At 63.2% G+C, this 115343-nt stretch carries 104 protein-coding genes, 1 tRNA gene and 1 pseudogene (2 of these 106 only partly in view); 40 read left to right on the top strand and 66 right to left on the bottom strand.

The genetic code is table 11. From position 1 onward, the window contains the following. The 18 genes from LPA37_RS02935 to LPA37_RS02850 all read right to left on the bottom strand — a co-directional run. Positions 1-727: the 5' portion of an enoyl-CoA hydratase gene (locus tag LPA37_RS02935; protein WP_229011358.1), read on the bottom strand. Its footprint begins 44 nt before the window's first position; only the first 727 of its 771 coding nucleotides appear in the window; its start codon is at positions 725-727; the stop codon falls past the left edge of the window. Between the two features lie 99 nt (positions 728-826). After that, positions 827-2026 (bottom strand): acetyl-CoA C-acyltransferase, encoded by a 1200-nt coding sequence (locus LPA37_RS02930; protein WP_228978905.1) that lies wholly within the window; start codon positions 2024-2026, stop codon positions 827-829. A 131-nt stretch (positions 2027-2157) separates the two neighbouring features. Continuing rightward, positions 2158-4593 carry a 3-hydroxyacyl-CoA dehydrogenase/enoyl-CoA hydratase family protein gene (locus tag LPA37_RS02925; RefSeq protein ID WP_229011356.1) on the bottom strand — a complete coding sequence of 812 codons (2436 nt, stop codon included), beginning with the start codon at positions 4591-4593 and terminating at the stop codon, positions 2158-2160. Between the two features lie 110 nt (positions 4594-4703). Beyond that, entirely contained in the window at positions 4704-6491 is a 1788-nt protein-coding gene (locus LPA37_RS02920; RefSeq protein WP_229011354.1) for an acyl-CoA dehydrogenase C-terminal domain-containing protein, read from the bottom strand. 104 nt (positions 6492-6595) lie between these two features. Continuing rightward, on the bottom strand, positions 6596-7195 hold the full coding sequence (locus LPA37_RS02915) for a TetR/AcrR family transcriptional regulator (RefSeq protein WP_228978911.1): 600 nt from the start codon (positions 7193-7195) through the stop codon (positions 6596-6598). A gap of 297 nt (positions 7196-7492) precedes the next feature. Next, positions 7493-8752, bottom strand: a complete 1260-nt coding sequence (locus tag LPA37_RS02910; protein ID WP_229011353.1) for a phospholipase D-like domain-containing protein — start codon at positions 8750-8752, stop codon at positions 7493-7495. Then, positions 8749-9225 carry a dihydroneopterin triphosphate diphosphatase gene (gene nudB / locus LPA37_RS02905; protein ID WP_228978914.1) on the bottom strand — a complete coding sequence of 159 codons (477 nt, stop codon included), beginning with the start codon at positions 9223-9225 and terminating at the stop codon, positions 8749-8751. Before nudB ends, LPA37_RS02910 begins: the two co-directional genes overlap by 4 nt. Positions 9226-9390: 165 nt before the next feature. After that, entirely contained in the window at positions 9391-11193 is a 1803-nt protein-coding gene (gene aspS / locus LPA37_RS02900; RefSeq protein ID WP_228978916.1) for an aspartate--tRNA ligase, read from the bottom strand. 63 nt (positions 11194-11256) lie between these two features. Continuing rightward, complete coding sequence (locus LPA37_RS02895) at positions 11257-11919, bottom strand: DUF502 domain-containing protein (RefSeq protein ID WP_228978917.1); 663 nt, start codon at positions 11917-11919, stop codon at positions 11257-11259. 72 nt (positions 11920-11991) lie between these two features. Next, positions 11992-12360 (bottom strand): FmdB family zinc ribbon protein, encoded by a 369-nt coding sequence (locus LPA37_RS02890; RefSeq protein ID WP_228978919.1) that lies wholly within the window; start codon positions 12358-12360, stop codon positions 11992-11994. A gap of 140 nt (positions 12361-12500) precedes the next feature. Beyond that, on the bottom strand, positions 12501-13160 hold the full coding sequence (locus LPA37_RS02885; RefSeq protein WP_229011351.1) for a TPMT family class I SAM-dependent methyltransferase: 660 nt from the start codon (positions 13158-13160) through the stop codon (positions 12501-12503). A 35-nt stretch (positions 13161-13195) separates the two neighbouring features. Continuing rightward, positions 13196-14776 (bottom strand): ubiquinone biosynthesis regulatory protein kinase UbiB, encoded by a 1581-nt coding sequence (gene ubiB / locus LPA37_RS02880; protein WP_228978922.1) that lies wholly within the window; start codon positions 14774-14776, stop codon positions 13196-13198. Between the two features lie 15 nt (positions 14777-14791). Continuing rightward, entirely contained in the window at positions 14792-15436 is a 645-nt protein-coding gene (locus LPA37_RS02875; RefSeq protein WP_228978923.1) for a ubiquinone biosynthesis accessory factor UbiJ, read from the bottom strand. A gap of 154 nt (positions 15437-15590) precedes the next feature. Beyond that, positions 15591-16601 (bottom strand): Tim44 domain-containing protein, encoded by a 1011-nt coding sequence (locus tag LPA37_RS02870; protein ID WP_228978926.1) that lies wholly within the window; start codon positions 16599-16601, stop codon positions 15591-15593. Between the two features lie 35 nt (positions 16602-16636). Further along, the gene (gene ubiE, locus LPA37_RS02865; protein ID WP_228978927.1) at positions 16637-17368 is read right to left on the bottom strand and encodes a bifunctional demethylmenaquinone methyltransferase/2-methoxy-6-polyprenyl-1,4-benzoquinol methylase UbiE; all 732 of its coding nucleotides are present in this window, start codon (positions 17366-17368) and stop codon (positions 16637-16639) included. Positions 17369-17450: 82 nt separating this feature from the next. Next, positions 17451-17876 carry a gamma-butyrobetaine hydroxylase-like domain-containing protein gene (locus LPA37_RS02860; protein ID WP_228978929.1) on the bottom strand — a complete coding sequence of 142 codons (426 nt, stop codon included), beginning with the start codon at positions 17874-17876 and terminating at the stop codon, positions 17451-17453. 7 nt (positions 17877-17883) lie between these two features. Then, entirely contained in the window at positions 17884-18312 is a 429-nt protein-coding gene (locus tag LPA37_RS02855; protein ID WP_229011420.1) for an HIT family protein, read from the bottom strand. 33 nt (positions 18313-18345) lie between these two features. Continuing rightward, the gene (locus LPA37_RS02850) at positions 18346-22431 is read right to left on the bottom strand and encodes a DUF3683 domain-containing protein (RefSeq protein WP_229011349.1); all 4086 of its coding nucleotides are present in this window, start codon (positions 22429-22431) and stop codon (positions 18346-18348) included. Between the two features lie 466 nt (positions 22432-22897). Here LPA37_RS02850 and ilvA point away from each other — a divergent pair, with 466 nt between their 5' ends. From ilvA to queF, 3 genes are read left to right on the top strand one after another with little or no spacing between them, the layout of a single operon-like run. Further along, entirely contained in the window at positions 22898-24421 is a 1524-nt protein-coding gene (ilvA, locus tag LPA37_RS02845; protein WP_229011348.1) for a threonine ammonia-lyase, biosynthetic, read from the top strand. A gap of 21 nt (positions 24422-24442) precedes the next feature. Next, the gene (locus LPA37_RS02840) at positions 24443-25360 is read left to right on the top strand and encodes a 5'-nucleotidase (protein ID WP_228978933.1); all 918 of its coding nucleotides are present in this window, start codon (positions 24443-24445) and stop codon (positions 25358-25360) included. Continuing rightward, positions 25357-26181 (top strand): NADPH-dependent 7-cyano-7-deazaguanine reductase QueF, encoded by an 825-nt coding sequence (gene queF, locus LPA37_RS02835; RefSeq protein ID WP_229011345.1) that lies wholly within the window; start codon positions 25357-25359, stop codon positions 26179-26181. Before LPA37_RS02840 ends, queF begins: the two co-directional genes overlap by 4 nt. A gap of 376 nt (positions 26182-26557) precedes the next feature. On the opposite strand, the gene LPA37_RS02830 is transcribed toward queF, so the two are convergent. The 3 genes from LPA37_RS02830 to LPA37_RS02820 form a co-directional block, all read right to left on the bottom strand. After that, complete coding sequence (locus LPA37_RS02830; protein ID WP_090527857.1) at positions 26558-26944, bottom strand: RidA family protein; 387 nt, start codon at positions 26942-26944, stop codon at positions 26558-26560. Positions 26945-27027: 83 nt separating this feature from the next. After that, a complete protein-coding gene (locus LPA37_RS02825) occupies positions 27028-28509 on the bottom strand; it encodes an N-acyl-D-amino-acid deacylase family protein (RefSeq protein WP_228978937.1) in 1482 nt (493 codons plus the stop codon). Positions 28510-28512: 3 nt separating this feature from the next. Continuing rightward, on the bottom strand, positions 28513-29403 hold the full coding sequence (locus LPA37_RS02820; RefSeq protein ID WP_228978939.1) for a MurR/RpiR family transcriptional regulator: 891 nt from the start codon (positions 29401-29403) through the stop codon (positions 28513-28515). A gap of 172 nt (positions 29404-29575) precedes the next feature. Here LPA37_RS02820 and LPA37_RS02815 point away from each other — a divergent pair, with 172 nt between their 5' ends. After that, positions 29576-30853, top strand: a complete 1278-nt coding sequence (locus LPA37_RS02815; RefSeq protein ID WP_228978942.1) for an amino acid deaminase — start codon at positions 29576-29578, stop codon at positions 30851-30853. A gap of 90 nt (positions 30854-30943) precedes the next feature. Here LPA37_RS02815 and LPA37_RS02810 read toward each other — a convergent pair whose 3' ends face one another. After that, positions 30944-31396, bottom strand: a complete 453-nt coding sequence (locus LPA37_RS02810; protein ID WP_228978944.1) for a MarR family winged helix-turn-helix transcriptional regulator — start codon at positions 31394-31396, stop codon at positions 30944-30946. A gap of 29 nt (positions 31397-31425) precedes the next feature. After that, positions 31426-33021 (bottom strand): MDR family MFS transporter, encoded by a 1596-nt coding sequence (locus LPA37_RS02805; RefSeq protein ID WP_229011343.1) that lies wholly within the window; start codon positions 33019-33021, stop codon positions 31426-31428. A 139-nt stretch (positions 33022-33160) separates the two neighbouring features. Between LPA37_RS02805 and LPA37_RS02800 the strand changes: the two genes are divergently transcribed. Continuing rightward, complete coding sequence (locus LPA37_RS02800) at positions 33161-34003, top strand: EcsC family protein (RefSeq protein WP_229011341.1); 843 nt, start codon at positions 33161-33163, stop codon at positions 34001-34003. Here LPA37_RS02800 and LPA37_RS02795 read toward each other — a convergent pair. The 3 genes from LPA37_RS02795 to LPA37_RS02785 all read right to left on the bottom strand — a co-directional run bounded on the left by LPA37_RS02795 (position 33973) and on the right by LPA37_RS02785 (position 36806). Next, positions 33973-34938 carry an alpha/beta hydrolase gene (locus tag LPA37_RS02795; protein ID WP_229011339.1) on the bottom strand — a complete coding sequence of 322 codons (966 nt, stop codon included), beginning with the start codon at positions 34936-34938 and terminating at the stop codon, positions 33973-33975. The two genes, LPA37_RS02800 and LPA37_RS02795, sit on opposite strands and share 31 nt — an antisense overlap. A gap of 125 nt (positions 34939-35063) precedes the next feature. After that, positions 35064-35498: a CHRD domain-containing protein gene (locus tag LPA37_RS02790; protein ID WP_229011337.1), complete on the bottom strand. Its 435-nt coding sequence runs from the start codon at positions 35496-35498 to the stop codon at positions 35064-35066. 180 nt (positions 35499-35678) lie between these two features. Next, positions 35679-36806: a porin gene (locus tag LPA37_RS02785; RefSeq protein ID WP_229011335.1), complete on the bottom strand. Its 1128-nt coding sequence runs from the start codon at positions 36804-36806 to the stop codon at positions 35679-35681. Positions 36807-37235: 429 nt separating this feature from the next. Between LPA37_RS02785 and LPA37_RS02780 the strand changes: the two genes are divergently transcribed. Continuing rightward, complete coding sequence (locus LPA37_RS02780; protein ID WP_228978958.1) at positions 37236-38171, top strand: LysR family transcriptional regulator; 936 nt, start codon at positions 37236-37238, stop codon at positions 38169-38171. Between the two features lie 178 nt (positions 38172-38349). Here the strand turns inward: LPA37_RS02780 and LPA37_RS02775 are convergent, their stop codons facing one another. The 6 genes from LPA37_RS02775 to LPA37_RS02750 form a co-directional block, all read right to left on the bottom strand. Beyond that, a complete protein-coding gene (locus LPA37_RS02775; protein ID WP_229011333.1) occupies positions 38350-42120 on the bottom strand; it encodes an ATP-binding protein in 3771 nt (1256 codons plus the stop codon). A 28-nt stretch (positions 42121-42148) separates the two neighbouring features. After that, positions 42149-42892: an aquaporin gene (locus LPA37_RS02770; RefSeq protein ID WP_229011331.1), complete on the bottom strand. Its 744-nt coding sequence runs from the start codon at positions 42890-42892 to the stop codon at positions 42149-42151. Between the two features lie 188 nt (positions 42893-43080). Continuing rightward, positions 43081-43725: a response regulator transcription factor gene (locus tag LPA37_RS02765; RefSeq protein ID WP_229011330.1), complete on the bottom strand. Its 645-nt coding sequence runs from the start codon at positions 43723-43725 to the stop codon at positions 43081-43083. Then, complete coding sequence (locus tag LPA37_RS02760) at positions 43722-44438, bottom strand: response regulator transcription factor (RefSeq protein ID WP_228978965.1); 717 nt, start codon at positions 44436-44438, stop codon at positions 43722-43724. The genes LPA37_RS02765 and LPA37_RS02760 overlap by 4 nt, the downstream gene beginning before the upstream one ends. Positions 44439-44604: 166 nt before the next feature. Then, a complete protein-coding gene (locus LPA37_RS02755; RefSeq protein WP_228978967.1) occupies positions 44605-45255 on the bottom strand; it encodes a response regulator transcription factor in 651 nt (216 codons plus the stop codon). Positions 45256-45432: 177 nt separating this feature from the next. After that, positions 45433-46719: an MFS transporter gene (locus LPA37_RS02750; RefSeq protein ID WP_229011328.1), complete on the bottom strand. Its 1287-nt coding sequence runs from the start codon at positions 46717-46719 to the stop codon at positions 45433-45435. Between the two features lie 95 nt (positions 46720-46814). Between LPA37_RS02750 and LPA37_RS02745 the strand changes: the two genes are divergently transcribed. Further along, entirely contained in the window at positions 46815-47702 is an 888-nt protein-coding gene (locus tag LPA37_RS02745) for a LysR family transcriptional regulator (RefSeq protein WP_228978970.1), read from the top strand. 84 nt (positions 47703-47786) lie between these two features. Here LPA37_RS02745 and LPA37_RS02740 read toward each other — a convergent pair whose 3' ends face one another. Then, on the bottom strand, positions 47787-49415 hold the full coding sequence (locus LPA37_RS02740) for a methyl-accepting chemotaxis protein (RefSeq protein WP_228978972.1): 1629 nt from the start codon (positions 49413-49415) through the stop codon (positions 47787-47789). Positions 49416-49666: 251 nt separating this feature from the next. Next, complete coding sequence (locus tag LPA37_RS02735) at positions 49667-50335, bottom strand: VC0807 family protein (RefSeq protein WP_229011326.1); 669 nt, start codon at positions 50333-50335, stop codon at positions 49667-49669. Positions 50336-50525: 190 nt separating this feature from the next. Here LPA37_RS02735 and LPA37_RS02730 point away from each other — a divergent pair, with 190 nt between their 5' ends. Continuing rightward, positions 50526-51320 carry a bestrophin-like domain gene (locus LPA37_RS02730; protein WP_228978976.1) on the top strand — a complete coding sequence of 265 codons (795 nt, stop codon included), beginning with the start codon at positions 50526-50528 and terminating at the stop codon, positions 51318-51320. A gap of 586 nt (positions 51321-51906) precedes the next feature. Then, the gene (locus tag LPA37_RS02725) at positions 51907-52146 is read left to right on the top strand and encodes a hypothetical protein (RefSeq protein ID WP_228979004.1); all 240 of its coding nucleotides are present in this window, start codon (positions 51907-51909) and stop codon (positions 52144-52146) included. On the opposite strand, the gene LPA37_RS02720 is transcribed toward LPA37_RS02725, so the two are convergent. From LPA37_RS02720 to uvrA, 3 genes are all read right to left on the bottom strand, one after another. Continuing rightward, positions 52139-52654, bottom strand: a complete 516-nt coding sequence (locus LPA37_RS02720; RefSeq protein ID WP_228978978.1) for a DinB family protein — start codon at positions 52652-52654, stop codon at positions 52139-52141. The genes LPA37_RS02725 and LPA37_RS02720 overlap by 8 nt on opposite strands. A gap of 66 nt (positions 52655-52720) precedes the next feature. Further along, positions 52721-53806 carry an AI-2E family transporter gene (locus LPA37_RS02715; protein WP_228978980.1) on the bottom strand — a complete coding sequence of 362 codons (1086 nt, stop codon included), beginning with the start codon at positions 53804-53806 and terminating at the stop codon, positions 52721-52723. Positions 53807-53838: 32 nt separating this feature from the next. Next, positions 53839-56715: an excinuclease ABC subunit UvrA gene (uvrA, locus tag LPA37_RS02710; protein ID WP_229011324.1), complete on the bottom strand. Its 2877-nt coding sequence runs from the start codon at positions 56713-56715 to the stop codon at positions 53839-53841. Positions 56716-57033: 318 nt separating this feature from the next. Between uvrA and LPA37_RS02705 the strand changes: the two genes are divergently transcribed. Next, complete coding sequence (locus tag LPA37_RS02705) at positions 57034-58221, top strand: MFS transporter (protein WP_229011322.1); 1188 nt, start codon at positions 57034-57036, stop codon at positions 58219-58221. A gap of 111 nt (positions 58222-58332) precedes the next feature. Beyond that, entirely contained in the window at positions 58333-58869 is a 537-nt protein-coding gene (locus LPA37_RS02700) for a single-stranded DNA-binding protein (RefSeq protein WP_228978985.1), read from the top strand. A gap of 125 nt (positions 58870-58994) precedes the next feature. Here LPA37_RS02700 and purU read toward each other — a convergent pair whose 3' ends face one another. From purU to LPA37_RS02675, 5 genes are all read right to left on the bottom strand, one after another. After that, positions 58995-59864: a formyltetrahydrofolate deformylase gene (gene purU / locus LPA37_RS02695; RefSeq protein ID WP_228977475.1), complete on the bottom strand. Its 870-nt coding sequence runs from the start codon at positions 59862-59864 to the stop codon at positions 58995-58997. 66 nt (positions 59865-59930) lie between these two features. Continuing rightward, a complete protein-coding gene (locus tag LPA37_RS02690) occupies positions 59931-60776 on the bottom strand; it encodes an NUDIX hydrolase (protein WP_229011320.1) in 846 nt (281 codons plus the stop codon). Positions 60777-60794: 18 nt separating this feature from the next. Beyond that, the gene (locus LPA37_RS02685) at positions 60795-61409 is read right to left on the bottom strand and encodes a LysE family translocator (RefSeq protein WP_228977471.1); all 615 of its coding nucleotides are present in this window, start codon (positions 61407-61409) and stop codon (positions 60795-60797) included. 41 nt (positions 61410-61450) lie between these two features. Next, on the bottom strand, positions 61451-62029 hold the full coding sequence (locus LPA37_RS02680) for an adenine phosphoribosyltransferase (protein ID WP_228977469.1): 579 nt from the start codon (positions 62027-62029) through the stop codon (positions 61451-61453). 129 nt (positions 62030-62158) lie between these two features. Beyond that, complete coding sequence (locus LPA37_RS02675) at positions 62159-64162, bottom strand: monovalent cation:proton antiporter family protein (RefSeq protein WP_228977467.1); 2004 nt, start codon at positions 64160-64162, stop codon at positions 62159-62161. 148 nt (positions 64163-64310) lie between these two features. Here LPA37_RS02675 and kdsD point away from each other — a divergent pair, with 148 nt between their 5' ends. The 11 genes from kdsD (at position 64311) to LPA37_RS02620 (ending at position 73760) form a co-directional block, all read left to right on the top strand. Continuing rightward, entirely contained in the window at positions 64311-65294 is a 984-nt protein-coding gene (kdsD, locus tag LPA37_RS02670) for an arabinose 5-phosphate isomerase KdsD (RefSeq protein ID WP_228977466.1), read from the top strand. After that, positions 65294-65857, top strand: coding sequence for a KdsC family phosphatase (locus LPA37_RS02665; protein ID WP_228977465.1), 564 nt, complete (start codon positions 65294-65296; stop codon positions 65855-65857). Before kdsD ends, LPA37_RS02665 begins: the two co-directional genes overlap by 1 nt. Then, positions 65854-66459 (top strand): LPS export ABC transporter periplasmic protein LptC, encoded by a 606-nt coding sequence (lptC, locus tag LPA37_RS02660; RefSeq protein ID WP_228977462.1) that lies wholly within the window; start codon positions 65854-65856, stop codon positions 66457-66459. Before LPA37_RS02665 ends, lptC begins: the two co-directional genes overlap by 4 nt. A gap of 21 nt (positions 66460-66480) precedes the next feature. Next, positions 66481-67176 carry a lipopolysaccharide transport periplasmic protein LptA gene (lptA, locus tag LPA37_RS02655; RefSeq protein WP_228977460.1) on the top strand — a complete coding sequence of 232 codons (696 nt, stop codon included), beginning with the start codon at positions 66481-66483 and terminating at the stop codon, positions 67174-67176. Further along, positions 67173-67955 carry an LPS export ABC transporter ATP-binding protein gene (gene lptB, locus LPA37_RS02650; RefSeq protein WP_228977458.1) on the top strand — a complete coding sequence of 261 codons (783 nt, stop codon included), beginning with the start codon at positions 67173-67175 and terminating at the stop codon, positions 67953-67955. The genes lptA and lptB overlap by 4 nt, the downstream gene beginning before the upstream one ends. Before the next feature lie 198 nt (positions 67956-68153). Further along, a complete protein-coding gene (locus LPA37_RS02645) occupies positions 68154-69668 on the top strand; it encodes an RNA polymerase factor sigma-54 (protein ID WP_228977456.1) in 1515 nt (504 codons plus the stop codon). A 172-nt stretch (positions 69669-69840) separates the two neighbouring features. After that, positions 69841-70200, top strand: a complete 360-nt coding sequence (hpf, locus tag LPA37_RS02640; protein WP_228977455.1) for a ribosome hibernation-promoting factor, HPF/YfiA family — start codon at positions 69841-69843, stop codon at positions 70198-70200. A 267-nt stretch (positions 70201-70467) separates the two neighbouring features. Then, positions 70468-70983 carry a PTS sugar transporter subunit IIA gene (locus LPA37_RS02635; protein ID WP_228977536.1) on the top strand — a complete coding sequence of 172 codons (516 nt, stop codon included), beginning with the start codon at positions 70468-70470 and terminating at the stop codon, positions 70981-70983. Between the two features lie 149 nt (positions 70984-71132). Next, complete coding sequence (gene hprK, locus LPA37_RS02630) at positions 71133-72101, top strand: HPr(Ser) kinase/phosphatase (RefSeq protein ID WP_090527733.1); 969 nt, start codon at positions 71133-71135, stop codon at positions 72099-72101. 89 nt (positions 72102-72190) lie between these two features. Further along, positions 72191-73084 (top strand): RNase adapter RapZ, encoded by an 894-nt coding sequence (gene rapZ, locus LPA37_RS02625; RefSeq protein ID WP_228977452.1) that lies wholly within the window; start codon positions 72191-72193, stop codon positions 73082-73084. A gap of 40 nt (positions 73085-73124) precedes the next feature. Continuing rightward, positions 73125-73760, top strand: a complete 636-nt coding sequence (locus LPA37_RS02620; protein ID WP_228977450.1) for an LON peptidase substrate-binding domain-containing protein — start codon at positions 73125-73127, stop codon at positions 73758-73760. A 10-nt stretch (positions 73761-73770) separates the two neighbouring features. Here the strand turns inward: LPA37_RS02620 and mutY are convergent, their stop codons facing one another. Together mutY and mutM are read right to left on the bottom strand one after the other, a co-directional pair. Continuing rightward, on the bottom strand, positions 73771-74865 hold the full coding sequence (mutY, locus tag LPA37_RS02615) for an A/G-specific adenine glycosylase (protein ID WP_228977448.1): 1095 nt from the start codon (positions 74863-74865) through the stop codon (positions 73771-73773). After that, entirely contained in the window at positions 74865-75695 is an 831-nt protein-coding gene (gene mutM / locus LPA37_RS02610) for a bifunctional DNA-formamidopyrimidine glycosylase/DNA-(apurinic or apyrimidinic site) lyase (protein ID WP_228977446.1), read from the bottom strand. Before mutM ends, mutY begins: the two co-directional genes overlap by 1 nt. A gap of 87 nt (positions 75696-75782) precedes the next feature. Between mutM and LPA37_RS02605 the strand changes: the two genes are divergently transcribed. The 8 genes from LPA37_RS02605 (at position 75783) to hisC (ending at position 82957) form a co-directional block, all read left to right on the top strand. Next, entirely contained in the window at positions 75783-77624 is a 1842-nt protein-coding gene (locus LPA37_RS02605; protein ID WP_228977444.1) for a tetratricopeptide repeat protein, read from the top strand. Then, a complete protein-coding gene (gene lolB / locus LPA37_RS02600) occupies positions 77624-78256 on the top strand; it encodes a lipoprotein insertase outer membrane protein LolB (protein WP_228977442.1) in 633 nt (210 codons plus the stop codon). The genes LPA37_RS02605 and lolB overlap by 1 nt, the downstream gene beginning before the upstream one ends. A 21-nt stretch (positions 78257-78277) precedes the next feature. Continuing rightward, positions 78278-79159, top strand: coding sequence for a 4-(cytidine 5'-diphospho)-2-C-methyl-D-erythritol kinase (ispE, locus tag LPA37_RS02595; protein ID WP_228977440.1), 882 nt, complete (start codon positions 78278-78280; stop codon positions 79157-79159). A 53-nt stretch (positions 79160-79212) separates the two neighbouring features. After that, positions 79213-79289, top strand: a tRNA-Gln gene (locus LPA37_RS02590). A gap of 46 nt (positions 79290-79335) precedes the next feature. Further along, positions 79336-80292 carry a ribose-phosphate pyrophosphokinase gene (locus LPA37_RS02585; RefSeq protein WP_228977438.1) on the top strand — a complete coding sequence of 319 codons (957 nt, stop codon included), beginning with the start codon at positions 79336-79338 and terminating at the stop codon, positions 80290-80292. 149 nt (positions 80293-80441) lie between these two features. Further along, a complete protein-coding gene (locus LPA37_RS02580) occupies positions 80442-81071 on the top strand; it encodes a 50S ribosomal protein L25/general stress protein Ctc (RefSeq protein ID WP_228977436.1) in 630 nt (209 codons plus the stop codon). A 144-nt stretch (positions 81072-81215) separates the two neighbouring features. Beyond that, complete coding sequence (pth, locus tag LPA37_RS02575; protein ID WP_229011318.1) at positions 81216-81824, top strand: aminoacyl-tRNA hydrolase; 609 nt, start codon at positions 81216-81218, stop codon at positions 81822-81824. Between the two features lie 53 nt (positions 81825-81877). Continuing rightward, the gene (gene hisC / locus LPA37_RS02570; protein ID WP_228977432.1) at positions 81878-82957 is read left to right on the top strand and encodes a histidinol-phosphate transaminase; all 1080 of its coding nucleotides are present in this window, start codon (positions 81878-81880) and stop codon (positions 82955-82957) included. An 80-nt stretch (positions 82958-83037) separates the two neighbouring features. Here the strand turns inward: hisC and LPA37_RS02565 are convergent, their stop codons facing one another. From LPA37_RS02565 to rsmD, 3 genes are all read right to left on the bottom strand, one after another. Further along, on the bottom strand, positions 83038-83295 hold the full coding sequence (locus tag LPA37_RS02565) for a YfhL family 4Fe-4S dicluster ferredoxin (protein ID WP_228977431.1): 258 nt from the start codon (positions 83293-83295) through the stop codon (positions 83038-83040). Between the two features lie 65 nt (positions 83296-83360). After that, positions 83361-83873, bottom strand: coding sequence for a pantetheine-phosphate adenylyltransferase (gene coaD / locus LPA37_RS02560; RefSeq protein WP_228977429.1), 513 nt, complete (start codon positions 83871-83873; stop codon positions 83361-83363). A gap of 108 nt (positions 83874-83981) precedes the next feature. Continuing rightward, positions 83982-84599 carry a 16S rRNA (guanine(966)-N(2))-methyltransferase RsmD gene (rsmD, locus tag LPA37_RS02555; protein ID WP_228977427.1) on the bottom strand — a complete coding sequence of 206 codons (618 nt, stop codon included), beginning with the start codon at positions 84597-84599 and terminating at the stop codon, positions 83982-83984. A gap of 272 nt (positions 84600-84871) precedes the next feature. Between rsmD and ftsY the strand changes: the two genes are divergently transcribed. Beyond that, entirely contained in the window at positions 84872-86323 is a 1452-nt protein-coding gene (gene ftsY / locus LPA37_RS02550) for a signal recognition particle-docking protein FtsY (RefSeq protein ID WP_228977425.1), read from the top strand. A gap of 132 nt (positions 86324-86455) precedes the next feature. Here ftsY and maiA read toward each other — a convergent pair whose 3' ends face one another. Both maiA and LPA37_RS02540 read right to left on the bottom strand, forming a co-directional pair. After that, positions 86456-87100 (bottom strand): maleylacetoacetate isomerase, encoded by a 645-nt coding sequence (maiA, locus tag LPA37_RS02545; protein ID WP_228977423.1) that lies wholly within the window; start codon positions 87098-87100, stop codon positions 86456-86458. A 30-nt stretch (positions 87101-87130) separates the two neighbouring features. After that, complete coding sequence (locus LPA37_RS02540) at positions 87131-87829, bottom strand: fumarylacetoacetate hydrolase family protein (protein ID WP_228977421.1); 699 nt, start codon at positions 87827-87829, stop codon at positions 87131-87133. Between the two features lie 209 nt (positions 87830-88038). Between LPA37_RS02540 and ybiB the strand changes: the two genes are divergently transcribed. Together ybiB and leuA are read left to right on the top strand one after the other, a co-directional pair. Continuing rightward, positions 88039-89013, top strand: coding sequence for a DNA-binding protein YbiB (ybiB, locus tag LPA37_RS02535; protein ID WP_229011315.1), 975 nt, complete (start codon positions 88039-88041; stop codon positions 89011-89013). 512 nt (positions 89014-89525) lie between these two features. Then, a complete protein-coding gene (gene leuA, locus LPA37_RS02530) occupies positions 89526-91187 on the top strand; it encodes a 2-isopropylmalate synthase (RefSeq protein ID WP_229011313.1) in 1662 nt (553 codons plus the stop codon). 157 nt (positions 91188-91344) lie between these two features. Here the strand turns inward: leuA and LPA37_RS02525 are convergent, their stop codons facing one another. Continuing rightward, positions 91345-91728: a nuclear transport factor 2 family protein gene (locus LPA37_RS02525; RefSeq protein ID WP_228977416.1), complete on the bottom strand. Its 384-nt coding sequence runs from the start codon at positions 91726-91728 to the stop codon at positions 91345-91347. A gap of 49 nt (positions 91729-91777) precedes the next feature. Next, positions 91778-92341 (bottom strand): acyloxyacyl hydrolase, encoded by a 564-nt coding sequence (locus LPA37_RS02520; RefSeq protein WP_407672474.1) that lies wholly within the window; start codon positions 92339-92341, stop codon positions 91778-91780. A gap of 352 nt (positions 92342-92693) precedes the next feature. Between LPA37_RS02520 and rpoH the strand changes: the two genes are divergently transcribed. The 4 genes from rpoH to cydB all read left to right on the top strand — a co-directional run bounded on the left by rpoH (position 92694) and on the right by cydB (position 96938). Further along, positions 92694-93629, top strand: coding sequence for an RNA polymerase sigma factor RpoH (gene rpoH, locus LPA37_RS02515; RefSeq protein ID WP_228977412.1), 936 nt, complete (start codon positions 92694-92696; stop codon positions 93627-93629). Between the two features lie 301 nt (positions 93630-93930). Further along, on the top strand, positions 93931-94188 hold the full coding sequence (cydP, locus tag LPA37_RS02510) for a cytochrome oxidase putative small subunit CydP (protein WP_228977409.1): 258 nt from the start codon (positions 93931-93933) through the stop codon (positions 94186-94188). Next, entirely contained in the window at positions 94178-95770 is a 1593-nt protein-coding gene (locus tag LPA37_RS02505) for a cytochrome ubiquinol oxidase subunit I (RefSeq protein ID WP_229011312.1), read from the top strand. Before cydP ends, LPA37_RS02505 begins: the two co-directional genes overlap by 11 nt. A gap of 31 nt (positions 95771-95801) precedes the next feature. Further along, positions 95802-96938: a cytochrome d ubiquinol oxidase subunit II gene (gene cydB / locus LPA37_RS02500; protein WP_228977406.1), complete on the top strand. Its 1137-nt coding sequence runs from the start codon at positions 95802-95804 to the stop codon at positions 96936-96938. A 171-nt stretch (positions 96939-97109) separates the two neighbouring features. On the opposite strand, the gene nagE is transcribed toward cydB, so the two are convergent. From nagE to LPA37_RS02475, 5 genes are all read right to left on the bottom strand, one after another. Beyond that, positions 97110-98885, bottom strand: coding sequence for an N-acetylglucosamine-specific PTS transporter subunit IIBC (gene nagE, locus LPA37_RS02495; protein ID WP_229011309.1), 1776 nt, complete (start codon positions 98883-98885; stop codon positions 97110-97112). A 139-nt stretch (positions 98886-99024) separates the two neighbouring features. Beyond that, positions 99025-101574, bottom strand: coding sequence for a phosphoenolpyruvate--protein phosphotransferase (gene ptsP, locus LPA37_RS02490; RefSeq protein ID WP_228977401.1), 2550 nt, complete (start codon positions 101572-101574; stop codon positions 99025-99027). 39 nt (positions 101575-101613) lie between these two features. Then, complete coding sequence (locus LPA37_RS02485) at positions 101614-102630, bottom strand: SIS domain-containing protein (RefSeq protein ID WP_228977399.1); 1017 nt, start codon at positions 102628-102630, stop codon at positions 101614-101616. Beyond that, on the bottom strand, positions 102614-103717 hold the full coding sequence (nagA, locus tag LPA37_RS02480; protein WP_229011307.1) for an N-acetylglucosamine-6-phosphate deacetylase: 1104 nt from the start codon (positions 103715-103717) through the stop codon (positions 102614-102616). The genes LPA37_RS02485 and nagA overlap by 17 nt, the downstream gene beginning before the upstream one ends. Before the next feature lie 61 nt (positions 103718-103778). Next, positions 103779-104513: a GntR family transcriptional regulator gene (locus LPA37_RS02475; protein ID WP_228977396.1), complete on the bottom strand. Its 735-nt coding sequence runs from the start codon at positions 104511-104513 to the stop codon at positions 103779-103781. A 382-nt stretch (positions 104514-104895) separates the two neighbouring features. Here LPA37_RS02475 and LPA37_RS02470 point away from each other — a divergent pair. Continuing rightward, a pseudogene (locus tag LPA37_RS02470) lies at positions 104896-105342 on the top strand (MarR family winged helix-turn-helix transcriptional regulator); the annotation flags it as partial. Between the two features lie 150 nt (positions 105343-105492). Here LPA37_RS02470 and LPA37_RS02465 read toward each other — a convergent pair. Further along, positions 105493-106305, bottom strand: coding sequence for a MetQ/NlpA family ABC transporter substrate-binding protein (locus LPA37_RS02465; RefSeq protein ID WP_228977394.1), 813 nt, complete (start codon positions 106303-106305; stop codon positions 105493-105495). 246 nt (positions 106306-106551) lie between these two features. Next, positions 106552-108369 (bottom strand): methyl-accepting chemotaxis protein, encoded by a 1818-nt coding sequence (locus tag LPA37_RS02460; RefSeq protein WP_229011305.1) that lies wholly within the window; start codon positions 108367-108369, stop codon positions 106552-106554. 229 nt (positions 108370-108598) lie between these two features. Here LPA37_RS02460 and LPA37_RS02455 point away from each other — a divergent pair, with 229 nt between their 5' ends. Beyond that, positions 108599-108889 carry a YciI family protein gene (locus tag LPA37_RS02455; RefSeq protein WP_228977389.1) on the top strand — a complete coding sequence of 97 codons (291 nt, stop codon included), beginning with the start codon at positions 108599-108601 and terminating at the stop codon, positions 108887-108889. A 123-nt stretch (positions 108890-109012) separates the two neighbouring features. Here LPA37_RS02455 and LPA37_RS02450 read toward each other — a convergent pair whose 3' ends face one another. From LPA37_RS02450 to LPA37_RS02430, 5 genes are read right to left on the bottom strand one after another with little or no spacing between them, the layout of a single operon-like run. Then, entirely contained in the window at positions 109013-109627 is a 615-nt protein-coding gene (locus LPA37_RS02450; protein ID WP_229011303.1) for an SCO family protein, read from the bottom strand. Between the two features lie 4 nt (positions 109628-109631). Then, positions 109632-110537 (bottom strand): heme o synthase, encoded by a 906-nt coding sequence (cyoE, locus tag LPA37_RS02445; protein ID WP_228977385.1) that lies wholly within the window; start codon positions 110535-110537, stop codon positions 109632-109634. A gap of 6 nt (positions 110538-110543) precedes the next feature. Next, the gene (locus LPA37_RS02440; RefSeq protein ID WP_228977383.1) at positions 110544-111653 is read right to left on the bottom strand and encodes a COX15/CtaA family protein; all 1110 of its coding nucleotides are present in this window, start codon (positions 111651-111653) and stop codon (positions 110544-110546) included. Positions 111654-111710: 57 nt separating this feature from the next. Continuing rightward, positions 111711-112412, bottom strand: a complete 702-nt coding sequence (locus tag LPA37_RS02435) for an SCO family protein (RefSeq protein WP_407672473.1) — start codon at positions 112410-112412, stop codon at positions 111711-111713. A 48-nt stretch (positions 112413-112460) separates the two neighbouring features. Further along, positions 112461-113177: an SURF1 family protein gene (locus LPA37_RS02430; RefSeq protein WP_228977381.1), complete on the bottom strand. Its 717-nt coding sequence runs from the start codon at positions 113175-113177 to the stop codon at positions 112461-112463. Positions 113178-113264: 87 nt separating this feature from the next. Here LPA37_RS02430 and LPA37_RS02425 point away from each other — a divergent pair, with 87 nt between their 5' ends. Beyond that, on the top strand, positions 113265-113474 hold the full coding sequence (locus LPA37_RS02425) for a twin transmembrane helix small protein (protein ID WP_228977379.1): 210 nt from the start codon (positions 113265-113267) through the stop codon (positions 113472-113474). A gap of 262 nt (positions 113475-113736) precedes the next feature. Here LPA37_RS02425 and LPA37_RS02420 read toward each other — a convergent pair whose 3' ends face one another. The 3 genes from LPA37_RS02420 to LPA37_RS02410 form a co-directional block, all read right to left on the bottom strand. Then, on the bottom strand, positions 113737-114594 hold the full coding sequence (locus tag LPA37_RS02420) for a cytochrome c oxidase subunit 3 (RefSeq protein WP_228977377.1): 858 nt from the start codon (positions 114592-114594) through the stop codon (positions 113737-113739). Positions 114595-114738: 144 nt separating this feature from the next. After that, on the bottom strand, positions 114739-114942 hold the full coding sequence (locus LPA37_RS02415) for a DUF2970 domain-containing protein (protein ID WP_228977374.1): 204 nt from the start codon (positions 114940-114942) through the stop codon (positions 114739-114741). 34 nt (positions 114943-114976) lie between these two features. Then, positions 114977-115343: the 3' portion of a cytochrome c oxidase assembly protein gene (locus LPA37_RS02410; RefSeq protein WP_229011301.1), read on the bottom strand. 248 nt of this gene lie beyond the right edge of the window; only the last 367 of its 615 coding nucleotides appear in the window; the start codon falls outside the window, past its right edge — the gene reads right to left on this strand; it ends in the stop codon at positions 114977-114979.

Raw genomic sequence — 115343 nt, 5'->3', positions numbered from 1 at the left:
CCTTGAACGCCTCGCGTGCTTCCGGCGCGAGCAGCATCTTGCCGAAGTGCACGGCTTCCTCGGCGATCTGCGTCTGGATCTCGTGCTGCGCGGCGCGCTTCATCAGCGCCTTCGTCACCCGCAGCGACGAAGCGGGCAGCGCCGCCAGCTTGAGCGCCTGCGCCTTCGCGAACGCGTCCACTTCGGCGACGGGCAGCAGACGGTTCACGAAGCCCATGCGCTGCGCTTCCTTCGCATCGAACGCTTCGCCGAGCAGCAGCTTTTCCGCCGCGCCCTGATAGCCGGCCACGCGCTGCAACAGCAACGACGAAGCCGCTTCCGGACACAGACCCAACTGCGTGAACGGCAGCGAGAACGTCGCCGATTCCGCTGCGTAGACCAGATCGCAATGCAGCAGCAGCGTCGTGCCGATGCCAACCGCCGGACCCGCCACCGAAGCGACCACCGGCTTTTCCGCCGAACTGATGCCGCGCAGGAACTGGAACACCGGCGAATTCTCACCGCCCGCCGGCGACTTCATGAAGTCTTCCAGATCGTTGCCGGCGCTGAAAATGCCGACGCTGCCGCGAATCAGGATCGCGCGCACCGAAGCGTCGTTGTGCGCTTCGACGAGCGCGTCCGCCATCGCCTGGTACATCGCGGCCGTGATCGCGTTTTTCCTGTCCGGCCGGTTAAAGGCAATCGTCAGCACGCCGTCTGCGCGTTCGACCAGAATATCCATCGCCATCTCCTCGTTATTCCTTCGATTTCCTGAATGGAAAAAACGGTTCGCAAGCCGTATGACCTGCGAACCGTTCGTCTTGCCTGTACGTTGTGCCGTCCGCGCTTACAGGCGTTCGATGATGCCCGCTGCGCCCATTCCGGTACCGACGCACATCGTCACCATGCCGTATCTGAAATTGCGGCGACGCAGCCCGTGCACAACCGTCGACGCGCGGATCGCGCCCGTCGCGCCGAGCGGGTGACCGAGCGCGATCGCGCCGCCAAGCGGGTTGATCTTCGACGGATCGAGCCCCAGGTCCTGGATCACCGCGAGCGATTGCGCAGCGAACGCTTCGTTCAGCTCGATCCAGTCCATGTCGTCGATCTTCAGGCCCGCGGCCTTCAGCGCGGCCGGAATCGCTTCCTTCGGACCGATGCCCATGATTTCCGGCGGCACGCCGCGCACGGCGAAGCTGACGAAACGGGCGAGCGGCGTCAGGTTGAATTCCTTCAGCATCTTTTCCGACACGACGATCAACGCGCCCGCGCCGTCCGACGTCTGCGAGCTGTTGCCGGCCGTGACCGAACCCTTGTTCGCGAACACCGTGCGCAGCTTCGCGAGACCTTCCATCGACGTATCGGCGCGCGGACCTTCGTCCAGCGCGACTTCACGCGTCTTCACCTTCACTTCGCCCGTGGCGAGATCGGGGAAGCGCTCACTGATCGTGTACGCGGCGATTTCGTCGTTGAATTCACCGGCCTGCTGCGCGGCGATCGCGCGGCGGTGCGATTCGACCGAAAACTGGTCCTGCGCTTCGCGGCTGATCTTCCAGCGCCCGGCGACCTTTTCCGCGGTCAGGCCCATGCCGTAGGCGATGCCGAAGTCCTCGCCGCGATCGAAGATGTGCGGCGACATCGACGGCTTGTTGCCCATCATCGGCACCATGCTCATCGATTCGCAGCCGCCCGCGATCATCGCGTCCGATTCGCCGACGCGAATACGGTCCGCCGCCATCGCCAGCGCCGTCAGGCCCGAGGCGCAAAAGCGGTTCACCGTCACGCCGCCCACCGTGTTCGGCAGGCCGGCCAGCAGCGCGCCCATCCGCGCGACGTTCAGGCCCTGCTCCGCTTCCGGAATCGCACAGCCGATGATCGCGTCTTCGATCACCTTCGTATCGAGGCCGGGCACCTGGGCCACGGCCGAACGGATCGCGTGCACCAGCAGTTCGTCGGGGCGCGTGTTCCTGAACATCCCGCGCGGCGCCTTGCCGATCGGCGTGCGGCTCGCGGCGACGATGTATGCGTCCTGCAATTGCTTTGCCATTTGAAAACTCCTTTGTCGATCAGAGTTAGCGCTTTAGCTGTCGACCGGAGTTCGCGCTTTAGCGCGTTACTCCGGTCCTATGCAAAGCACTTACTCTGATCCCATGCAGTCTTATCGCGGTCGACCGCGCGTTAGTTACGCACCGGCTTGCCGGTCTGCAACATGCCCATGATCCGTTCCTGCGTCTTCTGCGTACCGAGCAGATCGACGAACGCACGGCGCTCGAGTTGCAACAACCATTCTTCGTCGACGAGGCTGCCCGCTTCGACGTCGCCACCACACACGGCTTCAGCGATGCGGCCCGCGATCAGGTAGTCGTGCTCGCTGATGAAGCGGCCGTCGCGCATGTTGACGAGCGATGCCTTGATCGTCGCAATCGCCGAGCGCCCCGCGACCGGCACCTGTGTCACGCGCAGCGGCGCGCGGTAACCGGATGCCGACAGCGCGCGCACTTCCTTCTTCGCGGTGTCGAGCAGTTCGAACACGTTGAAGACGATCGTGTCGGACGGTTTCAGATAGCCCATCGCGCGCGCGTCGAGCGCCGAGGCCGAGACTTTCGCCATCGCGGCGTTTTCGAACGACTTCTGCACGAACTTCAGCAGGTCGTTCGTCGCGCCCACCTGCGTCGCGGCTTCGGCGGCACGCAGCGCGGCTTCCTTCAGACCGCCGCCCGCAGGCACGAGACCGACGCCGACTTCGACGAGACCCATGTAGCTTTCGATATGCGCGACGCGCTTCGCGCTATGCAGCGCCAGCTCGCAGCCACCGCCGAGCGCAATGCCCGACACGGCCGAAATCACCGGCACGCTCGCGTACTTCACGCGCAACATGCCTTGCTGGAACTTCTTCACGAACGGCTCGATACCCTTCGCGCCGCCCATCATGAACGCGGGCATCGCTTCTTCGAGATTCGCGCCGGCGGAGAACGGGCCGCCCGGCGTGCCAAGCTTCAGCGATGTGGGCTGCCACACCACCAGACCCTTGTAGTCCTTCTCGGCGAGTTCGATCGCCTGCACGAGGCCGTCGATCACCGATGGTCCGATCGTGTTCATCTTGCTCTTGAACGACACGATGAGCACATCGTTTTCACCTGTGCGGTCGTCGACCCATGCGCGCACGGCATCGGTTTCGAACAGGGTCTTGCCGTATGTTTTCGGGTCAGCAGCGGTCTCGCCGGCGAGCGGCGCACGGAACACCTGCCGGTCGTACACGCCGAGCGACGAACGCGGCACAAACGACTTCGAAGCCGGTGACCACGAGCCTTCGTTCGTATGCACGCCGCCCTTGTCCGCGACCGGACCTTCCAGCACCCACGCCGGCAGCGGTGCGCCCGACAGCGCCTTGCCAGCCGCGATGTCTTCCTGCACCCATTCGGCGACCTGTTTCCAGCCAGCCGTCTGCCAGCCTTCGAACGGGCCTTCGTTCCAGCCGAAGCCCCAGCGGATCGCGAGGTCGACGTCGCGCGCGTTGTCCGCGATCGATTCGAGATGCACGCCGATGTAGTGGAACACGTCGCGGAAAATCGCCCAGAGGAACCGGGCCTGCGGATGATCCGATTCACGCAGCAGCTTCAGACGCTCCGCCGGCGGACGCTTCAGGATACGGCCGACCATTTCATCGGCCTTCGCGCCGCCGTCGACGTATCCACCCGTCTTCGGGTCGAGCACCTTGATCGCCTTGCCTTCTTTCCTGTAGAAGCCGGCGCCGGTCTTCTGGCCGAGCGCGCCCTGCTTCACGAGTCCGGCGAGTACGGCTGGCGTTTCATAAACCGCGAAAAACGGGTCGCCCGCGAGCGTGTCCTGCATCGTCTTGATGACGTGCGCCATCGTGTCGAGACCGACCACGTCGGCGGTGCGGAACGTCGCGGACTTCGCTCGGCCGAGGCGGCTGCCCGTCAGATCGTCGACTTCGTCGAAACGCAGGCCGAACTTTTGCGCTTCGGCAATCACCGCGAGGATCGAGAAAATGCCGACGCGGTTGGCGATGAAGTTCGGCGTATCTTTCGCCCGCACGACGCCCTTGCCGACCACGCTGGTCAGGAACGATTCGAGCTGGTCGAGGATTTCCGGACGCGTGGTGGCAGTCGGAATCAGTTCGACGAGGTGCATGTAGCGCGGCGGATTGAAGAAGTGCACGCCGCAAAAGCGTGACTTCAACTCGTCCGAAAAGCCCTTCGACAGTTCGGTGATCGACAGACCCGAGGTGTTTGTCGCAAAGATCGCATCCGGTCCGATATGCGGCGACACTTTTTTGTACAGGTCATGCTTCCAGTCCATGCGTTCGGCGATCGCTTCGATCACGAGATCGCACTCTTCGAGCTTTGCGATATCGTCGTCGTAGTTCGCGGGCTGGATGTACTGCGCGTCGTCCTTGACGCCGAACGGTGCCGGCGACAGCTTCTTCAGGTTCTCGATCGCCTTCAGCGCGATCGCGTTCTTCGGGCCTTCCTTTGCAGGAAGGTCGAACAGCAGCACCGGCACCCTGGCGTTGATCAGGTGCGCAGCGATCTGCGCGCCCATCACGCCGGCACCGAGCACCGCTACCTTGCGAATGATCAGATTGCTCACGTTGTTCCTCCGGGGGAGTTATGCGGTATCGCCAGTCGCGCAAATGCGCGACAGGGCTAGCGCGCCGTGCGTTCAGCGTGATGCTGCGCGCGGCGCGTGCCGAAACGGGCTTAGAACAGCGACTCTTCGACTTCCATCAGCGACTTCGAACCGGCGCGCGCCTGACGGATCGTCATGGAGGTTTCCGGCAGCAGTTTCGCGAAGTAGAAGCGCGCGGTGGCGAGTTTCGCCTTGTAGAACGGATCGCCCGACGCTTCGTTATCCAGCGCGATGCGTGCCATACGCGCCCAGAAATACGAAAACACCAGATGACCGACCGTACGCAGATACGGCACGGCGGCAGCGCCCACTTCATCGGGGTTCTGCATCGCCTTCATGCCGATTTCCATCGTGAGCTTTTGCACCTTTTCCCCGATGTCGGCGAGCGGGTTGATGAACTCCGACATCTCGGCCTTCACGCCTTCGGCCTCGACGAATCCGGCGACCAGGTTGCCGAACTTCTTCATCTTCGCGCCCATGTCGCCGAGCACCTTGCGGCCCAGTAGATCGAGCGACTGAACTGCATTCGTGCCTTCGTAAATCATGTTGATACGCGCGTCGCGCACGTACTGCTCCATGCCCCATTCAGCAATGAAGCCATGGCCGCCGTAGATCTGCATCGCGTGGTTCGTGCCTTCGAACGCGTTGTCCGACAGAAACGCCTTCAGGATCGGCGTGAGCAGCGCGACGAGATCGGCGGCTTCCTTGCGAACGGCTTCGTCCGCGTGCGACAGTTCCTTGTCGATCTGCAGCGCCGACCAGTACGTGAACGCGCGTGCGCCTTCCGCATAAGCCTTCTGCGTGAGCAGCATGCGGCGCACGTCCGGATGCACGATGATCGGATCAGCCGCCTTTTCGGGCGCTTTCGGGCCTGTCAGCGAGCGCATCTGCAAGCGTTCCTTCGCGTACGTGAGCGAGTTCTGGTACGCGACTTCGGTAAGCCCGAGACTCTGCATGCCGACGCCAAGACGCGCGGCGTTCATCATCACGAACATCGCATTCAGGCCCTTGTTCGGCTCACCGACGAGCCAGCCTTTCGCATTGTCGAGATTGATCACGCACGTTGCGTTGCCGTGAATGCCCATCTTGTGTTCGATGGAGCCGCACTTCACGCCGTTGCGTTCGCCCGGCTCACCCGCTTCATCCGGCACGAACTTCGGCACGATGAAGAGCGAAATGCCTTTGGTGCCCTTCGGGGCGTCCGGCAGACGTGCGAGCACGAGGTGGACGATATTTTCGGCCATGTCGTGTTCGCCGCTCGAGATGAAAATTTTCGTGCCGCTGATCGCGTAAGAACCGTCGCTGTCCGGCTCGGCCTTCGTGCGCAGGATGCCGAGGTCGGTGCCGCAATGCGGCTCGGTCAGGCACATCGTGCCAGTCCACACGCCGGTGACGAGCTTCGGCAGATAACGCTGCTGCAATTCCGGCGTGCCGTGTGCGTGCAGGCATTCGTACGCGCCGTGCGAGAGGCCCGGATACATCGTCCAGGCCTGGTTCGCCGAATTGAGCATTTCGTAGAGCGCGTTGTTCACGAATGCCGGCAGACCCTGGCCGCCGTATTCGGGATCGCAGCCGAGCGACGGCCAGCCCGCTTCGACGTACTGCCGATAGGCTTCCCTGAAGCCCTTCGGCGTGGTCACCACGCCGTCGCCGACGTACGTGCAGCCTTCCTGGTCGCCGCTCTGGTTGAGCGGGAAAAGCACTTCGGAGCAGAACTTGCCGGCTTCCTCGAGCACCTGGTTGATCGTGTCGGAGTCGAGATCCGCGTGCTTCGGCATCTGCCTGATCTCGGCTTCGACGTTAAGCAGCTCGTGCAACACGAATTGCATGTCGCGCAGCGGCGCGGCGTACTGTCCCATGACTCTTCTCCACTCCAAAGGTGTTGGCTTAAAGCATCGCCACCAGCCAGCGCCCACAACACGGACCTGTTGCGCCGACGAACCCGATGGATCCGGAGACGCTGCTAGCGGCTGCTGCTTTGATACGAAACGATCAATTTATCCAGCGAGGCCCGCGTCAGGCGCACGGCATCCGGCAGGTGCAGGAAGCGTGCATCGTGATGCAGACCCAGCGTGAAGCTGTACATTTCGAAGAGCATCAGTTGCGGATCGGCGTCCGCCCTCAGGTGCCCTTCTTCCATCGCCTGCGAAATGGCTCGCGTGAGCGCGGCGCGCCAGGTGCTCACGCTCGCCACCAGTTGCTCGCGCACCGGGTTGTCCGCGCGGTCGTCGTACTCGACGGCGCCGCTGATATAGATGCATCCAGTGGTGACTTCCTGGATGCGCTTCTCTATCCAGCCCGAGATCATTGCCTGCAGACGCGGCAACCCGCGCGGTTCACGCAGACTCGGAAAGAACACCTCCTCCTCAAAACGGCGGTGATATTCCTTGACCACTTCCACCTGCAGATCCTCGCGCGACCCAAAATGCGCGAACACGCCGCTTTTACTCATCTGCATGCGCTCGGCCAGCAGGCCGATCGTCAGACCCTCGAGTCCGTCGCGGCTGGCCAGGTCGAGTGCTGCGTCGAGAATTGCCGCGCGCGTCTGTTCGCCTTTTCGCATAGCTTTGTACCGTTCTGATTTGACCGAAAGAAAATCGAACGGCCGTACTATTGTTGAGTACGACCGTCCGCGAAACAAGGACTTTATTAGAAACCAGTTTCTAACTGGCCTCCAATTTTGCGGCATCCGTCAATCGGACGAGGCGTAATTTTCGGGATTGTTCGCTCATGCCGCTTAATGACAGTTTTACCGGCTCGACGCGCCGGTGTATCCAGGTGAATTACCCGGATTGCGCCGGCCTGCCGGAAAGGCTCGGCGATGACTTTCGCAGGCTGACGACCCGGCAGAGCCCGGGCGTCAGTCGTAGCCGCCCACCGTCAGCACCTTCATGACCGCCCGGTACGTGTTGTAGGCCAGCCAGTTGAGGATGCGCTCGCCGCGCGGACGCGCTTCGTAGCGTGCGAGGTCGATGCGGCGCGACTCGTCGAACGCCGTCAGGATCGCGGCGCGCAGATCGTGGATCTCGGGATCGGCCACCAGCACGACGTTCGCCTCGTTGTTGACGAGCAGGCTGAGCGCGTCGAGGTTCGACGAACCCACCGTTCCCCAGCTCGAATCGACGACCGCGACCTTGCCGTGCAGCAGCGTCTTTTCGTATTCGGCGATCTTGACGCCCGCGCGCAGCAGCGACCGGTACAGGAACGGCACCGCGTAATCGAGCGCGGCGAACTCCTTGCGCCCGATGATGAGCCGCACCTCGACGCCGCGCCGCGCCGCATGCGTGAGCGCGCGTCGCAGCTTGCGGCCCGGCATGAAGTACGGATTGGCGAGCAGCACCTCGGTGCGTGCCTGGCCAATCGCGGTCAGATACGCCTTTTCGATCGCACGACGATTGACCAGGTTATCGCGCGCGACGAACGCCACGCACGGCAGCCCGGTTTCGCGCACGTCGCCGCGCGCGCGACGACGCATCCGCCAACGCGCGGAGCGGCCCAGATCGGGCGGCGGCTTGCCGTCCGTGCCGGGCGGTTCGACCTGCCGGTATCCGATGCGAATGCGGCGCCACTGCACCTCGAACGCTTCGCGGATGTCGGTCACCACCGGCCCGCTCAGTTCGACCGCGAAGTCCCAGCGAGGATACGGCAGGCGCTCGCCGTTGTTGTCGAAGTCGTCGACGATATTGATACCGCCGCAGTACGCGTACGTGTCGTCGATCACCGCGAGCTTGCGGTGCGTGCGTGAGAAGCCGAAGCGGCCAAAGATATGCGGGTTGTAGATGCGGTGTTCGACGCCGATCGACGGCCAGTCGTTGAAAAGCGCGAGCTTCGCGGTGCCGATACCGTCGGTGATCACGCGTACCCGCACGCCCCGCGCGGCGGCTCTCAGCAGCGCGGCGGACACGTTCTGGCCGGCTTCGTCGTCGCAGAAGATGTACGTCTCGAGCGCAACATCGCGTGTCGCGGCGTCGATTCGACGTGTCAGCGTGTCGAAGTATTCGCTGCCCGAGCGAAAGAGCTCGACGCCGTTGCCGGTGGTGAAGCGATAGCGCCGCCAGTAACGCCGGCTGCGAAGGCTCTGGCGGAGCCGCGCGAAACGCCGCGTGGCGAGGCTCGTCATCCCAGGCGCGCTGCGAGGCGCGTCGGCAGTTGCAGGATGGCTTCCCGGTTCGACGATGAGAAGCAGCGCGCCGCCGCCTGCTCGTACGGCAACCAGGCGTAAGCGGTGTGCTCGCGCGGTGCGAGTGTCACCTCGATGCGGCCTGGCACCTGAAGGCTGAACCAGTGCTCGACGTTACGCGTCACGCCTTCTGCATAACGATGGCGCCACACCGGGTAAATCTCGTATTCGATCTGATGTTGCCAGTCGAGCAACGCGCTGGCCGGCACCCCGGGCGAACCGGTGACGATACCCGTTTCCTCACCGACTTCACGCATGGCCGTTTCGACGATGGGCTCGTCGACGTGATCCTTCGATCCCGTCACGGATTGCCAGAAGCCCGGCCGGTCGGCCCGTTCGATAATCAGCACGTCGAGTTGCGGCGTATGGATGACGACAAGAACAGACTCCGGAATCTTCGGCGGTTTCGGCATGGTGATCGGTAATCAGGCAACGCACCGTGCACGCGCAGGGTACGCACGATACGTGTCAGTCAGTGGATCGGGTTCGCTTCGACTGTAACGCATAAAGAGAAAAAGGCGCATGGCGCGCCTTTTTCCCTGATGCAGCTGAAGCCGGTTCGGACGCCCGGCGAACGCTTACTGAACCTTCGGTTCCGGCTGACGCAGACGGATGTGGAGTTCGCGCAGCTGGCGCTCGTCCACTTCGCTCGGCGCCTGCGTAAGCAGGTCTTGCGCGCGTTGCGTCTTCGGGAACGCGATCACGTCGCGGATCGAATCGGCGCGCGCCATCATCGTCACGATGCGGTCGAGACCGAACGCGATACCGCCGTGCGGCGGCGCGCCGTACTGCAGCGCGTCGAGCAGGAAGCCGAACTTCGCACGGGCTTCCTCGGCGTTGATCTTGAGCGCGCGGAACACCTTGCTCTGCACTTCTTCCTGATAGATACGAACCGAACCGCCGCCGATTTCCCAGCCGTTCAGCACCATGTCGTAGGCCTTCGCGAGGCAGCGGCCCGGATCCGTTTCCAGATATTCCAGATGCTCGTCCTTCGGGCTCGTGAACGGATGGTGAGCGGCAACGTGGCGCGCTTCTTCCTCGTCGTACTCGAACATCGGGAAATCGACCACCCACAGCGGCTTCCAGCCGTCCTCGACGAGGCTGTTCGCCTTGCCGAATTCCGAATGGCCGATCTTCAGACGCAGCGCGCCGAGGCTGTCGTTCACCACCTTCGCGCGGTCTGCCGCGAAGAAAATGATGTCGCCGTCCTGCGCGCCGGTGCGCTCGAGGATCGCCGCGATCGACGCATCGTGCAGGTTCTTGACGATCGGGCTTTGCAGACCGTCACGACCTTTCGCGGCTTCGTTGACCTTGACCCACGCGAGACCCTTCGCGCCATAGATACGCACGAATTCCGTGTAACTGTCGATGTCGCCACGCGAAAGCTCGCCGCCCTTCGGCACGCGCAGCGCCGCGACGCGGCCGTCTTTCGTGTTGGCCGGCGCGCTGAACACCTTGAAGTCGACATCCTTCATGACATCGGTCAGGTCGGTGAATTCGAGCTTCACGCGCAGGTCCGGTTTGTCCGAACCGAAACGGCGCATGGCTTCCGAATACAGCATGACCGGGAATTTCTCGTCGAGCTGAACGCCGATCGTTTCCTTGAACACGTGACGGATCATCGCTTCAAACAGATCGCGGATTTCCTGTTCGGTGAGGAACGAGGTTTCGCAGTCGATCTGCGTGAATTCCGGCTGACGGTCGGCGCGCAGATCTTCGTCGCGGAAGCACTTGACGATCTGGTAGTAGCGGTCGAAGTTCGCCACCATCAGCAGTTGCTTGAACAGTTGCGGCGACTGCGGCAGCGCGAAGAACTGGCCCGGGTTCGTGCGCGACGGCACGAGGTAATCGCGCGCGCCTTCCGGCGTGCTCTTGGTGAGCATCGGCGTTTCGATGTCGATGAAACCTTGCGCGTCGAGGTACTTGCGCACTTCCATCGCCACGCGATAGCGCAGTCGCAGGTTGTGCTGCATCTGCGGACGGCGCAGGTCGAGCACACGATGCGTGAGGCGCGTGGTTTCCGACAGGTTGTCGTCGTCGAGCTGGAACGGCGGCGTGACCGATGCGTTCAGCACCGTCAGTTCGTGGCACAGCACTTCGATCTTGCCGCTCTTCAGGCCAGCGTTCACCGTGCCTTCCGGACGGTTGCGGACAACGCCCTGAACGCGCACGCAGAACTCGTTACGCACGCCTTCGGCGATCTTGAACATCTCCGCGCGGTCCGGATCGCAGACGACCTGAACGAGGCCTTCGCGATCGCGCAGGTCGATGAAGATGACGCCGCCGTGGTCGCGACGACGGCTCACCCAGCCGCACAGCGACACGGTTTGGCCCAGCAGGTGTTCGGTCACCAGACCGCAGTATTCAGATCTCATCGACATGATGTTTGTCTTTCGTTTTGCATTGATCGAACGGTGCGCGCCGGCTAGCGACGCGCTCCGGCATTACAGCGGAGGTTCGATGGGGGTAGCGCGGCGCACCGGCGCCGGCTGCACGGGCACGGACGGCGCCACGACACCCATCGAAACGATGTACTTGAGCGCGGCGTCGACCGTCATATCGAGTTCGACGACCTCGCTCTTCGGCACCATCAGGAAGAAGCCGGACGTCGGATTCGGCGTCGTGGGCACGTACACGCTCACGTGTTCTTCCTTCAGGTGGTTGACCACGTCGCCGCCGGGAATGCCCGTCAGAAACGCGATCGTGTAGGAACCCTTGCGCGGATACTCGATCAGCAACGCCTTGCGAAACGCGTTGCCGCTGCTGGAAAGCAGCGTGTCCGACACCTGCTTCACGCTGGTATAGATCGGACCGACCACCGGGATATGACGCACGACGACTTCCCACCACTTCACGAGCGTCTGCCCGATGAAGTTCTGCGTCAATAGTCCGACGATAAAAATAAACGCGATCGTCAGCACCGCGCCGAGCCCCGGCAGGCGGAACCCGAGCGCGCGCTCCGGCTGCCAGGATTCCGGCAGCAGCAGCAGCGTCTGGTCCATCGTGCCGATGATGAGGCCCAGCACCCACAGGGTGATGGCGAGCGGCACCAGCACCAGCAGGCCAGTCAGGAACACCGATTTGAGCGTCGTCTTTTTCGTCGTCATGTGTAGCGCCAGTGAACCGCGCGGGATCGATCCGCCGCGGTGTGCTTGTCGCCCTTGCGGGCTGCGATGCTGTTATGCGCTGTCCGCGCCCGAACTCGATGCGGGCGCCGCGGCGGCCGGCGTGGCCGGCGTGGCTTTGCCGCTGTCCGTGCCAGCAGGCGACGAACCCGCTTCGCTCTTGCCGCTCCCGGCCTTCGCCGGTTCGGCGGCGCCGTTTTCACCGGCGGCGGGCTTCGCGGCTGCATTCGCGCCGCCCGAGCCACCGCGAAAGTCGGTGACGTACCAGCCCGAGCCCTTCAGCTGGAAACCCGCGGCCGTAACCTGTTTGCGGAACGCGTCTTTGCCACATTCCGGGCATTGCGTCAGCGGGGCGTCGCTCATCTTCTGAAGCACGTCCTTCCCAAAGCCGCATGATTCACAACGATAAGCGTAGATCGGCATGATCTTTATTCCCTGCGAAAAATCCTGTAAACGCCTGCAAAGCCTTGAATTATAGCCGCAAACGGTTTGCCGCCCCGGAAATCGGGACCTGCGGCGGGACAGACCCGCCGTGGCACTAAATGGGGGCGTTGCAGCCCGGATCAAGCTGCTGCAACCCCGCGGCGACGCCATGTCATCCAGCGTTCACGCCCGGCGAATACCGGTATCGAATCCGCGACGGCCTCGTCTTCGATCAGCTCGAAATGCGGCACCAGCAAGGCTTCCAGCTCCTCACGCTCGATGCCGAATGGCGGCCCTTTCGGCGTCGCGCCGAGAAAGTAGAAGCCGGCGAGCAACGCCCCTGCCGGCAGCAACGCGGCCATTCGCTGCGCATAATCGCCCCAGCGGGCTTTCGGCAGCGCACAGAGAAACGCGCGCTCGTAGATCCAGGCTGGCGTGAACGGCGGCTCATACGCGAAGAAATCCGCCTGTTCGACGACTGACGCGTAGGCGCCCAACTGCTTGCGCGCGGTGGCGACCGCGTTCGGCGAGAAATCGATGGCGCGCACCTGACGCCCTTCCTGCCCGAGCGCGAGTGCTTCCCATGCGCTGCCGCAGCCGGGAATCAGCACGGCACCTTCTGCGTGCCTTGCCGCGAAAGCCTTGAACGCTGGCGGCACGCCCGCCTGATCCCACGGCATGAAACCGCGCTCGAAGCGCTCGTCCCAGAACGCAGGCGAATCCGGATCGCGCGAGACGAATTCCGGCGCAGTCTGGCGCGCGCCGGAGGGCAGCGGAGGACGGTTTGAATCAGCGTTCATCGATATCTCCCGGTCAGGCCAGGGTCGGGCAACGATCACCCGCCATACAACATCGCCAGCCAGACGCGTGCGACCACCGCGCCGATGCCCGCGGCAATGCCGAACATCAGCAGCCCCTGCAGCAGCCGGTTGGTCCGCTTCTGCTCCAGCAGGATCATGCGCATGACGTCGTTGTGCGGCTGGCCGTGCTGGGCGTCGTGGCGCGACGCCAGCGCGTGATGGATCAGGCGCGGCAGTTGCGGCAGCGTCTTGCTCCACTGCGGCGCTTCGATCTTGAGCCGCTCGTACCATCCGGACAGCCCGATCTGCTCGTTCATCCAGCGTTCGAGATACGGTTTTGCCGTTTTCCACAGATCAAGCTCGGGATCGAGCGAGCGGCCCAGACCCTCGACGTTCAGCATCGTCTTTTGCAGCAGCACGAGCTGCGGCTGGATCTCGACGTTAAAGCGCCGCGACGTCGAGAAGAGACGCAGCAGCACCTGACCGAGCGAAATATCCTTCAGCGCGCGATCGAAGTAGGGTTCGCATACCGCGCGAATCGCGCTTTCGAGTTCTTCGACGCGGGTCGTTTTCGGCACCCAGCCGGACTCCAGATGCAGCGTCGCGACGCGGTGGTAGTCGCGCTTGAAGAACGCGAGAAAGTTCTGCGCGAGATAGTTTTTATCGAAGTCCGACAGCGCGCCGATGATGCCGAAATCAAGCGCGATATAGCGCCCGAAGTGCCTGGGGTCGAGACTCACCTGGATGTTGCCCGGGTGCATGTCGGCGTGAAAAAAACCGTCGCGGAACACCTGGGTAAAGAAAATCTCGACCCCTTCGCGCGCCAGCTTCGGAATATCGACGCCTGCCGCGCGCAGCGTTTCCACCTGGCTGATCGGCACACCGACCATCCGCTCCATCACGAGCACATTGGGTGTGCAGAATTCCCAGTACATCTCGGGCACGAGCAGCAGGTCCAGCCCGGCGAAATTGCGGCGCAGCTGGCTGCCGTTCGCGGCCTCACGCATCAGGTCGAGTTCGTCGTGCAGGTATTTGTCGAATTCGCCGACCACCTCGCGCGGCTTCAGGCGCTTGCCGTCCGCCCACAGACGCTCGGCCCACACGGCGAGATCGCGCATGAGCGCGAGATCGGAATCGATCACAGGCAGCATGTTCGGCCGCAGCACCTTGACCGCCACCGGCTTGCCCGCGTGCTGACCGGCCTTCACCTTCGCGAAGTGCACCTGCGCGATCGACGCGCTCGCCACCGGCACCCGCTCGAAATCGTCGAACAGCACACCGACGGGCGCGCCCAGCGATTTTTCGACGATCGCGATCGCGACATCCGAATCGAACGGTGGCACCTGATCCTGGAGCTTCGCAAGTTCGTTGGCGATATCGACGGGGAGCAGATCGCGCCGCGTGGACAGCACCTGACCGAACTTCACGAAGATCGGCCCGAGGCTTTCGAGCGCCAGACGAAGACGCACGCCCGGCGGTTGCTCGAACTTGCGGCCGATCGTGGTGATACGCAGCAGCAGACGCACGCGCCGGTCGTTGACGCGGCTCAACATCATTTCGTCAAGACCAAAACGGATGACGGTAAAGAATATTTTTAGAAAGCGCAGAAAACGCATCGTAGAGCCCGGTGACTAGCGCGTGCCGCGCGAAGTGGCGGCTCCGCCCGACGCATCGGCGTCACGGGCTTCAACCTTGTGTTCAAGACGTTCGACGCGCTTTTCGACGCGCGCCAGCGCATCGCGCGCCCGGGCGAGTTCGGCGTTGAAGTCGTCGAGCGCCGTGCGCCGCACCAGTTGCGGCTTTTCGTCGAGCAGATATTCCGCGACCGAATCGAGCAGATTGCGGCCCGTGCGAAGCGCCTGCCCGTGCGCCGACCGTGCCAGCGAAGCGACGCGCACCGCCGGGCCGTCGCCGATCAGTTTCGCGAGATCTTCTTCCGGCTCCCAGCGTAGATGCTCGGCGAGCTTCGCGATCACCGTGGCGAATTCGGCATCGCCCTCGATCTTCACGTGCTTCATGACCGCGGCCTGACCGCCCTGCACGAACGCGGGCAGCGCATCCGACGGCACGGACACCACGACGTCGAACTGCTGCGTGACGGATTCGTCGACCGCGGACAGATAGCCGTCCGGCCCGACGAGCAGTATCAGCGTGACAGGCGAACAGGTGAGCCGGGCGGTCTTGCCGGCGTAGGGAGCGAGGCGCTCGCGTGCCCACGATTCGCGGGCGAGCAGATGGTTGACGGCAGCAGCGAAGGGCTTGGCGGCGAGGGTCATCGGAAGTGGATAAGAAAAAACCCGCGCCGGCGATCTGCCAGCGCGGGTTCCTATTGTAACGTCCGTTGGCTTGCGGACTGTCTATGCCGAACGGCCAGTCAGACGACCGGTGAACGATCGACCGGGTGCTTGTGCAGCGTGCCCGGCCTCCGGGTCAATGCTGCGCGACCTGCTGGATGCCGGCGAGCAGCCAGCCTTCGTTGGCGTGTGTCGACTTCGACAGGTTCCAGATTTCCACGAACGGCTCGGCCGAAGCGTCCGCCGTCTCGCGAATCAGGCCCGAGAAGCGCACGCTCGCCAGGTACTCGGCGCCGCGGTCCTCGACGCCCAGCAGGTCCGCGTTCAGCTGCACGACGTCCGTCTGGTTCGCCTCCCCGCCGCGCGAGGAAAGATCCACCTTCACCTCGGCGAACATTTCCGGCGTCGTGAATTCGCGGATGTCTTCCATGTTGCCGACGTCCCACGCAGCCTGCAGCCGCACGAAGTACACCTTCGCGTTACGCAGGAACGCTTCCGTGTCGAAGTTCGCGGGCACCGAAGGCGCGGCGCTGAGCGCCGGCGTACCCGACGGACCGCCCAGCGGCGCGGAATACGGGCCCGACGGCGGTGCCGTATAAGAGGGCTCGCGCGTCGAATAGCCGGTTCCGCCGGCATTTAACGTCGGCGAACCGGCGCCGCCCGCATAGGCCGGCGTACCGGCGTCACGCTTGCGCCCGATGAACTTGCGGATCAGCCAGATGGCTACCATCGCGATCAACGCGATGATGATGAAGTTCGCCATCGCGCCGGCAAATGCCTCGCCGAGGCCGAAGTGCGACAGCAGCGCGGCGATACCGAGACCGGCGGCGAGACCTGCGATCGGGCCAAGCCAGCGCGAACGGTTCGGCGCGGGCGTGGCACCCGGCGCCGGTTGCGCGCGCTGCGCCTGGGCGCCTTGTGCCGATTGCTGCGCGGGTTGTGCGGGCTGCGCCGGCGGCGGCGTGGTGGAACGCTGCATGGTGTTCGACTGGCGGCCGAAGCTACGCCCACCGCCCATGCGACGCGCCTCGGCGTCGAGCGAGGCGAGCGTTCCGGCCATGATCAGACCGACCATCGCCAGCAGTCCGATTCGCCTCGCCCAGGAACCCGATTTCTTACGGGAAGCTAACACAACGGAATCAGACATTTTTCACATTCCTTAAAAAACAATGATTTAGGACGCTAGTATTTCGTCCCCACGTGTAAAGCTACCACACCAGCTGACAAATTGTAATATTTGACGGCATCGAGGCCCGCTTGTTCCATCATTGTTTTTAAAGTTTCCTGATCCGGATGCATGCGGATCGATTCGGCAAGGTAGCGATAGCTTTCGGCGTCTTTCGCGAAGCGGTCGCCGAGCCACGGCAGCACCTTGAACGAGTAGACGTCGTAGGCTTTCTTCAGCGGATCCCAGACTTTCGAGAACTCCAGCACGAGCAGCCGCCCGGCCGGCTTCAGCACGCGGCGCATTTCTGCCAGCGCCACGTCCTTATGCGTCATGTTGCGCAACCCGAAGGCGACCGTGACCACGTCGAAGTAGTTGTCCGGAAAGGGAATTTTCTCGGCATCGCACAACAGCGCCGGCGTGATCACGCCCTTGTCGAGCAGACGGTCGCGGCCCACGCGCAGCATCGATTCGTTGATGTCCGTGTGCCAGACTTCGCCCGTCGAGCCCGCCTGCTTCGCGAACGCCTTCGAAAGATCGCCGGTGCCGCCCGCGATATCGAGCACCTTGAAGCCCGGCCGCACAGCCGCCTGGGCGATCGTGAACATCTTCCACGCGCGATGCAGCCCGCCCGACATCAGATCGTTCATCAGGTCGTAGTTGGTGGCGACCGAGTGGAACACACCCGCCACCTTCTTCGCTTTTTCCTGTTCGTCGACTGTCTGAAAGCCGAAGTGGGTTTTGTTCATCGCGCTTGTCCTTTCGCGTATTCTGGAATGTTGCGCCGCAATATCCGGCGCGCAGGCCGCATCGTACCAGCGGACGATCTGATCAGTGGCAATGTCCGTGCCCGTGACCCTGGGGGGCGCCCGCTGCGTCCATCGGCGCGTCGCGGTCGACGCCCGCCGCTTCGAGCTTGCCGAGGTACTCGCGCCACAGTTCGTCCTGGCGGACCGCGATGTCGTACAGCAGGTCCCACGAATAGAGGCCGGTCGAATGGCCGTCCGAGAAGGTCGGCTGCAGCGCGTAGTTACCGACACCTTCGATCGATACGATCGACACATCGCGCTTGCCGGTCTGCAGCGTTTCCTGACCCGGACCGTGGCCGCGCACTTCCGCTGACGGCGAAAACACGCGCAGAAGCTCGAACGGTACGCGGTAGCTTTCGCCCTCACCGTACTGGAGTTCGAGCACGTGCGATTTCGCGTGAACGACGACGCCGGTCGGAACCGGCGTGTCAGGAGTCAGTCCGCTCATGATGACCTCAGGCGAGAGCTTGTTCGATTTCGGTGCGTACCGCTTCGCGCAGCAGCGTGGCCTGCGCGCGGCGCTGCGACAGCAGTGCCTCCGACACCGTCCGCTGGCGCGGCGCCCAGATGGGCAGCGGAAAATGCGCGTCGTTGGAAAAGCGCGGAATCACATGCCAGTGCATGTGCGGCACCTGGTTGCCAAGACTCGCGAGATTCACCTTCACCGGTTGCATCACCCGACGCATCGCACGTTCGACCGCATAGACCGCGCGCATCACGCGATCACGCTCTTCTTCAGACAGATCGGAAAACTCGGCGATATGCGCGTTCCAGATTACCCGGCAAAAGCCCGGGTAATCGTGTTCACCGGCCAGAACGACACGTAGCGTATCGTCCTGCCACAGCACATCGCCGCCTTCCTCCCGGCAAAATACACAATCCATCATCTTCCCCGCACGGATATGTCAGCCGTGTCATTAGACCAGCACGCGCTCGATTCCGCCATTGTTCGCACGTTGTACATAGTCGGCCATCCATTCCTCGCCCAGCACGTGACGCGCCATTTCGACGACGATGTAATCCGCTTCGGTGCCCGAGTCTTCGTTATAGCGGGACAGGCCCTGCAGGCACGACGGGCAGCTCGTGAGAATCTTGATGTCCGGCACCTTGCCCGGCTGCGCGCCGTTGCCGGCCTTCAGCACCGAGCCTTCGGCCGCGCCCGCCGACGCATTCGCCGGATCGGCCGGGTTCGCCCCCACCTCACCGACTAACGGAATAGCACGCAGCCGCGCCGCGCCCTTGCGCATCTCCTCTTCCTTGCGGAAGCGGACCTGCGTCGAGATATCCGGACGCGTCACGGCGAGCGTGCCCGATTCGCCGCAGCAACGATCGTTCTTCTCGATTTTGTAGCCGTCGTGCTCGGAACCCATCAGTTCATTGACGAGTTTCACCGGGTCCATCGTCTTGATCGGCGTGTGGCACGGGTCGTGATACATGTAGCGCGTGCCGCTGACGCCTTCGAGCTTCATGCCCTTTTCAAGCAGGAATTCGTGGATGTCGATGATCCGGCAGCCCGGGAAGATCTTCTCGAATTCGTAACCCGCAAGCTGGTCGTAACACGTGCCGCACGACACCACGACCGTCTTGATGTCGAGGTAGTTCAGCGTGTTCGCGACGCGATGGAACAGCACGCGGTTATCCGTCACGATTTTCTCGGCCTTGTCGTACTGACCCGAGCCGCGCTGCGGATAGCCGCAGCACAGGTAACCCGGCGGCAGCACGGTCTGCACGCCCGCTTCCCACAGCATCGCCTGGGTCGCGAGGCCGACCTGCGAGAAGAGACGCTCCGAGCCGCAGCCCGGGAAGTAGAACACCGCTTCCGAATCGGCCGTGGTCGTCTTCGGGTTGCGGATGATCGGCACGATCTTGTTGTCTTCGATGTCGAGCAGCGCGCGCGCCGTTTTCTTCGGCAGATTACCCGGCATCTTCTTGTTCATGAAGTGGATCACCTGCTCGACGACGGGCGGCTTGCCGACTGTCGCCGGCGGACGCGTCGTCTGCTTCTTCGCGAACTTCTTCAGCAGCTCGTTGCCGAGGCGCTGCGCCTTGTAGCCCACGCCCATCATCGCGGTGCGCGCGAGATTGATGGTCTGCGGGTTAGTGGCGTTGAGGAAGAACATGCCGGCCGCGTTGCCCGGGTTGAACTTCTTCTTGCCCATCTTGCGCAGCAGGTTGCGCATGTTCATCGTCACGTCGCCGAAGTCGATCTTCACCGGACATGGCGTCACGCACTTGTGACAGACCGTGCAGTGATCGGCGACGTCGTTGAACTCGTCCCAGTGCTTGATCGACACGCCGCGGCGCGTCTGCTCTTCGTACAGGAACGCCTCGACCAGCAAGGATGTGGCGAGAATCTTGTTGCGCGGGCTGTACAGCAGGTTCGCGCGCGGCACGTGCGTCGCGCACACCGGCTTGCACTTGCCGCAGCGCAGGCAGTCTTTCACCGAATCGGCGATCGCGCCGATGTCGGACTGCTGCATGATCAGCGACTCATAGCCCATCAGGCCAAAGCTCGGCGTGTACGCGTTACGCAGGTCCGCACCCGGGAGCAGCTTGCCCGCGTTGAAGCGGCCATGCGGGTCGACGCGCTGCTTGTACGCGCGGAATTCGCCGATTTCGTCTTCCGTCAGGAATTCGAGCTTCGTGATGCCGATACCGTGCTCGCCGGAAATCACGCCGTCGAGCGAACGCGCGAGCTTCATGATGCGCGCGACCGCCGTGTGGGCGTCCTGCAGCATCTCGTAGTTGTCGGAATTGACCGGAATATTCGTGTGAACGTTGCCGTCGCCCGCGTGCATGTGCAGCGCGACGAACACGCGGCCGCGCAGCATCTGCTTGTGGATGGCCTGCGCTTCGTCGAGGATCGGCTTGAACTCGCCGCCCGCGAAAATCTGGCGCAATTCCGCGCGAATCTCCTGCTTCCACGACACGCGTACCGTACGGTCCTGCGTCACGTGGAAAACGGTGGCGTCCGGTTGATCATCGACGCGGTCCGCGAATTTCTCCGCGAGACCTTCATAGCCGAGCTGCACCATGTAGTGCTGCGCCTCGCGCAGCGACAGGTCGAGCTTGTCGCGCAGGAACTCCCAACGCGCACGCACGTGCTTCAGCAGATCCAGCGCCTGCTGCACGCGGTCTTCGAGCAGCTCGGCGCTCGGAATTTCGTTCGCGTCGTCGCTCTTGCCGAGCGGCAGCTTGCCGGCCTTGAAGAACGCTTCGAGCGCATCGATCAGTTGCAGCTTGTTCTTGATCGACAGCTCGATGTTGATGCGCTCGATGCCGTCCGTGTACTCGCCCATCCGGTTGAGCGGAATCACGACGTCTTCGTTGATCTTGAACGCGTTCGTGTGCTTCGCGATCGCGGCCGTGCGGCTGCGGTCGAGCCAGAAGCGCTTGCGCGCTTCCGCGCTCACGGCGACAAACCCTTCGCCGCTCTTGCCGTTGGCCATCCGCACCACTTCCGACGTGGCCTGCGCGACCGCATCGGCGTCATCGCCGACGATATCGCCGATCAGCACCATCTTCGGAAACGCGTTGCGCTTGCTCTTCGTCGCGTAGCCGACCGCGCGCAGATAGCGCTCGTCCAGATGTTCGAGGCCCGCGAGAATCGCGCCGCCCTTCTTCGACGTCTCGAACAGGTATTCCTTGATTTCGACGATGCTCGGAATCGCCTCGCGCGCCTGGCCGAAAAATTCGAGGCAGACAGTGCGCGTATTCGCGGGCATCTTGTGCAGCACCCAGCGCGCCGACGTAATCAGACCGTCGCAGCCTTCCTTCTGGATGCCCGGCAGACCGGCCAGGAACTTGTCGGTGACGTCCTTGCCGAGCCCTTCCTTGCGGAAACGCCGGCCTTCGATGTCGAGCGACTCGGTGCGCAGCAGCTTTTCGCCCGGCGCGTACTCGCCGTCGAACCACTTCAGTTCGAAGCGCGCGACCGGGATGTCATGGATCTTGCCCATATTGTGGTCAAGACGCGTGACTTCGAGCCAGTTGCCCTCCGGGTCGACCATGCGCCACCAGGCGAGGTTGTCGAGCGCCGTGCCCCACAGCACCGCCTTCTTGCCGCCCGCGTTCATCGCGACGTTGCCGCCGATACACGATGCGTCGAGCGAGGTCGGATCGACCGCGAACACGAAACCCGCCTGCTCGGCGGCTTCAGTCACACGACGCGTGACGACACCCGCGCCCGAGAAGATCGTCGCGACGCGCCGGCCGACGCCGGGCAATTCGGTCATCTCGACAGCGCCGAGCTCTTCGAGCTTTTCGGTGTTGATGACGGCCGCAAACGGCGTGAGCGGCACCGCGCCGCCCGTGTAGCCCGTGCCACCGCCTCGCGGGATCACGGTCAGACCGAGTTCGAAGCACGCCTTGATGAGGCCGGCGATTTCGGCTTCGGTATCCGGCGTCAGGACGACGAACGGGTATTCGACGCGCCAGTCGGTCGCATCGGTGACGTGCGAGACGCGCGACAGGCCGTCGAAACGGATGTTGTCCTTCTGCGTCTGGCGGCCGAGCACTTTGGTCGCACGCTTGCGCAGGTCGGCGGTTTTGTCGAACTCGCTTGCGAAATCCGCGACGGCGCGGCGCGCGGCGGCGACCAGCGTTTCGACGCGCGCCGCGCGGTCGATGCCGGCTTCGTCGCCATGTTCGATCAGGTCGGCTTTGCGACGCTTCTCGATTTCGGTCAGACGATGGTTCAGCGCTTCGATCAGCAGCGTGCGGCGCTTCGGGTTGTCGAGCAGGTCGTCCTGCAGATACGGATTGCGGCGCACAACCCAGATGTCGCCGAGCACTTCGTACAGCATCCGCGCCGAACGGCCGGTGCGGCGTTCGGCGCGCAGTTCGGCGAGCGCGGCCCAGGCTTCGTCGCCCAGCAGCCGGATGACGATTTCGCGATCGGAAAACGACGTGTAGTTATAGGGGATTTCGCGCAGGCGCGGTTCGAGGTCGACGGCTACCGCGGCGGCGGCACCGTGCGGATCGAAAACTTGAGGTGCGTTCATATTCGGACGACTCGGTGGGTCAGCAAAACCCGCTTCAGACGAAGAGGCCGGCTGACAGTGCGCGTGGGGCGCAATTCTGGAAATCTTTCTGTTGGGTGAAGCCCGGACGACGGAAAATCACATCGACGGCCTCACGGCGCTAGCAGCTACACGATCGTGCATGCCGGACGTGCCGCTGCGCCGCGGGACGGGACTCACGCGGTACGGGCATCAAATGGTCGATCCGGGGCTGCCAGTGCATCTTCCGATCCTTGTTCCAAAACCGGATTCTAACGCATGATGCATGCGCGCGCCGGAGGCGGAATCAGGCTTCGACAGGCGTTTCACGCGTCTGCCCCGCCGATGGACGATCCATTTCGTACACAGGCACGGCGCCCGGCGCTCGCGCCCCCAGAGCCAGCCGGACGACGGTTGGCGCTATCATTAGCCCTTTCCTGTCCCGCAAAGCGCGTTGCGCGCCACCCGCATGGCTTCCCACGACTATCTGAAGAAAACCCTGACCGCGCGCGTCTACGACGTGGCCCGCGAGACCGAGCTCGAACGTGCGCCGAATCTGTCGGCACGGTTGCGCAACCCGATTTATCTAAAGCGTGAGGACAATCAGCCGGTTTTCTCATTCAAGCTGCGCGGCGCGTACAACAAGATGGTGAACCTGCCGGCCGATGCGCTGGAACGCGGCATCATCACGGCATCGGCGGGCAATCACGCGCAGGGCGTGGCGCTGTCCGCGGCGCGGCTTGGCGTGAAGGCGATCATCGTGGTGCCTGTCACGACACCTCAGGTGAAAGTCGACGCGGTGCGCGCCCACGGCGGCCCGACCGTCGAAGTCGTGCAGTTCGGCGAATCGTTTAGCGACGCCTACGGGCACGCCACGCAACTCCAGGAAGAACGCGGACTCACGTTCGTGCATCCGTTCGACGATCCGTACGTGATCGCCGGCCAGGGCACCGTCGCGATGGAGATCCTGCGCCAGCACCAGGGGCCGCTGCACGCGATCTTCGTGCCGATCGGCGGTGGCGGTCTTGCGGCAGGCGTCGCGGCCTACGTCAAGGCGGTGCGCCCCGAGATCAAGGTTATCGGCGTGCAGACTGAGGATTCGTGCGCGATGGCCGAATCGTTGAAGGCGAAAAAGCGCGTCACGCTGAACGAAGTCGGTCTCTTCTCCGATGGCACCGCGGTGAAGCTGGTCGGCGAAGAAACGTTCCGCCTGTGCAGCGAGTACCTCGACGACGTGCTGGTCGTGAACACCGACGCGCTGTGCGCCGCCATCAAGGATGTCTTCCAGGACACGCGCAGCGTGCTGGAGCCGGCGGGCGCGCTCGCGGTAGCGGGCGCGAAGCAGTACGCGGAACGCGAAGGCATCGAGGGGCAGACGCTCGTCGCGATCACGTCCGGCGCCAACATGAATTTCGACCGGATGCGCTTCGTCGCGGAGCGTGCCGAAGTGGGCGAGGCGCGCGAGGCGGTGTTCGCCGTCACGATTCCCGAGGAGCGCGGCAGCTTCAGACGCTTTTGCGAACTGGTCGGCACACGCAGCGTGACCGAATTCAACTACCGGATCGCGGATGCCAGTTCGGCGCACATCTTCGTCGGCGTGCAGATCAGGAACCGCGGCGAATCGGCTGAGATCGCGACAACGTTCGAGGAACACGGTTTCGCGACCGTCGACCTGACGCACGACGAACTCTCGAAGCAGCACATCCGTTACATGGTGGGCGGCCGCTCGCCGCTTGCTCACGACGAACGCCTGTTCCGCTTTGAGTTTCCGGAACGGCCGGGCGCGCTGATGAAGTTCCTGTCGTCGATGGCGCCGAACTGGAACATCAGCCTGTTTCACTACCGCAATCAGGGTGCCGATTACAGTTCTATCCTCGTCGGCATCCAGGTGCCGGGCGCGGAGAACGGCGAGTTCGCGCGCTTCCTCGGTTCGCTCGGTTATCCATACTGGGAAGAAAGCGCGAATCCGGTTTACCGGCTGTTCCTTTCCTGACGGCGCGGGACGTCGACGCATATGGCTTTTTCGCTCGAAGACAAGCTGGTCGTGGCGATTTCATCGCGGGCGCTGTTCGACTTCGAGGAAGAGAACCGCGTCTACGAAGCCGGCGACCTGCAGGCTTACGAGGCATTGCAGCGTCAGCGTCTGAACGTGCCGGCACGACCGGGCGTCGCGTTTGCGCTGATTCGCAAGTTGCTGGCGCTGAACGAGGGCGCGCATCGCGTGGAGGTCGTGATCCTGTCGCGCAGCGATCCGATCAGCGGATTGCGCGCGTTCAGTTCGTGCCGCGAGCATGGCCTTGCGATCGAGCGCGGCGTGTTCACGCGTGGGCGCGCGCCGTTCGGCTACCTGAAGCCGCTGAACGCATCGCTCTTTCTGTCCGCGAATCAGGACGACGTGCGCGACGCACTGGCTGCCGGATTTCCGGCTGCGCGCGTGCTGCCGGAATCGGCGAAAATGGCAAGCAGACATCCAGACGAGATTCGCATTGCCTTCGACGGCGACGCCGTGCTGTTTTCCGACGAGGCCGAGCGCGTGTTCCAGAAGGAGGGGCTGGGCGCGTTTATCGGTCACGAGACTGACAAGAAGGATCTGCCGCTCGCGGACGGACCGCTAAAGCCGCTGCTGGGCGCGCTGCATCGTCTGCAGAAACTGGCTGGCGAGGCCGCGCCGACGCAGAGCGCGCCGATGCGTATCCGTACCGCGCTGGTGACGGCGCGCTCCGCGCCCGCGCATGAGCGCGCGATCCGGACGCTGATGCAATGGAACATCGAAATCGACGAAGCGATGTTCCTCGGTGGGCTCGACAAGGGTGAGTTCCTGCGCGAGTTCGAGCCGGACTTTTTCTTCGACGACCAGATCCGCCATTGCGAATCGGCCCGCGTGGTTACGGCGACCGGGCACGTCGTGAGTGGCATCGTGAACGCATCATGACACCTGAACAATCGCCGCTTGGCAAACCTTCTTCCTATACGGAACAGTACGACGCATCGCTGCTCTTCCCGATTGCGCGCGGTGTTGCGCGCGAGGCGATCGGCATTGGCGCGCAGTTGCCGTTCTTCGGCACGGACATCTGGAATGCGTATGAGCTTTCGTGGCTGAACGCGCGGGGCAAGCCACAGATCGCGGTGGCGACGTTCTTTATTCCGGCCGATTCGCCGAATATTGTCGAGTCGAAGTCGTTCAAGCTTTACCTTGGCTCGTTTGCGCACACGGCGTTCGAGTCGATCGACGTCGTACGCGAGACGATCAGGCGGGATGTGTCGGCTGCGAGTGGCGCATCGGTTTCCTTGCATCTCGCGCCGCCGGCTGAATTTGGCAAGCTTGCGCTTGAGGAGTTCGAAGGGTTGTCGCTGGACCGGCTGGATCTGGATACGTCTGTGTACCATCCGGAGCCTTCGTTTTTGACTGCTGCTCTGGATGAGGCGCCTGTCGAGGAGACGGTGTTCTCGAATCTGCTGAAGTCGAATTGCCCTGTGACCGGGCAGCCGGACTGGGGCAGCGTGCAGATTCATTATGTCGGTCCGCAGATCGATCATGCGGGGTTATTGCGGTACATTATTTCCTACCGCAACCATACCGGGTTTCATGAACAATGCGTCGAGCGGATTTTTGTCGATGTGGCGAGGGCCTGCCGGCCTGTCAAGCTGGCGGTTTATGCGCGCTATACGCGGCGCGGCGGGCTTGATATCAATCCTTTTCGTACTAACTTTAATTTGCCCATGCCGGATAATTTGCGTACCGCGCGGCAGTGATTTTTTTGTTGTTCTGGATTTTTTTGGCCCCTTTGGCAGGGCGGCATTTTGTTCTTCTGGCTTTTTGGCCTTTCCTTGTTTTGCATTTGGTCTATTAGTGTTGCCCCTGTGCGGGGCGGCCTGGGATTTGAGGGCGACACTTCATGGGTTGCCATTCTCGATGAACGACGCACCAGGAAAAGGTGAGTTTTCGAAGCGCCTTTCTTTTGCCTACTTTTCTTTGGAAGACGCCCCGAAGGAAGTCCCCTTGGGGGACAAAGAAAAGTAGGTGCCGCCCCGCACAGGGGCGACGCTAATAGACCAAAAGCAAAGCAAGGAAAGGCCAAAAACCCAGAACAAGAAAAGGCCAAAGCAAAAACAACAAAAAACCAAACCCCTAGCCGCCAGGCGCCTTATAAGCGACACAATCCACTTCCACCCGGCAATCGATCACCATGCTGGACACAACACAAGCCCGCGCAGGCGGATTCTCGCCAAAATACTCACGAAACACCTTATTGAAAGAAGCAAAATCGCGCGGATCATCGAGCCACACCCCACACCGCACGACGTGCTCAGCCCCATATCCAGCTTCCTTGAGAATGGCAAAAACGTTCTGAATCGCCTTGTGCGATTGCTCAACGATGCCGCCGTTGATCACTTCGCCGTTCTCCATCGGCGTCTGGCCAGAAACAAACAGCCAGCCGTCCGCTTCGACCGCGCGAGCAAAAGGCATATGCTGCCCACCGGTACCCTTTCCACCTTCCACGCCATAACGCTTCATCACATCACTCCTCAATCAAAACCGGCGAAGCCAGACAAACCAGCCACACCATAAAAGTTAACAACCAGCAAAAAACCAGAAAATCAGAACCCGCCCGCCGCATCACCCTTCGACGCCGCGCCGCGCGCAACAAAATGCCCTGCCCGCTCGCCAGTCGGCTGCCCATCCCGATACGACAACACGCCGTTCACCCACACCGCGTCGATACCGTCAGCAGCCTGCTGCGGCTTCTCGAACGTCGCCGCGTCACGTACCCGCGCCGGGTCGAACAGCACGAGATCGGCGTGATACCCAACATGCACCTCTCCGCGTTGCGCAAGACCAAACCGCCGCGCGGACAATCCGGTCATCTTGCGCACCGCCTCTTCCAGCGGAATCAAACCCGTATCGCGCGCATAGTGTCCCAACACACGCGGAAACGCGCCCCACAACCGTGGATGCGGCAATGGATCGTTCGGCAAACCATCCGAACCCACCATCGTCGCGGGATGCGACAGGATGCGTCGCACGTCGTCCTCGGACATGTTGTGGTACACCGCGCCCGCCGGCTGCAGCCGCTTGCCCGCCTCCTGCTGCGTCACGCCCCATTCGGCGGCAATCTCCTTCACGAGCTTGCCCGCCATCTCGGGATGCGGCTCCGACCACGTGATCGTGATGTCGATGTCGCCCGTCACCTGCTTCAGATCGAGCGTCGACGAACTCCGGTTGTACGGATAGCAGTCGCAGCCAATCGGCTGCAGACGACGCGCCCCCTCCAGCGAATCGAGCACCTCGGCGCTGCGCCCCCAGTTCGACGGCCCCGCGCATTTCAGATGCGAAATGATCACCGGCACGCGCGCATGACGCCCGACCCTGTACGCCTCGTCCATCGCATCGAGAATCGCGTCGAACTCGGTACGCATGTGCGTCGTGTACAACGCGCCCGCCGCGGCAAGCGGCTCGGCCAGCGCCATCACTTCTTCGGTCGGCGCGGAAAACGCCGATCCGTAAGCAAGGCCGCTGCTCAGACCGAGCGCGCCGTTCGACAGCGCCTCTTCGAGTTGCGCGACCATGCCTTCGATTTCCTGCGCCGTCGCCGCACGGTCCAGCCGGTCCATCTGGTTGTTGCGCAGCGCCGTATGGCCGATCAGCGCACCCACGTTGACCGCCGGACGCGCCGCGTTCACGGCCTCGACGTACGCGGCGAACGTCGGATATCTGAACGCATCGCGCTCGCCGAGCAGGTTCATCGGATCAGGCGGCTCGCCCTTCAACGCCACCGGCGAAGCGCTGATCCCGCAATTCCCGACGATCACCGTCGTCACGCCCTGCGTGATCTTCGGCAGCATCTGCGGCGAACGGATCACGTGCGTGTCGTCGTGCGTGTGGACGTCGATAAAGCCGGGTGCCAGCGCGCGGCCGTTCGCCTCGACGACGTCTTCGGCGAGCCAGTTCGACAGGTTGCCGATCGCGACAATCCTGCCGTCGCGCACCGCGACGTCACGCTCGACCGGCGGCGCGCCGGTGCCGTCGTAAAGCTGCGCGCCGACAATCAGCGTATCGGCGGCTTCGGGATGCGAATGCATGGATCAATCTCCTAGCGGTTGTCGTTCGCCGCCACCGCGATGGGCGTCGAGCGCGTGTTTCATGCGACGCAACAGCTCGCGACTCTCGTCGCCGAGGCTGACGGCAAGCTCCGTGACGAGCACGTCCAGCGCCATCATCATCGCGTAACGGGATGACGACGGTTTGTAAATGAAGTCTGTCTCGAACGCGACGATCGGAATCACCCAGTCGGCCAGCTTCGCGAGCGGCGACGCGGGCGCGGTCAGCGCAATCACCGTCGCGCCGTAATCGCGCGCGATCCGGCAGTTTTCGACCATCTCCGGCACGCGCCCGGTTGTCGACAGCGCAACCACGACGCAATCGCGCGATACGGTGCTCGCCACCATACGCTGCAACAATCCATCCTGATACGTCGCGACCGGGCGGCCAAGCCGCACCAGCCGGAACCGCATCTCGTCGGCAAGCGCGGTCGAGCCGCCGCCCATGCCGAACACGTAGATCATCCGCGCGCCGCGCAGCACCGCCGCGGCGTCGGCGAGCGGCGCCTGGCGCAGCAACTGGTGGTTGTGAGCAAGCGTGGTCTGGAGTTCGTCGAAAACGCGCGTGGCGAGCGGCTCGGGCGCGTCCGCGACGGCATTCGTCTGCAGAAAACGCTGCCCGACGCCGGCGGCCTGCGCGAGCCGCAGTTTCAGTTCGCGCACGTCGCGGCAACCGACAGCCTTTGCAAAACGCGTCACCGTCGCGATACTGACGCCCGCCTGCTGCGCCAGCGCACCGATGCTCGCGCGCGATGCGCCCGTCAGATCGTCGAGGATCAGCGCGGCGACCTTGCGCTCGGCCGAACGCAATTCAGGCGCGCATTCGGCGATGCGAGCGACAATGTCGAAAGTGAGCGGCTCAGCAGTCGAATTCATGGAAAACGGTGGGAACGCAGCGCGGCAAGGGGTATCGTTCGTTTCGACATAGCACGTTTGTCACATACGAAACCGGCATGGTACTAAATAACATTTCTTCAACCATGCTACTTTCGTTAAGATATCGCTGTCAACTTTGCATAAATTTAACTGGACGATGGAGCAGGAGTACATGAAAGTTACAAACTATCAGGGCGCGACAATTGATCCTTATAGCAAGGGCTTGGGCATGGTTCCGGGCGCCAGTATCCAGCTGACGGACGCCGCGCGCCTTGAGTGGAATCTGCTGGATGAGGACGTCAGCCTGCCGGCGGCCGTGCTCTACGCGGACCGCATCGAGCACAACCTGAAGTGGATGCAGGCGTTCGTCGCGGAATACGGCGTCAAGCTCGCCCCCCACGGCAAGACGACGATGGCGCCGCAACTCTTCCGTCGCCAGCTGGAAACGGGTGCGTGGGGCATCACGCTCGCCACCGCACATCAGGTGCGCGCGGCGTACCAGGGCGGCGTGCAGCGCGTGCTGATGGCGAACCAGCTGGTCGGCCGCCGCAACATGATGATGATCGCGGAACTGCTGAGCGATCCGGAATTCGAATTTTTCTGCATCGTCGATTCGGCGGACGGCGTCGAGCAGCTCGGCAAGTTCTTCGGCTCGGTGCGCAAGCAGTTGAACGTGCTGCTCGAACTGGGCGTGCCGGGCGGGCGCACCGGCGTGCGCAGCCCCGGCCAGCGCAACGCCGTGCTCGAAGCAATCGCGCGTTATCCGGATTCGCTGAAGCTCGCGGGCGTCGAACTGTATGAAGGCGTGTTGCAGGACGAAGGTCAGGTCCGCGAATTCCTGCGCAGCGCGGTCGAAATCACGCGCACGCTTTCGGGCGAAGGCCGCTTCGCGCGCACGCCGGCCATTCTGTCGGGCGCCGGTTCGGCATGGTACGACGTGGTGGCGGAAGAATTCGCGAAAGCATCCGCCGAAGGGCAGATCGAGATCGTGCTGCGTCCAGGCTGCTATCTGACACACGACGTCGGCATCTACAAGAAGGCGCAGAACGATATCTTCGCGCGCAATCCGGTTGCGAAAAAAATGGGCGAAGGGCTGTTGCCTGCGCTGCAGCTGTGGGCGTATGTGCAGTCGATCCCGGAACCGGATCGCGCGATCATCGGTCTCGGCAAGCGCGATTCCGCATTCGATGCCGGCATGCCGGAACCCGCAAAGCACTATCGTCCGGGCACCAGGGCACCGCGCACGATCGCGAAAGACGAAAAGTGGGAAATCTTCGGGCTGATGGACCAGCACGCGTATCTGCGCATTCCAATGAACGCCGATATCAAGGTCGGCGACATGATCGCGTTCGATATCTCGCACCCGTGCCTGACGTTCGACAAATGGCGCCAGTTGCTGGTCGTCGATCCGTCGTATCGCGTGACTGAAGTGATCGAGACGTTCTTCTGAGTCTCGCGTTTCACGCCTCGTGCGTCATATATGTAAAAGCGCCGACAATTCGTCGGCGTTTTTGCATTCAGGCGTCGGCGAGGCGCGGCGTCACATGGGCTCGACAGGCAGCGTCGCGGCCACTTCGCCGATACGCGCTTCCAGCATCGACAGTGCGTCCGACAGCGCGGCGAGCGCTTCGTCCGGCAGCGTCGCGATCGTCTCGTGAAGAAACGTATTGCGCCGCGGCATGCTGGCTTCGATGGCAGTGCGTCCCACCGGCGTCAGTTTCACGTTCGTCACGCGGTTATCGCGCGCGTCCATGCTGCGCGCGATCCAGCCCATGCCTTCGAGCGTCTTGAGTTGCCGCGTCAGTGCGCCCGGATCGACCTGCAGGTGCTCGACCAGCCGCTTCTGCGACGACTCGCCCGCCTGACCGTGCAGCGCCAGCAGAATGCGCCAGCGTGGCATCGGATGGCCGACGTGCGCCTCGAACGCCGACATGAACGTCCGGTACGTGCGTCCGAACTGCTGGATGATGGCGATGCGATCCTGTTCTTCCATGATTTATCGATAGAGCGGCGGTCGGGTTGTCAGTCGACGTGAATCACTGGTTCGACATGACGGACAAGCTTGATTGGCGGCACACGGCGACTCAGCCACACCGAAGCAACGGCGATCACTGCCGCCACGGCAAGGCCGATGTGGATCGCCGAAACGAGCGATTCGCGCGCCGCTTCGAGCAGCAGCGCGCCGTTGTGGCCGGCGTGGGCCAGCTGGCTCAGCAGCGGCACCTGTGCTTCGTGATTGATCAGGATCTGCGGATCGCCGAGATCGTCGAACCATTGCGTCGCGTGATCGTTTTCCAGCGCGGTGCGCACGCCGCTTGCGTACATGTGGCTCACGAACGTGCCGGTCAGCGCCGTCCCGAGCATGCCGCCGATCATCCGAAGCGATTGCAGCAGCGCCGTCGCGATACCAAGATGTTCGCGGCCGGCCGTCTGCTGCGCGAAGATCGTCAGGTTCGGCATCACGAAACCGAGACCCATGCCGCCGAGGATCATGAACGTCATCAGGATCGAGCGCGGCATGCCGCGCGTCGCGATCACCACGCCAAGGCACGAGATCGCCAGCAACGTAAAGCCCGCGTAGAGCATCAGATTCGGATTGCGCATCCGTGACACGAACCGGCCGTTCGCAATGCTGCCGATCGTGATGAACACGACGAGCGGCGTAATGACGAGCCCCGCTTCCTTCGGCGAAAGCCCGAAGCCGCCCTGAAACAGCAGCGGCGCGTAGAACAGCAGCGAAAACATGGTGAAGCCGCCCAGCACGGAAAGCGTGAACAACGCGGAGAGGCTGCGGTTGCGGAACATGTCGAGCGGAAGAATCGGCTGCGCGAAGTGCTTCTCCCACTTCCACAACGCCCATCCGGACACGAGACTGATTGCCAGCAGGAGCGGCGCGACACCGCTGATACCGTGCTTCGGCAACAGCTCGACGAACAGTTGCAGGCAGCCGAGCGCGACGGCGATCAGCAATGCGCCTGGCCAGTCGAGCCGCATCTTGGTCTCATGCTCGACATGCCGCAGATGGGGCAGAAAGCGCCACACGAAAAACAACGACACGACGCCAACCGGCAGATTGACGTAGAACACCGAACGCCAGCCGTAATACTGCGTGAGGAAGCCGCCCAGCGACGGTCCGACGGCGTTCGCAATGCCGAACGCCGAACTCATCAGCACCTGCCAGCGCAGCCGCACGACGGAATCGGGGAAGAGATCGGCAATGCACGCGAACGCAGTGCCGACCAGCATGCCGCCGCCGATGCCCTGCAATCCGCGCGCGAGGACAAGGAACAGCATGGAATTCGCCATGCCGCACAGCACGGAAGCGCCGGTGAACACGATGATCGAAGCGATCACGAACGGTTTGCGCCCGTAATAGTCGCCGAGACGTCCGAAGATCGGCACGGTGATCACGGACGTGAGCAGATACGACGTCGCGACCCACGCGTAAAGCTCGAACCCTTTGAGTTCCGCGACGATGGTGGGCAGCGCGGTGCCGACGACGGTCTGGTCGAGCGCGACCAGCATGGTGACGAACGAGACGCCGAGCATCGCCATCAGCGATTCCCGGAACGGCAGGACTTGCCCGCTCGAATGATGTGCAGCGGTGTGGACAGCCATTTTTTTGATTGCGCAACTGTTGACAGATCAACGAATATTGAATCATAGCACGGCGACGGGGTTCTAAACTGGCTGAACGGGCGGCTTTGTCGTCTGGGAACGCCTCATTGATCTGATACGTAAGCACACAGGAAGACTCATGGAATCCATTCCCCGCGCCGCACAGGAACTGTCGACCGAGGATCTGAAAGCGCTGAGCCACGCAAAACACGAACTCGAAAGTCCGGGGCTTGCGATGAAGCTGGCGAGCATTGTCGGTGCGCCGCTGGAGAAGCTGATCGCACGCATGCCAGGCGTCGCCAACGAAAAGGTGACGGACGCGACGCAGGCCGCGCTGCGCAAATGCCTGCAGATCGCCTTGAAAACGCTCGGCCGCGCAGCCGGCGCCGGTCCGTTCGCCGCGCCCGACAAACCGAGCAATCTGCTGCACAAATTCGCCGTGGCGACGACCGGCGCGGCAGGTGGCGCGTTCGGCCTGTTCGCGCTGCCGGTCGAGTTACCGGTCACGACCACGCTGATGTTCCGTTCGATCTGCGACATCGCGCGCAGCGAAGGTGAAGATCTGTCCGATATCGACACGCAACTGCAATGCCTGACGGTGCTCGGCATGGGCGGCACGTCGAAAACCGACGACGACGCCGACCTCGGCTATTTCATCGTGCGCGGCGCGCTCGCGCAGTCGGTATCGAAGGCGACCTCGGAAATCGCCGCAAAAGGCATGACCTCGCACGGCTCGGCGGCGTTGCTGCGACTCCTCAACACAATCGCTTCGCGGTTTTCAGTGCAGGTCAGCGAACAGATCGCGGCGAAGTCGATTCCCGCGATCGGCGCGGTGCTGGGCGCGATGGTCAACACGGTTTTCATCGACCATTTCCAGCAGGTCGCGCACGGCCATTTCACCGTGCGCCGGCTGGAACGCCAGTACGGACAGGCGCTCGTCGAGGCAACGTATCAGACGGTCGATGTCTCGCTCGACGGCTGAGCCGCACGCACCGACGTCACCCGGTTGACGAACGCGGCCGCCTTGTCGAGCGCCGCGCCGGCTTCCGGGATGAACGGCGCGAAGATCTGCCAGACGTGTGGCATCTCCGGCCAGATTTCGCATTCGACGTGAACGCCGGCTTCGCGTGCCCGGTTGGCGACGCATCGCGTGTCGTCGAGCAGCACTTCGGTGTCACCGGCCTGCATGAAGAGCGGCGGCAACCCGTGCAGGTCCGCGTATAACGGCGACGCGTGAGGATGCGTCGCCGCCGTATCGCCCAGATAAACCTGCGCGGCACGCGCGATGGCCGGGCCGCTGAACATCGGGTCGCGGCCATCGTTGCTGCGGATCGTGTCGCCGGTTGCGGCGAGATCCGTCCATGGCGAGAACAGCACACCGCCGGCCGGCATTGGATCGCCGGCATCGCGCAGCGCGACGAGCGTCGCGAGCGCAAGACCGCCGCCCGCTGAATCGCCGGCGATCACGATCGATCCGGCAGGCGTTCCATCGGTCAGCAACTGGCGCCAGGCGGCGACGGCGTCGTCGAGCGCCGCAGGAAAGCGATGCTCGGGCGCGAGACGATAGTCGAGTGAAAACGTCCGCGCACTGGCGCGTCTCGCCAGTTCGAAAACGAGCGAACGATGTGATTGCGGCGAACAGAAGTAATACCCGCCGCCGTGCAGATAAAGGATCGTGCGTCGCGGAATAGCCCGGGCTGCGTCCGACGGTGCAGTCGGTTCGAGCCATTCGCCACGCATCGGCGCATCACCCGGGCGATACTGCTCGCGCAATGCCCAGCCGCGCGGCACGCGCGGCGCCCACACACGTTTCGCGGTGAGCGCGCGGGCGTGCTCCACGTCGATCACCGGGTCCAGGGTGCGCGGACGGAACTGCCTGCGCAGAAACCAGCATGCGAGCGTGCTTTGCCAGCTCATCGGGTCGATCTCATCGAAAGGTGAGCCGTCATGGTACGTGCAATCACGGGCGCAGGGCCTGACGGTCGGCTCCGGGTCCAAAGACCGCCCGCCGCGCAACGCCCAGCCGCGCTGCGGGTGAACAGCTAGTTCGCCGGCAACACCTGTCCGCGGATTTCACCGCTCGGATTCTGTGCCGTGTGGATGTTGAAGTACCACTGGCCGCCCATCAGATCCGTCACCTGTTGCTCGGTCAGCGTCGCCGATCCCTTGATCGGACTGGCAAGCGCGTCCCTGGCGATTGGCACCTGGACCTTCGCGTTCTGCCCGACCGGCGCGGGACCGTGGAAATGCGCCATCGTCGCCGGGCCGGAAAGGTCGCCGTAAGTGATGGTCCATTGCAGGGTTTTCGTCGACGTATCGAATGTCGCGTTCAGATCGCCGTGGCCATGGCTCACACGCGGCGGTACTTCGCTGGACGGTTGCAGATCGGCCTTCAGCGCGACGGTATCCGCGGATGCCACCCCCGACGCCAAGGACCACAACACGACAGCCAGATTCAGCCTGCGAAACGTGTTCATCCAGTTCTCCTGTATAGCGCCGGGCGTAAAGGAATCGATTGCACGGGGCGCATCACATACTAGTGCAAATCCGCCGGAGTCGTTTGTGGTCACGTGTTCGCCGGCTCAGAGCAAAAAAAAGCACCGCGAACGGTGCTTTTTCTCACTCCCTGCGTGGCTTGTACGCTACGCGGAAGCGACTTAGAAGCGGTGACGCAGACCCGTCGTGACCACGATCTGGTTACGCGAGCTCGACGGCGCATTCGTACCGAAGACCTGCGTCGGGATCAATGCGCCGTTGCCACCGGCCGACATCACGCCTTCCGCATAGATGTCCGTGCGCCTGGACAACGCGTAGTCCGCCTGCAGGCCGAACTGGTTCCAGTGGCTGGACGTATTCGCTGCGTTGAGCGTCGACTCCACGGCCTGCGTGTACGTGTAGGCCGCACCCACTGCCAGTGCCGGCGTCAGGTTGTAGCGCGCGTTGATTTCGTAGTTGTTGAAGCGGATCGAACCGTCGCCGTATGCGAACTGATAACGACTTTGCGTGTACACCATGCCGACAGTCGCGGCACCGAACTCGTAGCTACCGCCGAGACCCCACGTGCGCTGCGTCTGGCTAGTCACGGCGTTGCCCGCGAACGGACCGTCCTGCACGGCGCCGCTGCTGTTCAGGTTCGAGCCTTGAATCTGCAGGTAAGCCGCGCCCAGTTTCAGGCCGCCTGCCTGGTAGCCGGCACCGACGCTGTACGCGCGGTTGTCCGCGAAGCCGTCGGTCTGGTTCGAGAACGCGTACAGGCCGCTAAACGACAGGCCCGCGTAGTTCGCGCTCTGATATTTGACCGAGTTGTTCATCCGGATCGAGTTGTTCGCATTGTCGTTGTCGCCCGGGTGCGCGAAATACGTGCCGCCCCAGCTGCCCGTCGCCGTGAGCGGCCCGAGGTAGTCGACCACGGAGTCGTACTGGCGACCCATCGTCAGCGTGCCGTAATCGCTCGACAGACCCACGAACGCCTGACGGTTGAACAGCTTGTTATTCACGTCGTTGTGACCGTTCATGACGTCGAAGCCGCTTTCGAGGGTGAACACGGCCTTCATGCCACCACCGAGATCTTCCGCGCCGCGCATGCCCCAGCGGCTACCCTGAAGATTGCCGCCCGTCATACGGTAAGCGGGGCCGTGCGCGTCCGGATCGGTCACGCTCGTGCGTTCATTCTGGACGTACGTGAAGCCTGCGTCGATCACACCGTACAGCGTGACGCTGCTCTGCGCGCTGGCGGCGGTGGCGAAAGTTGCGGACACAGCCGCGAGAACCAGAGTTTTTTTCATGTAAAGCCCCTTGATACTGAGTCGACTGACTCGATTGATTGCGTGGCGCAACTTCAGGCCTGGGCGGTATCGGTACGCACACGAGGCCTGGACCGTTACCGGTTCTATCTGCGTGTCAAAGTGTGGGGGCTGGGTTTTATCGAGGCCACTCGCAAGCGCACAAAACATTTTTTGATTTATTCAAAAACCGCGCGACCTTGCGTGTATTGATCTTGATGACAAAGGATTTTCTCTTGTCTCTATATTTATTTCGCCATACTTATCTAGATAAAGCGTTGTCGATGCGCCACACGCATTTTTTCGATTAAATCGGGATACGTGAGTCCTTGCGAATGTTTCAGAGAATTCCCGTTTCGAGAGTGAGCACACTCATCTAGCATCCCGCTCTTTCACGCGCTACACGCGTGCTTTCCGGTATAAGAACTGTCGATGAATCTGCTTCAGGCCATGCGCGTCTTTCTTCAGGTCGCGGAGAATAATTCGTTCGGGCGCGCCGCCGCAAGTCTCGGTCTGTCGAATGCCGTGGTGACACGCTATGTCGCGCTGCTGGAAACGCATCTGGACACGCGGCTCGTCAACCGCACCACGCGCAGCCTTTCGCTGACCGAAGCCGGCCATGAATATGCAGATGGCTGCCGTCAGGTGCTCGACCAGATCGAGACGGTGGAATCGCAGGTTGCGCGCAGTGCCAGCGAGCCCTCGGGAACGCTCAAGCTCGTTGCTGTGGCGTCGTTCTCGCTCTTCGGTCTGACACCGCTGCTGCAGCACTATCACGCGCAGCATCCGAAGGTGAAGCTGTCGGTCACGCTGTTGCACCGGCCGGTCGATCTGATCGAAGAAGGCTTCGATGCCGGCATCGTCGTACCGGGGCAAATCAGCAGCGAAACCATGATCCGGCGTCCGCTATTCAAGGTGCATCCGGTCGCCGTCGCGTCCGCGCGTTATCTGGAGACGTATCCCGCGCCGGAGCAACCCGACCAGCTGGTCACGCACACCTTTCTGGCGCCGTCAGCCGACATTCACAGTTCGACCTGGCGCTTCGCACACGCGGACGGGCACGCTCAGACGGTAAGTCTTAACCCCGCTTATGCAGTCAACAATTCGGTCATGCTCCGGCAGGCCGCGCTGGCGGACATGGGCATCACGATTCTTCCCGGGAACCACGTCGCGGCGGATCTCGCGCAAGGCGTGCTGGTACGCGTGCTACCCGACTGGCGCATCCTCGATGCTGACAAGGAGCTATCGCTCGTCTATCCGGGTCGTCGCCACGTATCGGCCAAGACGCGTTCGTTCGTGGATTTCACGGTGAATTACTTCCGCGCCGGCCTGCCGCCCGCGCACCTTTCCATATATTCCAATAGTTAATTGCAGAATCTGGTCTCAATCTTTCGGCACGGAACGCGTACTCTCCGACCTGCGAGAAGCGACTCCTTCATCGAAGGATGTCTCCAAACCTTTAACGCGGCTACGGCCGCGTTTTTTTCGTCTGTACCGCGCTGGTCACGTTGTCTTTCTTGCCGTGACACAGTCGCGTCACACATCATCAGGCGAGCAGTGCCGCCTGCTCTTCGATACCGTCCAGAATCGTCCCGCACTGCGCGACGAGTGCGTGCCCCTCCGCGCGAAGCTGTGCGGACGGCCACTGCTGCATCCCTTGCCGGTACCGCTCCAGTAACTCGAGCAATGGCGGATACTGCAGCACACCCGCAGCACCCATCACGCGGTGATGCCACTCCCGCAACGGTTCGATGTCCGGTGAATCGACAGGTGACGAATCGACGGGCGACGCCTTGTCGATGCCTTCCAGTAACATTGGCAACGCGCGCAGGTCGTCGCGCACCGCGGAGACAAACGCATCGAGCAGCGACTTTACCGTCGACTCGCTTCCCCACAACTGGGTCATATAAGCGAGGTCGACCGGCACGAATGCGCGCGTCGGCAGGGGCGTAGAACGACCCGTCAAGGATGTGTCATCGACGTCCGTTATCTGCGAAGTTTCGCCCGGCTCACGCGTGATATCCGCGCCAAACCAGCGCGCGAGATAATCGCGCAAGGTGGCAAGACGCGTGGGCTTGACAAGGCAGTCGTCCATCCCGGCTTCGCGGCAAGCCCGCAAGTCTTCCGGCGCGGTGTTGGCGGTGATGCCGAGAATCGGCAGCCGCATCGCATCGCCCTTTCCGTGTCTGCCTTCACGCGAACGCACTTCCCGCGCCAGTTCGTAGCCCGACAGATTCGGCATGTGACAATCGGTTATCAGAAAACCGTAGTGCGTGCGCTCAAGTGCGGCGAGGGCTTCGGCGCCGTCATCGACCACGTCGCACGCGAAGCCGAGCAGCGCGAGCTGATGACGGATCAGTTCCTGGTTGACCGGATGATCTTCGGCCACGAGCACGAGCCGCCCGCTCGCCATCGCGCGCTCGCGATCGGGCTCGACGCCCCCGGTTTCGATCGCGTCGGTCTGCCGCGAGGGCACGCCTGCGAGGCCGCTCAGCGCCGCTGCGCACGCCGCGCCCAGCCCGCGCCATGAAATCGGATTGATACTGAGCCTGACGTTGTCGTCAACGATGCGATAACCCGTCGGCTTCGGCTTTTCCGTCAGGCACACCACGCGCACATGCGAGGGAACCTCGTTCGGGATGACCAGGCCTTCAACGATGAAAAGCAGATCGACAGCGGCGAACATCGCAGACGTAGAATTGTCGAGCGCGGCCGGCGAGACGCGCTCCAGCGCAAGCCCAAGCGCCTCGCCGAAGTGCATCATCGCCTCGGCCACCTGCGTGTCGGCGATGACAACCATGCCGCGTTTACCCCGCAACCGGCCAGCGGTATGGCTTTTTCGTTCGACCGGCATCGCGAGCCGCAGTGTCATGCGCGTGCCGGTTCCAGGCGTGCTCTGCAGCTCGAGCGTGCCGTCCATCAGATCGACCAGCTTGCGGCAGATCGTCAGCCCGAGTCCCGTGCCGCCGAATCGCCGTGTCGTCGACGATTCGGCCTGCACGAACGGCTCGAAAAGTCGCGCCTGCACGTCCGGCGCGATGCCAATGCCCGTATCTTCGACGACGATATCGACGGTCTGCACGCTGTCCGTCTGCTCACGCAACGCGACCCGCACGTCCACCTCGCCGGCTGGCGTGAACTTGATCGCGTTGCCAAGCAGATTGAAGAGAATCTGTCGCAGCCGCACGCTGTCGCCGCGCAAACTCGCGGCCACATCGGGCTCGACGTCGACACGCACTTTCAGTCCTTTTTCGTGCGCACGCCCCGCAAGCAGCCCGACTGCGTTGTCGACCAGTTCGCGCAGTTCGACCGGCTCCGATTCGATTGTGAGCCGGCCCGCCTCGATCTTCGAATAGTCGAGCAGATCATCGAGAATCTGCAGCAGCGCGCCCGCCGACTCGTGGATCATGCCGAGCATCTCGCCCTGATCGGCGTTGAGCGGCGTACGTTCCAGCACTTCGACGAGACCCAGCACGCCGTTCATCGGCGTGCGGATTTCGTGACTCATCATCGCGAGAAAATCGTCCTTCGCGCGCGATGCCGCTTCGGCGACGTCCCGCGCGCGCGCCAGTTCGTCGGCGCGGGCGTGATCGGCGCTCGCGTCGACGCCGTAGCCACTCCACACGATGCTGTGCGCCGCCTCGCGACGCGGCACCAGTTCCGCGTGCACCCAGCGAAAGCCGGGCGCGCCGCCGTCGAGGCGAAATTCGACGTGAACCGGCTGCAGCGAGCGCGCCGAGCGCACGAGGGCAACCATCAACGTGCGTCGATCTTCCGCACAGACGCGCCTGAAATCGAGGCTGCCCGGTTCGGTCAGCGCGCGGCCATCGTTGCCCAGCAGGCCCTGCGTGTCGCCGCCCACGTAGAGAAAGGAATATGCGCCGGACGGGTCGCGACGCAACTGGAACACAACGGCCGGAAGCGAACGCGTGACGTCGAAGAGGCGCCGCTCGGTTTCGTGCGCGAGCACTTCCACGTTACGGATATCGGTGATATCGACGAGTGTCCCAAGCACGCACGAAGGCGTGCCGTCGATGCCCGTGCACATGCATGTCCAGAACAGGCCGTGTCGAACGTCGCCCGCGCGGCCGGTGAATTCCAGCTCGATCTGCTGCCACGCGCCGCTTTCGAGCGTGCGTCGCGTCATGTGGTCGAGACTCACGCTGTTCGCGGCGCCCCAGGCCTGAACATCGAGGCTCGTCCGGCCGATCACCGCTGAGCGGGCGAGTCCTGTGGACGCCTCATACGCACGATTGACGGCGATGTACCGCCCGTCGAGATCCTTCGCGACGAGCGGGTAAGGCACCATCTCCATCATCGTCTGCTGGAAATTGAGCTGTGTCGCGAGTTCGCGCTCGGTACGCTTGCGCAGTCGCATTTCACGTTGCAGCAGTGCATAAGCGCGCAACGTCACGATCAGGATTACGCCGATCGCGATCAGAAACGGCAGCAGACGCATCGCGCTGACCGACCCGATTCCGCGCAGTGGCGCGGACGGAACGATCCACCGGTTGCGGATACGATGCCGCTCATCCTGCGACATCGCCGACAGCGCGCGATCGAGATCGTCGCGCAGCGCGGGACGCTGGCGCGGTACGGCGAAGCGCAATTCGCCGGTACGCCCTGTCTCGTCGAACGCGACATCGAGGTGAGCGAATGCGCCACTGGAAAGCTGCGAACGGACCGCGGGCGCGAAGCCGAGATACGCATCGGCTTCGCGACGTTCGACGGCAGCGAGTGCGGCCAGCGTATCGGTATAGGTGAGAACGTGGGCGTGTGGATAGCGCGCGGCAAGGAAGCCCTCAAGCGCGAAACCCTTTTCGATTGCGAGACGGGCGCCCTGCAACTGGCTGCGCGTGAAGGACGCGCTGCGCTCCTCGCGCGTCACCACGGATAACGGCGCACGAAAGTACGGCGCAGTGAACAACAGGCAACGATCGCGCTCAGGCGTGCGTGCGACGCTCATCAGAACGTCGATCTGCCCTTCGCACGCGGCGTCGAGCAGTTGCGGCATGTCGGCGTACGTGCGGGTTTCGAGCCTCACGCCCGGGCCGGTGAGCGCACGCAGATAGTCGACGCTCAGGCCGTTCAGATTCGCGCCATTGACGCTCTCGAACGGGGCCCAGCCGCCCGCGAGCACGCCGATGGTCAATCCGGCCGTGGATACATCGGTCAGCGTGGCCGATGCGGACTCCAACGGCACAACTGCGAGCGCGACGTGAGCAACCCACGCAAACGCGAACACCACGCAAACCAGCATGCAATGCATCACACGCTGCACGAGGTCCCGCCGCGAAAACGCGAACTGAATCTTCATTTGGGTTCTGGGTATCGGCGCGGCGGAATCACGGGCGTTCCACCGCCTTGCGTGTCACCCCGGCTGCACGCGCTTTCCGATCGACGCCTGGGCATGAATGCAGAAGACCGGCGAGCACACCGCCGGCGATCGGTGCGGCCCAGAAAAGCCAAAGCTGATCGAGCGCCCAACCACCGACGAAGAGCGCCGGCCCGCTCGAACGCGCCGGATTGATCGAACCGTTCGTGACCGGTACGGCAATCACGTAGATCGCGCATAGACAGGCGCCGTTCACCATGGGCGCGATCGTGCGCAATGCACGCCGGGATAGCTGAAGATTCATCCAGACGAACGCGAGCGACATCGTCAGTTCGAGTACAAGCGCCGACTGCAACTGGAAATCGCCGGGTGAGTGCTCCGCATAGCCGTTCGCACCGAAGTCGCTGATCGCAAGATCGAACCCGGGCCGGCCGCCGGCGACGATGTCGAGCAAGGCGGCGCCCGCCGTCGCTCCGAGGATCTGCGCGGCGATATAAGGCAGCAGGTGGCTCACGCGGAAGCGTTGCGCGACGGCGAAGCCGATCGTCACGGCAGGATTGAAGTGCGCGCCGGACAGCCCACGCGCGGCATAGCTGGCGGTGGCGAGCGCGAGCCCGAACGCGACCGGTGCCACAAGGCCCGCACCGCTGCCTTGCGAAAGCGCACCGTTCAGAATCAGACTGCCGCAGCCGACAAACACGATCCAGGCCGTGCCCGCTGCTTCCGTGAGCAGACGGCCACTCAGACTGGACATGCCGTCTCCGTCGCATCCCCGTCGCTCGCCACGACAGCGAAATTCGCATTAAGAATAAGATATTCGATATGCATAACGAAATATATAGGAGCCAGTTTCACCCGGGACGCGCGAGTATGGGGTCCGCCTTCCGCGCTATTTATCGGACGATTCCTAAATTGACTGCGCCCGCGGAACCGGCGACACGCTTAAATCAAACCGGTTTGTCGCGCGTAATCAGCAAGCTCGACTTCGGAAGTAAGGCCGAGCTTGCGCATTGCGCTGCGTTTCTGGGTGCTGATCGTCTTGCTGCTGCGATCGAGCGTTCGCGCGATGCGATCGATCGTCATACCGTGTGCGTACATCTGGAAAATTTCCCACTCACGCGGGCTCAACACGCCCAGCCGCGGTTGCGAGGACGGATCGGCGGCTTCCAGTGCGCGCCGCGCGTGACCGGACAACCATAACGTGCCGGCGACCACTGCTTCGATGGCACCCAGCAGTGAATCAGGCGCATCGCGTTTGTCGACGATTGCGCCGACGCCGATGTGCAGCAGCCCGAGCAACGTGTGCGTGTGATGGATCATCGTCAGCACGACAACCTGCGGATGCGGCGACTCCCTCAGCACACGGCGCAACAGCGACACCGCATTGCTCTCACCACCGATACCGGGCATGGCGATGTCGGAGATAATCACGTCGCAGTGGTAGTGATCCAGCAGTTCGGCGAGCGCCTGGGTATCGGCGGCCTCGCCGACAACCCGCACGTGCGGCGCGGCCGACAGCAACGAACGCAGGCCGTGCCGCACGCTGCTGTGATCGTCGGCAAGGATGACGCGAACGGTTTCTTTCAACGCGCGGCCTGCACGGCGGCTTCGGTCACGACACCATGGTCGACCGCGAAGCGAAACAGCTCGACATCGGTGTGCAGGGCGAGCTTTTTCATTGCCGTGCACTTCTGCGCACTGATTGTCTTGACGCTGCGTCCAAGCCGCGTTGCGATTTCAGTCACGCCGAGACCGGTCGCGTAATGTGTAAACACTTCCATCTCGCGGCGTGACAGTAGCTGGCGCACCTGATCGAGCTGACGCATTCGCGTGGCGTCGGAAAGTTGCGCGCGAACTGTCGGGCCAAGGTAGCACTCGCGCGCCAGCACGGTCACGATTGCCACGTTGATCAGGTCGATGCGGTCGCGCTTGCTCACCACCGCGTTTGCACCGAGATTGACAGCCTGTTGCAGGGCCTGCGCGTCGGATTCCATGGTCAGCAGGACCAGCGCGACATGCGGATGACGTGCCCGAAAGTGCGCAATGGCTTCAAGCCCGTCGCTGTGCTCATCACCCGGCATATGCAGGTCCATTACCACGAGGTCGCAGCGCACCTCCTCTGCCAGCGTGAGCACCTCGCCCGAGTTCGATGCGCGCCCCACGATCCTGATGTTCGGAAAGCCCGACAACAGGTGTTCCACGGCAAGCAAAACGAGTGGATGATCGTCGGCGATGATGGTTCGAATCGAGGTGGCAGGTTCGCCGGTGTCGCTGCTGTCGCTAAGGCGGGGGTGGGTCATGAGGTTCGTCTCCGGCGCGGGTCTGCACGTGGATGCCCGCGTGGTGCGGGCGTCCTGTCTGCCAGATCGAGAATCGAATATTTACCATCCGCTCGACATAAGAAAGGTCTTAAATCCCCCATTCTCCCCGACAACGTCCTTCATTTGCTTAGTCATCCGATTCTTTTCACGCCATGCCGTGTGCACGCATGAATGCGAACAGGCCTGGATCATTGCTTACACCCAGCTTGAGCATCGCGTCGCGCTTCTGACGGCTGACGGTACGCACGTTGCGATCGAGCCGGCGCGCGATTTCGCTGATCGACAGCCCGCTGACGAAAAGACCGACCACTTCGGTTTCACGCGGCGACAGGCGTGGAACTACCGTCATCTCGCTCGCTTCCGAGCCGGCTTCCGCCAGCGTGGCGAGAATCGATTTGCTGACGTAGGAGCGTCCGTAGCTGACCGTGCGCACTGCCGTCGCCAGTTCTTCCATCGAACCGGTTTTATTGAGCACGCCAGAAACGCCATCGGTCATGATCGAGCGCAGGATGCCGGCGTTCGTGAGACTCGTCAGCACGATGATCCGGATCTGCGGCCAGCTCTGGCGGATGCGGCGCATGAGACGCAGACCGTCTTCGGCCGGTGCGCCCGCTTCCGGCATGGTCAGATCGGTCACGAGCACGTCGCACGGCTGGCGCTCGAGCAGCCGCATCAGCGACTGCGGGCCGTTCGCCTCGCCGACGACTTCGATGGTCTCGTGCAATGCGAGCGACGCACGAACGCCGATCACGACAAAGGGATGATCGTCGGCGACGACGACCCGTATTTTCGGCATGTTTTCTCTCCATGTTGGTATAGGTGTGAAGTCGATACCCGGAGCGCGCCTGGGAAAACCGGCGCGCTCCATGCCTGATCACATCACCACAAAAAGAGAACAAAAATCAGAGTGTTCTGAATCGTATGACAAATCGTAGTTTGGCTAGAAATCTCCGCCGGCCGGATTGAAACTGATTCACGCCGGCGTCGGCTTGACGCCACGCGAAACGGCGGCCCGCGGAAAGACAGGCAGCGCAGCCAGTGCGCAGAGGCTTCCCATTGCCCAGACGAGCGGCCACGATCCGATCGACAGCACCAGCGGAATGGCGAGCGGCGTGACGAACATCATCATGAACACACAGGTGTTGCCGATCGCGAGCGCGGTGCCGGCGCGGCGCGTGCCGGCGAGCGTCGCCAGTTCGGTGAAGGCGACGCCGTGCCATGCCGAGGCCGACACGCCACCCAGCACGATCATCGCGGCGAACACGGTCGCCATCGCCGCATGTGACGCGCCCACGCCTGCCGTCAGCACGGCAAGCGGCGCGAACAGCAGTGCGGTAACAAGGCTGCACGCGCGCATGTATGCACGGCGGTTACCGCGACGATCAGTCCAGTGACCGCTCCAGACGCGCATGATGGCCGCGCCCGTCTGCACCGCCGCCATCGTGACGCTGATCGTGAGCAGGCCCGCGCGGCCGAAGTCGTGCAGAAAAACGGTGGCGAACGTCACGACGGTCAGTTGCGGCACGCACAGCACACCCATGCCGAGCGCCGTGCGCCAGATCCGGACGTCGCGCAGCGGCGAGGTTTGAGGCGCCGTGCGCGCGTCTTCACGCGTGGCACGCGCGACGCCTTCCCCGGCAGGCGGTTCATGCAGCCAGCGCCATGCGAATCCTGCCGTCACCGCGCACAGCACCGCCAGCACGCCATACACGCACGCGAAGCCGTGCCACGCAGCCAGCGCCGGCAGGACCAGCGCGCCAACGCCTCCGCCTGCCGGCACAGCCGTCTGCCGGATGCTCATCGCAAGGCCGCGTTCGCCTTCGCGAAACCACGCCATGACGGCGCGACCGCTCGAACCGTTGACGCTGCCGCCCAGCAGCCCGACCAGCAGTAGCCCCGCCGCGAGCATCGGGACACCGGGCACGTACGCGCCCTTCGGTGACACGAACCCCGCCATCGCCGCGAGCGCCGCCGCGGTAAGTCCGAGGCCGAGCAGCAACACCCGCCGGTCGCCCCAGCGGTCTGTGAGCACGCCCCACGGCAGCTCGCTCACCGCAATGCCCAGCCCGAGCATGCCAAAGAGGAGCCCAAGTGCGTGATTATCGACGTGATAGCCAGAGCGGATAAACACCGCCGTGGTTGGAATGCCGGAGAACGCCGCCGAAAAACTCGCGTTGGCCGCGAAGCCGACGCCTAGCACTTTCCAGCGATGGCCGCGCCCCCGCGCACCGGATATACCGGGTGAAAGATGACCGCTCATATGACCTCCCGATGGTTCGATGACGCAATCGTACGGATGGACTATCCATCGGAAAAGCGGGAAAATCAGATCACTTTCATCGGAGTTTCCGAATCATGAACCAGCGTGCGTTCGATCTTGCGCAGCTTCGAACTTTTGTCGCCGTGGTCGAGGCCGGCACTGTTTCGGGGGCTGCGGAGCGAGTGTTCCTGTCGCAGTCGTCGGTCAGCGAACAGGTGAAAAAGCTCGAGGAGCGCGCCGGGCAGCCGCTCTTCGTGCGCAGCAAACAGGGCGTCACCGCGACGCCCGCCGGCACGAAGCTGCTCGCTCACGCGCGCCGCATTCTCGCGATGAGCGAAGCGGCGTTCGAGGACCTGCAGGGGCGCGCGCTCGACGGCGAACTGCGGATCGCGATCACCGACTACTACCGGCCGCACGAAATCGCGGGTGTGCTGAAGACCTTTTCGGAACAGCATCCGCGTCTGCGTCTGCACGTGACGGTGCTGCCGAGCGCGGTCATCGACAGCGCCAGCGACGACACGAGCTTCGACATCGGCCTGTCGCTACGCCTCGTGACACCCGAAAGCAAGCGTGCCGCCGCCGGAAACGGCCGCCAGAAAGGCTCGGTTATCCGCCGCGAAAAACTGGTGTGGGTGACATCGGCCGATGCAGACCCGCGTATCGCGACGCCTTATCCGCTGGTGCTGCTGCCATCCAGCTGCCAGTTACAGCGCTTTGTCGTGAAACTGCTCGACGAACGTGACGTGCCCTACGTGATCTCGCATTCGGCGTCCGGCGTGGCAGGCTTGCAGCTCGCGCTGAAGGCGGGTCTCGGCATCTCGTGCCTGAACGAGTCGTCGATTGGCGGGGGACTTGTCGCCTGCCCCGCTTCGGTACGCCTTCCTGCGTTGCCGGCGGTGGAGTTTCATCTGCTGCCGGGCCGTCCCGGCGAGGACGATCTCGTCGCCAACGCCCGCGCCGCGTTGCAGCGCCTTTTCAGCTGAGTCGAAAAAAAGCGACGCGCCGCGAAGACGCGGGCGTCGCTCTCACTTCGGAACCCAAGGTTTCAGTCAGGCCCGAACCTGAAGTCAGATGGCCACCGGCGCCGGCAACGCAGCCGGGCGCCGCTCCACGCGGGTATTCAGGGAAGCCGCCGTGCCCGTGCCCGTATGGAACACCGCGACCGCGGCCGTCAGGCGCCGCGCCTGGTCTTCGAGCGAACTCGCCGCAGCAGCCGCCTGCTCGACGAGCGCCGCGTTTTGCTGCGTCACCTCGTCCATCTGCGCGACGGCGAGGTTCACCTGATCGATGCCTGTACTCTGCTCCGACGCAGCCGCCGCGATCTCGCTCATGATGGCGCTCACCCGCGTGATGGCGTCGACGATTTCCGTCATCGTCGAGCCCGAGCGCTCGACCAGATCCGCACCCGCTTCGACACGCGCCGTCGATTCGCCGATCAAGCCCTTGATCTCCTTCGCGGCACCGGCGCTGCGCTGCGCGAGCGAACGCACTTCGCTCGCGACCACGGCGAAGCCGCGGCCCTGTTCACCGGCGCGCGCCGCTTCGACGGCGGCGTTGAGCGCGAGAATGTTCGTCTGGAACGCGATGCCTTCGATTACGCCGATGATGTCGCCGATCTTGCGCGAATCGCTGACGATGTGGTTCATCGTGCCCACCACCTGCTGTGTGAGTTCGCCGCCCTGAGCGGCGAGACCCGAGGCACCCTGCGCGAGCGAACTGGCCTGCTTCGCGTTCTCGGCCGTCTGCTTGACCGTCGACGTGAGCTGCTCGATGCTCGCCGCGGTTTCCTCGAGCGAAGCCGCCTGTTCTTCGGTACGCTGCGACAGATCGGCGTTGCCCGAAGCGATCTCGCTCACGCCGGTATCGATCGATTCCGTTCCGCTGCGTACCGTGTTCACGGTCGCGATCAGCGATTCCTGCATCTTGCGCAATGCGGAAGCGAGCTGACCCATTTCGTTGTCGCCGGTAATCGCGACGCGGCCGCTCAGGTCGCCGCCCGCGATGCGCTGGAACTGCGCGATCGTCGCGTTCACCGGATGCACGATCGCGCGCACCATCGCCACGCGGCCCACCCACGCAAGCACGAGCGACACCGCCATGCCGACCGCGACCATCACGCTCACAGCGTTGAAGCGGACCTGCGCGTCGCCGTAGCGCTGCTCGGCGTGGTCCAGTTGCAGTTTCTCCAGCACGAGCATCGACTTCTCGAAGTTGCTATAGAGCGACGGCAGCCTGTGCGCCTGAAGCTGCTGGAAGGCGGGTCTGTCGCCGGCTTTCAGCGCGGCCATCGCAGGCTCGACGCCTTCGTGCAGGAACGCGTCGCGCTTGTCCTGCATGTCCTTGATGAGGCGCTGCTCGTCGTCATCGGTACCTGCCTTGCCCAAATAGTGGTCGAGACGTTCGTTCGACGATTTCTGATACTGATCGAAGCGCTTGAGCACGGCGTCGGCGCCGGCGTGGTCGTTCAGATCGACTAGCGACGCGTAAGTCGCGAGCGCAAGGCGCAGGCGCAACAACTGGCCGGCGCTGCCTTCCAGATCCGCGACCGCCGGGGTATCGACCGTGTACATCTGTTGCAGCGATTCATTGCTGGCGCGCAGCGACAGCAGGCCAGCCGCCGCACCGACGAGCAGGACGATCCCGAAAAAGGCAATCATCAGGCTGAGGTACGTGCGAATCGACAAATTCTTCAACATACATTGTTCTCCGTGATGCAGCCCCGGCGAGTCCGGCGCCTCGTGTACGGCTGGGCTTCCGCGTGTTCGCTGTATCCCGGCCGCTCCGCTCCATCCGTTTTTCATTAAGCGGACGCAACATATCTGGTTGACGGCCTGGCCGCCGAAAACTTGAAGGCGTGAGTGCGCCGCACGCGTGTCGAAGTTGACGCGGCGCAATGTTTCGGAAACAGGGGCAGAGGCTGTGGCCCGGGGCAACGGCTAGCGGCCGGTCATTCCGCCATCGTGGGAGACGCCGCTTCGGGCTCCTTCTGGATCCGCTGGCGCCGGTACCAGACCGTCCACACCGTCAGCCCGCCGTAGACGGCATAGCCGAGCAGCGCCGACGCATGCGCGGCGCGCGGATCGCCCGGCCACGAATAGACGATGGCGCACCGCACGAGATTCTCCGACGTCATGAAGACACCCCAGACGAGCGTCATCATGCGCAGCGCAGCCGCGAGCCCCGGGCGGACTGTCCAGTTCTGCTCGAATTCGGCGGCGCGGGCCGGGCTTTCGCGTGCGATCGTCGAACGGCCGAGGTAATACACCATCGGGCGCCGAAACAGCAGCGACACCAGAAACGATGCGCCGACCATCCCGGACACGAGCGGTTCCTCGAGCACGCGCTTTCCCGGACCGCTGCTGATTCCAGGCGCAACCAGCGACAGCGCGATCCCGACGAGCACGAGTGCGCTCAGCGCGTCGAAGTGACGGTGACGCGACAGATCCCACGTCATCCACGCGAGCAAAGGCAGTGTGGACGCGAGCAGACCGCCTGCATCGCCCCAGTGCGGCGCCGCGAGGCGAAACGCGAGCCACGGCAGCAGCAGGTTCACGCAGACCGCGGACAGGTATCTGAGCCGGTTTTTCATGCCTGTGATATTGGCAGACTTTCTCATGGCGTAATGTGTCGCAGGTACGATCCTCGCCCGCGCATGCGGCGCGATCAACGGCACGTGAGATGGCGGAAAAACACGGGAAGACACACATCGCGAACATGACGCTGCATATGGACCGGGATGTCCAGCATTGCCTGTCGCGGCGGCTTGACGGAGAGTAGCGAAGCTACAATTACCGGAGCATCGCGATATGACCGAAGTGGAATCGGGGCTGGTGGTGTTCGTCGTGCTTCTGGTCGCGACGGGAGTCGGCGTGCTCGTGCGGCCATTGCTGCCGGAAGAGCACAAGGCGCACGAAACTGTGCAGCTGATCCAGCTCGTGATCGGCATGCTGGTCACGTTCGCCGCACTGGTACTGGGACTGATGACGGCGTCGGCGAAGACCAGTTTCGATACGGTCGCAAACGACTTCCGCGCCTACGCCGCCGATCTGATCCAGCTCGACGTCAAGCTGCGCGACTACGGTCCGGATGCATCGAAGGCACGCACGCTGCTGCGCGCCTACACGGCCGAAGCGATCGCGACGACCTGGCCCATGGAAACGCCGCCGCCCGGCGACTACTACCAGAAGAACATTCCGCACGATCCGCGGAATCTGGAGAACCGCCGCCTCGGCCACATGCTCGACCTGGCTGAAAGCGAAATACGCGGCCTGAATCCGTCCGACGCGGCCCATCGGACGCTTGCCTCCGAAGCGCTCGACCAGTTCACCATCCTGAGCAAGGCGCGCTGGAAACTGATCGAGGAATCCCACAGCTCGATTTCCGACCCGTTCTTCCTGATACTCACGTTCTGGCTGTCGGTGATCTTTCTGAGCTTCGGACTGATCGCGCCGCGCAACGCGCTCGCACTGGTGACGATCACGCTCGGTGCGCTATCGATCGCGTCGGCGATTTACGGCATCGTCGATCTGGATTCGCCGCTCACCGGGCCGATCGTCGTTCCCAGCCAGCCGATGCGCGATGCGCTCGCGCATCTGTCATGACCACCGCGATCGTTCCCGGCACGATAAGGCTCGTCATCAGTTTGTCGCGCTGATATTCGGTGCATGTCGAAAAGTCGATATCCGTGACGTTCGGATGACTGGAACGAAACATGCTTTTATCGAAGAACCAGGGCCCCTCGATTCGGGAACGACATGCAACTCTTTACAGTCCAGCACCCGGAAACCGCAGTCAACCGCGTGCGCCTTTCGCTCGCAAACGTACAGACTGCAAGACACCGTCGCCGCACAGTGAAGGTGCGCGGTGCCCGTACAGATCGTGTCCGTTTCAGGTCTAGCTGTTGCTATTTAACCAAACACTAGCAATAGCAGCCCTTTCGATCCTATAGTTAAAGTGCTTTCTCAAGTTTGGTGTGCAGTGCGGGGAGGTGTGAAATGAAACGCAGAACAGCGCGTCAACTGGTTCGACTGCTTTCCGACATCCGGCATTCGGCTAATTGCAGAATGCTTCGGGCGGCCGCCGCCAGCAATGAACTGGAGCGCATCCTGAACGAAGAAGACCCGGCGCCGCCAGAGCACGCCGACGATGTGGTGGATTCGCGGCGGGAAGTGTTCGCTGGAGCCCGACATGAAAAATTCCAGTGAACAGTCGCTGCGCGGGCAGATCGAGAAATGGCTCGCGCCCTCCCCGTCGATTCCGCTGCACGTCACCCGCTTTAGTCGCGCCGCGCAAAACGGCAAACGTTACGTGTGTGTAGAGACATCCTTACCCGCCGGCCCTCGCGCGTTGTTTTTCTTCCGGCATCCTGATGGTTGCTGGTGCGTATTTCCGCCAGCAGCCGACATCCCGCGGCTTCACTTCATCTGAGCCCTTCCGCCCACATCCGCTGAAATATCAGCAGGTCCAGTTCTGGCGCGACGCCGGTGAGTCCGGTGAGCATCGTGTGGACCTGCGCGCGATGATGGGTCTGATGATTGAACCAGTGCGCAAGACCGGGCGCGAGCGCCTGCGTCTTCACCTCCGGTGACGACACTCTCCGATAGGTAATGATGCTGTCGAGCGCGGTTTCGTCGAGCGAAATTACGTACGCCGTGATGCGCTGATCTTCAAGTTCGCGTGCGTGGCGCAGATCGTCGAAGCGTTCATACAGGATGGCATCGAGTCTGTCGGGCGCGTCGCCTTCCGACGTGAACCGGTACATCCAGACCCGGTCGGTGACGAGCAGATGATTCAACGTACCGTGTATCGAATGAAAGAACGCACCGCGATCGGCGCGGTAATCGGCGTCGCTCAACAGGCTGACCGCGTGATAGAGCCGCGTGTTAGCCCATGCGTTGTAGCGTGCGAACGTATCGAAATGATCTTTCAGCGACATGGCAACCTCCGTGCGTTTCCGCTATCGTAAGTTCACGGAAGTTGATGTCAATCCTGATGCAGACGCTCAAACCAGCCGCAGATAAATCAGCTCGCGCTTGATATACGCGTAGAAGACAGGTGCCGCGATCACGCCGGGAATGCCGAACGCGGCTTCCATCACGAGCATCGCCACGAGCAGCTCCCACGCACGCGCTTCGATCTGTCCGCCGACGATCCGCGCGTTGAGAAAGTATTCGAGCTTGTGAATCAGCACGAGGAACACCAGCGACATCACCGCCGCGGGAAAGCTGACCGACAACGCAATCGCGACGATCAGCGTGTTGGAAATCAGGTTGCCGATCACCGGCAGCAGGCCGACGATAAACGTCACGATCACAAGCGTTTTCGACAGCGGCAACCGCTGGTGAAACAGCGGCAGGATCAGCAAAAGGAAAATGCCCGTGAACGTCGCGTTGATCACGGAAATCTTGATCTGCGCGAAGACGATGCGCCGGAACGCATCGGCAAACCGCGACACACGCGTGACGAACGCTGTCGAAAGCGGCAGCCGCTGCATGTGACGCGTCGCGCCGACCGCAATGATCGCACCGATGATCATACCGATCACGACGTGCCCAAAGACCCGCGCCACGCTCTTGCCGCCCTGCTGCAACATGCTGGCGTGCTCGTGCATCAGCAGCGCTGCCTTCGACTTCATCTGCTCGGCGTCGACCGGCAGATACGCGGCAATGGAAGGCGGAATACGCCCGCGCGCCTGATCGACCAGTTGCATCATCTGTTCGAGCAGCTTCTGCACGCTCGGCACGTCCTGCTCGAAGTGCTCGATGATGCCGATCGTAATGCCCGTCAAACCGCCGACGATCACCGCCGACAGCAGCACCACCGATATCCAGCGCCCCCAGTGGCCCGACACCCGTTTTTCGATCAGCGGCGCTATCGTGTGTACGAGCTGATAGACGAGCATGCCCGCGAGGAGCGCACCGAGCAGGTGCAACTGCAACACTGCCCACATCCCAAGAAGCGCCACGATATAACTGCCGATCTCGACGGCGGAGAGTTTCGGCAGACTCATATCGCTCGTCAGCCTCACCGGGCGAGGGCGCAGATCCTGCACGTGCCTGTCGTCAGGTGCCTGGTTTCGCTTCGTCATGACTCTCCCGTCCCCAACCTGGTGACGCAGTTTTATTTTTGAACCGCCGCCTGGCGCTTCAGCAACGGCGCCAGATACTTTCCGGTAAAGCTTGCTTTCGACTTCGCCACCTGCTCCGGCGTGCCCTGGGCAATGATCTGCCCGCCGCCCGCGCCGCCTTCCGGCCCGAGATCGATCAGCCAGTCGGCCGTTTTGATCACGTCGAGATTATGCTCGATGATTACGACAGTATTACCTTGATCTCGCAGCCGGTGAATCACTTCGAGCAGCAGCGCGATATCGTGGAAGTGCAGACCGGTCGTCGGTTCGTCGAGGATGTATAGCGTGCGACCGGTATCGCGCTTGCTTAGTTCGAGCGAAAGCTTCACGCGCTGGGCTTCGCCGCCCGACAGCGTGGTCGCCGACTGGCCCAGACGTATATAGCCAAGACCCACGTCGAGCAGCGTCTTCAGCTTGCGCGCGACCACCGGCACCGGCCTGAAGAACTCATACGCGTTCTCGACCGTCATCTCCAGCACTTCGCTGACGTTCTTGCCTTTGTACTGGACGTCGAGCGTCTCGCGGTTGTAGCGCTTGCCATGACACACGTCGCACGGCACGTAGACGTCCGGCAGGAAGTGCATTTCGACCTTGAGCACGCCATCGCCCTGACACGCTTCGCAGCGACCGCCCTTCACGTTGAACGAGAAGCGACCCGGATCGTAGCCGCGCTCCTTCGCCGCCGGCACGCCGGAAAACAACTCGCGGATCGGCGTGAAGAGCCCCGTATACGTGGCCGGATTCGAGCGCGGCGTGCGGCCGATCGGCGACTGGTCGACGTTGATGACCTTGTCGAAATGTTCCAGCCCTTCGATCGATTCGTACGGCGCAGGCTCAGTGGCCGAGCCGTACAGGTGATGCGCGACCGCGTGATATAGCGTGTCGTTGATCAGCGTCGACTTGCCCGAACCGGACACGCCGGTCACGCAGGTCAGGAGCCCGACCGGCAAATCGAGCGTGACGTGCTTCAGGTTGTTGCCGTACGCTTCGACGATGCGCAGATACCGCTCGTCGGGCTGCTTGCGATCGTCTGGAAACTCGATGCTACGCGCACCCGACATGTACTGGCCGGTCATCGACGCCGGATCGGCCTCCACCTGCTTCGGCGTGCCTTCGGCGATCACCATGCCGCCATGCTCACCGGCGCCCGGCCCCATGTCGACGACGTAATCGGCCATGCGGATCATGTCTTCGTCGTGCTCGACGACGATCACCGAGTTGCCGAGGTCGCGCAGATGCTTGAGCGTCGAGATCAGCCGGTCGTTGTCGCGCTGGTGCAGGCCGATGGACGGCTCGTCGAGCACGTACATCACACCCGTCAGGCCGGATCCGATCTGCGAGGCGAGCCGGATGCGCTGCGCTTCGCCCCCGGAGAGCGTTTCCGCGCTGCGATCGAGCGACAGATAATCGAGCCCGACGTTATTCAGGAACATCAGGCGCGCGACGATTTCCTTCACCACCTTGTCGGCGATCTCGCGCTTCGCGCCTTCCAGGCGCAGCGTCTGGAAGTAACCGAGTGTGTCGCGCAGCGGCATGCCGCTCACTTCGAAGATGCCACGGGCGTCGCTACCGGTGCCGATGCGCACGAAGCGCGCCTCGCGGCGCAGACGCGTGCCTTCGCAGGCCGGACACGCCTGGTTGTTCTGATACTTCGAGAGTTCCTCGCGCACCGCGACCGAATCGGTCTCGCGATAACGCCGCTCCAGATTCGGGATGATCCCTTCGAACACGTGCTCGCGGATCGACGTGCGGCCACGCTCGTTCATGTACGAAAACGGAATGGTCTGCTTGCCCGAACCGTACAGCAGGATCTTGCGGATCTTTTCGGGCAGGTCCTCGAACGCGGTATCGATATCGAATTCGTAGAACGACGCGAGGCTTTGCAGCATCTGGAAGTAGAACTGGTTGCGCCGGTCCCAGCCTTTCACCGCGCCCGCCGCGAGCGACAACGACGGATGCGCGACCACCCGCTTCGGATCGAAAAACGTGATCTGGCCGAGGCCGTCACATTCCGGACACGCGCCCATCGGGTTGTTGAACGAGAAAAGCCGCGGCTCCAGTTCCTGCAGCGAATACGAACAGATCGGGCACGCGAACTTCGAGCTGAACAGATGTTCCTTCTCTGTGTCCATTTCCAGCGCGATCGCGCGGCCGTCGGCGAGACGCAGCGCGGTTTCGAACGATTCGGCGAGGCGCTGCTTCATGTCGGCGCGCACCCTCAGACGGTCGACGACGACGTCGACCGTATGCTTGTCGTTCTTCTTCAGCTTTGGCAGCGAATCGACTTCGTAGATTTTCGCGACGCCTTCATTTGCCGTGCCGCCGCCCGAGCTCACCCGGAAACGGATGAAACCCTGCGCCTGCATTTCCTCGAACAGCTCGACGTGCTCGCCCTTGCGGTCCGCCACGACGGGCGCGAGGATCATCAGCTTCGTTTCTTCGGGCAGCGCGAGCGCGGCGTCCACCATCTGCGAGACGCTTTGCGACTCGAGCGGAATTTCGTGATCCGGGCAATACGGCGTGCCGACGCGCGCGTACAGGAGACGCAGGTAGTCGTGGATTTCGGTGACCGTGCCCACGGTCGAGCGCGGATTGTGCGAGGTCGCCTTCTGCTCGATTGAAATCGCGGGCGAAAGCCCCTCGATCAGATCGACGTCCGGCTTTTCCATCAATTGCAGGAACTGCCGCGCGTACGCGGACAGACTTTCGACGTAGCGACGCTGACCTTCCGCGTAGAGCGTATCGAAGGCGAGCGATGATTTGCCCGAGCCGGACAGGCCGGTAATCACAATCAGCTTGTGACGCGGCAAGTCGAGATTGACGTTCTTCAGGTTGTGGGTGCGGGCCCCACGGATACGGATTTGTTCCACGCGTTATTCCATGACCTGGCGGAAAGAGAGGGGGGCTAAACCTGCTACTATAACGACTTTTCCAGACCGTCGTTACGGCTTCCTGACAACGCCCGCAAGGCGCGAAGCAGGTTTGTCATGCCACGGTCAGGCGCCGCGGCGAGCGGGCTTCAGGCCCTTCAGATGGGGACGTTTGCCGCGACAGCAAGCCAGCAGCGGGCCACCGGGCAACGCACCGTGCCGCATGCCGACTGTCGCGCGCGGTACACCGCCGGGCTGAACGCATCGCGCACAGCTGCCCTGCGGTTAGCCGCCCCGATCACTCGAATATCGTTTCCGATGTCCAATCCATCCGCAACATCTTCACGCATGAGCGCGCCTGAACTGCGCGCGACCGTGTCACTCGCTGCGATCTTCGCGTTGCGCATGCTCGGCCTCTTCATGATCATGCCGGTGTTTTCGATCTACGCGAAAACGATTCCGGGCGGCGACAACGTGCTGCTCGTCGGCATCGCGCTCGGCGCGTACGGCGTCACGCAGTCGCTGCTCTATATCTTCTACGGCTGGATCTCCGACAAGATCGGCCGCAAGCCCGTCATCGCGACCGGTCTGCTGATTTTCGCGCTGGGCAGTTTCGTCGCGGCGGGCGCGCACGACATGACGTGGATCATCGTCGGACGGGTGATCCAGGGCATGGGCGCCGTGTCGTCGGCGGTGATCGCGTTCATCGCGGACCTGACCGCCGAGGAACACCGCACGAAGGCCATGGCGATGGTGGGCGGCAGCATTGGCGTGTCGTTCGCCGTGGCGATCGTCGGCGCGCCAATCGTGTTCGAGTGGGTCGGCATGAGCGGCCTGTTCGCGCTTGTCGGCGTGTTCTCGATCCTTGCGGTCGGCATCGTGCTGTGGGTCGTGCCCGATGCGCCGAAGCCTGTGCATGTGCGCGCGCCGTTCGCGGAGGTGCTGCACAACGTCGAATTGCTGCGCCTGAACTTCGGCGTGCTCGTGCTGCATGCGACGCAGACAGCGCTCTTCCTCGTCGTGCCGCGCATCCTGGAAGCGGGCGGCCTGCCGGTCGCTTCACACTGGAAGGTGTATCTGCCGGTGATGGGCCTTGCGTTCGTGATGATGGTCCCCGCGATCATCGCGGCTGAAAAGCGCGGCAAGATGAAGGCGGTCCTGCTGGGTGCGATTGCGCTTATCCTGATCGGCCAGTTGTTACTCGGCCTCGCACCCCATACCATTCTGTCTGTCGCGGCGATCCTGTTCGTCTACTTCCTTGGCTTCAACGTGCTGGAGGCGTCGCAGCCTTCGCTCGTGTCGAAACTTGCACCCGGAACACGCAAGGGCGCGGCTGCCGGCGTGTACAACACCACGCAGTCGATCGGGCTGGCAATGGGCGGCGTGATCGGCGGATGGCTGCTGAAAGTGGACGGTCAAAGCGCCGTGTTTTTTGCCTGCTCGGGGCTCGTGTTTTGCTGGCTTATAATCGCCGCAAACATGAAACCGCCGCCGCGCAGGGCGTAACAGAACTTATCGGTGGACGGCTGCGGCGCGGCTTCGATCTCCGGCCCAAAGGGTCGCAGCACGAAACCGCATATGGCCGGCCGCCCGCAACGGAATCAACAGGAGAAACGCATGGCATCCGTGAACAAGGTCATTCTCGTCGGCAATCTCGGAGCCGATCCCGAGGTCCGTTATCTGCCGAGCGGCGACGCCGTGGCGAACATCCGGCTCGCCACGACCGATCGCTACAAGGACAAGACGTCGGGCGAAATGAAGGAGTCGACCGAATGGCACCGTGTGTCGTTCTTCGGCCGCCTCGCTGAAATCGTCAACGAGTACCTGAAGAAAGGCTCGTCGGTGTATATCGAAGGCCGCATCCGCACGCGCAAGTGGCAGGCGCAAGACGGCACCGACCGTTACTCGACGGAAATCGTCGCCGAACAGATGCAGATGCTCGGCGGCCGTGGCGGCTCGATGGGTGGTGGCGGTGGCGGCGACGATGGCGGCTACAGCCGTGAACCGTCCGAGCGCAGCGGTGGTGGCGGCGGCGGTCGTGGTCAGGCCAGCGCGCCGCGTGGCGGCGCTAGCGGCGGCAGTGGTGGCGCCAGCCGTCCGGGCGCACCGGCCGGCGGCGGGTTCGACGAGATGGATGACGATATTCCGTTTTGATGGGCGGCATATAGCCAACCGCTGGACGCAGAAACAGAAAGGCCCGCGGCAGTGATGCCGCGGGCCTTTTTACTACGGTGCTGCCCTGTGTTGCAGTGCTGCCCGATGGGCGGCAGACACGCATCTCAGCGAAAAACCACCGTCTTGCTTCCGTTCAGCACAACGCGATGCTCCACATGCCACTTCACCGCGCGCGCAAGCGTCACGCATTCGACATCGCGACCGATCGCAGTCAACTGCTCCGGCGTCATGCTGTGATCCACGCGCTCGACTTCCTGCTCGATGATCGGACCTTCATCGAGATCGGTCGTCACATAATGCGCGGTCGCGCCGATCAGTTTCACGCCGCGATCGAACGCCTGGTAATACGGCTTGGCACCCTTGAAGCTCGGCAGGAACGAATGGTGAATATTCATCGCCCGTCCAGCCAGCCGGTCGCACAGTTGCGGCGACAGAATCTGCATGTAGCGCGCGAGCACGATCAGATCGGCTTGATGCTCGTCGATCACTTCGAGCACGCGCGCTTCCTGCGCGGCCTTCGCGTCGGGCGTCGAACCCGTCAGCGGGAAATGATGAAACGGAATGTCATAGCTTGCCGCGAGCTGATAAAACGCCTTGTGATTCGAAATGATCGCGGGAATTTCGATACCGAGCTGACCGGTGCGATAGCGAAACAGCAGATCGTTCAGGCAATGCCCGATCTTCGAGACCATGATCACGACGCGCGGCTTCACCGAGGCATCGTGCAATTCCCACTTCATGCCGAACTGTTCGGCAAGCGGTGCGAACGACACGCGTAGCGCATCCAGCCCCGGATCGCCGCCGACCTGCTGGAAATGAACGCGCATGAAGAACTCGCCCGTATGGCTGTCGCCGAACTGCGCCGAGTCGAGAATATTGCTGCCGCGCTCGAACAGAAAGCCCGACACCGCGTGCACGATGCCAGGCCGGTCGGCACACGACAGTTTGAGAATAAAGCTATGTTCGGTCGACATGACCTGGGTGACTCCCTTCTTCGATCCGTAATTCAAATTTATTCAGTATGACAACGCGCAGCCCCTTCAGATAACCGTCGGGGCAAACACGGTGGCAATGCCCTCGCAAGCATCTTCATCGATCCAGCGGCGCCGCAGCAGACAGTCGAGGGTCGCGAGGCTTGCGTCGACCGTCATGGTGCCGTCCTCGATCCAGCGCGCGACTTCGTCGATCCGCGCGAGACGATGCTCGCCCACTTCGCCGTCCTGATTGCGCGGCGCGAAATCCGGCGGCAACGGCAGGTCGTAAATAAACACCTGTTCGGCCTGCGTGCCTTCAGGCAACGACTGCAGCACATGCGCGGTGCGTCCCGCCACTGCACGCAGGGCAATGTCTTCCGGAATGCCCGCTTCTTCCCAGCACTCCTTCACGATGGTTTCCTCGATGCCGAAGCCCCAGCCGATGCCGCCCGCGACGACGTTATCCAGCATGCCGGGGTCGGTCGCCTTCGTATCGCTGCGGCGCGCGATCCACAATTGCGGCGCGCGATCACCATATTCTACGACGCCGTTCAGATGCACCGCGTACGTCATCGTCCCGAAGAAGCGCGACGCGGCCCGTTCGATGTACGCGAGCGGCGGCGCGTCGAACGCGTTGCGGATCGCGTACGTCTCGTCGCGCCAGCCCGGAATGCGGCCTTCGGCGGCGAGCGCGCCGATCACCGCGCCCAGCGCCGCGCTGCGCAGATCGAGGGTGTCGAATCGCGCCGACAGCGTGACGCGCGCGTCGTCGATGTCGAATACATCCGGCCAGCGCGTGAGAAGCGGCACGTCGGCGACACCGATCCAGCCGACCCGCTCTTCACCGGTCCAGAACGGCGTGTGAGCACACGCGTCGAAACGGCGCGCGGAAATGATGCATGGCAAAGTCATGGTCGATGCTCCTGCCACTCAGTCGCGCAACGCGACGCGAATGCCGATCGCGATGAACGTCGCGCCGGCAAGGCGATCGAGCCACACGCCGACGCGCGGCCGGCGACGCAGCCAGCTACCGATCATGCCCGCACACACGCCGAACAGCGAAAACACCACCACGGTCTGCAGCATGAACGTGGCGCCCAGTTCGAGCATCTGCAGCGTGACGCTCTGTGCGCCGTGCGGATCGATGAACTGCGGCAGGAACACGATGAAAAACAGCGTGACCTTCGGGTTCATGACGTTGCCGAGCACGCTTTGCCGGAACACCGAGCGCAGCGGCTGCGGCGGCCGTTCATGTGCCGTCGCGAGACCCTGGCTGCGCAGCGCCTTGATGCCGATCCAGACCAGATACGCGGCGCCGGCCAGCTTGATCGCCTGAAACGCGACCGGCGACGACCGCAACACGGCCGCGACGCCCAGCGCTGCGAGCGTCGTATGGAACGTGATGCCAGCGGCAAAACCGAGCGCGGCGACAAAACCCGCCGCACGGCCTTGGGAAATGCCACGCGCGAGCACCTGCAGGTTGTCGGGACCGGGCGCCAGCGTGATCGCGATGGATGTCGCGAGAAACAGCAGGAAATTGGGCATCGTTTTTATCCGGGTGCGCTGGATGAGTACGCGACGTACGGTCAGTGTCCGCCGAATTCGGTCACGGTGTAGAGCGGCAGCCCCGCTTCGCGCAAAAGCCGCGCGCCGCCAAGGTCCGGCAGATCGATGATCGCCGCGCCTTCCACCACCTGCGCGCCGAGTCGCTCGAGCAGTTTCTTGCCAGCCATCATCGTGCCGCCGGTTGCGATCAGATCGTCGATGATCACGACGCGGTCGCCTGGGCCGCACGCGTCCTCGTGAATCTCGACGGTCGCCGTGCCATATTCGAGTTGATACGACTCCGCGACCGTCCTGTACGGCAGCTTGCCGATCTTGCGGATCGGGATGAAGCCGAGATTCAGTTCGTACGCGAGAATCGGCCCGATGATGAAACCGCGTGCGTCCAGCCCCGCGATGTAGTCGAGCTTCGCGTCGATATAGCGCAGCACGAACAGGTCGATCAGCACGCGCATCGCTTTCGGCTGCTGCAGCAACGGCGTGATGTCGCGAAACTGCACGCCGGCCTGCGGCCAGTCGGGCACCGTGCGGATCTGGCTCTTCACGAACTCAGTCGCGTTCAGTGGCGCATCGGCGGGCGCGAGCGAAGTTGCGTTGGACATGAGGTCTCCAGTATTCCGAGTGATAGCTTCAATGCTGGCCGCAGTGGTGGCGCTTCAGAAACCGCTCATGGCGGTACTCCCGCGCGAGGCAGGCAGCCCGTGAAAAAGATGACGGCCTGTACAGGTCTCTCAGGCCACGACAGCACCTGCACGCCGGTGTTTCGACAGCCGCTCTTCTGCTTCAGCCAGCGCTTCAGGCAGACCGCGCAGCACGACAATGTCGAGCGCGCGCAGACGCGTTTCCGGATCCGGCTCGACGCCGCGAATACCGTGCCGCCGGATCGCCGTCACCTCGACACCGAGCTCGTAAAGGCCCAGCTCCGCAAGCGTACGGCCCACCGCGTCGGCCTTTTCGTCGACCGGCACCGATTGTAGCCGCACCTGTTCATGGCTGTCCTCGTCGCTCTGGTCGTCGGCGCCGTGGAAATAGCCGCGCAGCAGGCTGTAACGCTCATCGCGCATCTCCTCGACGCGCCGCACGACGCGCCGCATCGGTACGCCCATCAGCACGAGCGTGTGCGACGCCAGCATCAGGCTGCCTTCGACGATCTCCGGAATCACCTCGGTCGCGCCGGCCGCGAGCAGCTTTTCCAGGTCCGCATCGTCGACGGTCCGCACGATCACCGGCAGCGTCGGCTCGAGTTCGTGAATGTTGTTCAGCACGCGCAGCGCGGACGGCGTGTTCGCATACGTGATCGCGACCGTCGCGCAACGATGGATACCCGCGGCGAGCAGCGATTCGCGCCGCCCGGCGTCGCCGAACACGACCGATTCGCCCGCCGCCGCGGCGGCCGCCACGCGATCCGGGTCGAGGTCGAGCGCGACGTACGAAAGACCTTCGTGTTCGAGCATGCGCGCGAGATTCTGTCCCGCGCGGCCGTACCCGCAGATGATCACGTGTCCGCTCTGCTTCAGGCTCTGCGTGGCGATGCGCGTCATCTGCAACGATTGCATCATCCATTCCGTCGACGACAGGCGCAGAACGATCCGGTCCGCGTTCTGGATCAGGAACGGCGCCGCCAGCATCGACAGCAGCATCGCGGCGAGGATGGCCTGCAGCAGCGTAGCGTCGACGAGATGCTTGTCGAGAATCAGGTTCAGCAGCACGAAACCGAATTCGCCCGCCTGCGCGAGGCCGATACCCGTGCGCATCGCGACGCCGGGCGATGCGCCGAAGAGCCGGGAGAGCGCCGTGATCATCACCAGTTTCAGCAGGATCGGCCCAAGCAGAAAGCCGAGCACGATGAACGGATGGTCCCAGACCACGTGCGGGTTCAGCAGCATGCCGGTCGTCACGAAGAAGAGCCCGAGCAGCACGTCGCGAAACGGCCTGATGTCCTCTTCCACCTGATGCCGGTAAGGCGTTTCGGCGATCAGCATGCCGGCGATGAACGCGCCAAGCGCAAGCGACAGACCGAATTTCTCCGTGATGAACGCGGCGCCCAGCGTCACCAGCAGCAGGTTCAGGATGAACAGTTCCTGCGAGCGCCGCCGCGCGACCACGTTGAACCAGCGCGTCATGAAGCGCTGTCCGACGATCAGCAGCACGGCGAGCGCAATCACGATCTTCACCGCGGCGAGGCCGAGCGCCTCCATCAGATGTTTCGAATCGTTGCCGAACGCGGCGATGATGATGAGCAGCGGCACCACGGCCAGATCCTGGAACAGCAGCACGCCGAAAATATTGCGGCCGTGTTCGGTTTCGATTTCGAGCCGCTCGGCGAGCATCTTGCTGACGATCGCCGTCGACGACATCGCGAGCGCGCCGCCGAGCGCCACGCTCGCCTCCCACGTGATGTGCACCCAGCGTTCCAGCACGTAACCGAGCGCAAGTGCGACCGCGATCGTGCCGAGCACCTGTAGCAGGCCCAGCCCGAACACCAGCCGGCGCATCGAGCGCAGCTTCGCGAGCGAAAACTCCAGCCCGATCGAGAACATCAGGAACACGACGCCGAACTCGGCGAGATTCTGCGCGCCCGCGGAATCCGGCACGATCCCGAGCGCGTGCGGACCGACGACGATGCCCACCGTCAGATACCCGAGCATCGGCGGCAGGTTCAGATAGCGGAACACGACGACGCCTGCCACTGAAGCCAGCAGCAGGAACAGCGTCATTTCTAGCGGGGAAATCATCGGCAAACGCGCATCGGGAAAGGGTCCTCGTTCGTCAGGAACCGCCGCGCGCAAACGGCCGCGCGACAAGGTTAGGGGGCCCGTGAAGGCAGCGGCTGGGCACGTCCCGCCCGGCGCGGCGAACAAACGCCTTTGCTATACTCCGCGAATGATAGCGAAAATCAATGGCGATCGGGCGCTCGCACTCGCTCGCGACGTGCTCGACATCGAAGCGGACGCCGTGCGCGCGCTTCGCGATCAACTCGACGACGGTTTTGTCGAGGCGATCGACTTTATCCTCAGTTGCCGTGGACGCGTCGTCGTTTCCGGCATCGGCAAATCCGGCCATGTGGCCCGCAAGCTGGCCGCGACGCTCGCGAGCACCGGCTCGCCGGCGTTCTTCGTGCATCCGGCCGAAGCGAGTCACGGCGATCTCGGCATGGTAACCGCCGAGGATGTCTTCATCGCGATGTCGAATTCGGGCGAATCCGAAGAACTCGTCTCGATCCTGCCGCTCATCAAGCGCCTCGGCGCCAGGCTGATTGCCATCACCGGCAAGCCGGCCTCGACGCTCGCGAAGCTTGCGGACGTCCATCTGAACGCCGGTGTATCGAAAGAAGCCTGCCCGATGAATCTCGCGCCGACCGCCAGCACCACGGCCGCGCTCGCGCTCGGCGATGCGCTGGCGGTGGCCGTGCTCGACGCGCGCGGCTTCGGCGCCGACGACTTCGCGCGCTCGCATCCGGGCGGTGCGCTCGGCCGGCGCCTGTTGACCTACGTGCGCGACGTCATGCGCACCGGCGACGAAATCCCGAAGGTTCCGGACAACGCCACGCTGCGCGAAGCGCTGATGCAACTCACGGCAAAACGCATGGGCATGACGGCGATCGTCGATTCGAACGATCACGTCGAGGGCATTTTCACCGATGGCGACCTGCGGCGCGTACTCGAACGTGCGGGCGACTTCCGCGAACTGCCGATCGCGGACGTGATGACGAAGGGCCCGCGCATGATCGGACCCGACCACCTTGCCGTCGAGGCCGTGGAACTGATGGAGCGGCACCGGATCAACCAGATGCTGGTTGTCGATGAAACGGGCAGGCTCATCGGCGCACTCAACATGCACGACCTGTTCTCGAAGAAGGTGATCTGATGGCCGCTGCCCCGCTTACCGCCACTGAACGCGCAAGCCGCGTGAAGCTGATGATCTTCGACGTCGACGGCGTGCTGACCGACGGTGGTCTGATGTTTACCGCCGAAGGCGACACGATGAAGGCGTTCAATTCGATGGACGGCCACGGCGCGAAACTGCTTCGCCAGGCAGGCATCGACACGGCCATCATCACGGGACGCAAATCGGGCATCGTCGCCGTGCGCGCGAAGGAACTGAAGATCACGCACCTGTATCAGGGCATCGAAAACAAACCTGAAGCGTTCGCCGAACTGCTGAAGGAAACCGGCCTCACCGCCGAAGAATGCGGCTACATGGGCGACGACTGGGTCGATCTCGCGGTGATGCTGAAGGTCGGCTTCGCCGCGGCGCCGGCGAATTCACATCCGGAAGTGATCGCGCGTGCGCACTGGGTTTCCGAGGCGCGTGGCGGCCAGGGCGCGGTACGTGAAGTCTGCGACACGCTGCTGCGGGCGCAGCACAAGTACGACGCACTGCTCGCGGCTGCCTGCGGCGGCGGCGACCAGCAGGGCCTCGTCGGATGAACCAGTTCCGCCTGACTTCGCTGATTCCGCTCGTCGCGATGGCAGCGCTCGCCGGTATTACGTGGTGGCTGCTGCAGGCCACGCTGCCGCCGCCTAATGAAGGCGCGCCGCACAAGAAGGTGCACACGCCTGACTATTTCGCCGATAACTTCTCCGTCTCCGAACTCGACCAGTCGGGTGCCACGCAATATCGTCTGACCGCGGTACACATGGTGCATTACGAGGACGACGACGACAGCGATCTGACCAAACCCGCGATCCGCGCGTTCCAGCCGGGCAAGCCGATCGTCACGGCAACGGGCGATCGCGGCACGGTGAACGGCGATGCATCGATCGTCAACCTGTACGACAATGCGCGGATCCTGCGCGCCGCGGGCTACGGCGATCCGGCCATGCAGGCCGATTCCGAGCATTTCCGCGTGCTGGTCAACGACGATGTGATCGAGACCGAAAAGCCGGTTAAACTTCAACGCGGTCCGTCTGTCATGACGGCCAGCGGCATGAACTACAACAACGTCACCCGGGTTATGCAACTGTTCGGCAACGTGCGCGGCGCCATTGCCGCGTCCGATAGCGCCGGCTCTCCCCCGCAACCCGGGTAAATCCATTCCAGGCGTGACTGCATGAACGAATCGTTCCCTCGTCCTGACACCGGCCGCGCCCATGCGTGGTCCACGTACCGTGCCGCGCTCGCCGCGCTGCTGGCCGTGTTGCCGCTCGTCGGCTTCGCGCCGGCTGCGCACGCCGAGCGCGCCGACAAGGACAAACCGCTGAATATCGAAGCGGACAACATGACTTACGACGACCTGAAGCAGGTCAACATTTTCACGGGCCACGTCGTGGCCACGAAAGGCACGATCGTCATCAAGGCGGATCGCGTCGAGGTGCATCAGGATCCTCAGGGCTATCAGTACGCGACGGGCACGTCGACCGGCAACAACCTTTCGTACTTTCGCCAGAAGCGCGAAGGCGTCGACGAATACGTCGAAGGCACTGCGGAACGTATCGACTACGACGGCAAACAGGACCTGACCACGCTGACCACCCGTGCCACGGTGCGCCGCCTGCAGGGCCTGACGACGCTGATGGACGAAGTGCATGGCAGCGTGATCACGTACGACGGCCAGAACGATTTCTATACGGCGAAGGCCGGCAAGGACGTCGCGGGTCCGGGCAATCCGACGGGCCGCGTGCGCGCGATGCTCGCGCCGCGTAACGGCGGCCCCGCGCCGCTGAACGGCGCATCGGCCACGCTCGTGCCGTCCACGCAGTTGCCGGTGCAGGGTCAGGGTCAAGTCCAGGGAGTAACGAAGCCGTGAGCGCACCCGCCCTGCCCAATCGCAAGCCAGCCGGCACCAGCAGCTCACTTTCCGTTCGCAACCTGAAGAAGCGCTACGGCTCACGCACGGTCGTGAAGGACGTATCGCTCGACGTGAAAAGCGGAGAAGTGGTCGGGCTGCTCGGCCCGAATGGCGCCGGCAAGACCACGTCGTTCTACATGATCGTCGGTCTCGTCCCGCTCGACGCTGGCGCGATCGATCTCGACGGCAAGTCGATCAGCCTGCTGCCGATCCACAAACGCGCATCGCTCGGGCTGTCGTATCTGCCGCAGGAAGCGTCCGTGTTCCGCAAGCTCACCGTCGAGGAAAATATCCGCGCGGTGCTCGAACTGCAGCACGAAGACGACGGCAAGTACCTCACGAAAGACGCGATTTCCGCGCGCACCGAAGCATTGCTCGACGAGTTGCAGATTGCTCATCTGCGCGAGAATCCGGCGCTGTCGCTGTCGGGCGGCGAGCGCCGGCGTGTCGAGATCGCGCGTGCGCTCGCGACCAATCCAAGCTTCATCCTGCTCGACGAACCGTTCGCCGGCGTGGACCCGATCGCAGTGCTGGAAATCCAGAAGATCGTGAAGTTCCTGAAGCAGCGCAACATCGGTGTGCTGATCACCGACCACAATGTGCGCGAAACGCTCGGCATCTGTGACCACGCGTACATTATCAGCGATGGCAGCGTGCTAGCGGCCGGCGCACCCAGCGAAATCATCGAAAACGAGAACGTGCGGCGCGTCTACCTGGGCGAGCATTTCCGCATGTGATCGACGGCCTTGCGGACGGCAATTCCGGCTTCATGCCGTCCGCAAGGCCAGTACACCCTCGCTCCCGGACATCCGGGACATTCTGGCGGGGCGCGTCAAACGCACCCACCAACATCGAATCCGCGCAACAGGCATTTTTGTGACTGTTGCAAGGTATCGCGCTCGTGGCAAACTCTCTACAATGAATCTGAACCCGCCATGAAAGCCAGCCTCCAACTCCGCCTGTCGCAGCATCTTGCGCTGACCCCGCAACTTCAGCAGTCCATCCGGCTGCTGCAGTTGTCGACGCTTGAGCTGCAGCAGGAAGTCTCGATGGCGATCTCCCAGAATCCGCTGCTCGAAAACGAGGATGACTGGATCGCGAGTCCGCTGCGTGTCGCCGCGGACGGTTCGCTGATTACGCAGGCGCCGGGCAGCGCGCCCCCGCAGGAGCAGATGGGCAACACGAGTTCGTCTTCGTCCACCACCTCCGAGCGCGCTGAGAACGGCGAGCCGCGGGGTGTCGACGAATACAACGGCCTCTCGTCCGACAGCAATGGCGACTCAAGCCAGTGGAATCTCGACGACTACGGCCGCTCGGGTACCGCTTCGGACGACGACGATCTGCCGCCGTTGCAGATCCACGAATCGAGCACGAGCCTGCGCGACCATCTGGGCGCGCAGTTGCGCGTCACGCAGGCGGGTCAACGTGACCGCGCGCTCATCATGTTCCTGATCGAATCGCTCGACGACGACGGCTACCTCACCGCCTCGCTCGAAGAAGTACTGGCCGACCTGCCCGACGAACTCGAAGTCGATCTCGACGAACTGAATGCGGCGCTCGCGCTGCTGCACAGCTTCGATCCGGCAGGGGTCGGTGCACGTTCGGCGTCCGAATGTCTGAGGCTGCAACTTCTGCGGCTCGAACCGTCGCCCACGCGCACGCTTGCACTCGACATCGTCGCCCATTATCTGGAACTGCTCGCGGCGCGCGATTTCACGCGTCTGCGCAAGCACCTGAAGACCAACGACGACGAACTGCGCGACGCACACGCACTCATCCGCTCACTCGAACCGTTCCCGGGCGCCGCGTACGGCAAGGCGGAAGCGGACTACGTCGTGCCGGACATCATGGTGAAGCGGACCGCGCAGGGATGGACCGCGGAGCTGAACCCGGAAGTGGTCCCCAAACTGCGTATAAACCATCTTTATGCGAACATTCTTCGCAATAGCAGGGGCGATCCGGGTAGCGGTTCGTTGCGCCAGCAACTCCAGGAAGCTCGCTGGCTGATCAAGAATATCCAGCAGCGATTCGAGACGATCCTGCGGGTTGCACAGGCCATCGTCGAGCGTCAGAAGAGCTTTTTTGTGCACGGCGAAATTGCCATGCGCCCCTTGGTTTTGCGGGAAATTGCTGATACGCTGGGGTTACACGAGTCGACTGTCTCGCGTGTGACAACGGGCAAGTACATGCTCACGCCCTTTGGGACGCTTGAATTTAAGTACTTCTTTGGATCGCACGTTTCCACCGACACGGGTGGCGCAGCCTCATCAACGGCTATTCGCGCACTCATCAAGCAACTGATAGGAGCAGAAGAGCCAAAATCTCCTCTTTCAGACAGCCGCATAGCCGAACTGCTGGCGGAACAGGGCTTTGTCGTGGCGCGGCGGACCGTCGCGAAGTACCGTGAAGCCCTGAGAATCCCCGCGGTTAACCTGCGCAAGTCTCTGTAGCCGGTCACATACTGTGGCCGGCATTTACCGGCCGCGGCGCGATGGGCGACAAGGCTGGCCGAAGCGACCCGTCAACAGCCGGTCACAGGGGAAGACCGGGAGGCGAGCCGACAGTTCGACCGGCACTTGCTGGGCCTGCACGTCAAGGCGGCCACTAGCATGGAGAAGCACTATGAATCTGAAGATCAGTGGACACCATCTCGAAGTAACGCCTGCGTTGCGCGAATACGTGATCTCCAAACTGGACAAGGTGCTAAGACATTTCGATCAGGTAATCGATGGCAGTGTGGTCCTCTCGGTCGACAACCACAAGGAAAAGGAAAAGCGTCAAAAGGTTGAAATCAACCTGCATGTGAAGGGCAAGGACTTATTTGTCGAAAGCGCGGATGGCGACCTGTACGCCGCAATCGACCTGATGATCGACAAGCTGGACAGGCAAGTCATTCGTCACAAGGATCGCCTCCAGGGCCATCAGCACGAAGCGATCAAACATCAGCCGCTGGCACCGCAAATCGAAGTGCCGCCGCAATAAGCGTCCATTGGCAGAATTCCTTCAGGCCTTTCCCGCCAGACCGCCCGATTACGGGCGGTTTTTCGTTGGACGCCCCACCCGTCCGCATCACACTCCGCCACTCAGCGAATCCGTCGCGGGAAGCCTCGTTTTTCATCGATGGCGCGCCGCACCATCCGTGATCACCCTGTTCTATAATGTTCCGGTTACTATCGGGGTCAATCAGCGGTAGTCCTGCGCTTTCGGTCTCCACCGTCTATCGCCATACGCCGTGAGCACCTGTTGAACATGGAACGCCACCCAAACGCCACGGCGAGGAGAATCCAGGCCACGTTTCCGCCTGCCAACATGAATCGTCTAGCCAAATACCTTCCCCTCGACAATGTCGTCGTCGGTCTTGCCGTTACCAGTAAAAAGCGTGTCTTTGAACAGGCTGGCCTGATCTTCGAGAACCAGAACGGCATCGCCCGCAGTACGGTCACTGACAATCTGTTTGCGCGCGAGCGCCTCGGGTCGACGGGGCTCGGCGAAGGCGTTGCGATTCCTCACGGCCGGATCAAGGGCCTGAAGCATCCACTCGCCGCGTTCGTGCGTCTCGCCGAACCCATTCCCTTCGAGTCCCCCGACGGTCAGCCGGTGTCGCTGCTGATCTTCCTGCTCGTGCCGGAACAGGCTACCCAGCAGCATCTGGAGATCCTGTCGGAAATCGCGCAATTGCTGTCCGATCGCGAAACACGCGAGCGGCTGCACACGGAAGAAGACCGCGAGGCGTTGCATCGCCTGCTCACTCAGTGGCAACCTTGACGTATTGGAAGGCGGAGCTCGCTACATACAGGTCCGGCAACAGCACAAGAACCGGCCAGGCTCGCGCCGGCCGGACCGGCCGCGATATATACACAGGCCAGCAGAGGCCAGACGCGCGGGCCAGCGGCCCATAACGGAGTCACGGACTCATGGATACGTCCAGCATCAACGCCCAGAGCATTTTCGACGACAACGCCGCCGTGCTGAAACTCAGCTGGCTGACCGGGCATGAAGGCTGGGAGCGCGGGTTTTCGGCGGAAACGGTTGCGTACGCCACCTCCAGCGCCGACCTCGTCGGCCACTTGAACCTGATTCACCCGAACCGGATCCAGGTGCTGGGCGACGCTGAAGTTGAGTATTACCAGCGCCAGGCCGATGAAAGCCGCTCGCGTCACATGGCCGAACTGATTGCGCTGGAGCCGCCGTTCCTGGTCGTCGCGGGCGGCGTTGCCGCGCCGCCGGAACTGGTGCTGCGCTGTACGCGCTCGTCCACGCCGCTCTTCACCACGCCGATGTCGGCCGCGGCTGTCATCGACAGCCTGCGGCTCTATATGTCGCGCATTCTCGCGCCGCGCGCCACGCTGCACGGCGTGTTCCTCGACATCCTCGGCATGGGCGTGCTGCTGACGGGCGACTCCGGTCTTGGCAAAAGCGAACTCGGGCTGGAACTGATCAGCCGGGGCCACGGCCTCGTCGCCGACGATGCGGTGGATTTCGTGCGGCTCGGGCCCGACTTCGTCGAAGGCCGCTGCCCGCCGCTGCTGCAGAACCTGCTCGAAGTGCGCGGCCTGGGTCTTCTCGACATCAAGACGATTTTCGGCGAGACCGCCGTGCGCCGGAAAATGAAGCTGAAGCTGATCGTCCAGCTGGTGCGCCGGCCGGATGGCGAATTCCAGCGTCTGCCGCTCGAAAGCCAGACCGTCGACGTGCTGGGCCTGCCCATCAGCAAGGTCACCATTCAGGTGGCCGCCGGCCGCAACCTTGCCGTGCTGGTCGAGGCGGCCGTGCGCAACACGATCCTGCAGCTGCGCGGCATCGACACGCTGCGTGACTTCATGGACCGCCAGCGTCTGGCCATGCAGGATCCGGACAGCCAGTTTCCCGGCAAGCTGATCTAGCCGGCGCGCCCTCTCCGGGCACGTCAGGGCATCGCGCCACCGGCACGCGGGGCGGATGCTATGATGAAACGAACGGATTTCACGACCTCATGCGCATTATCCTGATCACCGGCATTTCCGGCTCCGGCAAGTCTGTCGCACTGAACGCGGTCGAGGACGCGGGGTACTACTGCGTCGACAACCTTCCGCCGCGCTTCCTGCCGCCACTCGCCACATACCTCGGCGAGCACGGTCACGAACGGCTCGCCGTTGCGATCGACGCGCGCTCCAGCGCCTCGCTCGACGAAATGCCCGAGATGATCCGTGACCTTGCGCGTGAACACGATGTGCGCGTGCTGTTTCTGAACGCGAGCACGCAGTCGCTCATCCAGCGCTTTTCCGAAACACGCCGGCGTCACCCCCTGTCGGGTTCGCCGTCGCACGATGCAAACGTTGGCGTGCTGCGCTCGCTTGAAGAAGCTATCGAAAACGAACGTGAACTCGTCGCGAATCTCGCCGAGTTCGGCCATCAGATCGACACCAGCAATCTGCGCGCGAACGTGCTGCGCGCCTGGGTCAAGCGCTTCATCGAGCAGGAACGCGCGGGCCTCACATTGATGTTCGAATCGTTCGGTTTCAAACGCGGCGTGCCGCTCGATGCCGATTTCGTCTTCGACGTGCGCACGCTGCCGAATCCTTACTACGATCGCGAACTGCGCCCGCTCACGGGTCTCGACAAGCCGGTAATCGACTTTCTGGGCGCGCTGCCGGTCGTCACGCAGATGATCGACGATATCCACGGGTTCATCGCGAAATGGCTGCCGCATTTCCGCGACGACAACCGCAGTTATCTGACCGTCGCGATTGGCTGCACGGGTGGTCAGCATCGTTCCGTATTTATCGCCGAGACGCTCGCCGCGCGTCTTTCGGGCGAATCGAATGTGATTGTGCGGCACCGCGATGCGCCGCTCGACGTCGGCGAATCTTCGAAGCTGGTGGCTTAACCGGTCGCATCGCGCGGCCTTAACCTTCGAGCGTTGCGCAATGTCCACTACTCCTGCCGTGATTGCCGATCTGCCGCTTTTTCCGCTGCACACAGTGCTGTTTCCCGGCGGCCTGCTGCCGCTGAAAATCTTCGAGGCGCGTTATCTGGACATGGCAAGCGAATGTCTTCGCGAGAAGACGCCATTCGGCGTCTGCCTGCTGAAGAGTGGTGGCGAGGTGGCCCGGCCCGATGAGCCTTCGGTGCCTGAGGCGATCGGCTGCCTCGCTGAAATCGGGCAATGCGATGTGGAATCGTTCGGCATGCTGCTGATCCGCGCGCGCGGCACGCGGCGCTTTCGCCTGCTGTCGCACCGTGCGCAGCCGGACGGGCTGCTGGTCGGCATGGCCGAGCCGATCGGCGACGATATTCCGCTCGAAGGCACCGTGCACGTCGAGCGGTTCGGCGCCTGCGCGGAAGTGCTGGAACGCATCATCGCGACGATCCGCGAGCGCGACCCCGACAGCCTGCCGTTCGCCGAACCGTTCAGGCTCGACGATCCGTCGTGGGTGTCGAACCGTCTGTCAGAAGTACTGCCGATCGCCTTGCGCGCGCGGCAGAAGCTGATGGAACTGCAGGACGCCGGCGCACGGATCGACGTCGTGCATCACTACATGCAACAGCATCAACTGCTGTAACACTGCGCGCCTAAAGCAGCGATCCCTGCATCGTATCGAGCAGCCTGCGAACCGGCGCCGGCACGCCATATGCATCGAGTTCGTGCAGCGCGACCCAGACCGTTGCGTCGTCACCGACGCTTGCGAGCGTCGCCCGCAGGTTGCCCAGTTCGACGACGCGCGGTTCGATATCCAGACGGAAATGCGTGAACGTATGCGTGAGCGTCGCGAGCGGCATCATGTTGCCCGATGCGCCATATCCTTCCGCGCGTTCGGCAAGCGCCGCTTCGCCGGACGCTTCCGGCAGGCTCCACAAGCCGCCCCAGATTCCCGATGGTGGACGCTTTTCCAGCATCACCGCGTTACCGTCGCGCAGAACGAGCATCCACGTGCGCCGCGTCGGAATCGCTTTCTTTGGACGTGCAACGGGCAACTCGCGCTGGCGTCCGGCGACGTTCGCCACGCAGTCGGCGGCGAACGGGCAGCGCGCGCAATCCGGTTTGCCGCGCACGCACAACGTTGCGCCGAGATCCATCAGACCTTGCGTGTAGGCGCTCACATCAGCGTCGTTCGCGTTTGAAGGCAGCAGCGATTCAGCCAGCGCCCACATCGCGTTCTCGACGCGCTTTTCGCCCGGAAATCCTTCGACGCCGAACACGCGCGCAAGCACACGCTTCACGTTGCCGTCGAGAATCGTCGCGCGCGCGCCAAACGCGAACGACGCAATCGCGGCCGCCGTCGAACGCCCGATGCCAGGCAGTTCCGCCAGCGCCTCGACCGAAGCCGGAAACGCGCCGCCATGCTGCTCGACAACCGTCTGCGCGCAGCGATGCAGATTGCGCGCACGCGAGTAGTAACCGAGGCCGGCCCACAACGCCATCACGTCATCGAGCGGCGCCGCGGCGAGCACGGCGACATCCGGGAAACGGCCGAGAAAACGCTCGTAGTACGGAATGACCGTCGAGACCTGCGTCTGCTGCAACATGATCTCGGATAGCCAGATGCGATAGGGATCGCGCGTGTTCTGCCACGGCAGGTCGTGACGGCCATGCACGCGCTGCCACGCGATCAGCCGCGTGGAGAAATCAGTCAACGACGCAGGAACGGAAAGGGAAAAAGTAGACATCAGCGCTGGCAGATCGGACAAAAATAAGTGGATCGCTGACCTTGCACGATCTGTCTGACCGGCGTGCCGCAGACGCGGCATGGCAGCCCGGCGCGATCATAGACGAAATAGTCGAGCTGGAAATAACCGCTCTCGCCATCGCTGCCGACAAAATCGCGCAACGTGCTGCCGCCTTTCTCGATGGCGGCGGCAAGCGTCAGCCGTACCGCATCCGCGAGCAGCTCATAGCGAATGAGCGAAACGCGGCCTGCAGCTGTAGCTGGACGGATGCCCGCGCGAAAGAGGCTCTCGGAAGCGTAGATATTGCCCACCCCGACCACGATTTCGCCCGCGAGCAGCACCTGCTTCACCGACACCTTGCGGCCACGCGTTTTCCGGTGCATCAGCGCGCCGGAAAACGCCGGCGTGAAAGGCTCGACGCCGAGCCCGGCGAGCAGCGGATGATCGAGCACGTCACCGGCCGCGCGCGGATGCCACAGCACGGCGCCGAAGCGCCGCGGATCGCGATAGCGCAGAATAAATTCGTCGAAAATCCAGTCGATATGATCGTGCTTCGCCGCGGCCGGCGGATGAGATACGTTGCGCAGCACGCGCAGCGTGCCCGTCATGCCGAGGTGCACAATGAACCAGCCCTCGTCGACCTCGAAGAGCAGATATTTGCCGCGCCGTTCGACCTTGCGGATCACGCGGCCCCGCAATGTTTTTGCAAGGTCGGCCGGAATCGGCCAGCGCAGCGCGGGCGTGCGCACATCGACACGTTCGACGCGTCGTCCGGCCACATATGGCTCAATTCCCCGTCGGGTAACCTCAACTTCTGGCAACTCTGGCATGTCTAACTGGTCTGCAACTTGCGTGGGTGGTTGTGCGCTTATTGTAGCGAGCGCGTTACAATCGACCGAAACATTGATCGGATTTCCATGAACGTGTCCTTCGTGAAGCTGTTTTACCGGCGCCCGGCCATCGTGACCCGTGTGCCGCGCACTGTCTCAGTCCAGCGAATGCTCGGCGCGGCGGTTGTCGCCGCGTGGGCGTTCGTCGCGCTGCCTGCGCACGCGCAGGATCCCGCGCCGGATTCCGACGATAGTTCCCTTTCAGTGCAGGACGCGCTGGGGCAGCCGTCGGCGGAAGAGCAGCAAAATCTGCCGGCTGTTCCGCTTTCCAGCCAGATCGTCTTCCAGGTGCTCGCCGCTGAAGTCGCGTTGCAGCGAAACCAGCCGGCGCCGGCCTACCAGACGTACCTCGCGCTCGCACGCGACACGCACGACCCGCGCATGGCACAGCGCGCAACCGAAATCGCGCTTGGCGCACAAAGCCCGGCCGATGCACTCGCCGCCGCGCAATTGTGGCAGCAGTATGCGCCGGGTTCGGAGCGCGCGGCGCAACTCGACGCGTCGCTGCTCGTGCTATCCGGCAAGCCTGACGAAGCCTCACCGGTCCTCGCGAAAGAACTAGCCAAGGTTCCGGCCGATGTTCGCGGCAACGCGATCCTCGCGCTGCAGCAGCTGCTTTCCCGCGGTCCCAATCGCATCGGCGGCCTGCACGTGCTGCAGGATCTGCTGAAGGACGACCAGAACCGTCCGGAAGCGCAGCTTGCGATTGCCCGACAGCAGATCCTCTGCGACGACGCACCGGGCGCCCGCAAATCACTTGAGCAGGCGCTGGTGCTGAAGCCCGACTATCTGCCGGCCGCGCTGACGCTGTCGCAAATGGGTCCGGAAGAGCGCAAGGAAGGCATCGCTTCGCTCGAAAATTATCTGCGGCAGAATCCGAAATCGCATGACGCGCGTCTCGCGCTCGCGCAGATGTATCTGGCAAGCGATCGCCTGGACGACGCGCAGAAGCAGTTCGAAGTCATGCGTCAGGACACCCCGAACGACCTGACGCCGCTGATGGCGCTCGCGCTGATCAAGATTCAGCAGAAGAATTACGCCGATGCGCAGACGTATCTGACGCAATACGCGAAGCAGGCCGAAAAGACGCCAGGCGCCGATGCGGGTCAGGCGTACATCTACCTCGCGCAACTGTCGCTCGAACAGAAGAACGAAGCTGCCGCGAGCGACTGGCTCAATCGCATCCAGCCGTCCAGCCAGCAGTACATCCCGGCGCAGATCACGCGGGCCCAGCTGCTCGAAAAACAGGGCAAGCCTGACGACGCCCGCAAGCTGCTCGCTGGCCTGCAGTCGCCCGATCCGCGCGACCAGTCGCTGATCGCGCGCACCGACGCGGCGATCCTGTTCGACGCGAAGCGCTATCCCGAAGCCGAGGCACGCCTCGCCCAGGTCAGCGCCGAATTCCCCGACGACCCGGATCTCACCTACGATTACGCAATGGCCGCCGAAAAGACCGGCCATTACGACGTGATGGAAACGCAGTTGCGCAAGCTGATGCAGACGCAACCGGACAATCCGCAGGCGTACAACGCACTCGGTTATTCGCTCGCGGACCGCAACCAGCGCCTTCAGGAAGCCGACAAGCTGATCGAGAAGGCCGCATCGCTCGCGCCGAATGACGCGTTCATCATGGACAGCGTCGGCTGGGTGAAATATCGCCTCGGCGATACGTCGGACGCGATCAAACTGCTGCGCAAGGCGTACGACCTGCAGCCGAACGCCGAAATCGGTGCGCATCTGGGCGAAGTGCTGTGGAAAACCGGCGACCAGGATCAGGCGCGTGACGCCTGGCGTCAGGCCCGCAAGCTCGAACCCGACAATGACACCCTGGTCAAAACGCTTCAACGTTTTCGGGTGAACGATCTCTGATGCGTATGTCCAGCCTTATCCGTCCGGTGACGGCGCCGCGTCGCGCGGCGCTGGGCCTCGCGGCGACTGCCCTCGTGGTGCTCGCTGGCTGTGCTTCCGTCAAGCCGCAAGGCCCGTCCATGTCGAACGCCGCAACGGCCGTTACCGCGCAGACCACGCGTGCGTATCACGGCCGCTTTGCCGTGCAGTACAACGATCGGAACGGCCAGCAGCGCAACGCGTACGGCAACTTCCAGTGGCAGGAAACCGGCGACACCGTGAGCCTTCAGTTGCTCAATCCGCTCGGCCAGACGCTTGCGATCATCACGTCGTCGCCGGCTTCGGCCACACTCGAACTGCCGAACCGCCAGCCGCTTACCGCTGACAACGTCTCCACGCTGATGCAGAACGCGCTCGGTTTCGCGCTGCCGGTCGAAGGGCTGCGCTACTGGCTGCAGCCGTCGGCGGCACCCACTTCGCGGGCGAAAACGATAACCGATCCGCAGCAGGAAACGCGTCTGAAACAGATCCAGCAGGACGGCTGGACAATCGACTACCTCGCCTACGCCGACGCGCCCGCCACCGGCGTGAAGCGCGTCAATCTGAGCCGCGAGACCCCGCCGCTCGACATCAAGCTCGTGCTGGACCAGTAAGCTCCGTATTTCACCGAATTCATGATCGAAACAAACAACGCGCTGCGCGACTGCCTCGCACCCGCGAAGCTCAATCTCTTCCTGCACATCAACGGCCGTCGCCCCGACGGCTATCACGCGCTACAGACGGTATTCCAGCTGCTCGACTGGGGCGATACGCTGCATTTCACGCTGCGCAACGACGGCCGCATCATGCGCGCCACCGAAATCGCGGATGTCCCCGCGGAATACGACCTGACCGTGCGTGCCGCGACACTTCTAAAGGCACACACGGGCACGGGCGCAGGCGTCGACATCGAGATCGACAAGCGTCTGCCGATGGGCGCCGGGCTCGGCGGCGGTAGCTCCGACGCCGCGACCACGCTACTGGCGCTTAACCGTCTGTGGAAGCTCGATCTGCCGCGTGGCGAACTGCAGGCGCTCGCCCTGAAGCTCGGCGCGGACGTGCCTTTTTTTGTCTTCGGAAAAAATGCGTTCGCGGAGGGTGTCGGAGAGGCGCTTCAGGCGGTACAATTGCCGCCGCGTTATTTCCTCGTTGTGACACCCAAGGTTCACGTTCCAACCGCCGCGATTTTTTCCGATAAATCGTTGACAAGAGATACGGAACCCCGCACAATTACGGACTTTCTTGCACAGCAAAGTTGCAGCGCAGAATGGCCTGACAGTTTTGGCCGGAATGACATGCAGCCAGTTGTCGTGGGAAAATACGCGGAAGTTGCGCGGGTGCTGAGATGGTTCGATAACATCGCACCGGCGCGGATGACCGGATCGGGCGCGAGTGTTTTTGCGGCGTTTCGTGATCGCGGTGAAGCAGAAGCGGCGCAAGCCAGACTGCCAGCCGGATGGAACAGCGCAGTAACCGCAAGCCTGGATTCGCATCCACTCTTTGTTTTCGCGGCATAAGGTTTTGCATCGTCGGGTGGTCCTGCACATCCGGCGGCGCTCAAAGTTAGTGTAGGGGAGTCGCCAAGTTGGTTAAGGCACCGGATTTTGATTCCGGCATCCGAAGGTTCGAGTCCTTCCTCCCCTGCCAGATATTCTCGCATTCTCTCGCCCTCCCAGCCTGAAACAGGTGCACGATGAGCAGCCATGACGGCCTGATGGTTTTTACTGGCAACGCGAATCCCGCGCTTGCACAGGAAGTCGTCAAGATCCTCGGTATTCCCCTCGGCAAGGCCATGGCCAGCCGCTTCTCGGACGGTGAAATCCAGGTCGAGATACAGGAAAACGTTCGCGGCAAGGATGTCTTCGTCCTGCAGTCCACGTGCGCACCGACGAACGACAACCTGATGGAACTGATGATCATGGTCGATGCGCTCAAGCGCGCATCCGCTGGCCGGATCACCGCCGCCATCCCCTACTTCGGCTATGCCCGTCAGGATCGACGCCCGCGTTCGGCGCGCGTCGCCATCTCGGCGAAGGTCGTGGCGAACATGCTGGAAATCGCGGGCGTCGATCGCATCATCACGATGGATCTGCACGCTGACCAGATTCAGGGCTTCTTCGACATTCCGGTCGACAACATCTATGCGACGCCCGTGCTGCTCGGCGATCTGCGCAAGCAGAATTACGAGAATCTGCTGATCGTGTCGCCGGACGTTGGCGGCGTGGTGCGCGCACGCGCGCTTGCGAAGCAGCTGAACTGCGATCTCGCGATCATCGACAAGCGTCGTCCGAAGGCGAACGTTGCCGAAGTCATGAACATCATCGGCGAAGTCGAAGGCCGTACGTGCGTGATCATGGACGACATGGTCGATACCGCCGGCACGCTCTGCAAGGCGGCGCAGGTGCTGAAGGAACGCGGCGCGAAACAGGTTTTCGCCTACGCGACGCACCCGGTGCTGTCGGGTGGTGCGGGCGAGCGTATCGCCGCTTCGGCGCTCGACGAACTCGTCGTCACGGATACGATTCCGCTCGGCGAAGAAGCCCGTTCGTGCCCGAAGATCCGTTCGCTGACGAGCGCTGGCCTGCTCGCCGAAACGTTCTCGCGTATCCGTCGCGGCGACTCGGTGATGTCGCTGTTCGCGGAAAGTTAGGTATTTGCGAAGGCGCAGCGTCACGTTGCGCTTTTGCACAATCGGCATGAACGGACGAAGGTTCGTGCCGTCGCTTCTGGGGCCTGCGCTTAAAGCGTGAAGGCCCCGTTTTTACTGCCTGGTCGCGGGCAGTGCATTGGAGAATCAAGATGAAAGTAGTCGCTTTCGAGCGTAGTCTGCAAGGTACGGGTGCGAGCCGCCGCCTGCGTATTTCCGGTAAGACCCCGGGAATCGTGTATGGCGCTGAAGCTCAACCGCAACTGATCGAACTCGATCACAACGCGCTGTGGCACGCGCTGAAGAAGGAAGTTTTCCACTCGTCGATCCTCGATCTGGAAGTGGCAGGCAAGTCGCAACAGGTTCTGCTGCGCGACGTGCAATACCACCCGTTCCGTCAGCTCGTGCTGCACGTGGACTTCCAGCGCGTCGACGCGAAGAAGAAGCTGCACACCAGGGTACCGCTGCACTTCATGAACCAGGAATCCAACCCGGCAGTGAAGCTGTCGAGCGCGGTGATCTCGCACGTTCTGAACGAAATCGAAATCGAGTGCCTGCCGTCGGTACTGCCTGAATTCCTCGAAGTCGACCTGGCGAAGATCGAAGCCGGCGAGGCGCTGCACGCGAAGGACATCGTGCTGCCGAACGGCGTGTCGCTGGTTGCACACGTTGAAGCAGAAAACCCGGTCATCGCTTCGGCGACGATCCCGGCTGGCGCCGTCGCTGACGAAGCCGCCTCGGGTGCTGCAGCTGAAGGCGAAGGCGACAAGCCGGCAGCCTGATCGCACGGGAAGCGAACAAATCCTCTCGATCCGTTTCATTGAGACGGTCGACGTGACCCGCCGCGGTTCGCCCCGGCGGGTTTTTTTTCGGCTTTTTCCGTGCTCCCGTCAGGCGGGTAACGGAAACGGGACACTCATCGAATCATGATCAAGCTGATCGTCGGGCTCGGCAATCCGGGCGCCGAATATACCGCGACCCGTCACAATGCCGGCTTCTGGCTGGTCGACCAGCTCGCGCGCGAAGCGGGCACCACGCTGAGCGACGAGCGGCGCTTTCACGGCTTTTACGCGAAGGCGCGCCTGCACGGCGAGGAAGTGCATCTGCTCCAGCCGCAGACGTATATGAACCGCTCGGGGCAGTCGGTCGTCGCCGTGGCGCAGTTCTTCAAGATTCTGCCCGACGAGATTCTTGTCGCGCATGACGAGCTCGACATGCCGCCGGGTGCCGTGAAGCTGAAGCTTGGCGGCGGCAGCGGCGGTCATAACGGCCTGAAGGACATCACCGCCCATCTGTCGTCGCAGCAATACTGGCGGCTGCGGATCGGCATTGGTCATCCGCGCGACCTGATTCCCGAAAGCGCGCGCGCAGGCGCGAAACCCGACGTCGCGAACTTCGTGCTGAAGCCGCCGCGTCGCGAGGAACAGGATGTGATCGATGCGTCGATCGAGCGTGCGCTCGCGGTGATGCCGGTGATTGTCAAAGGCGAACTTGAACGCGCGATGATGCAGTTGCACCGGAACGCGCAGCCGTAGTTCGTCGATCACATCGGCATGTTCACCCGAACAGCAGCCAAAGGAGCCGCGTCTTGAGCCGTTTCTGGAGCGACATCGTTCACCGGTTAAAGCCGTACGTGCCGGGCGAGCAGCCTGTACACACGAACCCGGTGAAGCTGAACACCAACGAGAATCCCTATCCGCCGTCGCCGCGTGTGCTCGATGCGATTCGTCACGAACTCGGCGAGACCGCCGATACGCTGCGCCGCTATCCCGATCCGACCGCGCTCAGGTTGCGCGAAACGGTCGCCAGGTATCACGGCATTCACGCCGGGCAGGTGTTCGTCGGAAACGGTTCAGACGAAGTGCTCGCGCACGTCTTCCAGGCGTTGCTGAAGCACGAGCATCCCATACTCTTCCCCGACATCACGTACAGCTTCTATCCGACGTACGCGCGTCTTTACGACGTCGAATACCGCACCATCGCGCTCGACGAAGCGTTCGCGGTCCGTCTCGACGGCTACGCGGCACCCAATGGCGGCGTGCTGTTCCCGAATCCGAACGCGCCGACCGGCCGCGCGCTGCCGCTCACTGAAATTGAACGGTTGCTCGAGCGAAAGACGGAATCCGTCGTGGTCGTCGACGAAGCGTATGTCGATTTCGGCGCGGAATCGGCGGTCGGCCTCATCGACCGCTATCCAAATCTGCTGGTCGTCCATACGGCTTCGAAGGCACGCTCGCTCGCCGGCATGCGCGTAGGCTTCGCGTTCGGCGACGCGACGTTGATCGATGCGCTCAATCGCGTGAAGGACAGCTTCAATTCGTATCCGCTCGACCGCCTGGCGCAAGCCGCCGCGATTGCCGCGTATGAAGACGATGCGTGGTTCCGCGACAGTTGCCGCAAGGTGATCGCGAGCCGCGAGCGGCTGTCCGCCGGGCTCACCGCACTGGGATTCGAAGTGGTGCCGTCAGCGGCGAACTTCGTGTTCGCGCGACATGAAGGCCATGACGCGGCGGCGCTTGCCACCCGTCTTCGCGAGAAAGCGATTTTCGTGCGTCACTTCAACGCACCGCGCATCGATCAGCATCTGCGCATTTCCGTCGGCACCGATGCCGAGTGCGATGCGTTGCTCGACGCGCTACGCGATGTCATCGGCGGCCAGGTGGGATAGCGTGCGTGACGCTGAATGAAAAACGGGCGAAACGTTCGCCCGTTTTTTTTATGTCGTTTCGCCAATCTTGTCGTGAAACGTTACTGCGCCTTCGCGGCCATCAGCGCGTGATACTTCGCCATCAGACCATCGGGTGTCTCGACGTGTTGCGGATCGCGCGGAATGCATTCCACGGGACAGACCTGCACGCATTGCGGTTCGTCGAAATGTCCGACGCATTCGGTGCATTTCTTCGGGTCGATCACATAAATTTCCGGGCCCATCGAGATTGCGTCGTTCGGGCACTCGGGCTCGCACACGTCGCAGTTGATGCACTCGTCGGTAATCATCAGGGCCATGCTTCTTCTCACTTCGCGCCGGCAACGGGCCAGCAATCATTCCGCCAGCCACTAGTTTACGCCGCTTACGGCTGCGCCGCCTGGCCCGGCTCCGCGTCGAGCGCGGCGACCTTTTCCTGCAGCCATTTTTCCACCGACGGAAAGACGAATTTGCTGACGTCGCCGCCCAGCTGCGCGATTTCGCGGACGATCGTGCCCGAAATGAACTGATATTGATCGGACGGCGTCATGAACATCGTTTCGACGTCGGGTAACAGATAGCGGTTCATGCCAGCCATCTGAAACTCGTATTCGAAGTCGGACACGGCGCGCAGCCCGCGCACGATCACGCGGGCATTGTTCGTACGGACGAAGTCTTTCAGCAGCCCCTTGAAGCTCATGATCTGCACGTTCGGATAATGGCCTAGCACTTCGTGCGCGATATCGAGGCGTTCTTCGAGCGTGAAGAAAGGCTTCTTGTTACGGCTGTCGGCAACGCCGACCACCAGCGTATCGAAAATGCTCGACGCGCGCCGAACGAGGTCTTCGTGACCGCGCGTCAGCGGGTCGAATGTGCCCGGGTACACGGCGACTACCATGAGACTTCTCCTCTCTGTTCACTGGGACGGGTCGTTCAGCACCCGTGACATGCTTCTGCCTGAGGCACGCGTGACGGCAGGCGTCCGGTGCTTGTTATGGAAGGCGCATTATTCCTCATTTTCGCGCTGCAGCAAATGATAGTGAACCGCGCCCGCCTTGCCCTGGCGGACGATATTCCAGCCGGCCAGCGCCTCTGTCTGTGCGACGTCGAGCGTATCGCCCGCTTCGATGTACAGAAAGCCGTCGGCGCTCACGAGCGGCACGGCGAGCGCCAGCGCGCGGGCGAGCAGGTCGGCGTCGAACGGCGGATCGAGGAATACGACGTCGAACGAACCGGGCGCGAGACTGGCGCCGAGACGCAGCGCGTCAGCTTCGGCGATTTCGATGGCGCGCGCGGCCAGTTTCGCCTGATTCGCGCGCAACTGCGCAGCCGCGCGCCCGTTGCGCTCGACCATCAACACGCGCGCCGCGCCGCGCGATGCCGCCTCGAAACCGAGTGCGCCGCTGCCGGCGAAGAGATCGAGGCAGCGCAGGCCGTCAAGCCGCTGGCCGAGCCAGTTGAACAGGGTTTCGCGCACGCGGTCGGGCGTCGGACGCAGGCCGTCCAGATCGAGCACCGGCAGCGGCGTACGCTTCCAGTCGCCGCCGATGATGCGGATTGCGTGCGGCGCCTTGCTGCGGCCTGAAGATGCGCCATGCGCACGGGAAGGAGTGGATCGGGGCATGCGGAAGTCGTTTTGCTAAAGAAGTTGCCCGCGTCTGCGACGGCGGGTCGGAGCGCCAACGTTACCACAGGCCCGCGCCGCTTCGGTCAGGACGGGGCGTGGCACCGACGCGGGCTGCGCGAGGCTTCGACACGGCGTCCGGCGACGCGCAGGAGCGCGCCTGATAAAATGTGCGGCTTCCAGCGCCTTGCATCCCGCATTGCCACGCTGCCTGCCGCTGTCGCGTGGTCCCGCGTCGCGGGAATCGGCGCGCGCTCTCACCACGTCAGATCATGTTCAGCTTTTTCAAACGATTCAAGGGCTCGAAAGCGTCCGACGCCGCGCCGCAGGAAGAGCCGGTCGCCGAGGCGCCGGTTGCGTCTGGCGTGCCGCCCGTGGTCGAGCCGCCTCCTGCTCCGGCGCCTGTGGCTCCTGTGGCGCCGGCAACTGCACCGGTGCAGCGCGCCGACCCGCTGGTGTCTCCGGCGACGGTTCAGCCTGCGGCTTCGCCGACCGCGCCGGCCGCCGGTCCCGCATCCAGTCGCATCGACCCGCCGGTTACGCAACCGGCGCCTGCGGCCCGCACCCCGGACACCGCCGCGTCGACCACTCCTGCTGATCGGCCAGCTGTGCCGGTTTCCGCGTCGCCGGCGCCGGCCTCCCAGCCAGCCGCTGCTCCGATAGCCGCACCGCAGTCGCCGCAACCCGTCGCGCCGCCGGCCGCCGCAGCGGCTCCCGTAGCCGCATCATCGTCCGCTTTCGCCGCACCCGCCGCGGAGGACGAAACCGCCGCAGACGACGAAACCGTTGAAATCGTCCCGCCGCCCGCGCCCGAGCCGGCAGCAAGGAAATCCTGGCTGACGCGCCTCAAGACCGGCCTGTCGAAGACCAGTTCGAACCTCACGGGCATCTTCATCGGCGCGAAAATCGACGAAGACCTGTACGAGGAGTTAGAAACCGCGCTGCTGATGTCCGACGCCGGGGTCGACGCGACGGAATTCCTGCTCGAATCGCTGCGCGAAAAGGTCCGCAGCGAACGGCTGACCGATCCGCAACAGGTGAAGACGGCTCTGCGCACGCTGTTGATCGATCTGCTGAAGCCGCTCGAAAAATCGCTGATGCTGGGCCGTGCGCAGCCACTCGTGATGATGATCGCGGGCGTGAACGGCGCAGGCAAGACGACGAGCATCGGCAAGCTTGCAAAGCATCTGCAACGCTTTGACCAGTCGGTGCTGCTCGCCGCCGGCGATACGTTCCGCGCCGCCGCGCGCGAGCAACTCGCCATCTGGGGCGAGCGCAACAACGTGACGGTGGTCGCGCAGGAAAGCGGCGATCCGGCCGCGGTGATCTTCGATGCCGTCGGCGCGGCGCGCGCGCGCAAGATCGACGTGCTGATGGCCGACACGGCCGGCCGTCTGCCGACCCAGCTGCATCTGATGGAGGAACTGCGCAAGGTGAAGCGCGTGATCGGCAAGGCGCAGGACGGCGCACCGCACGAAGTGCTGCTCGTCATCGACGCAAACACCGGCCAGAACGCGCTCGCGCAGGTCAAATCGTTCGACGACGCACTCGGCCTGACCGGCCTCATCGTCACGAAGCTCGACGGCACCGCGAAAGGCGGCATTCTGGCCGCGATCGCGCGGCAGCGGCCAGTGCCGGTCTACTTTATCGGCATCGGTGAAAAGGTCGAGGATCTGCAGCCGTTCAGCGCCGAGGAATTCTCCGACGCCCTGCTCGACTTCTAGCCATTCAAAGCGTCCCTGACGCCGGAACGGGCTGTGAAAAAAGCGTCGAGTGCATGAACCGCACTCGACGCTTTTTTGTCTCTTCCAGTCTCTTTCATCCTGCACGCACGCGAGATGCGGCCGGCGCCCTCGCTACTCCGCGTCCGGCTGGGCACCCGGCGCCGCACGCTGGAATGCATCCAGCGTCATCGCGTATTCATAGATCCGGTGAATCGACGGATACGGCGCCGTGTCGATCCTGAAGCGATGTGCGTTGAAGACCTGCGGAATCAGACACGCATCCGCCAGCGTCGGCGTATCGCCGAAGCAGAGCTTGCCGGTGCGCGAGTCGCCGGCAAGATGCGTCTCCAGCGCCGCGAAACCCGCTTCGACCCAGTGGCGATACCACGCATCCTTCGCTTCGTCGCTGACAGCGAGCGTGTGCTTCAGATACTTCAGCACGCGCAGGTTGTCGAGCGGATGGATCTCGCACGCGATCTGCAACGCGATCGAACGGACATACGCCCGATCGCGCGGCACGGCCGGCAGCAGCGGCGGCTCAGGATGCGTTTCGTCGAGCCACTCGATGATCGCGAGCGACTGCGTGAATACATCGTCACCGTCGACGAGCGTCGGCAGGATCGCCTCCGGATTCAGGCGGCGGTATTCGGGCTTCAGTTGCTCGCCGCCATCGCGCAGGAGATGAACTGGCACGCACTCGTACGGCAGGTTCTTCAGATTCAGCGCGATCCGTACGCGATACGCCGCCGAGCTACGAAAATAGCTGTAGAGCTTCATCCGACGTGCCTCCTCTCGGGCCCGGCGCCGTCAGACAACGCGCACGCTGAAATCGCCCAGCCCGTCGACGCCACCCTTCATCACCTGACCCTTCACCACGGCGCCGACACCTTCCGGCGTGCCCGTGAAGATCAGATCGCCGGGTTGCAACTCGAAAAGCGTCGACAGATACGCGATCGTGTCCGGAATCGACCAGATCAGGTCCGACACGTCCGAGCGCTGCTTTTCCTCACCGTCGACGGTGAGCCAGATCGCGCCGTGGTCGATGTGCCCGACCTTCGCGGCCGGGTGGATCGGGCCGAGCGGCGCCGAATGATCGAAGCCCTTCGCGGTATCCCAGGGGCGGCCGAGCTTTTTCGCTTCGGCCTGCAGGTCGCGGCGCGTCATATCGAGCCCGAGTGCATAGCCATAGACGTGTTCGAGCGCGCGCCCAGCGGGAATGTCCTTGCCCGCCTTGCCGATCGCCGCGACGAGTTCCATCTCGAAGTGCACGTTGTTCGAGAGCGACGGATACGGGAAGCTGCCGGTTTCGCCCGGCGCGACATACACGACAGCGTCGGCTGGCTTGCAGAAGAAAAACGGCGGCTCGCGGTCGGGATCGTGTCCCATCTCGCGCGCATGCGCCGCGTAATTGCGGCCCACACAATAAATCCTGCGCACCGCAAACTGCTCACTCGCTCCGACAACAGGCACCGCGACAACCGGCGCCGGCGCAAACACGTAACTCATCCTGTTCTCCGTTTTCTGAGGAATGCCGCCCGAAGCGGCGACGAAACATCAAGTGTAACGCGCAGCCGCCATCTTGCCGGATCGAGACAGATGCGATACTGGAGGCCTTTACTGCTCTGCCGCCCTGCCGCGAGCGCCGGGTTCCCCGATAACCGGGTCGTACGCGCGGATCGCCCGCGCCACCGACACATCCGTATCTGCCCCATCCGATGACCGAATCCGCCGACACTGCTACCGATACGCTCTCCTGCGCCCGCTTCATCAAGGAAATTGGCCGTGGGCCGAACGGCGCCCGCGCGCTCTCCGCCGAGGACACGCATACGCTGTACAGCGCGATGCTCGACGGCCGCGTGTCCGATCTGGAACTTGGCGCGGTGCTGCTGGCGTACCGCGTGAAAGGCGAGAGCGCGGATGAGCTGGCGGCGATGCTGGCGGCCGCACACGCGTCGTTCGAGCCGGTCCGCGTGACGCACGGTGCGTATCAGGCCGTGTCGATCCCCAGCTACAACGGCGCGCGCAAACAGGCGAATCTCGTGCCGCTGCTGGCGCTGCTGCTCGCCCGCGAAGGCGTGCCGGTGCTGGTGCACGGCGTAACCGACGATCCGGGCCGCGTGACGAGCGCGGAAATTTTCACGCGCCTGGGTGTCGATCATGCGCAAAGCCGCGCGGAAATCGAAGACGCACTCGTCGCGCGCCGCCTCGCGTTCTCGCCGGTTGCGACGCTCGCACCGAAGCTCGCGCGCCTGCTCGCGCTACGCCGGCGAATGGGCGTGCGTAATTCGACGCATACGCTCGTCAAGCTCCTTCAGCCGTTCGAGCCGCACGGGCTGCGCCTCGTGAACTACACACATCCGCCGTACCGGGAGAGCCTCACCCAGCTGTTCGCCGCGCATCCGGACGCGGCCATCGGCGGCGCGCTGCTCGCACGCGGCACGGAAGGCGAGGCGGTCGCGGATACCCGGCGTCAGGTGCAGATCGACTGGCTGCACGACGGCGCCTGCGAAACGCTTGTCGCGGCTGAGCGCTCGTCGCCGGAGGCGCCCGAAGTTCCGCTGCCGGAAGCCCGCGACGCGGCGACCACGGCGGCGTGGATTCAGGCCGCCATGCGCGGCGAAGTGCCGGTTCCGCAGGCCATTTCCCGCCAGGTCGAGCTGATCGCGGGAATCGCGAAACGCGCGGCCTGACCATGCCTGACCATGCCTGGCGCGGCTGCGGGCACGGTCGTGCAATGTTCGCCGCGTCGTTCGACCCGCCGCCGGAAGATCGCGGGTTGACAGATTCCCACGCGCTGACATACAGTCACCGGATGCGTTCCCTTCCGAACACCCTCCGCATTACCCTCAGCCGCCTACCGCGGCTTCTATCGCTACGTCTAGCGTAAGTCAGGCGTAGCGCCGCGCATCCAGCTTCAGCGCGCGGTCCTCCAGCAGTTCCGCAGTTCGTTTTACCCCAGATCCGCAGTCCCTCTTACAACCTGTCGTCAGTGTTCGTCCGTTTATCCAGCGGATGAATCGCGAGGTCAAAATGCACGTTGCATGGGCACAAGCCATCGCCGTCAACAGCGTCATCATCGCGATGACCTTCTTCGTTCGCGCCCGTTCGTTGCTACCGCTAGCCGCCTGCCGGCCGCCACCGTCGCCCTACCCTTTTGCACGCAGACACGCACACGAACACAACACAACGAACGAGGCTCACCATGTTGCGCAACCCCGCTGAGAAATACCGCCCTTTTCCCGCCGTCCGCCTGACGGGCCGCAAGTGGCCGAGCCGCACGATCGAGCGAGCACCGGTCTGGATGAGTACCGATCTGCGCGACGGCAACCAGTCGCTGATCGAACCGATGAACATCGCGCAAAAGCTTGAATTCTTCGAGACGCTGGTCGCCATCGGCTTCAAGGAAATCGAAGTCGGCTTTCCGTCGGCTTCGCAGACCGACTTCGATTTCGTTCGCAAGCTCATCGATGAAAAACGCATTCCCGACGACGTGACGATCGAAGTCCTCGTGCAGGCGCGCGAAGAACTGATCGCGCGCACGTTCGAGGCGCTCGAAGGCGTGCCGCGCGCGATCGTGCATCTGTACAACGCGATCGCCCCGTCGTTCCGCAAGATCGTGTTCAACCAGTCGAAAGACGAAGTGAAGGCGCTCGCCGTGGACGGCACGCGGATCATCCGGCAATACGCCGACGCACGGCCAGAGACGCACTGGATCTACCAGTACTCGCCGGAAACGTTCAGCATGACCGAACTCACGTTCGCGCGCGAAGTGTGCGACGCGGTCGCGCAGACGTGGCGTCCGACGCGCGATCACAAGATGATCGTGAATCTCCCGGCCACCGTCGAAGCGGCGACACCGAACGTCTTCGCCGACCAGGTCGAATGGATGGACCGCAATCTCAGCTATCGCGACAGCATCGTGCTGTCGGTGCATCCGCATAACGACCGCGGCACAGCCGTCGCCGCCGCTGAACTGGCATTGATGGCGGGCGCGGATCGCGTCGAAGGCTGCCTGTTCGGCAACGGCGAGCGCACGGGCAACGTCGACATCGTCACGCTCGCGATGAATCTCTATACGCAGGGCGTCGATCCGGCGCTCGATTTCTCCGACATCGACGCGGTGCGCCGCGTGGTCGAACGCTGCAACCAGATTCCGGTGCATCCGCGCCATCCCTATGCCGGCGACCTCGTGTTCACGGCGTTCTCCGGCTCGCATCAGGACGCGATCCGCAAGGGTTTCGCGCAGCACGCGCCCGACGCCGTCTGGGAAGTGCCGTATCTGCCGATCGATCCGGCCGACCTCGGCCGCAGCTACGACGCGGTCATCCGCGTGAACAGCCAGTCCGGCAAGGGTGGCTCGACGTATCTGCTGGAGCGCGGCATGGGCTTCACGCCGCCGCGTCGCGTGCAGATCGAGTTCAGCCACGCGGTACAGGCGGTCGCGGATCAGTCCGGCGAGGAAATCACCGGTGACGCCATCTGCGCGCTCTTCACGCGCGAGTACTTCGAGACCGAAGGGCCAGCCGCGCGTGTCAGCGCGACGTCCGTGCGATGGGAAAACCGCGACATCAGCATCGCGACACCGGCCGGTGCCGGTGCGCAAGGCAGCGCCGCTACGCACGCGCACTCGGTGGCGCAGGCAATTGCGTCGGCGGCCGGTCAGCCGGTCGAGATCACGTCGTGCGAAATCCAGCGAACGACAGACGGACGTGTCGCCGCGTTTGCGGGCTGCCGCGTCGGCGGACAGACGGTGCGCTACGGCGTCGGCGTAAGCGACGATGAAGCGACGGCCGTCATCGATGCGGTGGTGAGCGGCGTCAATCGTGCGGTGTGGGCGCCGGTGGACCGGCGCGTCGCGGCGTAACCGCCGACATAAGGGAAGACGGCGGGGAAAAAAGCTGGCCCGCCGTCAGATTCAACGCAGTACATCAGGTGGCGAAGCGTCGAAACATGGCGCGACGCCGTGCGTCATGCGCCCAGGCGGCTCACAAGGCTGCCTGGCGATGGGAAACCGACCCGTTTCACTCGATTGCGCAACGCGTCGCCTGCCAGGCGATCAGCCGCCAGTGCCCGGCTTCCTGTGTCTGGATTGCGGTATAGGCGATCGGGAAAAGCAGCGCGCCGCTGTTCGCTTCCATCTCGATCAGCGCGCGGCCCGTGACGACGCAGGTCTCATGACCCACGGTCAGAATGTCCTGCGACTGGATTTCGATCTGCCGGTAGCGGCGACGGCCCGCCGTGATGGCGTCGATGAACTGCTGCTTCGACTCCCGCTTGCCGTTGGTATGGACGTAGACGACACTGTCCGACAGGAGCGCGTCGAGCAGTTCACCGTTGCCGTCGACCATCGCGCGAAAGCGGTCTCGCTCCAGCCCGCGAATCGCCTCGATCATTTTTGCCGCCATCGCTCTGCCCCTTTGCACCGAAAGGCGCCGCGCGCGGCGGCCCCGACCGTCAGAAGTTGTATTGCAGATATAGCTGGGTGAAATTTATACCAGGATTGGGCTCTTTGATACTGGCGTTGGACAGATGCTGGAATCGAAAGCCTGCCTCGTATTGCTGGCGGTCGCCGAACTGGGCGCCCACGCCCGCCATATCGGCGAACTGGAACCCCGACGACAGCGTGTACGAATTCGAAATCGTCGGGCTGGTCAACACGCGCACACCGATGCCAGCTTCAACGAACGGCCGGAACCAGCCCGCACCCTTGATAAACCGGATCACCGGTGTAATGCCGAACTCACCGGTGTTCTGGTGCACGTCCCCCTCGCTGCTATGCCACCACGAGACGTGCGCCTCGCCGATCAGCGCGAAGTGCCAGCCGCCGATCTCCCACCACGTCAATCCCGGGTCCCACACCACGCCCAGATCGAGCTTGTTGACGTGATGATCGGCCATACCGCCCGCCACCTGGATGCCGAACTGATCCGCGGCAGCCAGCTCTGAAAAGGTCAGAAATGCCAGTACGAAGGCGCCCCGAAGCGCCCAGCCGAGCTGTGCATTTTTCTTCTTCATCAAACACCTTCGCCCAGATTCGATGGTCACCGCGAGGCGGCCTCCGCCATTTTAGAGAGAAGTGAAGTAAAAGAAACCTTATAAAAGAAAGCCGGCTTTGACGAATAATTGCTTGAAATCAGACGAAAACAGGTCATTTATCCGCACCAAAGCATCGCAATAGCAAATTGTACGGGCCCAGCAAAATTCCTGCAGACGGCGTACCATGCTATTGAACATGAAGTTTCAATAGGTTACACGGAACTCTCAAGTCCCTACGGCCTCTAAGTATTAGCACTCCTGCTACTGGAGTGCTAACATCCACGGGAGTCGTTTTCTGACTGAGCATCTGGTTGATTCCATAGGAGTTTCATACGTGAGCAATGCACTGACCCTTCCGAGTACTCTGAGCCCGCCGTCGGCTAAGGCCGCTCCGGCAGGCGCTCTGGTGCTCGCGCATTCTTCGCTGCTGCCCGGCCAGCTGGGCAATATCGACGCCTACATTCAGGCCGTGAACCGGATTCCGATGCTGACGCCGGCGGAGGAACGCCAGTTCGCCACCGAATTTCGCGAGCAGGACAATCTGGAGTCCGCCCGTCGTCTGGTGCTGTCGCACCTGCGTCTTGTCGTGTCGATCGCGCGTAACTACCTGGGCTACGGCCTGCCGCACGCCGACCTGATCCAGGAAGGCAACATCGGCCTGATGAAGGCGGTGAAACGCTTCGATCCTTCGCAGAACGTGCGGCTGGTTTCGTACGCCATGCACTGGATCAAGGCGGAGATCCACGAATACATCCTGCGCAACTGGCGCATGGTGAAGGTCGCCACCACCAAGGCGCAGCGCAAGCTATTCTTCAACCTGCGCAGCCACAAGCAGGGTTTCCAGGCGTTCACGCCGGAGGAAATCGAAGGACTCGCGACCGAGCTGAACGTGAAGCGCGAAGAAGTTGCCGAAATGGAAACGCGTCTGTCCGGCGGCGATATCGCGCTCGAAGGCCAGGTCGAAGACGGTGAAGAGGCGTATTCGCCGATCGCGTGGCTGGCCGACTCGCATAACGAGCCGACCGCGGTGCTCGCCGCACGTCAGCGCGACAGGCTGCACAGCGACGGTATCGCCAGCGCGCTCGACGCGCTCGACGCCCGCAGCCGCCGCATCATCGAGGCACGCTGGCTGAAGGTCGACGACAACGGTTCGGGCGGCTCGACGCTGCACGAACTCGCCGACGAATTCGGTGTATCGGCGGAACGTATCCGTCAGATCGAGGCCAGCGCGATGAAGAAAATGCGTGGTGCATTGAGCGAATACGCGTAACGCACAAGCCGGCTTGCCCGGCACCGCTGTTGTATCCGGCCCTGCCTTCGAAAGATGGCGGGGCTTTTTCTTGTCTGCGGCCTGACTCCCGATTCATTTCCAGGACAATCGCCCCCTTTTTGTTGACGCAACATAAAGAGCGCGGCGATACTGATTTCGCGGGTTCGCCTTCGCGACCGTATGCCACAGCGCGGAACTCGCGCGTCGATGGGCTCGCTCCTGGAATTCCGTCATGCATTTTGCCAGGCCGCGCCATGCGGCCCGACCGGCACTCCTCCCATGGAGCCGTCATCGACCCATCATGACCATAACGCTGAATCACAGGACTCCTCGCCTGCGCCTGCGCGCGCGCTGCGCCGCATGGGCGCGCGGTCCGACTTTCGCACGCGATATCGTCATCGTGCTCGCGATCAAGTTCGCGCTGCTGATGATCCTCAAATACGCATTCTTCAATCATCCGCAGGCAGAGCACATGTCGCTGCCGCCAGCGGTCGTCGCAGAGGCGCTACTCGGCGTTCCCGCACCGCATCCGTCTCGAGGTGATACTCATGCACGCTAGCGAAGTCGTCGACCTTTCGCGCTTACAGTTCGCCGTCACGGCGCTCTACCATTTTCTGTTCGTGCCCCTGACGCTCGGCCTGTCATGGCTGCTCGTCATCATGGAGTCGGTCTATGTCATGACCGGCAAGCAGATCTACAAGGACATGACCCAGTTCTGGGGCAAGCTCTTCGGGATCAACTTCGCGATGGGCGTCACGACCGGGCTCACGCTCGAGTTCCAGTTCGGCACGAACTGGTCGTACTACTCACATTACGTCGGCGATATTTTCGGGGTGCCGCTGGCCGTCGAAGGTCTGATGGCGTTCTTCCTCGAATCGACGTTCGTCGGGCTCTTTTTCTTCGGCTGGACCCGGCTTTCGAGAGTGCAGCATCTGGTCGTCACGTTCCTCGTCGCGCTCGGATCGAACCTGTCGGCGCTGTGGATTCTGGTCGCGAACGGCTGGATGAACAATCCCGTCGGCGCCCACTTCAACTACCAGACGATGCGCATGGAGCTGTCCAGCATCTTCGATGTGCTGTTCAATCCGGTCGCGCAGGTGAAGTTCGTGCATACGGTGTCGGCGGGCTACGTGACGGCGTCGATGTTCGTACTCGGTGTGTCGTCGTGGTATCTGCTGAAGCGTCGTGACACCGCATTCGCGCTGCGTTCATTCGCGATCGCGGCGGGTTTCGGGCTGGCGTCCACGATCTGCGTGATCGTGCTCGGCGACGAATCGGGCTATCGCACGGGTGAAGTGCAGCAGATCAAGCTCGCCGCCATCGAATCCGAATGGGATACGGCACCCGCACCTGCGCCGTTCACGATCATCGGCATTCCGAACCAGCAGGGAGAACGCACCGATTACGCAATCCGCGTGCCCTATGCGCTTGGCATCATCGCGACGCGCTCGCTCGACGAACCGGTGCTGGGCCTGAAAGACCTGATGGCGCACAACGAAACGCGCATCAGAAGCGGCATGCTCGCATACGGCGCGCTACAGCATCTGAAAAGCGGCGACGACACCGACGAAGCGCACGCAACGTTCGAAGCGCACAAGGCCGATCTGGGTTACGGCCTGATGCTCAAGCAGTTCACGACGAACGTCACCGACGCCACGCCGGAACAGATCAGGCAGGCTGCAAAGAAAACGATTCCACCGGTTTCGCCCGTGTTCTTCTCATTCCGCCTGATGGTCGGCCTCGGCATCCTGTTCCTTGCGACGTTCGTGCTGGCGTTCTGGTTCTGCGCGCAACGCTCGCTGCTGCTGGACAAGCGCCGCTGGTTCCTGCGCTGGGCCGTGTGGGCGATTCCGCTGCCGTGGCTTGCGGCCGAGTCTGGCTGGATCGTCGCTGAAGTCGGTCGGCAACCGTGGACGATCGCGGGCATTCTGCCGACGTCGCTTTCCGCGTCGAGCCTGCAGCCGGGCGACCTGTATCTGAGCCTTGCCGGTTTCGTGGTGTTCTATACGGCGCTTTTCGTCATCGAAATCACGTTGATGTTCAAGTACGCGCGCCTCGGTCCGTCGTCGCTGCATACGGGCCGTTACCACCATGAGCAGGACAAGCCCGCGCCCGCACTGGCCGGCAAGTCGGCGGCGTAATTCACACCAGTCTGTTCAACGGGAAACCATCATGGATTACGTCACCCTCAAACTGGTCTGGTGGGCGCTGATCGGCGTGCTGCTGATCGGCTTCGCGCTCACCGACGGGTTCGATATGGGCGCAGCGATCCTGTTGCCCTTCATCGGCAAGACCGACGGCGAGCGACGCATCGTCGTGAACACGGTCGGCGCGACGTGGGAAGGCAATCAGGTCTGGTTCGTCACCGCTGGCGGCGCGATGTTCGCGGCGTGGCCGCTGGTCTATGCGGCATCGTTCTCCGGCTTCTATTTCGCGATGCTGCTCGTGCTGTTCGCGCTGTTTCTGCGGCCGGTCGGCTTCGACTATCGCAACAAGCGTGAAGATCCGCGCTGGCGCACGGCGTGGGACTGGGCGCTTTTCGTCGGCGGCTTCGTGCCGGCGCTGGTGTTCGGCGTCGCGTTCGGGAACCTGCTGCAGGGCGTCCCCTTCGAGTTCGATACCGATCTGCGCGTCACGTATCACGGCGGATTCTTCGCGCTGCTCAATCCGTTCGCGCTGGTGTGCGGGCTCGTGAGCGTGTCGATGCTTGCGGCGCACGGCGCCGCGTTCGTCAAGATGAAGACGGATGGCATCGTGGCGCGACGCGCTTCGGTGGCGCTGCGCATCATGTCGCTCGCCGCGGTCGCGCTGTTCATCATCGCGGGTCTGCTGGTGGCGACCCTGATCGGCGGCTATCAGATCGTCGATGCCGCGCCGCTCGATACCGTCGCCAATCCGCTGCTGAAAAGCGTGATCGGTGCGCCCGGGCTGTGGCTGAACAACTACTCCACGTATCCATGGATGATCGCGGCACCGGTGGCAGGTCTGACTGGCGGCATGCTTGCGCTACTGCTGGCCAGCTCGCGCTTCGAGAAAATCACATTTGTCTCGACCGGGCTGATGATCGCGGGCGTGATCCTGACAGCGGGCTTCTCGATGTTTCCGTTCATCATGCCGTCGTCGCTCGACAGTCGCAGCAGCCTCACGGTGTGGGACTCGACGTCGAGCCAGATGACACTGCAGATCATGCTGATCGCGGTCATCATTTTCCTGCCGCTGATCCTGATCTATACGGGCTGGGTCTATCGCGTGATGCGCGGCAAGGTCACCGCCGCGGCGATCGAAGAAAACACCCATTCGATGTATTGAACAACGACGCCGGGCACGGACCGGGTGATGGCGATAGTGTCCGCGGCTTCGGCACACAAGCCGGCGTCACGATTCGATAACGCGTAAAAGCCAGACCGTCAACGCAAACGCGGCGCCCTTCACATCAGGGCGCCGCGTTTATTATTGCTTCCGTCTAAAGCGTGAAACGCATCAGGCAGGTTGCGGCGTAGCGCCACCGGTAGCCGTCGGGAGGCGCGTCGCCAGTTGCTGCGCGTAGCGCGCTGCCGCCTGACCCACGACGATGTGGAACGTATCCGCCGACACCCACGCGACGTCCAGCCCTGCCATGCGCTGGTTGTCCACCGCCGACGGATCGCTCACCACGACACGCAGACGCGTCGCCGCGATGGCGTCGAGCGAGACGACATTGGTCGCACCACCGAACACGGCGAGCCAGCGTGCCGGGTCCGGATCCAGCGGACCGCTTTCCGCTACGGCAAATGCAGCATCGCCCGCAACCGCTGCGGCTGGTGTTGCAGCCACGGCCGCCGGCTTCGCGGCAGCCGCGCCGCCCTGATCGATCGTCGTGCGGATTTCGTCGGCGATCATGTCCGCTTCCGGTCCGATGATCACCTGCACGTTCGTCGCGCCCCGCTTGAGCACACCGCGCGCGCCGATCGTCTTCAGACCGGCTTCCGACACCTGGGTCGCATCCACCACCGAAAGACGCAGGCGCGTCGTGCATGCATCGACGAGCGTCAGATTCGACGCGCCGCCCAGCGCCGCGATGTAACGCTGCGCGCGTGTCGCGGCCACAGCCGTTGCCGGCGCGGCAACGCCATCTGACGTTTCCATGGTTGCATCATCGGCATTGACGGGTTCACGACCCGGCGTCGCCATGTTGAACTTGCGGATGAAGAAGCGGAACAGGCCGTAGTACACGACGGCGTAGACGACGCCAATCGGAATCGCCATCCAGCCCTTCGTCGACAGGCCGTAGTTCAGGACGTAGTCGATCGCTCCAGCCGAGAACGTGAAGCCGAGGTGAATGCCGAGCGCCGAGCAGATCGCGAGCGCGAGACCCGTCAGCAGCGCGTGGATCACGTACAGCACCGGTGCGAGGAACATGAAGCTGAATTCGATCGGCTCGGTCACGCCCGTCAGGAACGAGGTCAGCGCCATCGAGAACAGCAGGCCGCCCACCATCGCGCGGCGTTCCTTCGGTGCTTCATGGAACATCGCGAGACACGCGGCCGGCAGACCGAACATCATGACCGGGAAGAAGCCCGTCATGAACGTTCCGGCCGTCGGATCGCCTGCGAAGAAGCGATGCAGGTCGCCCGTCACGGCCGCGCCGCCCGGCGGCGTGAACGAGCCGAAGACGAACCACGTCAACGAATTCAGGATGTGATGCAGACCCGTGACCAGCAGGAGACGGTTCAGCACACCGAACACGAATGCGCCGATCGCGCCCGCGGTCGTCAGCCAGTGACCGGCCAGGTCGATAACGGCCTGAACCGGCGCCCACACATAGCCGAACGCGATTCCTATCACCAGACACACAACCCCGGTGACAATCGGCACGAACCGTTTCCCTCCGAAGAACGCGAGGTAATCGGGCAGCTTGATGTCCTTGTACCGGTTGTACAGCAGCCCGGCCACGATACCGGCCACGATCCCCGACAGCACGCCCATGTTGAGCTTGTCGTTGATGTCCTTCATCACGGCGATCTCGATGAGATAGCCGATGGCGCCCGCCAGCGCCGCAACGCCGTTGTTGTCCTTCGCAAAGCCGACGGCCACGCCGATCGCGAACAGCAGGGGCAGGTTGTCGAAAATCGCGCCGCCCGCGTCGGCGATCATCTTGATGTTGAACACATCGGGCTGACCGAGGCGCAGCAGCAGGCCGGCGACCGGCAGCACTGCGATCGGCAGCATCAGCGCGCGACCGAGGCGCTGAATCTTCAGAAACGGATTCCCATCCATTGATATCTCCAATCCCTTCATTGAGTCGTGGTCGTAGTTATTGCCTACGTCATTGCGTTACGTGTTGTGCGGCTTGCGCAGCCGCTTGTGCCTCATTTACGTCTTCATGTTGCGAAGGTTGCCGCGAACTGTGTGGGGTTCAGTCCTGCGGCCAGACTTCGCGGCTCACTGCCCTTACCGCCTGCGCCGAGTCGAGCGCGAGCGCATCCTGGGCGCGCTGACGGCACAGCTGATAATCGAGGTTGCGCACCCGCGCCTTGATGCCCGGCACCGACACCGGATCCACCGAAAGCTCGGTCACGCCCAGGCCGACGAGCAGCGGCACCGCGAGCGGGTCGCCCGCCAGTGCGCCACAGACGCCCACCCACTTGCCATGCTTTTCCGCGCCCTTCACGGTGGCGTCGATCAGACGCAGCACCGCCGGATGCAGCCCGTCCGCCTGTGCGGCGAGGTCCGGCTGGCAGCGGTCCATCGCGAGCGTGTATTGCGTCAGGTCGTTGGTGCCGATCGACAGAAAATCCGCATGCTGCGAAAGCTGGTCGGCCAGCAGCGCCGCCGACGGCACTTCGATCATCACGCCGACTTCGATCGCGTCCGTGCGGCCCGCTTCGCGCGCCAGTTCGTCGATACGTTTGCGCAGACGGACGAGTTCACCCGAATCGGTGACCATCGGCAGCAGGATGCGCACGGCGCCCACCGGACGCACGGCGAGCAGCCCGCGCAACTGGTCGTCGAGCAGATCCGGGCGCACCTGCGCGAGACGGATGCCGCGCAGGCCGAGCGCCGGGTTCGTTTCCGGTGGCAGCGTCAGGTAATCGACTTCCTTGTCGGCGCCCACGTCGAGCGTGCGGATGATCGCGGTGCGGCCGCCCAGCGCATCGACGATCGTCTGATAGCTCTGGCGATGTTCGTCGACGTTCGGCGCGGCCCGGCGATGAATGAACAGCAGTTCCGTGCGAAGCAGACCGACGGCATCCGCGCCGTTGTCGACGGCGGTCTTCGCGTCTTCGAGCGTGGCGATATTGGCGGCGACTTCGATCGCGCGGCCGTCGTTCGTGGCGGCCGACTGTTGCGACGTGCGGCGGTTCGCTTCACGCACGCCGGCAAGACGCTGGCGCTCGCTGCGCGCACGTTCGACGTCGAGCGCGGTGGGCGCGTGTTCGAGGCGACCTGCGCCGGCATCGACCACGACCTGCGTGCCCTCGGGTATCGCGAAGAGCGCGTCGCCAACCGCCACCAGCGCCGGAATGCCGATCTGGCGCGCGATGATCGCGGCGTGCGACGTCGCGCCGCCGCGCGCCATCAGCAGCGCCGTCACGCGCGTGCGATCGAGCGACGACAGATCCGACGGCGTGAATTCTTCCGCCACGAGCACCGCTTCGTCCGGCAACACGCGCGCCGCGCCGTTCGAATAGCCGAGCGCGCGCAGCACGCGCTTTTCGATGTCACGCAGATCGGCTGCGCGTTCGGCGAGCAAGGCGTCGTCGATGTTCGCGAGTACCGCGGTCTGCGCGCGGATCGCCGAGCGCCACCCGAAGCCGGCGCTCTTGCCGAGGCTGATCAGATCGCGCGCGGCGTCGAGGAGCGTCGGGTCTTCGAGCAGCACGCGATGCACCGCGAAAATGCCCGCTTCGCCGACCGCACCGCGTTGCGACGCGTCGCGCACGACCGCGTTCAGCTCCGCATCGACACTGGCAAGCGCCTTGTCGAGCAGACGGCTTTCAGCCGCCGACGTGCCGCTCGCGACTTCCGGCGGCTCGAGATCGGCGTCGTCCCAGCGCACGATCTTGCCGACCGCGATGCCCGGCGACGCGCACACGCCAGCCAGCGTGTCCGGCGTGCCGGCCGCGCGCGCAACCTGCTGCGGCGCGGGCGAGCTTTGACGCGCCGGCTTTTCCTCAACCTCACCATGCGCTTCGCGCAACAGTTCGTGCGCGACGGCTTCGACCGCTGCCGCAGCCTGCGGACCGACGCCGAGAATCTCGACCGTCGCGCCTTCACCCGCACCAAGCCCAAGCAGACCGACGACACTCTCGATCGCCGCCTTGCGTCCTTCGTAACGGATTTCGACGCGCGCATCGAAACCGCGCGCCGCTTCGCGGGCGCGCGCCGCCGGCCGCGCATGCAGGCCGCCGGCGTGCGCAAGCGTGATCTGCTGGCGCGATTCCTCGGTGACGTGCGTCGCCTGGCGCGATGCTTCGGCGGCGGCGCCATCGCGGGCGCGCAGCGTGAATAGCGGACTTTCGCCGGCCTTCAGCATGCCGGCCACCGGACGTCCGACGATTTCGAACGCATCGGAATTCGCAATCGCGATCACCGAAACGAGGCTCGGCGCCGTCGATGCGACATAGTCCAGATCGAATTCGATCAGCACATCGCCGGTACGGACCGTCGCGCCTTGCGGCACCTTCGGCGTGAAACCCTTGCCAGCCAGCTCGACCGTGTCGATACCGATATGCAGCAGGATTTCTGCGCCTTCGGCGGTGGTCAGCGTCAGTGCGTGACCCGTGCGCGCGAGATGCATGATCACGCCGTCGCACGGCGCGACCAGCCGGCCGGCGAGCGGATCGATGCCGATACCGTCGCCGAACATGCCGCCTGAGAACACCGGGTCGGGAACATCTGCCAGCGGCACGACCGGACCGGTCAACGGCGCGAGCAACACTACTGGGCCTTGGGAATGGCTCATCAAACGGGACTCCTCAACACGTCGCATCTGATATCTCGATCAGTGAGTTTCGGTGACTTTATTCAGATGGCGCGGTGCATCGGGATTGCGTCCGCGAGCGGCGGCGAGACCGTCGGCCATCACATAAAAGGAAAGAATCGCGGCGACGGGATCGAGCGCCGGATGATCGGTGGAGACGAGCGGCAACGTCGCTTCCGGCACGTCGGCCGGTGCGGCGAGCAGCACATGTGCGCCGCGCGCCCGCATGTCGCGCGCAAGCTGGATCAGGCCTGCCTGTTCGGGACCGCGCGGTGCGAAAACCAGCAGCGGATAGTCGCGGCCGATCAGTTCCATCGGACCATGACGCACTTCCGCGCTCGAAAACGCTTCCGCCTGAATACCCGACGTTTCCTTCAGCTTCAGCGCCGCTTCCTGCGCGATCGCGAGGCCGAGCCCCCGGCCGATCACGATCATGCGTTCGACGCCACGCAGCGCCTCGACGGCCTTGCTCCAGTCGAGCGCACCGGCCTGGCGCAACGCGTCCGGCAGCGTGTTCAACGCAGCCAGCAGGGCTTCGTCGCGCTGCCAGCGCGCGACGAGCTGCGCCGATAACGCCAGCATCGCGATGTAGCTCTTGGTCGCGGCGACGCTCAGTTCCGGGCCCGCCAGCAGCGGCAGATGAAACTCGCAGGCATCCGCGAGCGGCGACGACGGCGCGTTCACCGCGGCAATTGTCAGCGCGCCGGCGTCGCGCAATGCGACCATCGTACCGACGAGGTCCGGGCTCTTGCCCGACTGGGAAAATGCGAGCGCGACCTGATCGCGCACCTTGAGCGGCGCCTGCTGCAGCGTCGCGACCGACATCGGCAACGATGCGACCGGCACGCCGAGACGGCTCATCGTGAGGCTTGCGAAATAACTCGCCGCGTGGTCCGAACTGCCGCGTGCGACCGTCAGCGCGACATGCCGCGGCAATTCCGCGAGTTTGTGCGCGAGGGCTTCGACCCGCGACGTATCCGCAAGCTGTGCGGCGACTACGTCGGCGGACGCCAACGCTTCATCAAGCATATTCGACAATCGATTCTCCTTCGACGTATGTCGCGGTCAACGCCAGTTCACGATCGAACACGACCACATCGGCCCATGCACCGCGCGCGATACGGCCGCGATCCTCGATGCCCAGGTAGTCGGCGGCGTAGCGCGACAGACGGTTTGAAACATCGGCCATCGGCAGGCCGAGCGAGACAAGGTTGCGCAGCGCCTGATCCATCGTCAGGGTGCTGCCGGCGAGCGTGCCGTCGGCGAGACGCACGCCGCCGAGGCACTTCGTGACGTGCTGGCTGCCAAGGCGATATTCGCCGTCCGGCATGCCGGTTGCCGACGTGCTGTCGGTCACCACATACAGGCGCGGAATCGCGCGCATCGCGGCGCGGATCGCGCCCGGATGCACGTGCAGCAGGTCAGGAATGATTTCGGCGAATTCGGCATGCGCGAGCGCGGCGCCGACAAGGCCAGGATTGCGGTGATGCAGCGGCGACATCGCGTTGAACAGATGCGTGAAACCGCACGCGCCGTGCTTCATCGCGGCGACCGCGTCGTCGTACGTACCGAGCGAATGGCCGAGCTGCACACGCACGCCGTGCGCCGCCATCTCGCTAATGATGTCCATGTGGCCGGAAATTTCCGGCGCCAGCGTGACGACGCGGATCGGCGCGATCGACAGATACTTCAGCACCTCGTCGAGCACGGCGGAAACCGCCGCGTCCGGTTGCGCGCCAAGCTTGCCGGGGTTGATGTACGGGCCTTCCAGATGCACGCCGAGCACCCGTGCGCCGCCCGGCGTACGCACGCGCACCACGTCGCCGAGATTCGCGACGACGTTCATCAGTTCGGCACGCGGTGCGGTCATCGTGGTGGCGAGCAGGCTCGTCGTACCGAAACGTGCGTGCGTGCGGGTGATCGTCTCGATCGCGTTGCCGGATTCCATCACGTCGGAGCCGCCGCCGCCATGCACGTGCAGGTCGATGAAGCCCGGCAGGATGTACGGATCGCCGTTCTGCGAAGGATCGGCGCGCTCGCCTTTCAGCGATGTGATGCGGCCGTTCTCGAATTCGATCGTGCCGTTGATCCAGCCATCGGTGGTGAGTATGTTTCCGGTCAGCATGTGTCTCTCTGATGATGCATCGTGCATTTTCATGACTGCTTCCGCCTGGTTCTGTTCCGCGCTACTGCCGCAGTTCAGCGACGAAGTCGTAGTAGTCGTCGCGGCAATAGGTGTCGGTGAGTTCGATCGCGCGCTGGTCGGCGCTGTAGCCGACGCGGGTGATCACGAGCAGTGCGGTGCGCGGCTCGATATCCATCAGGCCGGCAATCTCGCTCGTTGCGTTGACGGCCCGGAAGTGCTGCAGCGCGCGTACCACGGCCATACCGCGTTGCTCCAGATAGCTGTAAAGCGACAGGCCGATGGCCTGCGGGTCCGGCACGATCGAAGCAGGCAGCGCCGAGTGTTCGACCGCCATCACGATACCGTCGGCGCGGCGCAGACGCCGCAGACTCGCGACCGGTGCGCCCGGCGACAGGCCGAGATGCACGACTTCCTCGCGATTCGCCGAACGGATTTCGCGTTCGAGCCACACGGAATCGGGATGGAAGCCGCGCTGCTCCATCTTCTTCGTGAAACCGGTGAGACGGGAGAGCGGATCTTCGACGCGCGGCGTGATGAAGCTGCCGGCGCCCCGCGCGCGGCGAATCAGACCCTGCTCGACGAGCAGTTCGATTGCCTTGCGCGCGGTAATGCGCGAAACGCCGATGGCGTCGGACAACGTGCGCTCGGACGGCAGCGCCTCGCCGGCCGACCAGACGCCGCAATGGATCGCCGTCGCGAGATTGCGCGCGAGCTGCAGGTAGAGCGGCGTGACGTTACGCGCGTCAGGCATCAGGGCGGACCAGCGAGTTTCCATGGGGCTCCGGCGATCGGGGAACGAGAGCACGGCTTCTTGAACGTGGAGCCCATTATATAACCAACATAATACCAGTCAAACCACGTCGATCCAGACTCAAGAAATTCACATAACATATTGATATAAAACAATTTATTAAGATATTCAAGGGTGCTTTATCAACACTGCGGAGATCAGGATTTACCCGTACAAGCCTGTTTTAACACCAAAAAAGAGGCCACTGGTCTGCCCCATAAGAGCCCAGTCTGCACAAAGTACATACCTCTTTAATACCAGCAACCGCGTATCGACCTCATCCGCTTTTGACCCGAATTTGTAAAAGGGACGGAATCACATATAGAGTGACGGCCTGATCGTCGAAAAGAACATCGGAGAGCCTACGTTGACCGATCCCGCGATACTGCAGCGCGCTCAGGTGGTGCGCCATTTCAACCGCTTCTATACGCAGCGCATCGGCGCGCTGCACGAGCGCCTGCAGAGAAGTCCGTTCTCGTTGACCGAAGTGCGCGTGCTGCATGAGTTGCAGCGTGGTCGCGCGGATACCGCGGCGGCGCTCATCCGCAATCTGGGCCTCGATAGCGGCTACCTGAGCCGCCTGCTCACAAGCTTTGAGCGTCGCAACCTGATTTCACGTCGCCCTTCCGAAGTCGACGCGCGCCAGTCGCTGCTCGCGCTCACCGACGCAGGCCGCGCAGCATATGAACCGCTCGACGAAGCCGCCAACGACGAGGTATGCGCGCAGTTGACACGGCTAGATCCGGCGGAGCAGGAGCAGCTCGTCGCGGCGATGCAGTTGATCGAGCGGTTGCTCGGCAGCGAGATCCGGCACGGCGGGAACTGACCGGCGATTGCAGGGACTCGCGACTGGCCTGCCTTTTCGTTCGTCCACGCGGACAACAAAAAAGCGCCAGGGTTGCCCATGGCGCTTCTGCTTGCCGCTCGTTGATTCTGGATCGCGGATTGCCCACGATCCAGCGAATCAGAATGACGGCACGACCGAGCCCTTGAATTCCGTCTTGATGAACTGACGCACGTCTTCCGACTGATACGCCGCGACCAGTTTCTTCACCCACGGCTTGTCCTTGTCCTGCGTGCGCACGGCGATCAGGTTCGCGTACGGGCTATGGATGTCTTCGAGCGCGATCGCATCTTTGGCCGGTTGCAGCCCGGCGGCGAGCGCGAAGTTCGTGTTGATCGCGGCGGCATCGACGTCCGACAGCGAACGCGGCAATTGCGCGGCGTCCAGTTCGATCAGCTTCACCTTCTTCGGGTTTTCGGCGACGTCGAGCGGCGTCGCATTGTTGCCGTTCGTGCCCGCGCCGGCCTTCAGCTTGATCACGCCCTGCGATTGCAGCAACAGCAGCGCCCGGTTTTCATTCGACGGATCGTTCGGCACGGCGACTTTCGCGCCTTGCGCGAGATCCTTCACCGACTTCAGCTTCTTCGAATAGATACCAAGCGGCGAGATGTACGTGAGACCGGCATTCACGATCTTGTAGCCGCGCTGCTTGACCTGGCTGTCGAGGTAGGGCTGATGCTGGAAGCTGTTGGCGTCGAGGTCGCCTGCGTCGAGCGCGGCGTTCGGCTGCACGTAGTCGTTGAATTCGATGACCTTCACGTTCAGGCCCTCGCGCTTCGCGACTTTCTGGACGACCGCCCAGATCTGCGCGTCGGGACCGCTGATCGTGCCGACCTTGATGATCTTGTCGTCGGCGTGCGCGATGAAGCTGGTCGCGAATGCGGCCGTCGCGAGGACGGCGGAGAGGGTTTTGAGGAGTGTTCTACGCTGCATGGATTTCCCGATTGTGTTGCGTTGATTCAGTTTCGATAGTTCGCGAGAGACGCGCCGGGACTGTCTTTTGTTTTCGCAGTCCGCGGGACCGTAAATGGTCTCATACGCCCCATGCGAAGGGAAATACCGCGATGGCATATGGATATGCAGGCGAGGCGAGGAGGACGAAGCAGATGAAGGGAAAAGCGAGGCGTATCGGACAGCGGGCCGCCAGTTCGCCGGCGGCCCGCCTGGGTGAAGCGTGAATCAGAACGTCGTCCAGTCGTCACCAGGCGCGGCGGCGCTGGCAGCAATCGCATCCACCGGCGATTTCGCGGTGTTCGCGGTGTCGCGACCTGCCATGGCGCTGACGGCATCATCGCGAGCGGCGGGCTTCGGCGCGGGTTTTGCCGCCGCGCGTGTGGTTGCAGTTGCGCGTGCGGACGCAGATGCAGATGCAGATGCGGTCGCGCGGGTCGTCGGCGATTGCAGTGCGCGCGCAGCAGTGCGCACGGACGGCTCGACGCGGCCCGCCTGTTCTTCGACACGGAACGCGCTCACGGTGTCGTGCAGACGCGCTGCCTGATCCTGCAGGGAGGCGGCACCGGCGGCCGCTTCTTCGACGAGCGCCGCGTTTTGCTGCGTGACTTCGTCCATCTGCGTGACGGCGCGGCCGACCTGCGAAATGCCGCTGCTCTGTTCCTCGGATGCCGCCGCGATCTCGCCCATGATGTCGGTCACGCGACGCACCGCCTGCAGGATTTCGCCCATCGTCGCGCCGGCCTGGCCGACGAGCTCCGAGCCGTTGTGCACGCGTTCCACGGAGTCGCCGATCAGTTGCTTGATTTCCTTTGCCGCGGTCGCCGAACGTTGCGCGAGGCTCCGCACTTCGCCCGCCACCACCGCGAAGCCGCGTCCCTGCTCACCGGCACGCGCGGCTTCCACCGCCGCGTTCAACGCGAGAATGTTGGTCTGGAAGGCGATGCCCTCGATCACGCCGATGATGTCAGAAATCTTGTGCGAGCTTTCGTTGATCTCGCTCATCGTGCCGATCACGCGGCTCACGACATCGTTGCCGCGCGTCGCGATATCCGACGCGTTGTGCGCGAGTCCGCTCGCCTGGCGCGCGTTGTCGGCATTCTGCTTCACTGTCGCCGTCAGCTGTTCCATGCTTGCGGCCGTTTCCTGCAGCGATGCGGCCTGTTGCTCCGTGCGTTGCGACAGGTCGCTGTTGCCGGTCGCGATCTGCTGCGTCGCCGACGCGATCGATTCCGCCGAACGACGGATCTCGCCGATCGTCCGTTGCAGGCGCGCCTGCATCTGGTTCATCGCGGCCATCATGCTGGTGCTGTCGTTCGGGCGCAGCGCGACGGTCTGCGTCAGATCGCCTTGCGCGATGCTCGCAGCAAGACGCGCCGCGTGCTCAGGCTCGCCGCCCAGGCTGCCGCGCACGTTGCGGATGATCAGCACCATCGCCACCGAAATCGCCGCGCCGATCAGGAGCACCACGATCAGGTGGCCGAGCAGCGTCCGGTAGTACGTCGTGTCGATGTCGCGGATGAAAACACCGCTCGTGATGTTCCAGTCCCACGGCGCGAAATGCACTACGTAGCTGATCTTGGGTACGGCCGTTTCGCTGTGCGGCAGGCGGCCACGATATTCGGCGAAACCGCGGCCGCTTGCCTTCGCCGCATCGACGATCGATACGTAGAGCAGCTTGCCGTCCGGATCCTTGAAGTCGCCGACGGATTTGCCGTCCATTTGCGGCAACGTCGGATGCATCAGCACGACCGGCTTCGAATCCATCACGAAGAGGTATCCGGATTCGCCGTAGCGCATGGTCGCGAGACGCGCGAGCGCTTCACGCTGCGCATCGGCTTCGCCCAGCTTGCCGCTTTGAACGAGCGTGTAATAACCGTTGACGACGCCCTGCGCCGCCTCGACGAGATTCACCATGCCGGCCTTGCGCTCGGCAAGCATGGTGCCGCGCGTCTCGACCGCGCTCCATAGCCCGACGCCCAGCAACCCCAGCCATACGAGCGCAAGTGACAGCCACAGCTTGCGGTTCAGACTCATCCTGCTCATTGTGTTGGTCTCTTTCGTGTGGTTTCTTTCGGTTTGCGCTCGCCCGCGCCTTTTGAGCGCAAACGATTGCAAGTTGTATAACGGCTGAAAGTTTCACCGACTTGAGAAAAACAGGGATGCCGCCAGCGCGGCCGCCGCAGGCGCCCGAATCCAGCGGCACTGGTTTTCGCGCTGAACGATAATGGCGAAGCACCGGCGGGCTGCGCCGGCCCATTTTTCAGGAGCTGTCATGTACGTCGTCAACATCACCTACACCGCATCGCTCGATCGCATCGACGACGCGCTCGAAGCGCACCGTGCATTCCTCGGGCAACAATTTGATGCAGGCGTGTTTATCGCTGCCGGGCCGAAGCTGCCGCGTACGGGCGGGATCATCCTTGCAGTGCGAATCGACCGGGAACGGCTGGACGCCATCCTCGCCACCGATCCGTTCGCGCAGCAACAACTGGCCACCTACACCGTCGAGGAATTCAAGGCCACGCGGCTCGCGCCGGGGCTGAATCTGCCCGCGCTGTCGTAAAACGCGGGCGCCAGCAGAAAACGGCCGGTGAGACTCACCGGCCGTTCGTTGTTATTTCGTTCGTTGTTTCGTTATTTCGCGCTGCGTTGCGCTCTCGCTCCCCGGACTGCCGTCGAACAGCAGTCAGTCGAGCAGCAGCTTGATGTCGTGCACCCAGGGCGCGGCGCCCTGCCCGTCGCGGGCGAAGAGTCTCAGCTTGCCGTCCGGATCGAACACATAACTCGCGGCGGTGTGATCCATCGTGTAGCTGTCGGGCGTCTTGCCCGGCACCTTCGCGTAGTAGACCCGGAAGTCCTTCGCCACCTTGACGAGCTGTGCATCGTTGGCAGGCCGCAGGCCGATAAACGCCGGATTGAACGCCGGCACGTATTGCGCCAGCAGTTCGGGCGTATCGCGCTCAGGATCGACCGTCACGAACAGCACCTGCACGCGCTGCGCATCCTTCGGCCCGAGTTGCTGCAGCGCCTGCGACAGTTCGGCCATCGTCGTCGGGCAGACATCCGGGCAATGCGTGTAGCCGAAGAACAACACCACCACCTTGCCCTTGAAGTCGGCCATCGTGCGCATCTTGCCGCTCGTGTCGGGCAACGAAAAATCGGCGCCGAACTGCGTATTGCCGGTGATATCGAGATTCTGAAACGCGGGCGCCTTGTTGCAGCCGGCCATCAGGAGCGCGCCGCCAAGCGCGCAGGCAGCTACGGCGACGCGCGCCGCGCGCGCAAGCCTGAGTGTGAGCATGGTGTTATGCGCCAACGAGAACGCGAGCGTAGTGGTCGACCAGAAGCGCCAGGAACAGCAGCGACAGATAAACGATCGAATAACGGAAGGTTTTGCGGGCGAGCGCGTCGGAATATTCCCGATAGATTTTCCACGCATAGCCGAGAAACACGGCGCCCAGCACCACGGCCGCCGCGAGATACAGGACACCGCTCATGCCGGAAACGAACGGCATCAGCGTGACGGCGAAGAGAATCACCGTGTAGAGCAGGATATGCAGACGCGTGTACTTCTCGCCGTGCGTATTGGGCAGCATCGGCAGACCGGCGTTTTCGTAATCCTTGCGGCGGTAAAGCGCGAGCGCCCAGAAATGCGGCGGCGTCCAGACGAAAATGATGAGTACGAGAATCCACGCATCGCCCGGCACGTGACCGGTGACGGCCGCCCAGCCGAGCGCGGGCGGCATCGCGCCCGAGGCACCGCCGATCACGATGTTCTGCGGCGTGGCGGGCTTGAGCAGCAGCGTATAGATGACCGCGTAGCCGACAAACGTGGCAACCGTGAGCCACATCGTCAACGCGTTGGCGAACGTGTAGAGCGTCCACATGCCGACGCTGCCGAGCACGGCCGAAAACACGAGGATCTGCATCGTGGTGATCTCGCCGCGCGCGGACGGGCGCCATGCGGTGCGGCGCATCTTCGCGTCGATTTTCTGTTCGACGAGGCAGTTGATCGCAAATGCGCCGGCGGCCAGCAGCCAGATGCCGATCGTGCCGCCGATCAGCGGCTTCCACGGCACCATGCCGGGCGTCGACAGGAACATGCCGATGACCGCGCAGAACACGGCGAGCTGCGTGACACGCGGCTTCGTCAGCGCGATGTACTGGGAGATCCGGCTACCGGGATGATGGGGAAGAGTTGTGCTGTCCATGTGGGGTCACGCTGGCGCGGCATCGCGCGCGGGCAACACTGCGCGGCCGGGACGGCTATAAGCGATTCGAAAGTTTAGCATAACGAGCAGCAGCAGCAGGATCGCGGCACCGCCGTTATGGGCGACTGCAATGGGCAGCGGCCATTGCAGGACGATGTTCGACAGACCGGTGATGAACTGGATCACGACGACCAGCAGCACGCCGTTCGCCGGCCGCCGCAACGATTCGAAGCGGCGCACTTTCAGCGCGAACCACACGAGATACGCGATTACGACGAACGCGAACGTGCGATGCGTCCAGTGAATCGCGACCAGTGCGTCCTGCGTGATGAAGTCGCCGTCGCCGGTCATGCCGAGCGCACGCCACAGGTGAAAGCCGCGCGCGAAGTTCATCGGCGGAATCCACTGGCCGTTGCAGGTCGGGAAATCGGTGCACGCGAGAACCGCGTAGTTCGTGCTCACCCAGCCGCCCAGCGCGATCTGCACGATCAGCAGGACCAGCGCGGCGAGCGCGGCCGCGCGCCAGCGGGCGGCTGCAGGTTCAAAGGAGGGCAGCGGTGTCTGGCGCGCCGCCAGCCAGCCGAGCGTGCCGAGCAGCGCGAGACCGAGCAGCAGGTGCGTCGTCACGATTGCGGGCTGCAGCTTCATCGTCACGGTCCACGCGCCAAACGCGCCTTGCACGAGGATCAGCAGCAACAGCGAAGTCGGCCACCACGGCGACACGTGCAGCGGCCGGCGACGCAGCTTCGCCGTCCACGCGATCAGCGTCTGCGCGATGATCAGCACGCCGATCGCCATCGCGAAGTAGCGGTGGATCATTTCGATCCACGCCTTTGACATGCTCACCGGCCCGCCCGGCATCGCCTGATACGCCGCGTGGATCGCGGCATGCGCGATGAACGGCGATGACGTGCCGTAACAGCCCGGCCAGTCCGGACAGCCGAGGCCGGAATCGGTCAGACGTGTGAAGCCGCCGAACATCACGAGGTCGAGCGTCAGGAAGGTCGTGATCCAGACGAGCTTGCGAAACTTGTTGTCGTCGGCCTTGACCCAGACGTACGACAGCGGCAACAGCGCAATGCACAGACCAATCAGGCCGAGTTGCAAAACAAACATCTCTCTACCCTTCTCGCGAAAAACGGTGCGCCACGGCGCGGGCGCGGCACCGTCACATCAGCCGATGCTCGACCATTTGAGCAGCTTCGTCACGTCGCCCTTGATCTTGCCCGGGTCCGGATCTTTCGGAAACCGCATCATCAGATTGCCGTTCGGATCGACCACGAAGATGTGGTCGGTCAGCTTCGTGCCGCTGTCAACCGGCAGCCACGCGGCCACGGCGGACGGATCGACGATCAGCATGTCGGTGTCGTCGTAGGCGCGTTTGACGACGTCCGGAACAGTCGACGGATCGGTACGCAGCCATACGTTGACGACGCGCCCGCGTTCGCCGCCCTGCGTCGCGCGGATCTGGCGCATGAAATACAGCTTCGTGACGCAGGCCTTGTCGCACGCGCTGCCGTCCACCGAAACCAGCAGCCAGCGACCGCGCAGCGACGTGAGCGGCATCGGCTTGCCGTCTTCGCCGATAACGGTGAGCGAGTCGGGAATCGGACGCTGCGGTTCGACAAGCGTGCCGTAACTCGTCGTGCCGCCCTTTGGCTTGATCACGTAGTACGTGATGTACGAAGCGATCACGGGCGCCGCGCAGATGACCGCGATCAGCAGCATCATCCAGCGGCCGCGTTGCCACGAGCCCTGGCGCGCGGGCGGCGCGCCGTTCGATGCACCGTTGGAAGCCGGCTGGCCGCGCTGCGCGGTTTTTCCGGATTGCGGAGAGCGGGGAGATTGCGTCGACACTACAGGACCTCTTTCCATGATTGCGCGATGACGGCCGGTAACGACCCGTCATCGCGCGCGATGCATTTACGCGCTGGGCGCGTGCTCTTTCTTCGCGGCGCGACGGGCCGCGTATAGCCCGAATCCGATCGCCGCGGCGGCCATGCCCCACCACTGGAACATGTAGCCGTAGTTCGTCTCGACGCCCGTCGTGGGCACGGGCCAGTCGCGTACCAGCATGTCGCCGTCGTCGCTCAACTGCTGGATCACGAACGGTTGCAGCGGCAAACCCGTTTCAGCCGCGTAGGCGTGGACATCGAGATTCTGGCGAATCTGCTGATGTGCGGCCGATCCTCCTTGCCCAAGCTCGTAAGCCTTGCTCGCATCGGCACGCGCGATGCCCTTGATTTCGATCTCGCCCTTCGGCGTGACGAACGACTTTATTTCCTCGCGATCGTTCATGTTGCGCGGCAACCAGCCACGATTGACGAGCACGTAGCCACCATCGTGCAGTTTAAAGGGCATCACGACGTAAAAACCTGGCTGGTCGTTATACGGCCGATTGTCCAGATACACGACCTTCTCCGGCACGAAGCTGCCGAGCGCGCGCACGTGATGGAATTCGATGTCCTTCAGCGCGATGGGCGCGGCGGTAACAGTTTGCGCCGGCGCATGCTCGAACTGCATGATGTGCGCCTGCAGCGCTTCCTTCTGATGCGCACGGTCGCGCTGCCAGAAACCAAGCCGCACCGTCACGGCGACGACGATCAGAATCAGCACGACGGGAACAAGCCGAAACTTCATCGCACACCACCTGCGGGCACACGCCTTGCGATACACGGTGAGATAATGAACGTCTTACATTTGCGTTCCCGACCGTCAACTGGTTCCATGCATATCCTCATTCCCATCGCCTTCGTCCTCATCATCGCCAGCATGGCTTCGGCGCTGTATTTCATGATGCACGACCGGGGCCAGTCGAAGCGGATGGTCTGGTCGCTCGCTACGCGCGTCGGCCTCTCGATCTCGCTTTTCCTGTTCATCCTGTTCGCACACTGGATGGGCTGGATCCAGTCGACCGGTATCCCGATCGGCCGCTGATGTTTCGGCAGGCGCCCGCTGACGCCTGCCTGCTCGCGGTGACGTCCTGCGACGCTCATCTGGACCCTGGGGCACTGAATCGTGGTCACGGTGAAGTCCGTCACGTCACCCGATCCATGAAGCAAAACGCCGCCCTGACAGGGTCGGGGGCGGCGCTGCGTGGTTACTGCTTACTGCCATCCAGTTTCCGCGCTTCGTTCGAATTATCCGAAACGCAGCAGGCCGCATCCGCGAAATAACCGCCGATGCAGGTCCGACAGCTTTACAGCCAGTACACGACAACGTACAGCCCGAGCCACACGACGTCCACAAAGTGCCAGTACCAGGCCGCGCCTTCGAACGCGAAGTGATGATCCGCCGTGAAATGGCCGCGGATCATGCGCACCAGGACGACTGCCAGCATCGTGCCGCCGAGGAACACGTGGAAACCGTGGAAACCGGTCAGCAGGAAGAACGTCGAGCCATACACGCCTGAAGCCAGCGTCAGGTTCAGTTCGTTGTACGCGTGAAAGTATTCGAAGGCCTGGAGGAACAGGAAGCTGACGCCAAGCACGAGCGTCGCGGCCAGCCAGACGATTGCCTTGCGACGATGATCCTCACGCAGCGCATGGTGCGACACGGTCAGCGTCGCGCCCGACGACAACAGCAGCGCGGTATTGATGGTCGGCACCGGCCACGGCTGCATCGACTTGAAATGCGAGACGAGCGCAGCAGGACCGTTGTTCGGCCACACCGCCGAGAAATCCGGCCAGATCAGCTTGTAATCGAGGCTGCCGAGCTGATGTAGTGCGATTTCGCGTGCATAGAACAGCGCACCGAAGAACGCGCCGAAGAACATCACTTCGGAGAAGATGAACCAGCTCATGCTCCAGCGGTACGACGCGTCGACACGCTTGCCGTACATGCCGCTTTCCGATTCGGAGATTGCATCGCCGAACCAGTGCCACAACGTGAAGAGCAGCCACAGCAGGCCGACGGCCACGCCGAGGGGCCCCCAGCTCGCATCGTTGATCCACGACGCAAGCGATCCGAGCATGACCAGCAGCCCGACCGCCGCGCTGATCGGGTGCCGCGACGGATGCGGTACGAAATAGTACGGGCTCTCGTTTTGACCGCTCATTCTTGATTCTCCACTTCAGTCCAGTTGTTCCGCTTGGTCCGGTTGGTTCCGGTTTTATCTTCGACGGCGCGTGGATACCGCACCGTTTCACGCTAATTTGTGGGCCATCCTGGACCCGCGCTACCCGCTATCTCCGGGACAGCTTTATCCGACCACGAGGCGCACCACGAAGATCAGCACGCCAATGAAGATCGCCGTGCAAATCAGCGCTGCGACGATCACATGCAGCGGATTGAGATGCGTCGCGTCCGCTTCGAGATCGCGCCGTTTGCGCACCCCCAGAAACGACCACATCACAGCCCTCATCGACTGCATGAAACTGCTTCTGCGCCCACCGTTGTCGCTCATTCGCGTCGCCTTCCCTTGCCTGCATCACGCGCCGTCAGGCGGGGTTCGGCGCCTTGATGCCCGTACCAGCCGCCTCGTTCGCGGTGCCTTTCGTTGTCGGCGCCGGCGTATTCAGTTCGAAGAACGTGTACGACAGCGTGATCGTCTTCACATCCTTCGGCAGTTTCGGATCGACGACGAACACCACCGGCAACCGCTTCGTTTCGTTTGCAGCCAGCGTCTGCTGCGTGAAACAGAAACATTCGATCTTCTTGAAGTACCCGGTCGCCTCGCGCGGCGCGTAGCTCGGAATCGCCTGCGCGTGAACCGTGCGCGCCTGCTCGTTGCTGACCTGATACATCACTGTTGTTACTTCACCCGGATGCACGTCCATGCTGTGCTGTTCCGGCTTGAAACCGAGC

The organism is Paraburkholderia gardini, assembly GCF_907164545.1.
In the GTDB taxonomy this organism is placed as follows: Bacteria; Pseudomonadota; Gammaproteobacteria; order Burkholderiales; family Burkholderiaceae; genus Paraburkholderia; species Paraburkholderia gardini.
This window is presented reverse-complemented; position numbering and strand designations above follow the sequence as displayed.

Bases quoted from the DNA above. Each gene is read 5' to 3' on its own strand.
- LPA37_RS02930 (WP_228978905.1), bottom strand. From the start codon at position 2,026: ATGGCAAAGCAATTGCAGGACGCATACATCGTCGCCGCGAGCCGCACG.
- LPA37_RS02920 (WP_229011354.1), bottom strand. From the start codon at position 6,491: ATGGGACAGTACGCCGCGCCGCTGCGCGACATGCAATTCGTGTTGCAC.
- LPA37_RS02915 (WP_228978911.1), bottom strand. From the start codon at position 7,195: ATGCGAAAAGGCGAACAGACGCGCGCGGCAATTCTCGACGCAGCACTC.
- LPA37_RS02910 (WP_229011353.1), bottom strand. From the start codon at position 8,752: ATGACGAGCCTCGCCACGCGGCGTTTCGCGCGGCTCCGCCAGAGCCTT.
- nudB (WP_228978914.1), bottom strand. From the start codon at position 9,225: ATGCCGAAACCGCCGAAGATTCCGGAGTCTGTTCTTGTCGTCATCCAT.
- aspS (WP_228978916.1), bottom strand. From the start codon at position 11,193: ATGTCGATGAGATCTGAATACTGCGGTCTGGTGACCGAACACCTGCTG.
- LPA37_RS02895 (WP_228978917.1), bottom strand. From the start codon at position 11,919: ATGACGACGAAAAAGACGACGCTCAAATCGGTGTTCCTGACTGGCCTG.
- LPA37_RS02890 (WP_228978919.1), bottom strand. From the start codon at position 12,360: ATGCCGATCTACGCTTATCGTTGTGAATCATGCGGCTTTGGGAAGGAC.
- LPA37_RS02885 (WP_229011351.1), bottom strand. From the start codon at position 13,160: ATGAACGCTGATTCAAACCGTCCTCCGCTGCCCTCCGGCGCGCGCCAG.
- ubiB (WP_228978922.1), bottom strand. From the start codon at position 14,776: ATGCGTTTTCTGCGCTTTCTAAAAATATTCTTTACCGTCATCCGTTTT.
- LPA37_RS02875 (WP_228978923.1), bottom strand. From the start codon at position 15,436: ATGACCCTCGCCGCCAAGCCCTTCGCTGCTGCCGTCAACCATCTGCTC.
- LPA37_RS02870 (WP_228978926.1), bottom strand. From the start codon at position 16,601: ATGTCTGATTCCGTTGTGTTAGCTTCCCGTAAGAAATCGGGTTCCTGG.
- ubiE (WP_228978927.1), bottom strand. From the start codon at position 17,368: ATGAACAAAACCCACTTCGGCTTTCAGACAGTCGACGAACAGGAAAAA.
- LPA37_RS02860 (WP_228978929.1), bottom strand. From the start codon at position 17,876: ATGAGCGGACTGACTCCTGACACGCCGGTTCCGACCGGCGTCGTCGTT.
- LPA37_RS02855 (WP_229011420.1), bottom strand. From the start codon at position 18,312: ATGGATTGTGTATTTTGCCGGGAGGAAGGCGGCGATGTGCTGTGGCAG.
- LPA37_RS02850 (WP_229011349.1), bottom strand. From the start codon at position 22,431: ATGAACGCACCTCAAGTTTTCGATCCGCACGGTGCCGCCGCCGCGGTA.
- ilvA (WP_229011348.1), top strand. From the start codon at position 22,898: ATGGCTTCCCACGACTATCTGAAGAAAACCCTGACCGCGCGCGTCTAC.
- LPA37_RS02840 (WP_228978933.1), top strand. From the start codon at position 24,443: ATGGCTTTTTCGCTCGAAGACAAGCTGGTCGTGGCGATTTCATCGCGG.
- queF (WP_229011345.1), top strand. From the start codon at position 25,357: ATGACACCTGAACAATCGCCGCTTGGCAAACCTTCTTCCTATACGGAA.
- LPA37_RS02830 (WP_090527857.1), bottom strand. From the start codon at position 26,944: ATGAAGCGTTATGGCGTGGAAGGTGGAAAGGGTACCGGTGGGCAGCAT.
- LPA37_RS02825 (WP_228978937.1), bottom strand. From the start codon at position 28,509: ATGCATTCGCATCCCGAAGCCGCCGATACGCTGATTGTCGGCGCGCAG.
- LPA37_RS02820 (WP_228978939.1), bottom strand. From the start codon at position 29,403: ATGAATTCGACTGCTGAGCCGCTCACTTTCGACATTGTCGCTCGCATC.
- LPA37_RS02815 (WP_228978942.1), top strand. From the start codon at position 29,576: ATGAAAGTTACAAACTATCAGGGCGCGACAATTGATCCTTATAGCAAG.
- LPA37_RS02810 (WP_228978944.1), bottom strand. From the start codon at position 31,396: ATGGAAGAACAGGATCGCATCGCCATCATCCAGCAGTTCGGACGCACG.
- LPA37_RS02805 (WP_229011343.1), bottom strand. From the start codon at position 33,021: ATGGCTGTCCACACCGCTGCACATCATTCGAGCGGGCAAGTCCTGCCG.
- LPA37_RS02800 (WP_229011341.1), top strand. From the start codon at position 33,161: ATGGAATCCATTCCCCGCGCCGCACAGGAACTGTCGACCGAGGATCTG.
- LPA37_RS02795 (WP_229011339.1), bottom strand. From the start codon at position 34,938: ATGAGCTGGCAAAGCACGCTCGCATGCTGGTTTCTGCGCAGGCAGTTC.
- LPA37_RS02790 (WP_229011337.1), bottom strand. From the start codon at position 35,498: ATGAACACGTTTCGCAGGCTGAATCTGGCTGTCGTGTTGTGGTCCTTG.
- LPA37_RS02785 (WP_229011335.1), bottom strand. From the start codon at position 36,806: ATGAAAAAAACTCTGGTTCTCGCGGCTGTGTCCGCAACTTTCGCCACC.
- LPA37_RS02780 (WP_228978958.1), top strand. From the start codon at position 37,236: ATGAATCTGCTTCAGGCCATGCGCGTCTTTCTTCAGGTCGCGGAGAAT.
- LPA37_RS02775 (WP_229011333.1), bottom strand. From the start codon at position 42,120: ATGAAGATTCAGTTCGCGTTTTCGCGGCGGGACCTCGTGCAGCGTGTG.
- LPA37_RS02770 (WP_229011331.1), bottom strand. From the start codon at position 42,892: ATGTCCAGTCTGAGTGGCCGTCTGCTCACGGAAGCAGCGGGCACGGCC.
- LPA37_RS02760 (WP_228978965.1), bottom strand. From the start codon at position 44,438: ATGACCCACCCCCGCCTTAGCGACAGCAGCGACACCGGCGAACCTGCC.
- LPA37_RS02755 (WP_228978967.1), bottom strand. From the start codon at position 45,255: ATGCCGAAAATACGGGTCGTCGTCGCCGACGATCATCCCTTTGTCGTG.
- LPA37_RS02750 (WP_229011328.1), bottom strand. From the start codon at position 46,719: ATGAGCGGTCATCTTTCACCCGGTATATCCGGTGCGCGGGGGCGCGGC.
- LPA37_RS02745 (WP_228978970.1), top strand. From the start codon at position 46,815: ATGAACCAGCGTGCGTTCGATCTTGCGCAGCTTCGAACTTTTGTCGCC.
- LPA37_RS02740 (WP_228978972.1), bottom strand. From the start codon at position 49,415: ATGTTGAAGAATTTGTCGATTCGCACGTACCTCAGCCTGATGATTGCC.
- LPA37_RS02735 (WP_229011326.1), bottom strand. From the start codon at position 50,335: ATGAGAAAGTCTGCCAATATCACAGGCATGAAAAACCGGCTCAGATAC.
- LPA37_RS02730 (WP_228978976.1), top strand. From the start codon at position 50,526: ATGACCGAAGTGGAATCGGGGCTGGTGGTGTTCGTCGTGCTTCTGGTC.
- LPA37_RS02725 (WP_228979004.1), top strand. From the start codon at position 51,907: ATGAAAAATTCCAGTGAACAGTCGCTGCGCGGGCAGATCGAGAAATGG.
- LPA37_RS02720 (WP_228978978.1), bottom strand. From the start codon at position 52,654: ATGTCGCTGAAAGATCATTTCGATACGTTCGCACGCTACAACGCATGG.
- LPA37_RS02715 (WP_228978980.1), bottom strand. From the start codon at position 53,806: ATGACGAAGCGAAACCAGGCACCTGACGACAGGCACGTGCAGGATCTG.
- LPA37_RS02705 (WP_229011322.1), top strand. From the start codon at position 57,034: ATGTCCAATCCATCCGCAACATCTTCACGCATGAGCGCGCCTGAACTG.
- LPA37_RS02700 (WP_228978985.1), top strand. From the start codon at position 58,333: ATGGCATCCGTGAACAAGGTCATTCTCGTCGGCAATCTCGGAGCCGAT.
- purU (WP_228977475.1), bottom strand. From the start codon at position 59,864: ATGTCGACCGAACATAGCTTTATTCTCAAACTGTCGTGTGCCGACCGG.
- LPA37_RS02690 (WP_229011320.1), bottom strand. From the start codon at position 60,776: ATGACTTTGCCATGCATCATTTCCGCGCGCCGTTTCGACGCGTGTGCT.
- LPA37_RS02685 (WP_228977471.1), bottom strand. From the start codon at position 61,409: ATGCCCAATTTCCTGCTGTTTCTCGCGACATCCATCGCGATCACGCTG.
- LPA37_RS02680 (WP_228977469.1), bottom strand. From the start codon at position 62,029: ATGTCCAACGCAACTTCGCTCGCGCCCGCCGATGCGCCACTGAACGCG.
- LPA37_RS02675 (WP_228977467.1), bottom strand. From the start codon at position 64,162: ATGATTTCCCCGCTAGAAATGACGCTGTTCCTGCTGCTGGCTTCAGTG.
- kdsD (WP_228977466.1), top strand. From the start codon at position 64,311: ATGATAGCGAAAATCAATGGCGATCGGGCGCTCGCACTCGCTCGCGAC.
- LPA37_RS02665 (WP_228977465.1), top strand. From the start codon at position 65,294: ATGGCCGCTGCCCCGCTTACCGCCACTGAACGCGCAAGCCGCGTGAAG.
- lptC (WP_228977462.1), top strand. From the start codon at position 65,854: ATGAACCAGTTCCGCCTGACTTCGCTGATTCCGCTCGTCGCGATGGCA.
- lptA (WP_228977460.1), top strand. From the start codon at position 66,481: ATGAACGAATCGTTCCCTCGTCCTGACACCGGCCGCGCCCATGCGTGG.
- LPA37_RS02645 (WP_228977456.1), top strand. From the start codon at position 68,154: ATGAAAGCCAGCCTCCAACTCCGCCTGTCGCAGCATCTTGCGCTGACC.
- hpf (WP_228977455.1), top strand. From the start codon at position 69,841: ATGAATCTGAAGATCAGTGGACACCATCTCGAAGTAACGCCTGCGTTG.
- LPA37_RS02635 (WP_228977536.1), top strand. From the start codon at position 70,468: ATGGAACGCCACCCAAACGCCACGGCGAGGAGAATCCAGGCCACGTTT.
- hprK (WP_090527733.1), top strand. From the start codon at position 71,133: ATGGATACGTCCAGCATCAACGCCCAGAGCATTTTCGACGACAACGCC.
- rapZ (WP_228977452.1), top strand. From the start codon at position 72,191: ATGCGCATTATCCTGATCACCGGCATTTCCGGCTCCGGCAAGTCTGTC.
- LPA37_RS02620 (WP_228977450.1), top strand. From the start codon at position 73,125: ATGTCCACTACTCCTGCCGTGATTGCCGATCTGCCGCTTTTTCCGCTG.
- mutY (WP_228977448.1), bottom strand. From the start codon at position 74,865: ATGTCTACTTTTTCCCTTTCCGTTCCTGCGTCGTTGACTGATTTCTCC.
- mutM (WP_228977446.1), bottom strand. From the start codon at position 75,695: ATGCCAGAGTTGCCAGAAGTTGAGGTTACCCGACGGGGAATTGAGCCA.
- LPA37_RS02605 (WP_228977444.1), top strand. From the start codon at position 75,783: ATGAACGTGTCCTTCGTGAAGCTGTTTTACCGGCGCCCGGCCATCGTG.
- lolB (WP_228977442.1), top strand. From the start codon at position 77,624: ATGCGTATGTCCAGCCTTATCCGTCCGGTGACGGCGCCGCGTCGCGCG.
- ispE (WP_228977440.1), top strand. From the start codon at position 78,278: ATGATCGAAACAAACAACGCGCTGCGCGACTGCCTCGCACCCGCGAAG.
- LPA37_RS02585 (WP_228977438.1), top strand. From the start codon at position 79,336: ATGAGCAGCCATGACGGCCTGATGGTTTTTACTGGCAACGCGAATCCC.
- LPA37_RS02580 (WP_228977436.1), top strand. From the start codon at position 80,442: ATGAAAGTAGTCGCTTTCGAGCGTAGTCTGCAAGGTACGGGTGCGAGC.
- pth (WP_229011318.1), top strand. From the start codon at position 81,216: ATGATCAAGCTGATCGTCGGGCTCGGCAATCCGGGCGCCGAATATACC.
- LPA37_RS02565 (WP_228977431.1), bottom strand. From the start codon at position 83,295: ATGGCCCTGATGATTACCGACGAGTGCATCAACTGCGACGTGTGCGAG.
- coaD (WP_228977429.1), bottom strand. From the start codon at position 83,873: ATGGTAGTCGCCGTGTACCCGGGCACATTCGACCCGCTGACGCGCGGT.
- rsmD (WP_228977427.1), bottom strand. From the start codon at position 84,599: ATGCCCCGATCCACTCCTTCCCGTGCGCATGGCGCATCTTCAGGCCGC.
- ftsY (WP_228977425.1), top strand. From the start codon at position 84,872: ATGTTCAGCTTTTTCAAACGATTCAAGGGCTCGAAAGCGTCCGACGCC.
- maiA (WP_228977423.1), bottom strand. From the start codon at position 87,100: ATGAAGCTCTACAGCTATTTTCGTAGCTCGGCGGCGTATCGCGTACGG.
- LPA37_RS02540 (WP_228977421.1), bottom strand. From the start codon at position 87,829: ATGAGTTACGTGTTTGCGCCGGCGCCGGTTGTCGCGGTGCCTGTTGTC.
- ybiB (WP_229011315.1), top strand. From the start codon at position 88,039: ATGACCGAATCCGCCGACACTGCTACCGATACGCTCTCCTGCGCCCGC.
- leuA (WP_229011313.1), top strand. From the start codon at position 89,526: ATGTTGCGCAACCCCGCTGAGAAATACCGCCCTTTTCCCGCCGTCCGC.
- LPA37_RS02525 (WP_228977416.1), bottom strand. From the start codon at position 91,728: ATGGCGGCAAAAATGATCGAGGCGATTCGCGGGCTGGAGCGAGACCGC.
- cydP (WP_228977409.1), top strand. From the start codon at position 93,931: ATGACCATAACGCTGAATCACAGGACTCCTCGCCTGCGCCTGCGCGCG.
- LPA37_RS02505 (WP_229011312.1), top strand. From the start codon at position 94,178: ATGCACGCTAGCGAAGTCGTCGACCTTTCGCGCTTACAGTTCGCCGTC.
- cydB (WP_228977406.1), top strand. From the start codon at position 95,802: ATGGATTACGTCACCCTCAAACTGGTCTGGTGGGCGCTGATCGGCGTG.
- nagE (WP_229011309.1), bottom strand. From the start codon at position 98,885: ATGGATGGGAATCCGTTTCTGAAGATTCAGCGCCTCGGTCGCGCGCTG.
- ptsP (WP_228977401.1), bottom strand. From the start codon at position 101,574: ATGAGCCATTCCCAAGGCCCAGTAGTGTTGCTCGCGCCGTTGACCGGT.
- nagA (WP_229011307.1), bottom strand. From the start codon at position 103,717: ATGCTGACCGGAAACATACTCACCACCGATGGCTGGATCAACGGCACG.
- LPA37_RS02475 (WP_228977396.1), bottom strand. From the start codon at position 104,513: ATGGAAACTCGCTGGTCCGCCCTGATGCCTGACGCGCGTAACGTCACG.
- LPA37_RS02465 (WP_228977394.1), bottom strand. From the start codon at position 106,305: ATGCAGCGTAGAACACTCCTCAAAACCCTCTCCGCCGTCCTCGCGACG.
- LPA37_RS02460 (WP_229011305.1), bottom strand. From the start codon at position 108,369: ATGAGCAGGATGAGTCTGAACCGCAAGCTGTGGCTGTCACTTGCGCTC.
- LPA37_RS02455 (WP_228977389.1), top strand. From the start codon at position 108,599: ATGTACGTCGTCAACATCACCTACACCGCATCGCTCGATCGCATCGAC.
- LPA37_RS02450 (WP_229011303.1), bottom strand. From the start codon at position 109,627: ATGCTCACACTCAGGCTTGCGCGCGCGGCGCGCGTCGCCGTAGCTGCC.
- cyoE (WP_228977385.1), bottom strand. From the start codon at position 110,537: ATGGACAGCACAACTCTTCCCCATCATCCCGGTAGCCGGATCTCCCAG.
- LPA37_RS02440 (WP_228977383.1), bottom strand. From the start codon at position 111,653: ATGTTTGTTTTGCAACTCGGCCTGATTGGTCTGTGCATTGCGCTGTTG.
- LPA37_RS02435 (WP_407672473.1), bottom strand. From the start codon at position 112,412: ATGGAAAGAGGTCCTGTAGTGTCGACGCAATCTCCCCGCTCTCCGCAA.
- LPA37_RS02430 (WP_228977381.1), bottom strand. From the start codon at position 113,177: ATGAAGTTTCGGCTTGTTCCCGTCGTGCTGATTCTGATCGTCGTCGCC.
- LPA37_RS02425 (WP_228977379.1), top strand. From the start codon at position 113,265: ATGCATATCCTCATTCCCATCGCCTTCGTCCTCATCATCGCCAGCATG.
- LPA37_RS02420 (WP_228977377.1), bottom strand. From the start codon at position 114,594: ATGAGCGGTCAAAACGAGAGCCCGTACTATTTCGTACCGCATCCGTCG.
- LPA37_RS02415 (WP_228977374.1), bottom strand. From the start codon at position 114,942: ATGAGCGACAACGGTGGGCGCAGAAGCAGTTTCATGCAGTCGATGAGG.